The 112,677-nt window shown below is 59.4% G+C and carries 110 protein-coding genes (2 of these 110 cut by a window edge); 48 read left to right on the plus strand and 62 right to left on the minus strand.

Features of this window, described 5'->3' with window-relative positions; all coding sequences use genetic code 11:
• The 4 genes in view from cyoE to CAG18_RS19255 are tightly spaced (at most 9 nt apart) and all read right to left on the minus strand, a layout consistent with a single transcriptional unit that may run on beyond the window.
• Positions 1-169, minus strand: partial view of a heme o synthase gene (cyoE, locus tag CAG18_RS19240; protein WP_013970304.1) — the beginning only. 725 nt of this gene lie to the left of the window's left edge; the window shows 169 of its 894 coding nt (coding positions 1-169); its start codon is at positions 167-169; the stop codon falls past the left edge of the window.
• A complete protein-coding gene (locus tag CAG18_RS19245) occupies positions 154-1,233 on the minus strand; it encodes a heme A synthase (RefSeq protein WP_015268468.1) in 1,080 nt (359 codons plus the stop codon). The genes cyoE and CAG18_RS19245 overlap by 16 nt, the downstream gene beginning before the upstream one ends.
• A gap of 9 nt (positions 1,234-1,242) precedes the next feature.
• Positions 1,243-1,824, minus strand: coding sequence for a hypothetical protein (locus CAG18_RS19250; RefSeq protein WP_085721376.1), 582 nt, complete (start codon positions 1,822-1,824; stop codon positions 1,243-1,245).
• A complete protein-coding gene (locus CAG18_RS19255; RefSeq protein ID WP_085721377.1) occupies positions 1,793-2,530 on the minus strand; it encodes an SURF1 family protein in 738 nt (245 codons plus the stop codon). Before CAG18_RS19255 ends, CAG18_RS19250 begins: the two co-directional genes overlap by 32 nt.
• 63 nt (positions 2,531-2,593) lie before the next feature.
• Here CAG18_RS19255 and CAG18_RS19260 point away from each other — a divergent pair, with 63 nt between their 5' ends.
• The gene (locus CAG18_RS19260) at positions 2,594-2,797 is read left to right on the plus strand and encodes a twin transmembrane helix small protein (protein ID WP_003258925.1); all 204 of its coding nucleotides are present in this window, start codon (positions 2,594-2,596) and stop codon (positions 2,795-2,797) included.
• A gap of 110 nt (positions 2,798-2,907) precedes the next feature.
• Here the strand turns inward: CAG18_RS19260 and CAG18_RS19265 are convergent, their stop codons facing one another.
• Genes CAG18_RS19265 through coxB form a run of 4 tightly spaced genes read right to left on the minus strand, consistent with a single transcriptional unit; the run spans position 2,908 to position 7,149 of the window.
• On the minus strand, positions 2,908-3,795 hold the full coding sequence (locus tag CAG18_RS19265) for a cytochrome c oxidase subunit 3 (protein ID WP_015268465.1): 888 nt from the start codon (positions 3,793-3,795) through the stop codon (positions 2,908-2,910).
• A 16-nt stretch (positions 3,796-3,811) separates the two neighbouring features.
• Complete coding sequence (locus tag CAG18_RS19270; protein ID WP_015268464.1) at positions 3,812-4,378, minus strand: cytochrome c oxidase assembly protein; 567 nt, start codon at positions 4,376-4,378, stop codon at positions 3,812-3,814.
• Positions 4,379-4,388: 10 nt separating this feature from the next.
• Positions 4,389-5,978: a cytochrome c oxidase subunit I gene (gene ctaD, locus CAG18_RS19275; protein WP_015268463.1), complete on the minus strand. Its 1,590-nt coding sequence runs from the start codon at positions 5,976-5,978 to the stop codon at positions 4,389-4,391.
• A 43-nt stretch (positions 5,979-6,021) separates the two neighbouring features.
• On the minus strand, positions 6,022-7,149 hold the full coding sequence (gene coxB / locus CAG18_RS19280; RefSeq protein ID WP_015268462.1) for a cytochrome c oxidase subunit II: 1,128 nt from the start codon (positions 7,147-7,149) through the stop codon (positions 6,022-6,024).
• Between the two features lie 369 nt (positions 7,150-7,518).
• Between coxB and CAG18_RS19285 the strand changes: the two genes are divergently transcribed.
• Positions 7,519-8,160, plus strand: a complete 642-nt coding sequence (locus CAG18_RS19285; RefSeq protein WP_043935172.1) for a hypothetical protein — start codon at positions 7,519-7,521, stop codon at positions 8,158-8,160.
• A gap of 131 nt (positions 8,161-8,291) precedes the next feature.
• Here CAG18_RS19285 and CAG18_RS19290 read toward each other — a convergent pair whose 3' ends face one another.
• The 6 genes from CAG18_RS19290 to prlC form a co-directional block, all read right to left on the minus strand.
• A complete protein-coding gene (locus CAG18_RS19290) occupies positions 8,292-9,824 on the minus strand; it encodes a SulP family inorganic anion transporter (RefSeq protein WP_085721378.1) in 1,533 nt (510 codons plus the stop codon).
• A gap of 192 nt (positions 9,825-10,016) precedes the next feature.
• A complete protein-coding gene (locus CAG18_RS19295) occupies positions 10,017-10,736 on the minus strand; it encodes a carbonic anhydrase (RefSeq protein WP_013970295.1) in 720 nt (239 codons plus the stop codon).
• A gap of 422 nt (positions 10,737-11,158) precedes the next feature.
• Positions 11,159-12,217 carry a PA0069 family radical SAM protein gene (locus tag CAG18_RS19300; protein WP_054572502.1) on the minus strand — a complete coding sequence of 353 codons (1,059 nt, stop codon included), beginning with the start codon at positions 12,215-12,217 and terminating at the stop codon, positions 11,159-11,161.
• Between the two features lie 77 nt (positions 12,218-12,294).
• Positions 12,295-14,289: a M3 family metallopeptidase gene (locus CAG18_RS19305; protein WP_085721379.1), complete on the minus strand. Its 1,995-nt coding sequence runs from the start codon at positions 14,287-14,289 to the stop codon at positions 12,295-12,297.
• Positions 14,290-14,413: 124 nt separating this feature from the next.
• Positions 14,414-14,695, minus strand: coding sequence for a YheV family putative zinc ribbon protein (locus tag CAG18_RS19310; protein WP_013970292.1), 282 nt, complete (start codon positions 14,693-14,695; stop codon positions 14,414-14,416).
• A complete protein-coding gene (prlC, locus tag CAG18_RS19315) occupies positions 14,692-16,743 on the minus strand; it encodes an oligopeptidase A (protein WP_249353018.1) in 2,052 nt (683 codons plus the stop codon). The genes CAG18_RS19310 and prlC overlap by 4 nt, the downstream gene beginning before the upstream one ends.
• A 102-nt stretch (positions 16,744-16,845) precedes the next feature.
• Between prlC and CAG18_RS19320 the strand changes: the two genes are divergently transcribed.
• A complete protein-coding gene (locus tag CAG18_RS19320; RefSeq protein ID WP_003261048.1) occupies positions 16,846-17,394 on the plus strand; it encodes a gamma carbonic anhydrase family protein in 549 nt (182 codons plus the stop codon).
• Positions 17,395-17,454: 60 nt separating this feature from the next.
• Positions 17,455-18,105, plus strand: a complete 651-nt coding sequence (locus tag CAG18_RS19325) for an HAD family hydrolase (protein WP_085721381.1) — start codon at positions 17,455-17,457, stop codon at positions 18,103-18,105.
• A gap of 132 nt (positions 18,106-18,237) precedes the next feature.
• On the opposite strand, the gene CAG18_RS19330 is transcribed toward CAG18_RS19325, so the two are convergent.
• A complete protein-coding gene (locus tag CAG18_RS19330) occupies positions 18,238-19,311 on the minus strand; it encodes an aminopeptidase (RefSeq protein WP_085721382.1) in 1,074 nt (357 codons plus the stop codon).
• An 85-nt stretch (positions 19,312-19,396) separates the two neighbouring features.
• Between CAG18_RS19330 and CAG18_RS19335 the strand changes: the two genes are divergently transcribed.
• Positions 19,397-19,810, plus strand: a complete 414-nt coding sequence (locus CAG18_RS19335; RefSeq protein WP_013970287.1) for a hypothetical protein — start codon at positions 19,397-19,399, stop codon at positions 19,808-19,810.
• A gap of 55 nt (positions 19,811-19,865) precedes the next feature.
• Positions 19,866-20,279, plus strand: coding sequence for a hypothetical protein (locus CAG18_RS19340; protein ID WP_013970286.1), 414 nt, complete (start codon positions 19,866-19,868; stop codon positions 20,277-20,279).
• 120 nt (positions 20,280-20,399) lie between these two features.
• On the opposite strand, the gene CAG18_RS19345 is transcribed toward CAG18_RS19340, so the two are convergent.
• Together CAG18_RS19345 and CAG18_RS19350 are read right to left on the minus strand one after the other, a co-directional pair.
• Entirely contained in the window at positions 20,400-20,633 is a 234-nt protein-coding gene (locus tag CAG18_RS19345; RefSeq protein ID WP_085721383.1) for a DUF1161 domain-containing protein, read from the minus strand.
• Between the two features lie 73 nt (positions 20,634-20,706).
• Complete coding sequence (locus CAG18_RS19350) at positions 20,707-21,132, minus strand: OsmC family protein (protein WP_013970285.1); 426 nt, start codon at positions 21,130-21,132, stop codon at positions 20,707-20,709.
• Positions 21,133-21,285: 153 nt separating this feature from the next.
• On the opposite strand from CAG18_RS19350, the gene CAG18_RS19355 reads away from it, so the two are divergent.
• Complete coding sequence (locus CAG18_RS19355; protein WP_085721384.1) at positions 21,286-22,290, plus strand: LLM class flavin-dependent oxidoreductase; 1,005 nt, start codon at positions 21,286-21,288, stop codon at positions 22,288-22,290.
• A gap of 37 nt (positions 22,291-22,327) precedes the next feature.
• Here CAG18_RS19355 and CAG18_RS19360 read toward each other — a convergent pair whose 3' ends face one another.
• Both CAG18_RS19360 and CAG18_RS19365 read right to left on the minus strand, forming a co-directional pair.
• The gene (locus CAG18_RS19360; protein WP_003261041.1) at positions 22,328-22,549 is read right to left on the minus strand and encodes a DUF1161 domain-containing protein; all 222 of its coding nucleotides are present in this window, start codon (positions 22,547-22,549) and stop codon (positions 22,328-22,330) included.
• Between the two features lie 101 nt (positions 22,550-22,650).
• Positions 22,651-22,866: a dodecin gene (locus CAG18_RS19365; protein ID WP_013970282.1), complete on the minus strand. Its 216-nt coding sequence runs from the start codon at positions 22,864-22,866 to the stop codon at positions 22,651-22,653.
• A 150-nt stretch (positions 22,867-23,016) separates the two neighbouring features.
• Here CAG18_RS19365 and CAG18_RS19370 point away from each other — a divergent pair, with 150 nt between their 5' ends.
• A complete protein-coding gene (locus CAG18_RS19370) occupies positions 23,017-23,340 on the plus strand; it encodes a YqjD family protein (protein ID WP_085721385.1) in 324 nt (107 codons plus the stop codon).
• Here the strand turns inward: CAG18_RS19370 and CAG18_RS19375 are convergent.
• Positions 23,337-24,233 carry a LysR family transcriptional regulator gene (locus tag CAG18_RS19375; protein ID WP_085721386.1) on the minus strand — a complete coding sequence of 299 codons (897 nt, stop codon included), beginning with the start codon at positions 24,231-24,233 and terminating at the stop codon, positions 23,337-23,339. The two genes, CAG18_RS19370 and CAG18_RS19375, sit on opposite strands and share 4 nt — an antisense overlap.
• A 111-nt stretch (positions 24,234-24,344) precedes the next feature.
• Here CAG18_RS19375 and trpB point away from each other — a divergent pair, with 111 nt between their 5' ends.
• Entirely contained in the window at positions 24,345-25,562 is a 1,218-nt protein-coding gene (gene trpB / locus CAG18_RS19380) for a tryptophan synthase subunit beta (RefSeq protein WP_015268451.1), read from the plus strand.
• Positions 25,559-26,368: a tryptophan synthase subunit alpha gene (gene trpA / locus CAG18_RS19385; RefSeq protein WP_015268450.1), complete on the plus strand. Its 810-nt coding sequence runs from the start codon at positions 25,559-25,561 to the stop codon at positions 26,366-26,368. Before trpB ends, trpA begins: the two co-directional genes overlap by 4 nt.
• 120 nt (positions 26,369-26,488) lie before the next feature.
• On the opposite strand, the gene CAG18_RS19390 is transcribed toward trpA, so the two are convergent.
• Complete coding sequence (locus CAG18_RS19390; RefSeq protein ID WP_054572544.1) at positions 26,489-26,821, minus strand: DOPA 4,5-dioxygenase family protein; 333 nt, start codon at positions 26,819-26,821, stop codon at positions 26,489-26,491.
• A gap of 52 nt (positions 26,822-26,873) precedes the next feature.
• Between CAG18_RS19390 and CAG18_RS19395 the strand changes: the two genes are divergently transcribed.
• Complete coding sequence (locus CAG18_RS19395; protein ID WP_085721387.1) at positions 26,874-27,491, plus strand: NAD(P)-dependent oxidoreductase; 618 nt, start codon at positions 26,874-26,876, stop codon at positions 27,489-27,491.
• Positions 27,492-27,623: 132 nt separating this feature from the next.
• On the opposite strand, the gene CAG18_RS19400 is transcribed toward CAG18_RS19395, so the two are convergent.
• On the minus strand, positions 27,624-28,523 hold the full coding sequence (locus CAG18_RS19400; RefSeq protein WP_085721388.1) for a LysR family transcriptional regulator: 900 nt from the start codon (positions 28,521-28,523) through the stop codon (positions 27,624-27,626).
• Positions 28,524-28,631: 108 nt separating this feature from the next.
• On the opposite strand from CAG18_RS19400, the gene betC reads away from it, so the two are divergent.
• From betC to CAG18_RS19415, 3 genes are all read left to right on the plus strand, one after another.
• Positions 28,632-30,149 (plus strand): choline-sulfatase, encoded by a 1,518-nt coding sequence (gene betC / locus CAG18_RS19405; RefSeq protein WP_085721389.1) that lies wholly within the window; start codon positions 28,632-28,634, stop codon positions 30,147-30,149.
• A gap of 14 nt (positions 30,150-30,163) precedes the next feature.
• Complete coding sequence (gene choX, locus CAG18_RS19410) at positions 30,164-31,093, plus strand: choline ABC transporter substrate-binding protein (protein WP_085721390.1); 930 nt, start codon at positions 30,164-30,166, stop codon at positions 31,091-31,093.
• Between the two features lie 145 nt (positions 31,094-31,238).
• Positions 31,239-32,804: a SulP family inorganic anion transporter gene (locus tag CAG18_RS19415; RefSeq protein WP_054572540.1), complete on the plus strand. Its 1,566-nt coding sequence runs from the start codon at positions 31,239-31,241 to the stop codon at positions 32,802-32,804.
• Positions 32,805-32,943: 139 nt separating this feature from the next.
• On the opposite strand, the gene aroE is transcribed toward CAG18_RS19415, so the two are convergent.
• A complete protein-coding gene (gene aroE / locus CAG18_RS19420; protein WP_015268442.1) occupies positions 32,944-33,768 on the minus strand; it encodes a shikimate dehydrogenase in 825 nt (274 codons plus the stop codon).
• Positions 33,769-33,793: 25 nt separating this feature from the next.
• Entirely contained in the window at positions 33,794-34,705 is a 912-nt protein-coding gene (hemF, locus tag CAG18_RS19425; protein ID WP_085721391.1) for an oxygen-dependent coproporphyrinogen oxidase, read from the minus strand.
• A 134-nt stretch (positions 34,706-34,839) separates the two neighbouring features.
• Between hemF and CAG18_RS19430 the strand changes: the two genes are divergently transcribed.
• A complete protein-coding gene (locus tag CAG18_RS19430) occupies positions 34,840-35,817 on the plus strand; it encodes an NADPH:quinone reductase (RefSeq protein ID WP_085721392.1) in 978 nt (325 codons plus the stop codon).
• Between the two features lie 361 nt (positions 35,818-36,178).
• Here CAG18_RS19430 and CAG18_RS19440 read toward each other — a convergent pair whose 3' ends face one another.
• The 3 genes from CAG18_RS19440 to dprA form a co-directional block, all read right to left on the minus strand.
• Positions 36,179-36,478 carry a hypothetical protein gene (locus CAG18_RS19440; protein WP_178075738.1) on the minus strand — a complete coding sequence of 100 codons (300 nt, stop codon included), beginning with the start codon at positions 36,476-36,478 and terminating at the stop codon, positions 36,179-36,181.
• Positions 36,479-36,923: 445 nt separating this feature from the next.
• Positions 36,924-37,481, minus strand: coding sequence for an L-threonylcarbamoyladenylate synthase (locus CAG18_RS19445; RefSeq protein WP_024087945.1), 558 nt, complete (start codon positions 37,479-37,481; stop codon positions 36,924-36,926).
• A gap of 42 nt (positions 37,482-37,523) precedes the next feature.
• Positions 37,524-38,621 (minus strand): DNA-processing protein DprA, encoded by a 1,098-nt coding sequence (gene dprA, locus CAG18_RS19450; protein WP_085721394.1) that lies wholly within the window; start codon positions 38,619-38,621, stop codon positions 37,524-37,526.
• 207 nt (positions 38,622-38,828) lie between these two features.
• Here dprA and def point away from each other — a divergent pair, with 207 nt between their 5' ends.
• Genes def through CAG18_RS19475 form a run of 5 tightly spaced genes read left to right on the plus strand, consistent with a single transcriptional unit; the run spans position 38,829 to position 43,358 of the window.
• A complete protein-coding gene (gene def, locus CAG18_RS19455; protein ID WP_003260000.1) occupies positions 38,829-39,335 on the plus strand; it encodes a peptide deformylase in 507 nt (168 codons plus the stop codon).
• Positions 39,336-39,395: 60 nt separating this feature from the next.
• Complete coding sequence (gene fmt / locus CAG18_RS19460; RefSeq protein ID WP_085721395.1) at positions 39,396-40,328, plus strand: methionyl-tRNA formyltransferase; 933 nt, start codon at positions 39,396-39,398, stop codon at positions 40,326-40,328.
• Positions 40,325-41,635: a 16S rRNA (cytosine(967)-C(5))-methyltransferase RsmB gene (gene rsmB, locus CAG18_RS19465; protein WP_085721396.1), complete on the plus strand. Its 1,311-nt coding sequence runs from the start codon at positions 40,325-40,327 to the stop codon at positions 41,633-41,635. Before fmt ends, rsmB begins: the two co-directional genes overlap by 4 nt.
• Positions 41,636-41,658: 23 nt before the next feature.
• Complete coding sequence (gene trkA / locus CAG18_RS19470; protein WP_013970264.1) at positions 41,659-43,032, plus strand: Trk system potassium transporter TrkA; 1,374 nt, start codon at positions 41,659-41,661, stop codon at positions 43,030-43,032.
• Between the two features lie 11 nt (positions 43,033-43,043).
• On the plus strand, positions 43,044-43,358 hold the full coding sequence (locus CAG18_RS19475) for a tetratricopeptide repeat protein (RefSeq protein WP_015268437.1): 315 nt from the start codon (positions 43,044-43,046) through the stop codon (positions 43,356-43,358).
• A gap of 97 nt (positions 43,359-43,455) precedes the next feature.
• On the opposite strand, the gene CAG18_RS19480 is transcribed toward CAG18_RS19475, so the two are convergent.
• Entirely contained in the window at positions 43,456-44,343 is an 888-nt protein-coding gene (locus tag CAG18_RS19480; protein WP_015268436.1) for a lysophospholipid acyltransferase, read from the minus strand.
• 41 nt (positions 44,344-44,384) lie between these two features.
• A complete protein-coding gene (locus CAG18_RS19485) occupies positions 44,385-44,936 on the minus strand; it encodes a DNA-3-methyladenine glycosylase I (RefSeq protein ID WP_003260004.1) in 552 nt (183 codons plus the stop codon).
• A gap of 83 nt (positions 44,937-45,019) precedes the next feature.
• Between CAG18_RS19485 and glyQ the strand changes: the two genes are divergently transcribed.
• Genes glyQ through CAG18_RS19505 form a run of 4 tightly spaced genes read left to right on the plus strand, consistent with a single transcriptional unit; the run spans position 45,020 to position 49,378 of the window.
• Entirely contained in the window at positions 45,020-45,967 is a 948-nt protein-coding gene (gene glyQ / locus CAG18_RS19490; RefSeq protein WP_013970261.1) for a glycine--tRNA ligase subunit alpha, read from the plus strand.
• On the plus strand, positions 45,964-48,015 hold the full coding sequence (glyS, locus tag CAG18_RS19495; RefSeq protein ID WP_003260006.1) for a glycine--tRNA ligase subunit beta: 2,052 nt from the start codon (positions 45,964-45,966) through the stop codon (positions 48,013-48,015). The genes glyQ and glyS overlap by 4 nt, the downstream gene beginning before the upstream one ends.
• Before the next feature lie 3 nt (positions 48,016-48,018).
• Positions 48,019-48,546, plus strand: a complete 528-nt coding sequence (gene gmhB / locus CAG18_RS19500; protein WP_015268435.1) for a D-glycero-beta-D-manno-heptose 1,7-bisphosphate 7-phosphatase — start codon at positions 48,019-48,021, stop codon at positions 48,544-48,546.
• Positions 48,547-48,592: 46 nt separating this feature from the next.
• Complete coding sequence (locus CAG18_RS19505; protein ID WP_025337179.1) at positions 48,593-49,378, plus strand: 1-acyl-sn-glycerol-3-phosphate acyltransferase; 786 nt, start codon at positions 48,593-48,595, stop codon at positions 49,376-49,378.
• A gap of 198 nt (positions 49,379-49,576) precedes the next feature.
• Here the strand turns inward: CAG18_RS19505 and CAG18_RS19510 are convergent, their stop codons facing one another.
• Positions 49,577-51,196 (minus strand): MFS transporter, encoded by a 1,620-nt coding sequence (locus tag CAG18_RS19510; protein ID WP_015268434.1) that lies wholly within the window; start codon positions 51,194-51,196, stop codon positions 49,577-49,579.
• 98 nt (positions 51,197-51,294) lie between these two features.
• Positions 51,295-52,941, minus strand: coding sequence for a GMC family oxidoreductase (locus CAG18_RS19515; RefSeq protein ID WP_085721397.1), 1,647 nt, complete (start codon positions 52,939-52,941; stop codon positions 51,295-51,297).
• Between the two features lie 221 nt (positions 52,942-53,162).
• Here CAG18_RS19515 and CAG18_RS19520 point away from each other — a divergent pair, with 221 nt between their 5' ends.
• Complete coding sequence (locus CAG18_RS19520; RefSeq protein ID WP_015268432.1) at positions 53,163-54,050, plus strand: LysR family transcriptional regulator; 888 nt, start codon at positions 53,163-53,165, stop codon at positions 54,048-54,050.
• Here CAG18_RS19520 and CAG18_RS19525 read toward each other — a convergent pair.
• From CAG18_RS19525 to CAG18_RS19535, 3 genes are read right to left on the minus strand one after another with little or no spacing between them, the layout of a single operon-like run.
• Positions 54,039-54,857: a sulfite exporter TauE/SafE family protein gene (locus CAG18_RS19525; RefSeq protein WP_085721398.1), complete on the minus strand. Its 819-nt coding sequence runs from the start codon at positions 54,855-54,857 to the stop codon at positions 54,039-54,041. The two genes, CAG18_RS19520 and CAG18_RS19525, sit on opposite strands and share 12 nt — an antisense overlap.
• The gene (locus CAG18_RS19530; protein WP_085721399.1) at positions 54,854-56,125 is read right to left on the minus strand and encodes an FAD/NAD(P)-binding oxidoreductase; all 1,272 of its coding nucleotides are present in this window, start codon (positions 56,123-56,125) and stop codon (positions 54,854-54,856) included. Before CAG18_RS19530 ends, CAG18_RS19525 begins: the two co-directional genes overlap by 4 nt.
• Positions 56,126-56,164: 39 nt before the next feature.
• Complete coding sequence (locus tag CAG18_RS19535) at positions 56,165-57,049, minus strand: MBL fold metallo-hydrolase (protein ID WP_085721400.1); 885 nt, start codon at positions 57,047-57,049, stop codon at positions 56,165-56,167.
• 222 nt (positions 57,050-57,271) lie between these two features.
• Here CAG18_RS19535 and CAG18_RS19540 point away from each other — a divergent pair, with 222 nt between their 5' ends.
• The 5 genes from CAG18_RS19540 to CAG18_RS19560 all read left to right on the plus strand — a co-directional run bounded on the left by CAG18_RS19540 (position 57,272) and on the right by CAG18_RS19560 (position 62,547).
• On the plus strand, positions 57,272-58,564 hold the full coding sequence (locus tag CAG18_RS19540; RefSeq protein WP_085721401.1) for a sigma-54-dependent Fis family transcriptional regulator: 1,293 nt from the start codon (positions 57,272-57,274) through the stop codon (positions 58,562-58,564).
• A gap of 241 nt (positions 58,565-58,805) precedes the next feature.
• On the plus strand, positions 58,806-59,213 hold the full coding sequence (locus CAG18_RS19545) for an RcnB family protein (protein WP_085721402.1): 408 nt from the start codon (positions 58,806-58,808) through the stop codon (positions 59,211-59,213).
• Positions 59,214-59,949: 736 nt separating this feature from the next.
• Positions 59,950-60,351 (plus strand): hypothetical protein, encoded by a 402-nt coding sequence (locus tag CAG18_RS19550; RefSeq protein WP_153428583.1) that lies wholly within the window; start codon positions 59,950-59,952, stop codon positions 60,349-60,351.
• A gap of 51 nt (positions 60,352-60,402) precedes the next feature.
• A complete protein-coding gene (locus CAG18_RS19555; protein WP_256573406.1) occupies positions 60,403-61,830 on the plus strand; it encodes a hypothetical protein in 1,428 nt (475 codons plus the stop codon).
• A 189-nt stretch (positions 61,831-62,019) separates the two neighbouring features.
• Positions 62,020-62,547, plus strand: a complete 528-nt coding sequence (locus tag CAG18_RS19560; RefSeq protein WP_012269855.1) for a hypothetical protein — start codon at positions 62,020-62,022, stop codon at positions 62,545-62,547.
• Positions 62,548-62,648: 101 nt separating this feature from the next.
• Here CAG18_RS19560 and CAG18_RS19565 read toward each other — a convergent pair whose 3' ends face one another.
• From CAG18_RS19565 to CAG18_RS19575, 3 genes are all read right to left on the minus strand, one after another.
• On the minus strand, positions 62,649-62,972 hold the full coding sequence (locus CAG18_RS19565; RefSeq protein ID WP_010951457.1) for a hypothetical protein: 324 nt from the start codon (positions 62,970-62,972) through the stop codon (positions 62,649-62,651).
• A gap of 117 nt (positions 62,973-63,089) precedes the next feature.
• The gene (locus CAG18_RS19570; RefSeq protein WP_003253420.1) at positions 63,090-63,764 is read right to left on the minus strand and encodes a heavy metal response regulator transcription factor; all 675 of its coding nucleotides are present in this window, start codon (positions 63,762-63,764) and stop codon (positions 63,090-63,092) included.
• 489 nt (positions 63,765-64,253) lie between these two features.
• Entirely contained in the window at positions 64,254-65,597 is a 1,344-nt protein-coding gene (locus CAG18_RS19575; protein ID WP_003253422.1) for an OprD family porin, read from the minus strand.
• Between the two features lie 404 nt (positions 65,598-66,001).
• Here CAG18_RS19575 and CAG18_RS19580 point away from each other — a divergent pair, with 404 nt between their 5' ends.
• The 5 genes from CAG18_RS19580 (at position 66,002) to CAG18_RS19600 (ending at position 74,464) form a co-directional block, all read left to right on the plus strand.
• The gene (locus CAG18_RS19580; protein WP_135002145.1) at positions 66,002-67,273 is read left to right on the plus strand and encodes a TolC family protein; all 1,272 of its coding nucleotides are present in this window, start codon (positions 66,002-66,004) and stop codon (positions 67,271-67,273) included.
• A 68-nt stretch (positions 67,274-67,341) separates the two neighbouring features.
• Positions 67,342-68,592, plus strand: coding sequence for an efflux RND transporter periplasmic adaptor subunit (locus tag CAG18_RS19585; RefSeq protein WP_010951455.1), 1,251 nt, complete (start codon positions 67,342-67,344; stop codon positions 68,590-68,592).
• 24 nt (positions 68,593-68,616) lie between these two features.
• Positions 68,617-71,778 (plus strand): CusA/CzcA family heavy metal efflux RND transporter, encoded by a 3,162-nt coding sequence (locus tag CAG18_RS19590; RefSeq protein ID WP_010951454.1) that lies wholly within the window; start codon positions 68,617-68,619, stop codon positions 71,776-71,778.
• Positions 71,779-71,940: 162 nt separating this feature from the next.
• On the plus strand, positions 71,941-72,264 hold the full coding sequence (locus CAG18_RS19595; protein ID WP_003253432.1) for a DUF2790 domain-containing protein: 324 nt from the start codon (positions 71,941-71,943) through the stop codon (positions 72,262-72,264).
• A gap of 202 nt (positions 72,265-72,466) precedes the next feature.
• A complete protein-coding gene (locus CAG18_RS19600) occupies positions 72,467-74,464 on the plus strand; it encodes a heavy metal translocating P-type ATPase (RefSeq protein ID WP_041476521.1) in 1,998 nt (665 codons plus the stop codon).
• A gap of 92 nt (positions 74,465-74,556) precedes the next feature.
• Here the strand turns inward: CAG18_RS19600 and CAG18_RS19605 are convergent, their stop codons facing one another.
• The 4 genes from CAG18_RS19605 to CAG18_RS19620 form a co-directional block, all read right to left on the minus strand.
• Complete coding sequence (locus CAG18_RS19605; protein WP_010951451.1) at positions 74,557-74,781, minus strand: hypothetical protein; 225 nt, start codon at positions 74,779-74,781, stop codon at positions 74,557-74,559.
• 127 nt (positions 74,782-74,908) lie between these two features.
• Positions 74,909-75,934, minus strand: coding sequence for a hypothetical protein (locus CAG18_RS19610; protein WP_010951450.1), 1,026 nt, complete (start codon positions 75,932-75,934; stop codon positions 74,909-74,911).
• Positions 75,935-76,232: 298 nt separating this feature from the next.
• On the minus strand, positions 76,233-77,540 hold the full coding sequence (locus CAG18_RS19615) for an OprO/OprP family phosphate-selective porin (RefSeq protein WP_009395904.1): 1,308 nt from the start codon (positions 77,538-77,540) through the stop codon (positions 76,233-76,235).
• A gap of 210 nt (positions 77,541-77,750) precedes the next feature.
• Positions 77,751-78,719 (minus strand): LysR family transcriptional regulator, encoded by a 969-nt coding sequence (locus tag CAG18_RS19620; protein ID WP_010951447.1) that lies wholly within the window; start codon positions 78,717-78,719, stop codon positions 77,751-77,753.
• A gap of 257 nt (positions 78,720-78,976) precedes the next feature.
• On the opposite strand from CAG18_RS19620, the gene CAG18_RS19625 reads away from it, so the two are divergent.
• The 3 genes from CAG18_RS19625 to CAG18_RS19635 are packed head-to-tail and all read left to right on the plus strand — an operon-like array spanning position 78,977 to position 81,793.
• Positions 78,977-79,396: a GtrA family protein gene (locus CAG18_RS19625; RefSeq protein WP_010951446.1), complete on the plus strand. Its 420-nt coding sequence runs from the start codon at positions 78,977-78,979 to the stop codon at positions 79,394-79,396.
• Positions 79,362-80,345: a glycosyltransferase family 2 protein gene (locus CAG18_RS19630; RefSeq protein WP_010951445.1), complete on the plus strand. Its 984-nt coding sequence runs from the start codon at positions 79,362-79,364 to the stop codon at positions 80,343-80,345. Before CAG18_RS19625 ends, CAG18_RS19630 begins: the two co-directional genes overlap by 35 nt.
• Positions 80,339-81,793: a phospholipid carrier-dependent glycosyltransferase gene (locus tag CAG18_RS19635; RefSeq protein WP_010951444.1), complete on the plus strand. Its 1,455-nt coding sequence runs from the start codon at positions 80,339-80,341 to the stop codon at positions 81,791-81,793. The genes CAG18_RS19630 and CAG18_RS19635 overlap by 7 nt, the downstream gene beginning before the upstream one ends.
• An 82-nt stretch (positions 81,794-81,875) precedes the next feature.
• Here CAG18_RS19635 and CAG18_RS19640 read toward each other — a convergent pair whose 3' ends face one another.
• Positions 81,876-82,097: a hypothetical protein gene (locus CAG18_RS19640; protein WP_010951443.1), complete on the minus strand. Its 222-nt coding sequence runs from the start codon at positions 82,095-82,097 to the stop codon at positions 81,876-81,878.
• Between the two features lie 266 nt (positions 82,098-82,363).
• Here CAG18_RS19640 and CAG18_RS19645 point away from each other — a divergent pair, with 266 nt between their 5' ends.
• Positions 82,364-82,951: a hypothetical protein gene (locus tag CAG18_RS19645; protein ID WP_010951442.1), complete on the plus strand. Its 588-nt coding sequence runs from the start codon at positions 82,364-82,366 to the stop codon at positions 82,949-82,951.
• Between the two features lie 57 nt (positions 82,952-83,008).
• Here the strand turns inward: CAG18_RS19645 and CAG18_RS19650 are convergent, their stop codons facing one another.
• Together CAG18_RS19650 and CAG18_RS19655 are read right to left on the minus strand one after the other, a co-directional pair.
• Positions 83,009-84,427, minus strand: a complete 1,419-nt coding sequence (locus tag CAG18_RS19650) for a heavy metal sensor histidine kinase (RefSeq protein WP_010951441.1) — start codon at positions 84,425-84,427, stop codon at positions 83,009-83,011.
• Positions 84,424-85,098, minus strand: coding sequence for a heavy metal response regulator transcription factor (locus CAG18_RS19655; protein WP_003253457.1), 675 nt, complete (start codon positions 85,096-85,098; stop codon positions 84,424-84,426). The genes CAG18_RS19650 and CAG18_RS19655 overlap by 4 nt, the downstream gene beginning before the upstream one ends.
• Before the next feature lie 689 nt (positions 85,099-85,787).
• Between CAG18_RS19655 and CAG18_RS19660 the strand changes: the two genes are divergently transcribed.
• Entirely contained in the window at positions 85,788-86,114 is a 327-nt protein-coding gene (locus tag CAG18_RS19660) for a DUF2790 domain-containing protein (RefSeq protein WP_010951440.1), read from the plus strand.
• A gap of 32 nt (positions 86,115-86,146) precedes the next feature.
• Here CAG18_RS19660 and CAG18_RS19665 read toward each other — a convergent pair whose 3' ends face one another.
• The 3 genes from CAG18_RS19665 to CAG18_RS19675 all read right to left on the minus strand — a co-directional run bounded on the left by CAG18_RS19665 (position 86,147) and on the right by CAG18_RS19675 (position 87,953).
• A complete protein-coding gene (locus CAG18_RS19665; RefSeq protein WP_011953105.1) occupies positions 86,147-86,497 on the minus strand; it encodes a DUF3147 family protein in 351 nt (116 codons plus the stop codon).
• Positions 86,498-86,654: 157 nt separating this feature from the next.
• Positions 86,655-87,560: a cation diffusion facilitator family transporter gene (locus CAG18_RS19670; protein ID WP_010951438.1), complete on the minus strand. Its 906-nt coding sequence runs from the start codon at positions 87,558-87,560 to the stop codon at positions 86,655-86,657.
• Positions 87,561-87,614: 54 nt separating this feature from the next.
• Positions 87,615-87,953: a zinc ribbon domain-containing protein gene (locus CAG18_RS19675; RefSeq protein WP_079732563.1), complete on the minus strand. Its 339-nt coding sequence runs from the start codon at positions 87,951-87,953 to the stop codon at positions 87,615-87,617.
• Between the two features lie 490 nt (positions 87,954-88,443).
• On the opposite strand from CAG18_RS19675, the gene CAG18_RS19680 reads away from it, so the two are divergent.
• Positions 88,444-90,141 carry a phosphoethanolamine transferase gene (locus tag CAG18_RS19680; protein WP_003298414.1) on the plus strand — a complete coding sequence of 566 codons (1,698 nt, stop codon included), beginning with the start codon at positions 88,444-88,446 and terminating at the stop codon, positions 90,139-90,141.
• A gap of 122 nt (positions 90,142-90,263) precedes the next feature.
• Positions 90,264-90,392 carry a hypothetical protein gene (locus CAG18_RS27340; RefSeq protein ID WP_003253468.1) on the plus strand — a complete coding sequence of 43 codons (129 nt, stop codon included), beginning with the start codon at positions 90,264-90,266 and terminating at the stop codon, positions 90,390-90,392.
• 143 nt (positions 90,393-90,535) lie between these two features.
• Here the strand turns inward: CAG18_RS27340 and CAG18_RS19685 are convergent, their stop codons facing one another.
• The 15 genes from CAG18_RS19685 to dnaA all read right to left on the minus strand — a co-directional run bounded on the left by CAG18_RS19685 (position 90,536) and on the right by dnaA (position 108,453).
• Positions 90,536-90,742, minus strand: coding sequence for a hypothetical protein (locus CAG18_RS19685; protein WP_003298411.1), 207 nt, complete (start codon positions 90,740-90,742; stop codon positions 90,536-90,538).
• A gap of 14 nt (positions 90,743-90,756) precedes the next feature.
• Entirely contained in the window at positions 90,757-90,966 is a 210-nt protein-coding gene (locus CAG18_RS19690) for a hypothetical protein (protein WP_003298409.1), read from the minus strand.
• Positions 90,967-91,186: 220 nt separating this feature from the next.
• Entirely contained in the window at positions 91,187-92,110 is a 924-nt protein-coding gene (locus tag CAG18_RS19695; protein WP_010951435.1) for a hypothetical protein, read from the minus strand.
• Between the two features lie 310 nt (positions 92,111-92,420).
• Positions 92,421-93,290 (minus strand): hypothetical protein, encoded by an 870-nt coding sequence (locus tag CAG18_RS27130; protein WP_016497350.1) that lies wholly within the window; start codon positions 93,288-93,290, stop codon positions 92,421-92,423.
• A 2-nt stretch (positions 93,291-93,292) separates the two neighbouring features.
• The gene (locus CAG18_RS19705) at positions 93,293-93,976 is read right to left on the minus strand and encodes a transcriptional regulator (RefSeq protein ID WP_126404318.1); all 684 of its coding nucleotides are present in this window, start codon (positions 93,974-93,976) and stop codon (positions 93,293-93,295) included.
• Positions 93,973-94,815: a TIGR04255 family protein gene (locus CAG18_RS19710; RefSeq protein ID WP_010951432.1), complete on the minus strand. Its 843-nt coding sequence runs from the start codon at positions 94,813-94,815 to the stop codon at positions 93,973-93,975. The genes CAG18_RS19705 and CAG18_RS19710 overlap by 4 nt, the downstream gene beginning before the upstream one ends.
• A gap of 645 nt (positions 94,816-95,460) precedes the next feature.
• Entirely contained in the window at positions 95,461-95,820 is a 360-nt protein-coding gene (locus CAG18_RS19715) for a histone-like nucleoid-structuring protein, MvaT/MvaU family (protein ID WP_010951431.1), read from the minus strand.
• Positions 95,821-95,876: 56 nt separating this feature from the next.
• A complete protein-coding gene (locus CAG18_RS19720; protein WP_010951430.1) occupies positions 95,877-97,793 on the minus strand; it encodes a TniQ family protein in 1,917 nt (638 codons plus the stop codon).
• Between the two features lie 75 nt (positions 97,794-97,868).
• Positions 97,869-98,828, minus strand: a complete 960-nt coding sequence (locus CAG18_RS19725; protein ID WP_010951429.1) for a TniB family NTP-binding protein — start codon at positions 98,826-98,828, stop codon at positions 97,869-97,871.
• A complete protein-coding gene (locus tag CAG18_RS19730; RefSeq protein ID WP_016497347.1) occupies positions 98,825-100,783 on the minus strand; it encodes a DDE-type integrase/transposase/recombinase in 1,959 nt (652 codons plus the stop codon). Before CAG18_RS19730 ends, CAG18_RS19725 begins: the two co-directional genes overlap by 4 nt.
• Positions 100,764-101,402, minus strand: a complete 639-nt coding sequence (locus tag CAG18_RS19735) for a TnsA endonuclease N-terminal domain-containing protein (RefSeq protein ID WP_011953077.1) — start codon at positions 101,400-101,402, stop codon at positions 100,764-100,766. Before CAG18_RS19735 ends, CAG18_RS19730 begins: the two co-directional genes overlap by 20 nt.
• Positions 101,403-102,238: 836 nt before the next feature.
• Complete coding sequence (gene gyrB / locus CAG18_RS19740; RefSeq protein WP_085721404.1) at positions 102,239-104,659, minus strand: DNA topoisomerase (ATP-hydrolyzing) subunit B; 2,421 nt, start codon at positions 104,657-104,659, stop codon at positions 102,239-102,241.
• A 4-nt stretch (positions 104,660-104,663) separates the two neighbouring features.
• The gene (gene recF / locus CAG18_RS19745; RefSeq protein ID WP_085721405.1) at positions 104,664-105,767 is read right to left on the minus strand and encodes a DNA replication/repair protein RecF; all 1,104 of its coding nucleotides are present in this window, start codon (positions 105,765-105,767) and stop codon (positions 104,664-104,666) included.
• A 15-nt stretch (positions 105,768-105,782) separates the two neighbouring features.
• Entirely contained in the window at positions 105,783-106,886 is a 1,104-nt protein-coding gene (gene dnaN, locus CAG18_RS19750; protein ID WP_015268408.1) for a DNA polymerase III subunit beta, read from the minus strand.
• Between the two features lie 40 nt (positions 106,887-106,926).
• The gene (gene dnaA, locus CAG18_RS19755; protein WP_015268407.1) at positions 106,927-108,453 is read right to left on the minus strand and encodes a chromosomal replication initiator protein DnaA; all 1,527 of its coding nucleotides are present in this window, start codon (positions 108,451-108,453) and stop codon (positions 106,927-106,929) included.
• Between the two features lie 168 nt (positions 108,454-108,621).
• Here dnaA and CAG18_RS26760 point away from each other — a divergent pair, with 168 nt between their 5' ends.
• From CAG18_RS26760 to mnmE, 6 genes are all read left to right on the plus strand, one after another.
• A complete protein-coding gene (locus CAG18_RS26760) occupies positions 108,622-108,963 on the plus strand; it encodes a hypothetical protein (RefSeq protein ID WP_143492673.1) in 342 nt (113 codons plus the stop codon).
• 85 nt (positions 108,964-109,048) lie between these two features.
• The gene (rpmH, locus tag CAG18_RS19760) at positions 109,049-109,183 is read left to right on the plus strand and encodes a 50S ribosomal protein L34 (RefSeq protein ID WP_003253163.1); all 135 of its coding nucleotides are present in this window, start codon (positions 109,049-109,051) and stop codon (positions 109,181-109,183) included.
• 13 nt (positions 109,184-109,196) lie between these two features.
• On the plus strand, positions 109,197-109,601 hold the full coding sequence (rnpA, locus tag CAG18_RS19765; protein ID WP_003260020.1) for a ribonuclease P protein component: 405 nt from the start codon (positions 109,197-109,199) through the stop codon (positions 109,599-109,601).
• Complete coding sequence (gene yidD / locus CAG18_RS19770; RefSeq protein WP_015268406.1) at positions 109,594-109,839, plus strand: membrane protein insertion efficiency factor YidD; 246 nt, start codon at positions 109,594-109,596, stop codon at positions 109,837-109,839. Before rnpA ends, yidD begins: the two co-directional genes overlap by 8 nt.
• A gap of 2 nt (positions 109,840-109,841) precedes the next feature.
• Positions 109,842-111,524 (plus strand): membrane protein insertase YidC, encoded by a 1,683-nt coding sequence (gene yidC / locus CAG18_RS19775; RefSeq protein ID WP_015268405.1) that lies wholly within the window; start codon positions 109,842-109,844, stop codon positions 111,522-111,524.
• Between the two features lie 87 nt (positions 111,525-111,611).
• Positions 111,612-112,677, plus strand: partial view of a tRNA uridine-5-carboxymethylaminomethyl(34) synthesis GTPase MnmE gene (gene mnmE, locus CAG18_RS19780; protein WP_015268404.1) — the 5' portion only. 305 nt of this gene lie beyond the right edge of the window; the window shows 1,066 of its 1,371 coding nt (coding positions 1-1,066); it begins with the start codon at positions 111,612-111,614; its stop codon lies off the right edge, out of view.

Genomic DNA, 112,677 nt, shown 5'->3' on the forward strand with positions numbered 1-112,677 from the left:
AGCCGATGCCCAGGTTGCCGAACAGCAGCACGCTCCAGCTGACACCCGCACGGGTGGCAAGGAACATGCCCGCCAGCGAGGTGATCAGCATCAGCACCACCACCTTGGGCTTGGTCAGCTCCAGGTAGTCACGCCAACTGGCCCTCTGTGCGCTCAGAAGCGTCGCCACGAATCATTCCTCATGTGGTGGGAGATGCCCACGCCAGCCACGGGCCGCAGGCGCCAGCCATGGCCGACACCCACGCGAACCTTGTCGACCACGCGGATGCGGTAGTTCACCAGCACCATGCTCAGCAGCAACAGCGCCCCACCAGCGTTGTGCGCCACGGCCACGGCCAGCGGCAGGTGCAGCAGCACATTGCTGATGCCCAGGCCGACTTGCACCACCAGCGCCAGCAGCACCAGCCGCGCCAGGCCAGGGAGGCCGCAGCGGTGCAGCTTCCAGCTGAGCATCAGCAGCACGCAGGTCACCAGCAATGCGCCCAGGCGGTGGCTGATGTGGATGGCCGTTCGCGCATCACTGTCCAGCTGCCCGCCCAGGTAATTGGGCCCGACATGCTGGGTCAGGTGGAACCCGTTGCTGAAGTCCGCCGCCGGCCACCACTGGCCGTGGCAGGTGGGCAGGTCGATGCAGGCGACGGCCGCGTAATTGGCACTGACCCAGCCGCCCAGGGCGATCTGGCCGATCACCACCAGCAAGGCCAGCGCGGCGATCCGTCGCAGGCTCAATGGCAGCTTTGGCAAGGGCGCAAAGGCCCGCGACAGACGCAGGGACAACAGGAACAACAAACTCAGGGTAGTGAAGCCGCCAAGTAGATGCGCGGTGACCACCTGCGGCCACAGCTTGAGGGTGACCGTCCACATGCCGAAGGCTGCCTGGGCCAGCACCACGCCCAGCAGCAGCAAGGGCAGGCGGTAAGGCTGGCCATCGCGGGCATGCCGGCGCAGCGCCTGCAAGGCGAGCAGGGCGATCACCATCGCCAGGGTGCCGGCGAAGTAGCGGTGGACCATCTCGGCCCAGCCCTTGGCGGCTTCCACCGGGTGTTCGGGGAAATGCAGCTCGGCATGAGCCAGCTGCGCTTCGCTCTTGGGCACGCTGATGAAGCCGTAGCAACCCGGCCAGTCCGGGCAGCCGAGGCCGGCGTGGGTCAGGCGGGTATAGGCACCGAGCAGGACAACCAGCAGTGCCAGCAAGGTGGCGAACACAGCAAGGCGGAATCCGGGTCTGGCCATGGCAGGCTCCTAGCCGATGTTGGACAGCTTGAGCAGGTGGCGCAGGTCGTCCAGCACATGCTTGCCGTTGACCTTGGCGTCGTAGCGCAGCACCAGGTTGCCGTGCGGGTCGACGATCCACAGCTGCGGGCCGGCCTCGCCGACTTTTTGCAGGTAGCGTTGCGCATCCAGCGGGTAACGCTGCAACTGTGGATATTCGCGACCGAGCAATGCCTGGTAGTCGGCGCTTGCCAGCTGGGCAGCCGCCAGGGCATGGCTGGCACGGCTGGCATCACGACCCAGACCGACCTGGATCTGCCGGGCCAGGTACACCAGCCGCTGGCAATCCTCGGCACAGGCTGTGGGTGCGCTCACCAGCAGCTGCCAGCGCTCGCCTTGGCCCGCCACGCCGAGATCGGCAAGGGTTTCCCCGTTGCCGATCATCACGCCGTGGTAGCTGCGGCCGTCCGGCACCCAGAACTTGAGCTTGTACATGCTGGTGGCCAGAACCATCGGCCCGAGCACCACCAGCAGAATCAACAGCAGCTGCAAACGCCCGCGGGCTCTGGGTTTGCTACGTTCAGGCACTTCCAGTGGAGTGGCGGTGGCCATGGCGTTTCTCCTTGTTGTGGCGCCAGCCGAAGTAGAGGTAGAGCAGTACCAAAGTGGTTGCCAGGGCAAACCACTGCACGGCGTAACCCAAGTGTTTTTCCGGGCCCATGGCAACGACCGGCCAGTCCAGGCGATAGGTCGCCGGGCCGGGTTCCAGGCGCAGCTCTTGGGCGAAGCCTTCGCGATCGAGCTGTTGCCATAACTGCGCGGCATCCACGGCGGTCAGCAGGTGCGGCCACTGGCCTCCTGCAGGGTCGGGATGCAGCTGGAACGTGCTGCCAGGCGCGACATATACCGAAGCGTCCAGCGCCAACGCCTGGGCAGGGGTATCGAAATGCACCGGCACGCGGCGGTCCGGCCAGGGCAGCCAACCGCGGTTGACCAGCAGCCACAGGCCGCTGGCCTGATCATGGAAGGGTTGCAGCAATTCGACACCGGCCTGGCCGTCACGCATGCGGTTGTCCAGAAGCAAGCTGTGCTCGGCGTCGAAGCGGCCATAGAGATGCACGCGGCGGAAGGCATTGTCCTGGTTCGCTGTCAGCTGGGCCGTGGCCACGGGCGCTTCGACCCGCCGCTCGGCATAGGCCGCCAGCAGCACGCGCTTTTCCTCGGCACGGCCGAGTTGCCAGCAGCCAAGCGCGATCAGCCCCGGCAGCAGCGCAAGCACCACCAGGGTTGGTACCCAGCCCGGACGAAACGGCCTCATCGGAGCCTCGTCGGGCCGATCGCTATACTTATCCACATCACCGCATCCCCCCGGAGTATCGCCATGCTCAAGGCCGCGATTGTCCTGATGCTGTTGGCCACGATTGCCAGCCTGTTCAGCGGCCTGGTGTTTCTGGTCAAGGACGATGAAAACTCGACCCGTTTGCTGAAGGCACTGACCGTGCGGGTGACCCTGGCGGCCCTCACCATCGGCCTGGTGGCCTGGGGCTTCATCAGCGGTCAGCTGGTCTCACACGCCCCCTTCTGAAACTGCACTTGTTTTGATGGCCTCATCGCCGGCAAGCCAGCTCCCACAGGGATCACCTATGCTTCAGGCCCAATGAGACCCTGTGGGAGCTGGTTTGCCGGCGATTGGCCCTAAAGCACATACACAAAGATGAACAACCCCACCCACACCACATCGACGAAGTGCCAGTACCAACTGGCCGCCTCGAAACCAAAGTGTTTCTCCGGGTTGAAATGCCCGCGCAAGATGCGCACGAACATCACGATCAGGATGATCGTGCCCAAGGTCACGTGGGCGCCGTGGAAGCCGGTGAGCATGAAGAACGTCGCACCGTAGATACCCGACCCCAGCGTCAGCCCCAGCTTGGTATAGGCCTCGTGGTACTCGTAGGCCTGCAACGCGATGAAGCTGGCGCCCAGGACGATGGTCAGCGCCATCCAGAATTTCAGCGGGCCACGGTGGTCGCGGCGCAGGGCATGATGGGCGATGGTGATGGTCACGCTGGAGCTGACCAGCAAGATGGTGTTGATCAGCGGCAGGTGCCACGGGTCGATCACTTCCTTGGGCGGCGGGAACAGTTTCGGGTCGGGCGTGTGCAGCAGCGGCCAGGTGAATTCGAAGGTCGGCCACAACATGTGCGCAACACCCTTGGCCCCTTCACCGCCCAGCCACGGCCCGGCCAGCACGCGCACGTAGAACAGCGCACCGAAGAAGGCCAGGAAAAACATCACCTCGGAGAAGATAAACCAACTCATGCCCCAGCGGAACGAGCGGTCCAGTTGCGGGCTGTACAGCCCCGCGCGGCTCTCCCGCACCACCGAACCGAACCAGCCGAACAGCATGTAGGCCAGGAACAACGCGCCGATGAAGAACATCAGCGGCCCGTGCGACTCGGGGTGGCCGGCCTTCATGTCGTTGAACCAGGTACCCAGGCCGAACACCGTGATGAACATGCCGATGGTGGCGATGATCGGCCACTTGCTCTGCGCCGGAACGTAGTAGTGCTCATGACTTGCCATTGCTGTTCTCCTTCCCTTAACGGGCGCCCTGGACGTCCTGGGCCGCTACATGCGCGACCGGCGGGTGGCGAGCGGTGATGTCGAACAAGGTGTAGGCCAGTGTCAGGTGCTTCACGCTGGCCGGCAGGTCGCGGTCGACAATGAAGCGCACCGGCATCTCGATGCGTTCGCCGGGCTGCAGCACCTGCTGGGTGAAGCAGAAGCACTCGGTCTTGTGAAAGTACGCCGCGGCTTCGGCCGGGGTGATGCTGGGGATGGCTTGCGCACTCATCGGCCGGTCTGTCGGGTTATGGGCGATGAAGATCATCTGGTTCACCGCACCCGGGTTGACCTCCAACTGGTCGGCGGTGGAGTAGAAGTCCCAGACCATGTCGCTGGCATTGGTCGACATGAACTGCACCCGCACCGAACGCGTCGGGTCGCTGACCTGGCTGCCTTCGTACTGCCCTCCGGTCTTGCCGTTGATGCCGAAGGCCTTGCACATCACGTCATAGATAGGCACCAGGGCGAAGCCGAAGGCGAACATCACCACCGTCAGCATCAACAGGCGCAACACCAGACGTTTCAGCGAAAGGCCGTTCATGGCACGGTTCCTATTTCACTTCCGGTGGCGTCTGGAAGGTGTGGTAGGGCGCAGGCGAAGGGATCGACCACTCCAGGCCCTCGGCGCCATCCCATGGCTTGGCCGGTGCCGGCGCGCCGCCGCGGATGCACTTGATGACGATGAACAGGAAGAAGATCTGCGTGGCGCCGAACATGAACGCGCCGATCGACGACACCATGTTGAAGTCGGCGAACTGCAGGTTGTAGTCGGGGATCCGCCGTGGCATGCCGGCCAGCCCCACGAAGTGCATGGGGAAGAAGGCCATGTTCATGCCGACGAACGATAGCCAGAAGTGCAGCTTGCCGAGGGTTTCGTCGTACATGTGGCCGGTCCATTTCGGCAGCCAGTAATAGGCCGAGGCGAAGATGCCGAAGATCGCCCCAGGCACCAGCACATAGTGGAAGTGCGCTACCACGAAGTAGGTGTCGTGGTACTGGAAGTCCGCCGGGGCGATGGCGAGCATCAGCCCGCTGAAACCGCCGATGGTGAACAGGATGACAAAGGCGATGGCGAACAGCATCGGCGTTTCGAAGGTCAGCGAGCCTTCCCACATGGTGCTGACCCAGTTGAACACCTTCACCCCGGTAGGCACGGCGATCAGCATGGTGGCGTACATGAAGAACAGCTCGCCGACCACGGGAATACCGACCACGAACATGTGGTGGGCCCAGACGATGAACGACAGGAAGGCGATGGCGCCGGTGGCGTACACCATCGAGGTGTAGCCGAACAGCGGCTTGCGCGAGAACGCCGGGATGATCGAGCTGACCGCGCCGAAGGCCGGCAGGATCATGATGTACACCTCGGGGTGGCCGAAGAACCAGAACACGTGCTGGAACAGCACCGGGTCACCACCGCCGGCGGCACTGAAGAAGCTGGTACCGAAGTGGATGTCCATCAGCATCATGGTCACGACGCCGGCCAGCACCGGCATCACCGCAATCAGCAGGAATGCGGTAATCAGCCAGGTCCAGACGAACAGTGGCATCTTCATCAGGGTCATGCCTGGGGCGCGCAAGTTGAGGATGGTGGCGATCACGTTGATCGCGCCCATGATCGAGCTGATGCCCATCAGGTGGATGGCAAAGATGAAGAAGGTGACGCTGGCCGGCGCGTAGGTGGTGGACAGCGGGGCGTAGAAGGTCCAGCCGAAGTTGGGCCCACCGCCCGGGCTGAACAGGGTCGAAACCAGCAACAGGAAAGCCGCCGGCAGCAGCCAGAAGCTGAAGTTGTTCATCCGCGGCAGGGCCATGTCGGGCGCGCCGATCATCAGCGGGATCATCCAGTTGGCCAGGCCGACGAAGGCCGGCATCACCGCACCGAACACCATGATCAGGCCGTGCATGGTGGTCATCTGGTTGAAGAACTCCGGCTGGACGATCTGCAGGCCGGGCTGGAACAGCTCGGCGCGGATCACCATGGCGAACGAGCCGCCGAGCAGGAACATGATGAAGCTGAACCACAGGTACATCGTGCCGATGTCCTTGTGGTTGGTGGTCAGCACCCAGCGCATCAGGCCCTTGGCCGGGCCGTGCGCATGGTCATGGCCGTGGGCGTGGTCGTCGATCACTGCACTCATGTCCTGTCTCCTGCAATCCATTGATTGCCGCGAGTAACCCGGTTCATTGCGCTTCTGCCTGCTTCAGCGCCAGCACGTCCTTCGGCGTGACCATGTCACCCTTGTTGTTGCCCCAGGCGTTGCGCTCGTAGGTGACCACGGCGGCGATGTCGACTTCCGAGAGCTGCTTGCCGAACGCGGCCATGGCAGTGCCAGGCTTGCCGTGGAATACGATGCCCAGGTGGGCTTCCTTCGGCCCGGTGGCGATCTTCGAGCCCTTGAGCGCAGGGAACATCGGCGGGAGGCCCTGGCCTTCGGCCTGGTGACAGGCCACGCAGGTGGTGTGGTAGACCTTGTCACCACGTTCCACCAGCTCCTCCAGGGTCCATTCCTTGCTGGTCAGTTCCTTGAGCTTGGCAGCTTCAGCCTTGCGCTCGCCCAGCCAGGTGTCGTAGTCGGCCTTGGACTTGACCTCGACCACCACCGGCATGAAACCGTGGTCCTTGCCGCACAGCTCGGTGCATTGGCCGCGGTAGATGCCGGGCTTCTCGATACGGGTCCAGGCTTCGTTGACGAAACCGGGGATGGCATCACGCTTGACCGCGAAGGCCGGCACCCACCAGGAGTGGATGACATCGGCAGCGGTTACCAGGAAGCGCACCTTGGCGCCAACCGGCAGCACCAGCGGCTGGTCGACTTCGAGCAGGTAGTGCTCGTCCTTGGGTGCCTTGTTGTGGATCTGCTCGGTGGGGGTGGCCAGGTTGCTGAAGAACTCCACGTCCTGGCCAAGGTATTTGTAGTGCCACTTCCACTGGTAGCCGGTAACCTGGATATCGATGTCCGACTCGCTGGCATCGTAGATGTCGATCAGGGTCTTGGTGGCCGGGATGGCCATGGCCACCAGGATCAGGAAGGGGACCACGGTCCAGAGGATTTCCACCCAGGTGTGCTCGTGGAAATGCGCAGCCTGCTGGCCGGTGGAACGGCGGTGGATGACCATGGACCAGAACATCGCGCCAAAGACAACAATGCCGATGATCACGCAGATCCAGAAGATGGTCATGTGCAGGTCGAAGACGGCGTTGGAGACTTCCGTCGCGCCTGGGTGCATGTTCACGGTCCAGGCGGCGTTGGCCTGACCAAAAACCGACCACAACAGGAGGCCCATCCAGACATGTGGATGTCGCATCATTGCGGGTTCCCCTTCTCGTTCTTGTAGTCCCGGAGGCGTGGCCTGCGGCAAGAGGGAACGGTGGTCAAGACTACCTGGCTTCGACGACCGAGCCCCTGCTAAAAGCAGTCGGGCCTCATCAACGAATCACGTTCACCGGGAGTATAGACAGCGACCAACGGCACGCAACGAAGCCCGTGAAATGAACTTCATGAAATGGCTGAATGGCCTGAAAACCGCGCGCTTGACACGGCATGGCACAATAGTGGCTTTTCGATATGCCTGAGCATGCACACGTTTGCGCGACTTATAACAAATGCGTCTTAGGTATTCTGTATACCGAGCTAATTTAGTGTCTTCCGTTTGAAACGTAATGTCCCTGGAGTTGTCATGAACATCGCTGCTGTACGCGAGCAGGTAAGCCAAGCCCATCAACACGAAGGCCAGACCGGCCAACTGAAAAAGCGTCTCGAGCTGCAACTGCCCCACCTGCACCCCTCGATCCAACTGCCTGAGCAGGACGCCCAGGGTACTTTGGCGCGCTTCGTCAGCGCCTACATCGACCAGGTTCCGGAACTGCTGGAGGCCGCCCATGAGGTCGCCCGCGAGGCCGGGATCGAATCGCAGATCAAACCTGTACTGAAAATAGCCGAGGCCTACTTCCTGCAGCCGCCCAGCGTGATGCAAGGGCATGTGGGCCTGGACTGCCTGCTGGATGAGGCCTACCTGGCGCACCGCCTGGTGGAAGAGGTGAACGACCTGTACATCCGTCACTTCCAGCAACCGTTGATCCCGGTCGACACCACCGTCGCCAACCTGATCGCCCACCAGCTGATTGGCGAAACGTTTGCCAATCAGCTGGATGAAGTGGTGCACCACTCGGTGGATGAAATGTTGAACGACGAAAGCTTCGCGGTGGAGTCGGTGGAGGCCTACCGCGAGAAATTGAGCAGCCCGGAAACAGGCGCGGCGTGGAAGCGCTGGCCGTGCCTGTCACGGCAGCTGGGGGTGGAGCTGGGCCAGCCGGCCTGAAGTTCCTGTCCCGGCCTCTTCGCGGGCACGCCCGCTCCCACAGGGAAAGCACATGCCTTGATGACTGTGGATTACCTGTGGGAGCGGGCGTGCCCGCGAAAGGGCCGGCTCATGCAGCAAGGATTCCGGCTCTAGGCCCCAACCCCGGCCGTAGTCCGCATCCGCCCCTCGATCCGCCGCTTCAAGCGCCGCTGCTCGATCAGCAACCGCGACCCATTGGCCGAATTACTGCGCCCCCAATCCTCAAGCAGCTCAAGGCACGAGTGGTCGATATAGCTGAGGTTACCCAGCGGCACATGCAGCGTGGTCCCCGCCGGCACGCTATCCAGCACCTGGGTCAGCGCCGGCACCTTGAGGAAGGTGGCCGCGCCACTAAGCCGCAATTCCATGTGCCCAGCCTTCTCCAGGCTGACCAGATTGATCTTCAACCGCGCCGCCTTCAGTGCCAGCTTCAGCAAGGTCAAGGCAAAGCCCAGCAATACACCGGTCAGCAGGTCGGTAAAGATGATCGCCAGCGCCGTCGCCGCGTAGGTGAACATCGGCATGCGGCCATAGCGGCCCAACCCACGAAACGCCTTGAAATCCACCAGCTTGATCCCGGTAAATACCAGCACACCCGCCAGGCTCGCCACCGGGATCTGCTGCAGCACACTGCTCAGCGCCACCACGAACGCCAACAGCCACAGGCCATGGAAGATCGCCGAAGCCCGGGTCTGCGCACCTGCCTGCACGTTGGCCGAGCTACGCACGATCACCCCGGTCATCGGCAACGCACCGAGCACCCCGCACAGCATGTTGCCGATGCCCTGGGCCGACAGCTCACGATCAAAGTCCGAACGCTGGCCGCTGTGCATGCGGTCGACCGCTGCAGCCGACAACAAGGTTTCGGCACTGGCGATGAAGGCCAAGGCAAAAGCGGCGACCAACAAGGTAGGGTCGGCCAGTTGCATCAGGTCACCAGGGCGGATCCAGTCGATGGCCTCGGACAGGTCGGCCGGCACCTGTACGCGGTTCACCGGCAAAGCCAGCCACATGCTGATGGCCGTCATGGCCGACACACCCAGCAGGGCACCCGGGACGAAGCGCAGCCGCTGCGGTCGCAGCCGCTCCCAGCTCCACATGATGGCGATGGTGCCCAGGCCAAGCGCACCGGCCATCCAACCAGAGCCGGCGCTTTCCAGCGGCAGGGCGGCGGCCACGGTCGCCGGGAACTCCAGCAGGTTCTGCATGCCGGATGGCTGCGGCGCGGTGTCGAACATCACATGCACCTGCGAAAGCACGATCAGCACGCCAATCCCCGCCAACATGCCGTACACCACCGCCGGTGCGGTAACCCGGAACCAGCAGCCCAGGCGCAGGCGCCCGGCCAGTAACTGCAGCAAGCCGGCCAGCAGCAGGATCGGCCCGAGCATGGCCATGCCGTGCTGGCGTACCAGCTCGAATACCAATACCGCCAGACCGGCGGCCGGGCCACTGACCTGCAGCGGCGAACCGGCGAGGAAACCAACGACAATACCGCCGATAATGCCGGTAATCAGGCCTTTGGCCGGCGGCATGCCAGAGGCGATCGCAATGCCCATGCACAACGGCAGTGCCACCAGGAAGACCACCACCGACGCCAGCAACTCACGCGGCAGGGCCGCTTTCAACTGTGTAATGTTCACCGTGTTTCTCCTTTCTTTGTCACACAGCCATTCCCCTGGCCGTGGGCACGTTTGCCCCTGACGAGCGCGCAGGCGCGGGCCGCCAGCGGGCGTGCCGGCAAGGCAGTCAGGGAATTCAAGGCAGCCGAAGGCCGTGCCACACCCCTACGGGGTGCAGCCGGCTATCAAGGTTCCAGCGGGTGGATGGGTCGCTTAGTAGCGGCCTCTCGGAGTAGCGCAGGGGACCGGCTCGCCAGCAGCCAAGGGCAGGAAGGTATCGCTGGCGGCGTCGTAGGCTTCGATCTTGCTGGTCTCGATGTCGTAGACCCAGCCATGGATGTACAGCTCACCGGCTGCCAGGCGCGAAGCCACCGAAGGGTGGGTGCGCAGGTGATGCAGCTGGGCGATGACGTTTTCTTTGGTCAGCACCTGCATGGTTTCGTGTTCGCTGCCGCACGAGCAGTTGTTCTCGACCACGGTGCGGGCCACTTCGGCGTGGCGCAACCAGGCGGACACGGTCGGCATCTTGGTCAGCGATTGCGGGTTGAGTACGGCACGCATGGCGCCGCAGTCGGAGTGCCCGCAGACGATGATGTGATGCACTTTCAACGCCAGTACGGCGTATTCGATGGCGCTGGAAACGCCGCCGTTCATCTGGCCATACGGCGGTACCACGTTACCGACGTTACGGGTCACGAACAGGTCGCCAGGTGAACTCTGGGTGATCAGCTCGGGAACGATGCGCGAGTCGGCGCAGGTGATGAACATGGCTCGCGGGGTTTGCGCGGTGGCGAGCTTCTTGAACAGCTCTTGCTGCTCGGGGAAAACGTCATGGTGAAAACGCAGGAAGCCGTCGACGATGTGCTTCAGGGCGGCATCGGCGCTCTCCGCGGGGACCTGCGGTACGACCTTGGATGGGTCCTTGACGGGCATGATTCATCCTCTTGACGGTGTGTAGGTAAATCCATTTTACCGGTGAAAGATTCTGGCTATGCAGGGATTTAGATGACACGCACGGGCCATAGATCACAGTCGGTGATGACTGATTTCCTACGCTAGCGGGGAAAACTTAACTGAAACTTAATTCGAAGGCTCTAGAACGGGTGTTCCAGATAGGAAAGGCGGATATTGGATAATAGCAAAAAAACATCAACTGCCAAGAGCCATTACTGCAATTATCAACTTTAATTAGTTGCATTGAGGGCTGGCAATGCGCCACATGCGGGCACCCGGAACCTGCGCAGAACCTGTGGGAGTGGGCGTGCCCGCGAAGGAGGCAACTCGGTACATGGCACCGGCTGTGCCGGTGTTCGCGGGCGCGCCCGCTCCCACAAAGACCGTACTCTGCTCAAGCATCAGAACAACGCCATCTGCCCACCCGGCGGGCAAAACGCCGAACAATCCAGCGCCTGCGCTTCTCGCCCTTCGAACTCCAGCCGATTCATGGCCTTGGCAAAACGCTGCGCCAGCAATTCGGCAAACACGCCTTCACCGCGCATGCGCGCACCAAAGCGGCTGTCATACAGTTCGCCGCCGCGGCTCTGGCGGATCAGGCTCAATACATGTGCCGCCCGCTGCGGGTAATGGTCCTGCAGCCATTGCTCGAACAACGGTGCCACTTCCAGCGGCAGGCGCAACATCATGTAGGCTGCGCTCTGTGCACCTGCCTCCCTCGCCGCCTCCAGCAGCCGTTCCAGTTCACTGTCGTTGATCATCGGAATCATCGGCGAACACAACACGCCCACCGGCACTCCCGCCTCGCGCAACACGCGGATCGCCCGCAAGCGCGCCTTGGGTGACGCCGCACGCGGTTCCAGCACCCGTTTCAAGTCATCGTCCAGCGTGGTCAGGCTGATCATCACCCGCACCAGGCGCTGGCGAGCCATCTCGGCCAGCAGGTCGAGGTCGCGCAGCACCAGCGCCCCCTTGGTGACGATGGTCACCGGGTGGCGAAAACGCAGTAGCACTTCGAGCAGGCGACGGGTCAGCAGTTGTTCACGCTCGATCGGCTGGTACGGGTCGGTATTGGAACCCAGGTTGATCGGCGCGCACACGTAACCCGGTTTGTTCAATTGTTGCGCAAGCACCTCGGCGGCGTTGGTCTTGGCAATCAGTTTTGTCTCGAAATCCAGGCCGGGGGAAAGGTCCCAGTAAGCGTGGGAAGGGCGGGCATAGCAGTAGATGCAACCGTGCTCGCAGCCACGGTATGGGTTGATGGATCGGTCGAAGGGCAGGTCGGGCGAGGTATTGCGACTGATCACCGATTTGGCCGTCTCTACCCGTACCTCGGTGCCCTGGGTTTGCGGCACCTCCTGATACCAGCCGTCATCCTCCGCCACCGAATGGCTGGGGGCAAAGCGGTTGTGCGGATTGTGCGCCGTGCCACGGCCCTTTTGCGGTGCTGGAGGAATCATGGCCTACCCCTAATACTGTATTCATGTACAGTATCGCGCATGCCTGATTCTTTCCAGCACCTCCGGTCAGCCCACTCTCACTTCAGGCCATGCCAACGCAGGAAGGGCAGTTGGCTTGACTGCCGGCCGAGAAACGCCTCAATGCCGTCACGTAAAGGTCGCGATGCCCCAGGGGCAAGCAATGTCTCCTGCAGCGCCCGGCCTGTGGCCCGGTCCAGCAGGCCTTGGGCCTCGAAGCGGGTGAACAGGTCGAATGCGTGCACGTCCGACCACAGATAGGCGTAATAACCGGCATCGTAGCCGTTTACCAGATGGTCGAAGGCATGCGCCGGGTGCTCGAAATCGGCCAAGGGCCAGTAGCCACAACGCTCACGGGCATCGCCCAGGCGCTGCTCGAGGGACCGGCCATCGCTCGGCGTGCCATGCAGGTCCAGATCGAACAGCGCCATGCTCAGGTCGCGCGCGGTTTCCTCCACACCTTGCTGCCGCAAGCGGCGCAGGCATTCATCGACCCGGGCCCGGGAAAGCTTGCTGCCATCCTGAAGTGGCGAAGAGATCGCCACCAGGTAATCCGCGTCCCAGACCCAGCGCTCAAACAGCTTGCCGAACAGTTCCACGCCATCGGTACCGAGTTCGGTGACGTTGGACATCACGTGGTTGGTCGTGCGCACCAGCAAATGGTGCAAGGCATGGCCAAACTCATGGAACAGCTTGCGCAGTGACAGATGGTCCAGCAACGGCTGACTACCCGGCAGCGCTGCAGGCACGTCGCTGTAGACCACCACCGAGGCCGCCTGGAAGATGCCCTCGGCATCGACCCGACGATTGCGAATGTAGGTGGTGAACACCGAGTCAGGTTGCTTGCCAGCATGCTGTACGGCGTCCAAGTACAGGAAACCGATCAAGGCGTTGTCCTGCCACACCTCGAACGGTTGCACGCTTTCATCCCAGGTTGCCAGCGGCTTGGCCAGCAGCGTTACGCCAAACAGTTTTTCCGCCAACTGCTGCAATGCGCTGACCACGGCATTCAGAGGGAAGTGTTCGCGCAAGGCTTCGGTGGAAAGCACCTCGCGCGACGAGGCCTGCAGGTAGGCAATGTCCCAGGGCTGGACATTCCCCAGACCTTTGGCTGCGGCCTGATGCTGCATATCTGCACGCCACTGCAGCACGGCCGGCCGCACATGGTCGGCAAGGTCATGAAGAAAGCCGCGCACCTGGGCAACCGAACCCGCGCTCTTCGAATGCAGGCTCTGCTCCAGATGGCTGGCAAAACCGAGCAAGTGGGCCTTTTCTTCCAGCAGCCTCGCCAGTTGCTCCAGCTGCGAGCGATTATCCTGCTGTTGGCCAAGGCCGACGCCTCGGGTGTTGTAAGCCCGGTATACGTGCTCACGCAGCTGCCGGTTGTCGGCATGCTTGAGCACGGCGTCGGTAGTCACGCTTTCACATGCAATCAACCAACCCGGCTCACCCGCCTCCTGTGCCCTGCTAGCCAGCTCGTCACGGATGCGTTGAGGTACACCGCTCAGTTCGGACTCATCCGTAATGCTCAGCCCTGGCCGGTTGATGTTGCTGCGAAACGCCTCGCGCGCAGCGCCAATCCGTTTCAGCAGTTCGGCCAGGCGTACCTTGCCTGCGGGGTCGAGCGATGCACCACTGGAGGTGAACTTGTGCAGATGCCAGCGCAGCGTGGCGCGTTTCTGGGCATCCAGCTGCTTGCCGATGTCGCTGTTGGCCAAGCGCTCATACAGGGCCTGCAGTGCTGAATTGGCGAATTTCTGTTCGAACCGCTCCGTGGCCTTGGCGAAGAAGTCGAAGATGGCACCGGCCCAGGCTTGATCCCGACCAACCAATGGCGAGGCGGCATACAACACCGTCAGCAGTTGACTATCCAGCCCGTCCACCGCCAGCACCATGTCATCCCAGGTTGGCAGTGCCTGCTGTTCGCGAATGATGCGCTCGATGCCTTGCTCGTGCGCCAACAGCACGTGGTCGAAGGCAAACTGCATGTTTTGAAGCGTGATCGAAGGATAATCGACGGGGATACGGCTATTTTGCAGAAGGGGGTTGTCCATGGTGCAACACCTTGCTCGTAGAGAAGAGCAGGCGAGCTTGCATGGCCAGCGTGCAGCAGGTGGCCTGACTATCTACCACCCGGGGCATGCCCGCCCGGGCACGAACCCGGGCGGCACGACGGCTTTATTCAGCCGGTTTCTTCAGCTTCGGGTTGGGGAAGAACTGCACCGTCTGTACCTTGGCCGGCGCGGCTTTCGGCTCCAGATGGTTGACCCGGGTGCCGAGCTCCTTCGGCACCGACAAGCCCTGCTCGTTGAGGGTGTCAGTAAAGCCGCAGGCCACGCACTCGCGGTGCGGTACGCCGTCTTCGTTCCACATCATCAGCTTGTCGGTCTCGCTGCACGCCGGGCATACCGCCCCGGCAATGAAGCGTTTCTTGGTCTTGTTCACGGCTACCTCGCTCATGCTGCAGCGTCCTCGCTCAGGCCACTATGGCGCAGCAAGGCATCGATGGAAGGCTCACGGCCACGGAAGTCGACGAACAGCTCCATCGGCTCGCGCGAACCACCACGTGCCAGGATCGCCTCGCGGAAGGCTCGGCCGGTTTCGGCATTCAGCACGCCTTCTTCCTCAAAGCGCGAGAAGGCGTCTGCCGACAGCACCTCGGCCCACTTGTAGCTGTAGTAGCCCGCCGCATAACCACCAGCAAAGATGTGCGCAAAGCTGTTGGGGAAGCGGTTGTACGCCGGTGGGCGCATGACAGACACCTCGTCGCGCACGCCTTCGAGCACCTGCAGCACGCTGCGGCCGTCGCCATGGGTTGCATGCAGCTCGAAGTCGAACAGCGAGAACTCCAACTGGCGTACCATCATCATGCCCGACTGGAAGTTCTTTGCCGCCAGCATCTTGTCCAGCAGGTCCTGGGGCAGGGGGGCGCCGGTTTCGTAGTGGGCGGAGATCAGTGCAAGGCCTTCCGGCTCCCAGCACCAGTTTTCCATGAACTGGCTCGGCAGTTCGACCGCGTCCCAGGCCACGCCGTTGATGCCGGATACACCGGCATGCTCGATGCGGGTCAGCATGTGGTGCAGACCGTGGCCGAACTCGTGGAACAAGGTGGTGACTTCATCGTGGGTCAAAAGCGCCGGCTTGCCGGGCGCGGCCGGGGTGAAGTTGCACACCAGGTTGGCCACGGGGCTCTGCAACTGGCCAGCGGCTGTGCGGCGACGGTCACGCGCGCCATCCATCCAGGCGCCGCCACGCTTGTTGGCGCGCGCGTAGAGGTCGAAGAAGAAGCGGCCGACGTGCTGGCCGTTTTCCTTGATCTCGAACAGGCGCACATCCGGGTGCCAGCTGTCGAAGCCCTTGAGCTCGGCAATCTCGATACCGTAAAGGCGCTGCACGATGCTGAACAGGCCACCCAGCACCTTGTCGATCGGGAAGTAGGCGCGCAGGGCTTCCTGCGACACGCTGTAGCGCTGCTCGCGCAGCTTCTCGCCGAAGTACCCGGCGTCCCAGCTGGCCAGCTCAGGGCAGCCCTGCTCGGCGGCATAAGCCTTGAGCTGCTCCAGGTCCTGGGCGGCGAACGGCTTGGACCGCTTGGCCAGGTCACGCAGGAAGCTCAGCACCTGGTCACTGGACTCGGCCATCTTGGTGGCCAGGCTAAGCTCCGCGTAGTTCTTGTAGCCCAGCAGTTCGGCCAGCTCCTGGCGCAGGTCAAGGATTTCCTGCATCACCGGGCCGTTGTCGAACTGGCCGGCATTCGGGCCCTGGTCCGAGGCGCGGGTGCAGTAGGCCGCGTATAGCTCTTCGCGCAGGGCGCGGTCGCTGGCGTAGGTCATCACCGCGTAGTAGCTGGGGAATTCCAGGGTGATCAGCCAGCCGTCGAGGCCCTTGGCCTGGGCGGCCGCGGCCATCTGCGCCTTGGCCGAATCGGTCAGGCCGGCCAGCGCGGCTTCGTCGGTAACATGCTTGGTCCAGGCCTGTGTGGCGTCGAGCAGCTGGTTGGAGAAACGGCTGCCCAGCTCGCTGAGCTTGCTCTGCACTTCGGCGTAGCGCTGCTGTTTATCCGCCGGCAGGTCGATACCCGACAGGCGGAAGTCCCGCAGGGCGTGCTCGAGGATAGTCTTTTGCGCCACATCGAAGCCGGCGGCTTCGGGGCTGTCGATCAGCGCCTGGTAGGCTTCGAACAGCGCACGGTTCTGGCCCAGTTCGGTAGAGTAGGCGCTAAGCGCCGGCAGGCAAGACTCGTAGGCTTCGCGCAGCTCAGCGCTGTTGCACACCGCATTGAGGTGGCTGACCGGGCTCCAGGCGGCGCCCAGGCGGTCATTCAGTTCGTCCATGGCCAGCACCAGGCCAGCCCAGGTAGGGTTCTTGCCCTGCTTTTCGAGGATCTCGGCAATGGCTTTACGGTTGTCGGCCAGGATCGCTTCGATCGCCGGCAACACGTGTTCGGCACGGATTTGCGAGAAGGGCGGCAGATCGTAGGACTGCAGAAGCGGGTTGTTCGCACTCACGGTTTGGATACCTTGGCAGAAGAAACACTGCCCCATCTTAATTACAATCGACGCCGACCGCAGCAGGCAGCCTGCCTATCGGCACAGATGAGAGACGCTATCATGGCCATCCGAAGCTTCCAGCAACACACTCCGAAAGTTGGGCCCAGGGCCTTCGTCGACCGATCGGCGGTAGTACTGGGCGACGTGGAAATCGGTGAAGACAGCTCCGTATGGCCTTTGACTGTGATACGCGGCGACATGCACCGCATCCGCATCGGCGCGCGTACCAGCGTGCAGGATGGCAGCGTGCTGCACATTACCCATGCCGGCCCGTTCAACCCGGACGGCTTCCCGCTGATCATCGGTGACGAAGTGACCATCGGCCACAAGGTCATGTTGCATGGCTGCACCCTGGGCAACCGCATCCTGGTCGGCATGGGCAGCACCATCATGGACGGCGCCATTGTCGAGGACGAAGTGATCATCGGCGCCGGCAGCCTGGTACCGCCGGGCAAGCGCCTGGTCAGTGGCTACCTGTACATGGGCAGCCCGGTGAAGCAAGCCCGGCTGCTGAACGACCAGGAACACGCGTTCTTCGCCTACAGCGCCAGTAACTACGTGAAGCTCAAGGACCAGCACCTGGCCGAAGGCTACGATCAACCTGAATGACCGCATTCGCGGGTTTACCCGCGAAGAAGACCACGCAGCATTCAAAGTGGAACCCCGCAAATGCACCAGCAAAACATCCTCTTCGACCTCGACGGCACCCTGACCGACCCACGCCAGGGCATCACCCGCTCGATCCAGTATGCCCTGGCCAAACTGGGCATCGACGAGCCGGACCTGACCCGCCTCGAGCACTTCATCGGCCCACCCCTGCTGCAGGCCTTCATGCAGTTCTACAGCTTCGACGAAGCCAAGGCCTGGGAGGCGGTGAACTTCTATCGGGAACGCTTCAGCGTCACCGGCCTGTACGAAAATCTGGTGTTCGAAGGTGTGCCGGAGATGCTCGAGGCCCTGAACGGGCAGGGTCGCACGCTGTACATCGCCACCTCCAAGCCGTGGAAGTTCGCCCGTGAAATCGCCCGGCACTTCGCCTTCGACCACCACTTCAAGGTGATCTATGGCAGTGAACTGGATGGCACACGCACCAACAAGGTCGAGCTGATTCGTCACCTGCTTGAGGAAGAAGGGCTGGACCCGGCGCAGACGCTGATGATCGGCGACCGCAAGCATGACCTGATCGGTGCGCGCAGCAATGGCTTGCAGGCGGTGGCGGTGGGGTACGGGTTTGGTAGCCAGGAAGAACTGATGGCGGAAGAGCCGGCCTACCACTTTGCTACCTTGGCCGAGATGCATCAGGCATTCCTCAAGGCTTGATGGCGCTGGGGGCTGCTTTGCAGCCCATCGCCGGCAAGCCAGCTCCCACAGGGGTAGCACATGGCTTGAGGTCAATGCGGTCGAGGTGGGAGCTGGTTTGCCGGCGATGGGCCGCAAAGCGGCCCCAAAATCTCACCGGCTAACCATCAACCGCCGTAAGGCCGCCTTCCTCTCATCGATCGGCAACCGCCCCAATTGCTCGACCCGGTGATAAAAACGCTGCCAATCCCCGTCAACCTCACGGAACACCGCCGCAAACGCCGGTACCCACTGGTCATACAGCCCGAACGGCAGCAACTTGGCATTGCTCATCGACCCATACATCCAGGCGTCATAGCGCTTGTCACCACCCCACTGGGCATCACGCACCTGCCGGTATTCCCGCCTAAGCCGCTCGAACTCCGCCTGCTTGGCCGCCCGCTTCTGCACATCATCCAGAGGCCCGGCATAAATAGCTTGCAACCGCTCGCGGCTGGCCAGCACCAACCGGATGAACTGCTCACGCTGCTGCCCCTGCTCCCCGCCAGAGGCAGCCAGGCCCCGCGCCACACGCCATTGCCGCGTGCCTTCCTGCTCGACGAAGGAGGCAAACGACTCGTTGAACTCGGTGTCGTCCTGCACATAGAAGCGCTGGTGGGCCAGTTCATGGAAGATCAGCGTGGCCAGGCGCTCGTCGCTCCAGCCCACCATCGACGACAGGATAGGGTCGTCGAACCAGCCCAGAGTCGAATAGGCCTCCACGCCGCCCACGTACACATCCATGCCGTCCTGGCGCATCAACGCCGCCGCCCCACGTGCCGCGCCTTGCTGATAATAACCGCGATAGGCCACACACCCCGCGATCGGGAAGCAGTGCGTCACTGGCTGCAACGACAGCTCGGGGGTAGCGAACACATTCCACACCACATAGGGCCTGCCAATGTCGGCATACACCCGGTAGCTGCGGTTGTCCGGCAGCTTCAGCTGCTGGCTGGCAAATACCCGCGCCTGCCTGGCGTGTTCCAGGCGCGCGCGCAATTGCGCCGAAGTGGCCGGATTGGCCAATACCTGCTCCACCGGCTGCCGTGCGCGTAGCAGCTGCCACTGGCCCTCGGCCAACTGCCCATAGTAGGCGGCGCTGTTACAACCGTTCAGCAGGAGCACCGCCAGCAGGGGAACCAAACGGGTGAAAACCAGGTCGAGTGGCCCAGGGCCTGAGCGCTGCATAAGAATAAGTCGAAGCATCCGGAACTGTCTGACTCGCTCAAGGCCGATTCACTCCAAGACTATCTCGCCAAGGGGGCGTTTCGCCATGCGTGCACTGTTGGTCACCGGCTCATTGCTGCTGATATCCGCCTGTTCGACCTTGCCAGACCCGGACCCGAACCAGGCCTGGATCGACCTCACGCCCTACGACAACACCTCGCTGCACGCCGTGCAGGTAGATGAACGCGACTGGGCCGATAGCCGTTACTTCGAAGTACAGCCCGGCAGCCATGAGCTGACCGTGCGATACCAGTTTCCGGTTACCCCCAGCAATATCGGCCCGGTCGAGGAGCCTTTGTGGCGGGATTGCCAGGTCAAGCTGACCTTCAAGGATTTCAGTGCCGGCCAGCGCTACCAGTTGCAGGCTGGCAGCATCGGCTTTCGTCCCTGGATCAAACTCTATGACCGTCAGCAAAAGCTGGTTGGCCAGGGCTCGCCTGCAGGCTGCCAGCGCACCTGAAACGCACAAACGGCGCTATGCTTGTAGCCTATAAGTCGCAAGTGGGAGTCTTGCCATGCGCCAGCCCATGATGCTGATCGCCCTCAGTGCACTGGGGGCATGCGCCAGCCCCTTGCCGCCCGTCGACCCCAAGCAGGCCTGGGTCGACCTGTACACCATGACTCCCGGCAGGGTGATCATGGCCGACCGCCTCGACGGCAAGCGCCTGGAAGATGGCCGTTACTTCCAGGTGACGCCGGGCAAGCACGAACTGGTAGTGCGCTTCGATTACGAGATATATGGGGGCGGCCTCATGACCCAGCCCCGGGATCGTACCTGTTACCTGACTGTTCGCTTTGACAACTTCAAGGCCGGTGAACGCTATCGCCTGGAGGCACGGGCGCCGGTGATGGAACCGCAGGTGCTGCTGTATGACGGCAGCCGCAAGGTGGTGGTGAACGAGCCTAGCGAGGTGTTCTGCATTCCTTGACCTGGGGCTGCTTTGCAGCCCATTCGCAGCGCAAGGCTGCTCCTACAGGAGATACGCGATCCCTGTAGGAGCGGCCTTGTGTCGCGATAGGGCCGCAAAGCGGCCCCCAAAATTCTGAACCTACCGATCATTCTTCTGATAAATGATCTTCTTGGTCCCGCCATCGCAGGTCCCGACGACCATGTTCTGGTCCTTGACCTCGCTGTTGGGCACGATCTCCAGGGTATAGGACGAAACCCCCTGGGCCTGGATCTTGGCCTCGATCTCGGCTTTGAGTTCCTCGCACGGCTTGACCGCCGCCAGCGCAGATGAGGCGACCAGGGAAGCCAACACGGCGATTGCTACGCGAATCATGAAACGGCTCCTGAAAGGGCAGCGTGCTGCCGACGCTGTTTAGACTACAGCAAACCGCCCTCATTGCACTGCTTCAACCCACCAGCGCCGCATCCAGGCTGATCTTCGCGTTCAACACCTTGGACACCGGGCACCCGGCCTTGGCCTTGTCGGCGATCTGCAAGAACTGCGCTTCACTTGCACCGGGTACCTTGGCCCTCAGTACCAGATGCACCGCGGTAATGGCAAAGCCATCAGCTTGCTTGTCGAGTGTCACTTCGGCAGCGGTGTCGATCCTGTCCGGAGTGAACCCCGCTTCGCCCAGCATCATCGACAGCGCCATCGAGAAACAGCCGGCATGCGCCGCGCCAATCAGCTCCTCCGGGTTGGTCCCGGGCGAGCCCTCGAAACGGGTGTTGAAGCCGTAGGGGTTCTGCTTGAGCGCGCCACTTTCGGTAGAAAGCAGGCCTTTGCCGTCCTTCAGGCCACCTTGCCAGATCGCCGATGCTGTCTTTTTCATGATGCCTCCTGGTCTCGGGTTACATGCTTATGGCTTCAGAGGTCAGCCGCCTACGGCAAGTTCAGAGCAATCGCACGGCAAGCATTGAATCCGTCGAATGTGCCCATACAGAGTTGAAAAGGCCTGTGGGCCAAACACCTTTGCGGAGGCTCCATGACGCAGCTGCGTGACCTGAAGATTTCCACCCTCGACCTGGTGCCGGTACGCGCCGACGCCGGCCCGGCGCAGTCGCTGCGCAACTCGCTGGACCTGGCGCAGCACGTCGAGCGCTTTGGCTACAACCGCTTCTGGGTAGCCGAGCACCACAACATGGACGGCATCGCCAGCTCGGCAACTTCGGTGCTGATCGGCTACCTGGCCGGGGGCACCTCGAGCATTCGCGTGGGCTCTGGCGGGGTCATGCTGCCCAATCATGCGCCGCTGGTGATCGCCGAGCAGTTCGGCACCCTGGCCAGCCTGTACCCGGGGCGCATCGACCTGGGGTTGGGCCGCGCGCCAGGTTCCGACCAGATGACCGCCTACGCCCTGCGCCGCGACCGCGCCGGCGGCCCGGATGACTTCCCGGACGATGTCGAGGAACTGTCACGCTACCTCGGCCCGCGTACCGATGATCAAAAAGTGATCGCCGTGCCAGGGCACGATACCGAGGTGCCGATGTGGCTCCTCGGCTCTAGCCTGTTCAGCGCTCAACTGGCCGGCATGCGCGGCATGCCCTACGCCTTCGCCTCGCACTTTGCGCCGCGCTACATGCACGAGGCGATCCGCGTGTACCGCAACCACTTCAAGCCCTCGACCACATTGGACAAGCCGTATGTGATGTTGGGCATCCCCATGGTGGTGGCGGAAACCGACGAAAAGGCCGAGTACCTGGCCACGTCGGTGTACCAGCGCATCCTCGCGCTAATTCGCGGGCAGAGCCTGATGCAGAGGCCGCCTGTGGAAAGCATGGATGGGCTGTGGCTGCCCCATGAACGGGACGCGGTGGGTAGCTTCCTCGGCCTGGCGATGATTGGCAGCCCGCAGAAGGTGCGGGCCAAGGTGGAAGTACTGCTGGAGCAGACCGGGGCAGATGAGCTGATCTTCACCTGTGATTTGTATGAGCATGCGGACCGGATTCGGTCCTATGAACTGATGGCGCAGGCTCTCAAGACCGCGTGATCTTCTTCGCGGGCGAGCCCGCGAAGAGGCCAGCGTATTAGCCGCGGCGGTACACAATCTCCTTGGTACCAGCCTCGCAGCTGCCAATCACCTTGCCGGCCGGGTCGCCCTTGTCGACGATCTCCAGCTTGTAGCCGGTGACCCCCTTGGCATCCAGCTTGGCCGCAATCTCTGCCTTGAGCTCCTCGCACGGCTTGCCCGCCGCCAGCGCACCACCGGCCAGCGTCATCAGGCCCAGCGCCAGAATCAGTTTGTTCATCACTCGCTTTCCTTGTGCAGATGAAATCAGAAAAGGCGCCCGCCAAGGCGCCCCCTCCCTAAATACCCCATCATGCCGGGCTCATCCAGCCCGGCAGTGTTTCAGCTATTGGCGATACGGAAGCCGACCTTCAGCGTGACCTGGAAGTGCGCCGCCTTGTTATCACGGATATGGCCACGGGTATCTATCACTTCGAACCACTCCAGGTGCTTTATGCTCTTGCCGGCTTCGGCCAGTGCATTGTTGATCGCCTCTTCGATGCTGGTGGTCGAAGACCCCACCAGCTCGATCTTCTTGTAGGTGTGATGATCGGTCATGAGCGCTCTCCTCGGATGATGGTGAGATTGAGCCTAGCAGCGCAGGCCTGGTTTACCTGCGAGCGGTCACCATTGACGAAAGTTCGATCGCACTTTCCCGCCGGCCAAAGGTCGCAATTCTTACAGTCCATACTGCAAAGGAGAGTCAACATGCACCGCAATTCGCTGCGTAAAACGTCCCTGGAAAGCATGGAAGCGGAGATCGAGAGCCTTCTGAAAAGCCTGGAAAACCTCAAGCATGATGCGTCGGAGGAGTCCCAGAAATCGGTGAAGGCAATCCGCAGCAACGCCGAGAGTGCCCTGCGTCATTCGCGCCACCTTTTGAGCGATGCATACGAGGAAGTGAAGCACCGCACCCGCCAGACCGGCATCGCCACCCGCGACTATGCCCAGGAACACCCGTACACAACTGCCGGCGTTGCCATTGGCGCGCTAGGCCTGCTGGCGGCGTACCTGATGTGCAAACGCAACTAAGCGCCCTGTCGCGCCAGTTCCGCCCTTAGCCACTGCGCCAACTGCTCGGCGCGCCCGTCTGCGGCGCGCCTGGGCACCCACAGCGCCAATGCCGCAGGGGTAGGTGAAAAGCCCCACGGCGCACTCAAACGGCCAGCTCGCAGGTCGTCAGCGACCAGCGGCTGTGGCGCAATCGCCACACCCAGCCCGGCCACGGCAGCTTCCAGCAAGTAATACAGGTGCTCGAAGGCCTGGCCATAGTGGAGGGCCGCCGGCTCCAAACCCTGTTCCAGCGCCCAGGTCGGCCAAGCCTGCGGGCGCGAGGTGGTGTGCAGCAAGGCTTCGCCCAGCAAGGCCTTGGCCGGCGCGCCATGCAAGCGCTCGAAACCGGCGAAATGCGGGCTGAGCACCGGCCCGATGCGCTCCTCGGCCAGTACATGCACCTGCATGTCCGTCGGCCACGGCGGCTCGGCGTAAACCAGCAGCGCATCCAACCCTGGCCGCCGTGGGTCCAGGTCGCCTTCACCGGCCGACAGGTGCAGACGCAGCTCAGGTAAATCCGCCTGCAGCCGCCCCAATCGCGGGATGAACCAGCGCGCCAGCAGGCTGCCCGAGCAGCCCAGCACGAATGGCGCCTCGCTGACGTCGTGGCTGAGCTCGGCGCACACGCTGCGCAGGCGATCGAAGGCTTCGCCACTGGCATCGCGCAGACGTACGCCGGCATCTGTGAGTTTGATGCCACGCCCGTCCTTCACGAACAGCGCTACGCCCAGGTGCTCTTCAAGTACCTTGATCTGCCGGCTGACGGCGCCATGGGTGACGTGCAGCGCTTCGGCCGCCTGGCTGACGCTGTTGAGACGAGCGGTGGCCTCGAAAGCCCGAAGGGCGTTGAGGGGAGGGAGATCGTGGGCCATTTTACCTGTGAGTTTTTCTGACAAGTTTGCGCAATCTTATCGGTTTTCAGCTGGGCTTGCCGTGGTTAGAGTAAAGCCCATCACTCATTCATTACGCCCTGGAGCGCCCCCATGACCCAGTCCCAATACCGCCCCGGCCCCGACGCCAATGGCCTGTTCGGCTCGTTCGGCGGCCGCTACGTGGCCGAAACCCTGATGCCACTGGTGCTGGACCTGGCCCGCGAATACGAAGCGGCCAAGGCAGACCCCAAGTTCCTCGAAGAGCTGGCCTACTTCCAGCGCGACTACATCGGCCGCCCCAACCCGCTGTACTTCGCCGAGCGCCTGACCGAGCACTGCGGCGGCGCCAAGATCTTCTTCAAGCGTGAAGAACTCAACCACACCGGCGCGCACAAGGTGAACAACTGCATCGGCCAGGTGCTGCTGGCCAAGCGCATGGGCAAGAAGCGCCTGATCGCAGAAACCGGCGCCGGCATGCACGGCGTGGCCACCGCCACCGTCGCTGCCCGCTTCGGCCTGCCCTGCGTGATCTACATGGGCGCCACCGACATCGAGCGCCAGCAGGCCAACGTGTTCCGCATGAAGCTGCTTGGCGCCGAAATCGTCCCGGTCACTGCCGGCACCGGCACCCTGAAGGACGCCATGAACGAGGCCCTGCGCGACTGGGTCACCAACGTCGAAGACACCTTCTACCTGATCGGAACCGTGGCCGGCCCGCACCCGTACCCGGCCATGGTCCGCGACTTCCAGTCGATCATCGGCAAGGAAACCCGCGCCCAGTTGCAAGAGAAGGAAGGCCGCCTGCCAGACAGCCTGGTTGCCTGCGTCGGTGGCGGCTCCAACGCCATGGGCCTGTTCCATGAGTTCCTCGAAGAGCCAAGCGTGCAGATCATCGGCGTCGAAGCCGGTGGCCACGGCGTGCACACCGACAAGCACGCCGCCAGCCTGAACGGCGGCGTACCGGGCGTGCTGCACGGCAACCGCACCTACCTGCTGCAGGACGAAGACGGTCAGATCACCGACGCCCACTCGATTTCCGCCGGCCTGGACTACCCGGGCATCGGCCCGGAGCACGCCTACCTGCACGAAGTGAAGCGTGTCGAGTACGTCAGCATCACCGACGACGAAGCGCTGGATGCTTTCCACGCTACCTGCCGCCTGGAAGGCATCATCCCGGCCCTGGAAAGCTCCCACGCCCTGGCCGAGGCGATCAAGCGCGCACCGAAGCTGCCCAAGGACCACCTGATGGTCGTGTGCCTGTCGGGCCGCGGCGACAAAGACATGCAAACCGTCATGAACCACATGGCCGCCCAGGAGAAACAGGCATGAGCCGTCTTGAACAACGCTTCGCCGAGCTGAAGGCCGAAGGCCGCTCGGCACTGGTCACCTTTGTCACCGCGGGCGACCCGGGCTATGACGCCTCGCTGCAGATCCTCAAGGGCCTGCCGGCAGCCGGTGCCGATGTGATCGAACTAGGCATGCCGTTCACCGACCCAATGGCCGACGGCGTGGCCATCCAGCTGGCCACCCTGCGTGCCCTGGAAGCCGGCCAGACCCTGGCCAAGACCCTGCAGATGGTTCGCGAATTCCGTGTGGATAACCAGGCCACACCGATCGTACTGATGGGCTACTACAACCCGATCCACCGCTTTGGCGTGGAAAAGTTCGTGGCCGAAGCCAAGCAAGCGGGTGTCGATGGCCTTATCATCGTCGACCTGCCGCCAGAGCACGACGCCGAACTGGCGACCCCGGCCCAGGCAGCGGGTATCGACTTCATCCGCCTGACCACCCCGACCACAGACGACGCGCGCCTGCCGCGCGTACTGGAGCGCAGCTCCGGGTTCGTCTACTACGTGTCGGTGGCCGGTGTGACCGGCGCCGGCTCGGCGACCACCGAGCACGTGACCGAAGCCATTGCCCGCCTGCGTCGGCATACCGATCTGCCAATCAGCGTAGGTTTCGGCATTCGTACGCCGGAGCAGGCTGCGGCCATTGCCCGCCTGTCGGACGGCGTGGTAGTGGGCTCGGCGCTGGTCGACAAGATTGCCCAGGCCAAGAGTGCCGAGCAGGCAGTCAACGATGTATTGAGCCTGTGCTCGGCACTGGCTGAAGGGGTGCGCGGCGCCCGCCGTTAAACCGCGTCGCCTTCATCGCCGGCAAGCCAGCTCCCACAGGTACAGCGCCGCCCTCAGGCCCTGTGATATCCCTGTGGGAGCTGGCTTGCCGGCGATGAGGCCAGTACAGACTATGAAGAACTAGCCCCCAAACATCGACAGATCCAGCGGCCGCACCGCCCCCATCCAGATCGCATGGTCACGGTGGTCCGCCAGTTCATCCCCGGTCAGTGGGTGCATGAACACCACCAACCCCTTCCGATACAGCGCCAACCACGGCAGCACCACCCCCACAAACTCCGGCTCGAAGGCCAGCTGGCAGCTCCAGTCCGGGTGCGGCCCCACCGGTTTCTGGTGCATGCGCCCCATGGTCACGGGAAACAGCCGCGCCGCTTCCTCACACAGCTCACGGGCCTGGTCCATGGTCGCTGCGTCGTAGTAAACGTGGGCGTGGTAACCCTTGATCCTCTGCACGAAAACTCCTGATTGCGGTCCAAACATCACCACCTGCAAAGGGAGTGATGCAGTGAAAAACGCCGAAACCCCAGTGTTCAAACTGGTCCTGTTCGGGCCAGAAAGCAGCCTGGGCAACGCCCTGATGGTAGAGCTGCTGTCGCGCCAGCACGAAGTCACCGCCGTGGTCGACGACCTTAATCGCCATGCGCCGCGCCCCGGCCTGCATTTCAAGATAGGCGGGCTGGGCAATGCCGACCAGGCGGAGCAGGGCGCGGCAGGCGGGTCGGCAGTAATTGCCCTGTTGTCGACGCTGGCGCCGGGCGATCTGCCCAGGCAAGCCCGCATGAGCGAGGCGCTGGTGGCGGGGCTGAAGCGTACGACTATACGCCGGCTGTTGCTGGTGGGCGATTTCGATGTGCTGGATGAGCCGGGCAAGTACAGCGAGGCGGAGCGGGAGTGTGTGGACCAGGTGGTGGACGGGTTACAGCGCAGTGCCTTGCACTGGACGCTGATCAATGCCCCGCAGGAACTGGCCGGGTTGGGGATGGAGCATTTTCGCAGCACTGAAGGTACGCTGGAGTCGGGGTTGGCCGAGCCGTTGCGGTACCTGGCCAGGGTCGCGGCAGGGATGGTGGATATGCTGGAGCTGGATTTGCACCGGGGCGAGCATCTGAACTTCGTGGTCTAGATTTGCCGGGGCTGCTGTGCAGCCCATCGCCGGCAAGCCAGCTCCCACAGGGACGGCGCCATGCTCCAGGCTTGTACAGCACCTGTGGGAGCTGGCTTGCCGGCGATGGGCCGCAAAGCGGCCCCGGGGATGTCACAGGCTGCGCTCGCGCTCCAGCCAATCCACAAACCGCTCGATCAACGCCCCACGCCGCTTGCGTGGTGGCAGCACCGCGTAATACCCGCGCGCCGAGCGCAAACTCCCCTCCAACGGCCGGCATAGCAACCCTTGCTCCACCAGCCCATCCACCAGGTGCCCCCAGCCAATCGCCACCCCTTGCCCGGCAATCGCCGCCTGGATCAGCAACGTATAGTTATCAAACCTCAACTGCCCGGCCGGTGGCGGGCTGGCCACACCAAACCCGCGAAACACCCCTGCCCAATCAAACCAGCGGCTAGCCTGCTCTCCCTTCAAGTGCAGCAAAGGCAATCGTTGCAAAGCCACGGCTGACAAGGGTTTGCCATGAATCAGCCGGGGGCTGCACACCGGAAAAACCTCCTCATCGAATAGCCAGCGGCTCTCGCCCTGGTGAAAGCGCCCGTCGCCAAACAGCACCGCCACATCGATGTCCGGGCGCAACATGCCCTGGCTGCGCTCACCGGTCACCAGGCTCACGTCCACCTGTGGATAAGCCTCGTGAAAACGCTGCAGCCGTGGCATCAGCCAGAACGCCGCAAAGGCGAAGTCGGTAGCCACCTGCAGCACTTCCCTCTGGCCGCGCCCACTGGCCTGGGCAATGCCGTCCTCCATGGCCTGCAGGCCCTGGTGCACCTGTTCGAACAGCACCTGGCCGGCCTCGGTCAGCTCGATACCCCGGTAAATGCGGTCGAACAACCGCGTGCCCAGCTGTGCCTCCAGCCGTTTGACTTGCTGGCTCACCGCCGGCTGCGTGGTGCCCAGCTCCAGTGCCGCAGCGGTAAAGCCACGCAACCGTGCGGCAGCCTCGAACACGCGCAGTGTATCCATCGACAACTTGGCAAGGTGGTCAAACATAAGCAGGGCTAATCCCAGTCATTGCCCGCCATGGGCTTTACCCATGTTATCCACAGTCGCATCTTGATAGGCAAGCGGTTCGCATAACCCTCAACGATGGAAGCCACCATGACGCGCCCGAATATCCTGTTCATCATGGCAGACCAGATGGCCGCGCCCTTGCTGCCGATCTACGCCTCTTCGCCGATCCAGATGCCGCACCTGAGCCGCCTTGCCGAACAGGCGGTGGTTTTCGACTCGGCTTACTGCAACAGCCCGTTGTGCGCACCGTCGCGCTTCACTCTGGTCAGCGGCCAGCTGCCCAGCCGCATCGGTGCCTACGACAATGCCGCCGACTTCCCTGCCGATGTACCGACCTATGCCCATTACCTGCGCCGTCTGGGTTACCGCACCGCGCTGTCGGGCAAGATGCACTTCTGCGGGCCGGACCAGCTGCATGGCTACGAAGAACGCCTGACCAGCGATATCTACCCGGCCGACTACGGCTGGGCGGTGAACTGGGATGAGCCGAACGTGCGCCCGAGTTGGTATCACAACATGTCCTCGGTGCTGCAGGCCGGCCCGTGCGTGCGCACCAACCAGCTGGATTTCGACGAAGAAGTGGTATTCAAGGCGCGCCAGTACCTGTACGACCATGTGCGCGAAAACGATGGCCGTCCATTCTGCCTGACCGTGTCGATGACCCACCCGCACGACCCATACACCATCCCCAGGCGCTATTGGGATCGCTACGAGGGTGTGGATATCCCCATGCCCCGCGCCGAACTGGGCCAGGCAGAGCTTGACCCGCACTCGCAACGCCTGCTGAAGGTCTACGACCTGTGGAACAAGCCGCTGCCTGTGAACAAGATCCGTGACGCCCGCCGTGCCTACTTCGGCGCCTGCAGCTATATCGACGACAACATCGGCCTGCTGCTGCAAACCCTGGAGGAATGCAACCTGGCTGACGACACCCTGATCGTGTTCTCCGGCGACCACGGTGACATGCTCGGCGAGCGCGGCCTCTGGTACAAGATGCACTGGTTCGAGATGTCGGCGCGGGTGCCTCTGCTGGTGCACGCGCCGAAGCATTTCGCGCCAGCCAGGGTCAGCGCTTCGGTGTCTACCTGCGACCTGCTGCCGACCCTGGTCGAGCTGGCCGGTGGTGCTGTGGATAACCACCTGCACCTGGATGGCCGCTCGCTGGTCGGCCACCTGCAAGGGCAGGGTGGCCATGACGAAGTGATCGGCGAATACATGGCCGAAGGCACCGTCGGCCCGCTGATGATGATCCGCCGCGGGCCGTACAAGTTCGTGTACAGCGAAGACGACCCATGCCTACTCTATGACCTGAGCCGCGACCCGCACGAGCGGGAGAACCTCACCGGCAGCCCGGAACATCAGGCGCTGCTGCAGGCATTTGTCGATGAAGCACAGCAGCGTTGGGATATCCCCAGCCTGCGCCAGCAGGTTCTGGCCAGCCAGCGGCGCCGCCGCCTGGTGGCCGAGGCGCTGGCCGTCGGCAAGCTGAAAAGCTGGGACCACCAACCGCTGGTGGACGCCAGCCAACAGTACATGCGCAACCACATCGATCTCGACGACCTCGAGCGCAAGGCACGTTATCCACAGCCCGCCCCCCTGGATTGAGAAGAGAGGCCGCCATGCACAAGTTCTCCGCCGCCGTGTTCGCCCTGGCCCTGAGCCTGGGTACCGCCACGGCCCACGCCGCCGACAGCGACGCGCAATGCACCACCGTGAAGATGGCCGACCCCGGCTGGAGCGACATCGCAACGACCAACGCCTTGGCCCGCCTGCTTCTGGAAAGCTTGGGTTACCAGGTGAAAATCGACAGCCTGGCCGTTCCGATCATCTACGGCGGCCTCAAGGATGGCCGCGTCGATGCCTTCCTCGGTAACTGGATGCCGGCGCAGCAGGGCTTTCATGACAAGTTCATCGCAAATGGCGATGTGCAGCAGCTTTCACGCAACCTGGAAGGAACCGAGTTCACCTTGGCAGTGCCCGACTATGTGTGGAATGCCGGAGTGAAGGATTTCGCCGACTTGCAGAAGCACGCCGAACAGTTCGACAAGAAGCTGTACGGGATTGGTTCCGGGGCACCGGCCAACCTGTCGTTGAAGGAAATCATCGACAAGAATGAATTCAACCTCGGCCAGTGGAAACTGGTGGAGTCCAGCGAGCAGGCGATGCTGGCACAGGTCGACCGGGCGGTGAAGAAACAACAGTTCATCACCTTCCTCGGCTGGACCCCGCACCCGATGAACGTGAAGCTGAAGATGCATTACCTGAGCGGCGGGGAGAAGTGGTTTGGCAGCAAGGGCGAGGTGTATACCCTGACCCGCAAGGGTTATCCACAAGCCTGCCCGAATGCGGCCAAGCTGCTGGGCAACCTGAAGTTCACGCTGGACATGGAAAACACCATCATGGCCGAAGTTGTGGACAAGAAGATCAGCTTCGATGATGCGGCCAAGGCTTGGCTGAAGGCGCACCCCGAGTTGCTGGAAGGGTGGTTGGCCGGGGTGACGACCAAGGCCGATGGCAATGCGCTGGAGGCCGTCAAAGCCAAACTGTAACCTCACAAGCAAAACCTCTATCCCTGTGGGAGCGGGCATGCCCGCGCACACCGGCGAAGCCGGTGCCATCCACCGCGGCGGCTTCTTCGCGGGCATGCCCGCTCCCCACAGGGATTGGCGAAACAGTAAGGAATGTGGATAACCCATGCATCGCCTCACTCACCTGCTGCCCTTCCTCTCATGGCTCCCCCGCCAATCGGGCCGCAGCCTGCGCCAGGACCTGCTGGTGGGCCTGAGCGGTGCAATCCTCGCCCTGCCGCAATCCATCGCCTATGCCCTGATCGCCGGCCTGCCCGCCGAATACGGCCTGTACGCCGCCATCGTGCCAGTGCTGATCGCCTGTCTGTGGGGCTCGTCCTGGCACCTGATCTGCGGCCCGACCGCAGCCATCTCCATCGTTCTCTACGCCAGCATCAGCCCGCTGGCCGTGGCTGGCAGCGCCGACTATGTCACCCTGGTGCTGCTGCTGACGTTCCTCGGCGGCATCTTTCAGTTACTGCTGGGGCTTTTGCGCTTCGGCGCACTGGTCAATTTCGTCTCCCATTCCGTGGTGCTCGGCTTCACCCTGGGCGCCGCTGTCGTCATTGCCCTGGGCCAGTTGCCCAACCTGCTGGGCATGGACCTGCCAAGCCAGGCCACGGCGCTGAAGACCGTGCAGGACCTGGCCAGCCATGCCGGCGACGTCGACCTGCCTTCCTTGATTCTGGGCCTGGCCACAGTGCTGATCGGCGTAGGCTTCAAGCTCTGGCGCCCACGCTGGCCCAGCCTGTTGATAAGCCTGATTTTGGTAAGCCTGCTGGCCTGGCTGCTGCCCGGGTTCTTTGGCCATGTGCCGCGTGTGCCCGCATTCACCGGCCAGCTGCCGCCCTTCAGCCCGCTGCCCTTGCTGGATGTGGAACTGATCCTGCGCCTGCTGCCCAGCGCTGTGGCAGTGGGCATGCTCGGGCTGGTCACCAGCCTGTCGATTGCCCGCTCATTGTCGGCACGTTCGGAGCAGTTGATCGACGCAGACCAGGAAATACGCGCACAGGGCCTGTCGAACATCGTCGGTGCGTTTTTCTCCGGTTACCTGTCTTCCGGCTCCTTCACCCGTTCCGGGCTGAGCTACGACGCCGGTGCCCGCTCGCCCATGGCCGGGGTATTCTCGGCGCTGTGGGTGGCCGTGTTCGCCGTTGCCGGAGCTGGGCTGATCGCGCACCTGCCGATTCCGGCCATGGCCGGCAGCATTCTGCTGATCTGCTGGGGGTTGGTGGACCACCGGGGGATTCGTGCGCTGTTCCGGGTCAGCCGCTCGGAGTTCCTGGTAATGGCGCTGACGGCGGCAGCGACCTTGTTGCTGGAGCTGCAGACGGCGATCTATGCCGGAGTGCTGGCGTCGCTGTTCTTCTATCTGAAGCGCACCTCGCGACCACGGGTGCAACAAAGCCGTGAAGGGGAGGCGGACGTGCTGCGGGTGGGCGGGTCGATCTTCTTTGGTGCGGCGCATTACCTGCAGGTGCGCTTGCAGCGCTGCCAGGGGCCGCATGTTGTTATCGATGCGCGGCAGGTGAACTTCATCGATTACTCGGGTGTGGATATGTTGCACCGCGAGGCGCGGCGGTTGCGGCGGGCAGGGGGGAGTCTGACCCTGCACCGGGCCAGGCCGCAGGTGATCGAGGAGTTGCAGAAGCTGGAAGGGGTGGAGCTTTGTCCGATCCGGTTTGAGGAGTGAGGCTGAGATATGGGGGCTGCTTTGCAGCCCATCGCAGGCAAGCCAGCTCCCACAGGGATATCAGAAGGCCTCAGGCCGGCGCTGTCCCTGTAGGAGCTGGCTTGCCTGCGATGGGACCGCAAAGCGGTCCCCGCCAATCTCAGCCGCGAGCCAGCTGCCGGCGCAACTCAGCCAACACTGGCGCCGTATCCGGCCGCACCCCACGCCAGATAAAGAAAGCCTCAGCCGCCTGCTCAGCCAGCATCCCCAGCCCATCCAGCACCTTGGCCGCCCCCAGCTTCTCGGCCCACTGGCAAAACGGCGTAGGCTCCTTGCCATACATCATGTCGTAGCAAACCGTGCGCCCCGCCTCGACCAGGCTGTCGGCGATCGGCGGCAACTCACCGGCCAGGCTCGCCGAGGTGGCATTGATGATCACATCCACCGGTTCCTGCAACCAGGCAAACCCGCTGGCCACCACCGGCCCCAGTTCATCGAACTCACGCGCCAGCTGCTCAGCCTTTTCCACGGTACGGTTGGCAATCACCAGCGACTGCGGCTTGTGCGCCAGGATCGGCTCCAGCACGCCACGTACCGCGCCACCAGCACCCAGGATCAGAATGCGTTTGCCCGCCAGCTCGACCCCAGCATTCACCGTCAGGTCGCGCACAAGGCCAGCGCCATCGGTGTTGTCGCCCTGCAGGGTGCCATCGGCCAGCTTGCTTAGCGTGTTCACCGCACCAGCGCGCCGAGCACGCGGGGTCAGGCTGTCGCACAGGCGGTAGGCCTCTTCCTTGAACGGCACGGTGACGTTGCCGCCGCGGCCTTGCTTGAAGAAGCCGCGCGCGCAGTCGCTGAACTCGTCCAGCGGCGCCAGCAGGGTGGCGTATTCCAGGTCCTGGCCGGTCTGTTCGGCGAACAGGCGATGGATCAGCGGCGACTTGCTGTGGCCGATGGGGTTACCAAAAACGACGTACTGGTCCATGACGGCTCCTTGATTATCCACAGGCTTACTGGCCGAGCCAGTCGCGGTCCTGCAGGAAGTACTCGGTCAGGCGTGCTTCTTCGCTGCCGGGCGCGGCCTTCCAGTCGTAGCCCCAGCGCACCTGCGGCGGCAGCGACATGAGGATGGACTCGGTGCGACCGCCGGACTGCAGGCCGAACAAGGTGCCACGGTCGTAGACCAGGTTGAACTCCACGTAGCGGCCACGGCGATACTCCTGGAACTCGCGCTGCTGCGGCGTGTAGGGCGTGCCCTTGCGGCGCTGGACGATCGGCAGGTAGGCGTTGACGTAGGCGTCGCCAATGGCGCGGATGAAGGCGAAGCAGGTGTCGAAGTCCCACTCGTTCAGGTCATCGAAGAACAACCCACCAATGCCGCGTGGCTCGCCACGGTGCTTGAGGTGGAAGTAGCGGTCGCACCAGGCCTTGTAGCGCGGGTACACGTCGGCGCCGAACGGCGCGCAGGCCTGCTCGGCCACACGGTGCCAGTGGATGCAGTCTTCTTCATTGCCGTAGTACGGAGTCAGGTCGAAGCCGCCGCCGAACCACCAGACAGCCTCTTCACCTTCCTTTTCGGCGATGAAGAAGCGCACGTTGGCGTGGGAAGTGGGCACATGCGGGTTGTGCGGGTGGATCACCAGCGACACGCCCAAGGCCTCGAAGCCACGGCCCGCCAGCTCGGGGCGGTGAGCACTGGCCGACGGCGGCAGACCGGCGCCGAACACGTGGGAGAAGTTGACCCCGCCTTTTTCGATCACCTTGCCATCGCCGATCACCCGCGTGCGGCCCCCGCCACCGGCTTCGCGCACCCATGCGTCCTCGACGAAGCGGGCGCCGCCGTCTTCTGTTTCGAGGGCAGAGCAGATGCGGTCTTGCAGGTCGAGCAGGTAGGCTTTCACGGCCTCGGTGCGGCTAGTCATCGGGTCACCAGGAACGGGCAGGGAAGAATTCGCCGCGTAGCATACCACCCCCAGCCCGCGCGCCGCAGTTGACGGCGATCAAGCAAAGGCGTCCGATAGAAGGTCTTTCCCGACCCATACGACAGGAGTGCGAGATGGCCAAGCGTATCCAGTTCAGCCAGCATGGCGGCCCGGAAGTGCTGCAGTTTGTGGAATTCGAACCAGCCCCGCCAGGGCCACAGCAGGTGCGTGTACGTAACCATGCGATCGGCCTGAACTTCATCGATACCTACTTCCGCAGCGGTCTGTATGCACCGCCATCCCTGCCTTCAGGGCTGGGCACTGAAGCGGCTGGCGTGGTCGAGGCCGTGGGCGAGGGTGTGACCCGGCTGAAAGTGGGTGACCGCGTGGCCCATGCCGGCGGCCCGTTGGGCGCGTATAGCGAGGTGCATACGCTGCCGGAAGCCAACTTGGTGAAGCTGCCCGACAACATCAGCTTCGAGCAGGCAGCGGCGGTGATGCTCAAGGGTTTGACCGTGCAGTACCTGCTGAAGCAGACCTATGAGGTGAAGGCAGGTGACGTGATCCTGTTCCACGCAGCAGCTGGTGGTGTGGGTTCGTTGGCGTGCCAGTGGGCCAAGGCCTTGGGCGCCAAGCTGATCGGTACCGTGAGTTCTGCCGAGAAGGCCGAGCGGGCCAAGGCGCTGGGGGCTTGGGCGACCATCGACTACAGCCGTGAAGACATGGCCAAGCGGGTGTTGGAGCTGACCGACGGCAAGAAATGCCCGGTGGTGTATGACGGTGTGGGTGCCGACACCTGGCTGACCTCGCTGGATTGCCTGCAGCCGCGCGGGTTGATGGTGAGCTTTGGCAATGCCTCGGGGGCAGTGAGCGGAGTGAACCTGGGTATCCTGGCGCAGAAGGGCTCGCTGTATGTTACCCGGCCCACGTTGGCGACCTATGCCAACAATGCCGAGAATACCCAGGCCATGGCCGATGACCTGTTTGCGATGATTGGTAGCGGCAAGCTGGTTGTGGATATCCAGCAGCGGTATCCGCTGAGTGAGGCGGCCAAGGCACAGGCGGAGCTGTCGGCGCGCAGGACTGTGGGGTCGACTGTACTGATCCCCTGAGCCCACTCCCACAGGTTCCCAGTACTGGGGCCAATCACTTTACCTGTGGGAGCGGGTTTACCCGCGAAGAAGACACCGCGGTGCATGGCACCGGCTTTGCCGGTGTTCGCGGGTGAACCCGCTCCCACAAGAACTGCGTCTGCCTTAAGTACAGTGCTATCCCTGTGGGAGCCGGCTTGCCGGCGATTGCGTCAGTACAGGCATTGAAGATTCAACGGACAGCTCCCACAGCATCTGGTTACCAATAGAATTGAGCTGCTCGATAGACGCGCGAAGCCGGCTTGCATTTGTTTGACCTGCAAGCAAGTGCACGGTCTCATCTAGATGAGGTGTCTGACCAGCTTGCCTCTTCATCTCTGGCTTACTTCCTCGGCGGCGGTGTCGACTCGATGCCATCGAGTATCGCCTCCACCACACCCTGTGCCATTTCAATCGCATGCAGGTTTGACCAGAACATGCCACGGCCTTCTTCGCGCATGTAATCAAGGGCTTTGTAGCCGGTCTCGTAGGCGCCTCGCAGATACAGAGCTACATGAACCAAGGCGTCCTCGGCGGAAATGTTCGGGTTTACGGTGAACAGCGGTTCGTGGCCGGCATCGCAGCGGCCGAAGGGGCGGGTGGATGTGCAGGGTAGGGGTGGATCGGGGACAATCTTCTTCATCACTAGATCTCGCTTCATGGCACCACCCAGTCGTTACCACACGAATAGGTGGCAGCTGTACGCAGGGTGGTAAACCGGGTGAGAGATCTAAAACCCAGCAGGCACGAAGCCTCCTGCGAACAGCCGCCATGGACTGCCAAGATCACCCAAAACCCGGGTTACCACACCCGATCGCCAAGTTATTCGGCGACGGCTGAAGACTAAGGGCAGAGGTTCCCACTGAGAAGGTGATGGCAGGGGACGCGGCTCGTAGGATATTTCCCAAGCCGCAAGCTGGACAGCCATTCGAGACAAAATCAGAAAAATCTGCGGGGATCCGGGGCCGCTTTGCGGCCCAATCGCCGGCAAGCCAGCTCCCACACCAACCGCGCCGATTTCAAGTCATGTGCAGTACCTGTGGGAGCTGGATTGCCGGCGATCGAGGGCAAAGCCCTCGCCAGCGATATCAGCCCGGACGAACGACTTCGCCAGTCACCAGGTCACGGATCACACTCGGGTTCTTCCGTCCACCCAGCGCCCCCCCCAGCACCAGATCCAGCTGACCATGGAAGTACTGCTCCACCCGCAACCGGGTCTTCGCCGCCGGGCGCCCGCCCGGGTTGCACGAGGTGGAAATCAACGGCCCCACCAACGCACACAGCTCACGTACCACCGGGTGGTCACTGACCCGCAGTGCCACGGTGTCATGTTGCCCGGTAACCCATTCGGGCAACAGGTCCTGGTGCGGCACCAGCCAGGTGTTCGGCCCCGGCCAGGTGCTGCCCATGCGGTCGATCCAGTCTTCGGGGAAATCCTCAAACAAGAAGTCGAACTGGCGGATGTTGTCGGCTACCAGGATCAGGCCTTTATCCACAGGCCGCGACTTCAGCGCCAGCAGGCGATACACCGCGTCCTCGTTCCACGGGTCGCAGCCCAGGCCCCAGACCGCTTCCGTCGGATAGGCGATCACTGCGCCCGCCCGGATCTCACGTGCGGCTTGTTGCACACGAAAACTGCTCACCATTTCTGTTACTCCGCCTATATACCTTGCTTGTGAGCAGTGTACTTAGCCCGCGCGGGCAAACCAACGCCCGGCTTCATTGCTGACCCGGCCTTCCAGCTCCAGTTCGGTCAGCTGCGCCAGCACGTCGGCCAGCGGCAGCTCGCTGCAGTGGGCCAGGCTTTCGCTGGTTTGTGGCGCAGCATGCAGCAGGGCGAGCAGGGGATGGTCGAATTTATCCACAACCGCAGGTGGCAGGTTCTGCCAACCCTGCAGGCTTTCCAGTATCTGCTCCACGCTTTCCACCAGCAGCGCGCCGTCACGGATCAGCTGGTGGCAGCCCTTGGCCCCAGGATGGTGAATGGATCCCGGTATGGCATACACCTCGCGGCCTTGCTCGGCAGCCAGGCGTGCGGTGATCAGCGAACCACTGGCCAGGCTTGCCTCGACAACCAGCACGCCCAGCGACAGCCCGCTGATGATGCGATTGCGCCGCGGGAAATTACCGGGCAGTGGCCCAGCATCCAGCGGGTACTCGGATACCAGCGCGCTGCCATTGTCGATCATCGCTTGCGCAAGCGACTTGTGGCGCTGTGGATAAAGTTTTTGCAACCCCGTACCGAGCACGCCAATCGTGCCCCCGCCAGCCTGCAATGCGGCCCGATGAGCGGCACCGTCAATGCCCACGGCCAAGCCGCTGGTAATGGTGAAACCGGCCTGCGCCAGGTAGCGGGAAAATGCCGCAGCGGTGTCGAGCGCCGGTGGTGAAGCACGCCTGCTGCCCACAATTGCCAGTTGTGGGCGCTCGAGCAAGACCGGGTCTCCAGCTACGAAAAGCAGTGGAGGGGCATCGTCGATTTCCGCCAATAGTGGCGGGTAGCCAGGGCCGTCCCACATCAGCAAATGCTGGTCCTGGCGCTCTAGCCAGGCCATTGCGGCCAGTGCACCCTCACGAACTTCGGCACTGCGCCGGGCATCGATGGTGGCCTGGGGTATGCCCAATGCGCGCCAGGCGCCGGCGGGTGCACACAGTGCCGAAGAGGCACTGCCAAAAGCCTCAAGCAAGGTGTTAAAGCGACGCAATCCCGTCTCCGGCAGCCGGTGCAGGCGTAATCGGGCCTCCAGTTCGGCAGGCGGAAGAGGCGACGAATGGTAGGTCTGCATGGGGATCATCCTTGATCGAAACGGGGCCATCGACGTGGCACAAACTGTGGATAACTTTGTTGATAACGCTTTGACAACCTGTCCATCGAATGGGCAATAAGCTGGCCCTGAAAACCCTAGACGAGCTTTCCCAGGTGCTGAAATCCTCGTTTCCCTTTATTATGTGTGCTCAGTTTTCAACCGAACGCACAGTGACTGCCTGACCTTATGGCCATCTTGAACATTCTCGAATTCCCGGACCCGCGCCTGCGCACCATCGCCAAGCCGGTGACGGTGTTCGACGACGCCCTGCGTCAGCTGATCGACGACATGTTTGAAACCATGTACGAAGCCCCTGGCATCGGCCTGGCCGCCACCCAGGTCAACGTGCACCAGCAGGTCGTGGTCATGGACCTCAGTGAAGACCGCAGCGAGCCGCGCGTCTTCATCAACCCTACGGTCGAAGAGCTGACCCATGACATGGGCCAGTACCAGGAAGGCTGCCTGTCGGTACCTGGCTTCTACGAGAACGTCGACCGCCCGTTGCGTGTGCGGGTGAAGGCCCAGGACCGCGACGGCAAGCCTTACGAGCTGGAGTGCGAAGGCCTGCTGGCGGTGTGCGTGCAGCATGAGTTCGATCACCTCAACGGCAAGCTGTTCGTCGACTACCTGTCGCAGCTCAAGCGCGACCGGATCAAGAAGAAGCTGGAAAAGCAGCACCGCCAGCAAGCCTGATCCCCACCTTCCAGAAGGCTTGCTCCGGCAAGCCTTTTTCTTTTTTGAAGCGAGAACTCCATGCGCATCGTCTTTGCAGGCACTCCAGAGTTTGCCGCCGAACACCTCAAGGCCCTGCTCGACAGCCCGTACGAGATCGTGGCCGTCTACACCCAGCCCGACCGCCCCGCTGGCCGTGGCCAGAAGCTGATGCCGAGCCCGGTCAAGCAACTGGCTGTGGCCCAGGACATCCCGGTGTTCCAACCGCCGACCCTGCGCAACGCCGAAGCCCAGGCCGAACTTGCGGCGCTGAAGCCGGACCTGATGGTAGTGGTCGCCTACGGCCTGATCCTGCCGCAGGTGGTGCTGGATATCCCGCGCCTGGGCTGTATCAACAGCCATGCTTCCCTGCTGCCCCGCTGGCGCGGTGCCGCACCGATCCAGCGCGCCGTGGAAGCCGGCGACGCCGAGAGCGGTGTGACCGTGATGCGTATGGAAGCGGGCCTGGACACCGGCCCGATGCTGCTCAAGGTGGTCACGCCGATCAGCGCCGAAGACACCGGCGGCAGCCTGCACGACCGCTTGGCCGAGATGGGCCCGCCCGCAGTCGTACAAGCCATCGCCGGCCTGGCCGATGGTTCGCTGCAGGGTGAAGTGCAGGACGATGCCCTGGCCACCTACGCGCACAAGCTGAACAAGGACGAAGCGCGCATCGATTGGAGCCGCCCGGCCGTCGAGCTGGAACGCCTGATCCGTGCCTTCAACCCGTGGCCGGTGTGCCACAGCACCCTCGATGGCGAAAGCGTGAAAGTGCTGGCCGCCAACTTGTCCACAGCGATAGGCACCCCGGGTGAGATCCTCTCCGCCAGCAAGGACGGCCTGGTTGTCGCCTGCGGTGACCAGGCACTGAGCCTGACCCGTCTGCAACTGCCCGGCGGCAAGGCACTGAACTTCAGCGACCTGTTCAACAGCCGTCGCGAGAAATTCGCCAGCGGCAAGGTGCTGGGCCAATGAACCCACGCCTCGCCGCCGCCCGTGCCCTTGCCGCTGTACTCAGTGGCAAGGCCTCGCTGAACAGTTCGCTGCCAGCGCAACTGGACAAGGTCGATGAACGCGACCGCGGCCTGACCCAGGACCTGGCGTTCGGCACCGCGCGCTGGCAGCCACGCCTGGACCTGCTGGCGGCGCAGCTGCTGCAGAAGCCGTTCAAGGCCGCCGATGCCGATGTGCAGGCGTTGCTGCTGGTCGGCCTGTACCAGCTGTTCTACAGCCGTATCCCGGCCCACGCTGCCATCGGCGAGACCGTCGGCTGTGCCGACAAGCTGAAGAAACCGTGGGCCAAAGGCCTGCTCAATGCCGTGCTGCGCCGCGCCCAACGCGAAGGCGAAGAATTGCTGGCCGGCATGGAGCGCGACCCGGTGGTACGCACTGCCCACCCGCGCTGGCTGCAGAAGTCGCTCAAGGCCTTCTGGCCAGAGCACTGGGAGGCCATCTGCGCCGCCAACAACGCCCACCCGCCGATGATCCTGCGGGTCAACCGTCGCCACCACAGCCGCGATGCCTACCTGGCACTGCTGGCCGAGGCAGGCGTTGGCGCCAGCGCCTGCCAGTACAGCCGTGACGGTATCGTGTTGGCCGAAGCCTGCGATGTGCGCGGCCTGCCAGGCTTTGCCGAAGGCTGGGTGAGCGTGCAGGACGAAGCCGCGCAGCTGTCCGCCGACCTGCTGGAACTGGCCCCCGGCCAGCGCGTGCTCGACGCCTGCTGTGCACCGGGTGGCAAGACCTGCCACCTGCTGGAAGCCGAAGCCGGCCTGGCCCACGTGGTGGCCATCGACCTCGAAGCCAAGCGCCTGACCCGCGTGCGCGAGAACCTCGACCGCCTGCAATTGGACGCCGAGCTGATCGCCTGCGATGCCCGCGACACCGCCAGCTGGTGGGACGGCAAGCCGTTCCAGCGCATTCTGCTCGATGCCCCCTGTTCGGCCACCGGCGTGATCCGCCGCCACCCTGACATCAAGCTGACCCGTCAGGCCGACGACATCCCGGCCCTGGCCACGCTGCAAGGTGAGCTGCTCGATGCCCTGTGGCCGACCCTGGAAGTGGGCGGCATGCTGCTATACGCCACCTGCTCCAGCCTGCCGACCGAGAACACCGAAGTGATCGATGCCTTCCTTGCCCGCACCCCGGGCGCCCGTGAGCTGGACCTGGCCACCGAAGCCGGCCTGCGCCAGCCCCACGGCCGCCAGTTGTTGGCCCAGGAAGGCGGCCACGACGGTTTCTACTATGCCAAGCTGATCAAGATCGCCGCCTCGCGCGGATAAAAACAAAAGGTAGGGAGTAGCGGATGAAGATCATCATCCTCGGCGCAGGACAGGTAGGCGGTACGCTGGCGGAGCACCTGGCCAGCGAAGCCAACGACATCACCGTGGTCGACACTGACGGCGACCGCCTGCGCGACCTGGGCGACCGTCTGGATATCCGCACCGTTCAAGGCCGCGGCTCGCTGCCTACGGTGCTGCGCCAGGCCGGTGCCGACGACGCCGACATGCTGGTGGCGGTAACCAACAGCGACGAAACCAACATGGTCGCCTGCCAGGTGGCCTATTCGCTTTTCCACACCCCGACCAAAATTGCCCGGGTGCGCGAGTCGGCCTACCTGACCCGCGAAGAGCTGTTCGACAACGACCATATCCCGGTCGACGTACTGATCAGCCCCGAGCAGGTGGTGACCAACTACATCAAGCGCCTGATCGAGCACCCAGGCTCGCTGCAGGTGATCGACTTCGCAGAAGGCAAGGCCCAGCTGGTGGCAGTGAAGGCGTACTACGGTGGCCCGCTGGTAGGCCAGCAACTGCGCCAGATCCGCGCGCACATGCCCAACGTCGACACCCGCGTGGCGGCCATCTTCCGCCGCGACCGCCCGATCACCCCGCGGGGCGACACGGTGATCGAAGCAGACGACGAAGTGTTCTTCATCGCCGCGAAGAAGGACATCCGCGCGGTGATGGGTGAGCTGCGCCGTATCGACGAAACCAACAAGCGTGTGGTCATCGCCGGTGGCGGGCAAATCGGCGAACGCCTGGCCGAGGCTATCGAAAGCCGCTACCAGGTGAAGATCATCGAGATGAGTCCGGCCCGTTGCCGACACCTCTCCGACACCCTGGAAAGCACCGTGGTGCTGCAGGGCAGCGCCTCGGACAAGGACCTGATGCTGGAGGAGAACATCGCCGACGCCGACATCTTCCTGGCCCTGACCAACGACGACGAGGCCAACATCATGTCGTCGCTGCTGGCCAAGCGCCTGGGCGCCCGCAAGGTGATGACCATCATCAACAACCCGGCCTATGTCGACCTGGTGCAGGGTGGCGACATCGACATTGCCATCAGCCCACAGTTGGCCACCATCGGCACCCTGCTGGCGCACGTGCGCCGGGGCGACATCGTCAGCGTACACTCGCTGCGCCGCGGCGCGGCCGAGGCGATCGAAGCGGTGGCGCACGGGGATTCGAAGTCGAGCAAGGTGGTCGGCAAGGCGATCGAAGACATCGCGCTGCCACCGGGCACCACCATCGGCGCGATCATTCGTGACGAAGAGGTGATGATTGCCCACGACGACACCATGATCGAATCGGGCGACCATGTGATCCTGTTCGTTGTGGATAAAAAGCATATCCGGGATGTGGAGAAGCTGTTCCACGTCGGCTTGAGTTTCTTCTAGGAGCACAGGGCATGCGCGAATCGCTGGAGAAGATGCTGGCCAAGGGTGTGGATAACCCGTTGTTGAGGTTCGGCCTGGGCAAGGCCTGGCTGGACGAAGGCAATGGTGCTGAAGCGGCGGTGCATCTGGCACGGTGCGTGGAACAGGACCCGAAGTACTCGGCGGCGTGGAAGCTGCTGGGCAAGGCGCATCAGCTGCAGGGTGACCTGGCGGCGGCGCGCAAGGCCTGGGAGGAGGGGATCGTGGCGGCGCAGGCCCATGGGGACAAGCAGGCCGAGAAAGAGATGACCGTGTTTCTGAAGAAGCTCAGCAAGACATCAGGTTAACGCGGTCCCTGTGGGAGCGGGTTCACCCGCGAATGCGATGTTGGATTCACCGACGCATTCGCGGGTAAACCCGCTCCAACAGGGGACAGTGAAAATCTCAGTACCAGCGCGCCTCGCCAGCCGGGCGCTTCTTGAAGCGCTTCATGCTCCACATGTACTGGCTCGGGTACTCGCGCACATAGCGCTCGACCACCTTGCTCATCGCCGCCGCCGACACGGTCACATCGGTGCTGTACATCTCTTCCGGCGCCGCCTCCAGGAACACCTTGAAGCCCGAGCCGTCAGGCAACCGCAGGGCATGCAGGAACACTCCAACCGCCTTGCCCCCGGCCAGCATGTTCGGAACGAACTTGCTGGTCAGCGCCTGGGTACCCAGGAACGGCACGAACACCCCGGCCGACTCCGCCGGCTCCGGGTCGGCAGGAATACCCACCTGACCACCACGGCGCACTTCCTTGATCACGCTGAGGATGCCTTCCTTGGTCGAAGGCGCCACGCGGTTGCCCATCTGCACCCGCTGCTCGCGCAGCAGGTCATCCACCGCCTTCAGCTTCGGCGGGCGATAGAAGATGATCGGTTTGCACTGGTTGCAGTAGAAGTGGTTCAGCACTTCCCAGTTACCCAGGTGGCTGGTGATGCCGACCACGCCCTTGCCCGAGGCCAACGCCTGCTCCAACACTTCCAGGCCGTGCACTTCCTTGACCAGCTCCAGCGAGCGCTGCGGCGGCCAGATCCAGGCACAGGCACTTTCGACGAAGGATTTACCGATATCCTTCAACGCGCGGCCCACCAGCTGCTCGCGCTCGGCCGGGTCCATCTCCGGGAAGCACTTGGCCAGGTTGATGCGCACGACATTGCGCGAGCCGTTGGGGATCTTCCACATCAGCCAGCCGATACCGGCGCCGACGCGCTGCACAGCGCCCCAGGGCAGCTTGGCAAACAGACGCAGCACCCCGACCATCAGGGCGCCCTTGAACTTTTCCACAGGCGAATTCCTTATTTCAGCAAGGCGCGCATTGTAACCCCTCAGCGCAACAAGGCGGCGTAGCGATCGCAATCGGTGGTGTGGTCCATGACCATGCCGGTGGCCTGCATGAAGGCATAGCAGATGGTCGGGCCAACGAACGTGAAGCCGGCTTTCTGCAGGGCTTTGCTCATCGCCTTGGCTTCATCGGTAACCGCTGGCACCTCGCTGCGGCCAGTGAAGTGGTTGATCTTCGGCGCACCACCGACGAATGACCAGAGCCAGTCGGCGGGGTTGTCCACAGCCAGCCAGGCCTGGGCATTACGCCTGGCAGCCTTGAGCTTGAGGCGGTTGCGGATGATGCCGGCATCCTGCATCAGCTCCTCGATGCGTTCGTCGCTCATGACGGCGAGTTTCACCGGATCGAAGCCGTGCATCACCTCGCGATAGCGCTCGCGTTTGCGCAATACGGTGATCCACGAAAGCCCCGCCTGGAACCCTTCGAGCAAAAGCATCTCGAACAGCAACGCCGGGTCACGCTGGGGCGTTCCCCATTCCTGGTCGTGGTAGGCCTGGTACAACGGATCGTCGGTACACCAAAAGCAGCGTGGCATAAGGCTCCAATGAGTAGAGGGCGAGGCGAATCAGGTTATACTCCCGCTCTTTACATCCGCATCCCCAGATACAGGTGAATTTCGTGAGCCAGCCTACGCCAGCCGTGCGTACCTTCCAAGACCTGATCCTCGCCCTGCAGAACTACTGGGCCGAGCAAGGTTGTGTGGTGCTTCAGCCCTACGATATGGAAGTAGGCGCCGGCACTTTCCACACCGCTACATTCCTGCGCGCCGTGGGTCCAGAAACCTGGAACGCCGCCTATGTGCAGCCTAGCCGTCGCCCTGCCGACGGGCGGTATGGCGAAAACCCCAACCGCCTGCAGCACTACTACCAGTTCCAGGTGGTACTGAAGCCCAACCCGGCCAACTTCCAGGAGCTGTACCTCGGCTCGCTGAAAGCCATCGGCCTGGACCCGCTGGTCCACGACATTCGCTTCGTCGAAGACAACTGGGAATCGCCGACCCTCGGCGCCTGGGGCCTGGGCTGGGAAATCTGGCTCAACGGCATGGAAGTCACCCAGTTCACCTACTTCCAGCAGGTAGGCGGCATCGAGTGCTACCCAGTCACTGGTGAAATCACCTACGGCCTGGAGCGCCTGGCCATGTACATCCAGGGCGTCGACTCGGTGTACGACCTGGTGTGGGCCGACGGCCCGTTCGGCAAGGTCACCTACGGCGACGTGTTCCATCAGAACGAGGTGGAGCAGTCGACCTACAACTTCGAGCACGCCAACGTCGACAAGCTGTTCGAGCTGTTCGACTTCTACGAAAGCGAAGCCAACCGCCTGATCAAGCTTGAGCTGCCGCTGCCGACCTATGAAATGGTCCTGAAGGCCTCGCACACCTTCAACCTGCTGGACGCCCGCCGCGCCATCTCGGTAACCGAGCGCCAGCGCTACATCCTGCGTGTACGTACCCTGGCCCGGGACGTGGCGCAAAGCTATCTGCAAGCCCGCGCACGCCTGGGCTTCCCGATGGCCACCCCTGAACTGCGTGACGAAGTGTTGGCTAAGCTGGAGGCTGCACAATGAGTGCTCAAGATTTCCTGGTAGAACTGGGCACCGAGGAGCTGCCACCGAAGGCCCTCGCCAGCCTTGGCGAAGCCTTCCTGGCGGGTATCGAGAAGGGCCTGCAGGCCGCTGGCCTGAACTACACCGGCAAGCAGGTTTACGCCGCGCCGCGCCGCTTGGCCGTGCTGATCCGCCAGCTCGACGTGCAACAGCCTGACCGCAGCATCAATATCGACGGCCCGCCCCTGCAGGCTGCTTTCAAAGACGGCGAGCCGACCCAGGCTGCCTTGGGCTTTGCCAAGAAATGCGGTGTGGAGCTGTCGGAAATCGACCAGAGCGGCCCCAAGCTGCGCTTCTCCCAGCACATCCCGGGCAAGGCCACCACCGGCCTGCTGCCGACCATCGTCGAAGATTCGCTCAACGACCTGCCGATCCCCAAGCGCATGCGCTGGGCGGCCAGCCGTGAAGAGTTCGTGCGCCCGACCCAATGGCTGGTGATGCTGCTGGGCGACCAAGTGGTCGACTGCACCATCCTGTCGCAGAAGGCAGGCCGTGAATCCCGTGGCCACCGCTTCCACCACCCGGAAAACGTGGTCATCACCACCCCGGCCAACTACGTCGAAGACCTGCGCAAAGCCTACGTGCTGGCCGACTTCGCCGAGCGCCGGGAGCTGATCAGCAAGCGTACCGCCGAACTGGCCATGCAGCAGGAAGGCAGCGCCATCGTGCCGCCGGCGCTGCTGGACGAAGTGACCGCCCTGGTCGAGTGGCCAGTGCCGCTGGTGTGCTCGTTCGAGGAGCGCTTCCTCGAAGTGCCGCAGGAAGCCCTGATCACCACCATGCAGGACAACCAGAAGTACTTCTGCCTGCTGGACAGCGAAGGCAAGCTGCTGCCGCGCTTCATCACCGTGGCCAACGTCGAGAGCCGCGACCCGAAGCAGATCGTGCAAGGCAACGAGAAGGTCGTGCGCCCACGCCTGACCGACGCCGAGTTCTTCTTCAAGCAGGACAAGAAGCAACCGCTGGAAACCTTCAACGAGCGCCTGAAGAACGTGGTGTTCCAGGCTCAGCTGGGTACCGTGTACGACAAGGCCGAGCGCGTTTCTCGGTTGGCCGCCTTCATCGCCCCGCTGATCGGCGGCGACGCCCAGCGCGCCGGCCGTGCCGGCCTGCTGTCGAAGTGCGACCTGGCCACCGAGATGGTCGGCGAATTCCCTGAAATGCAGGGTGTTGCCGGTTACTACTACGCGCTCAACGACGGTGAGCCGGAAGACGTGGCCCTGGCCCTGAACGAGCAGTACATGCCGCGCGGTGCAGGCGCCGAGCTGCCGCAGACCCTCACCGGTGCTGCCGTGGCCATCGCCGACAAGCTCGACACCCTGGTCGGCATCTTCGGCATCGGCATGCTGCCTACCGGCAGCAAGGACCCGTACGCCCTGCGCCGTGCCGCCTTGGGCGTGCTGCGTATCCTGATCGAGAAGCAGCTGGACCTGGACCTGACCGGTGCGGTCGAGTTCGCGGTCAAGCAGTTCGGCGCCAAGGTCAAGGCCGCCGGCCTGGCCGAACAGGTGCTGGAGTTCATCTTCGACCGCCTGCGTGCGCGTTACGAAGACGAAGGCATCGACGTGGCCACCTACCTGTCGGTCCGTGCCCTGCAGCCAGGTTCTGCCTTGGACTTCGACCAGCGCGTGCAGGCTGTACAAGCCTTCCGCAAGCTGCCGGAAGCCGAGGCCCTGGCCGCGGTGAACAAGCGCGTGTCGAACCTGCTGAGCAAGGCCGAAGGCGCCATCGCCGATCACGTCGAGCCGAAGTACTTCGACAACGCCAACGAGTTCTCCCTGTACTCGGCCATCCAGCAGGCCGACCAGGCCGTGCAACCGATGGCTGCTGCACGCCAGTACAGCGAATCGCTGGCCCGCCTGGCGGCCCTGCGTGACCCGGTCGACGCCTTCTTCGAGGCGGTGATGGTCAACGCCGAGGATGCCAAGGTACGCGCCAACCGTTATGCCCTGCTCAGCCGCCTGCGCGGCCTGTTCCTGGGCGTGGCCGACATTTCGCTGCTGGGGTAAGCCTTGAAACTGCTGATTCTCGACCGTGACGGAGTAATCAACTACGACTCCGACGCCTACATCAAGACGCTGGACGAGTGGGTGCCGATCCCTGGCTCGGTCGATGCGATCGCGCAGTTGAGCAAGGCGGGCTGGACGGTGGCCGTGGCCACCAACCAGTCCGGCATTGCCCGTGGCTACTATGCGCTGACTACCCTCGAGGCCATGCACGCGCGCCTGCGCGCGCTGGTGGCCGAGCAGGGTGGCGAAGTGGGCCACATCGTGTATTGCCCGCACGGGCCGGACGAAGGCTGCGATTGCCGCAAGCCCAAGCCTGGCATGCTGCGGGCGATCGCCGAGCATTACCAGGTCGGCCTGGAAGGCGTCTGGTTCGTTGGCGACAGCAAAGGTGACCTGGAGGCCGCCCTGGCCGTCGGTGCACAACCCGTGTTGGTGAAAACCGGCAAGGGCGAGCGGACCCTGGAAAAAGGCGTCCCAGAAACTACACTGATTTTCGACGATCTGGCAGCTATCGCCAGAGAACTAATTTAAACAGTGCGCCTTCGGGCGCATTTTTCTCAGGCGGGCATGCCCCGCAATGGTACAAGCCACTATGTCGATCCTGCAGGCGATCAGAATCTTTCTTTTTTACCTGCTGCTGGGCACCAGTTCGCTGCTGTGGTGCTCGCTGAGCTTCTTCGTTGCGCCGTTCCTGTCGTTCCCCAAGCGCTACAAGTTCATCAACGTGTACTGGTGCCGTTGCGCGTTGTTCCTGGTGCGCACCATCCTGGGTATCGACTACAAGATCACTGGCGCCGAGAACGTGCCTGATGAGCCTTGCGTGATCCTGTCCAACCACCAGAGCACCTGGGAAACCTTCTTCCTTTCCCAGTATTTCTCGCCGCTTAGCCAGGTGCTCAAGCGCGAGTTGCTGTACGTGCCGTTCTTCGGTTGGGCCATGGCCATGCTGCGGCCGATCGCGATCAACCGCGATAACCCCAAGGAAGCCCTGCGCCAGGTAGCCAGCAAGGGTGACGAGCTGCTCAAGCAGAAGACCTGGGTGCTGATCTTCCCGGAAGGCACCCGCGTGCCATTCGGCACCATGGGCAAGTTCTCCCGTGGCGGTACCGCGCTGGCAGTGAATGCCGGCCTGCCGGTGCTGCCGATTGCCCATAACGCCGGCAAGTTCTGGCCCAAGACCGGCTGGGGCAAGCGCGCGGGCACAATCGAGGTGGTGATTGGCGAGCCGATGTACGCCAACGGCACCGGGCCACGGGCCATTGCCGAGCTCAACGACCGCGCTGCGGCGTGGAACGAAGCGACCCAGCGGGCCATGGGTTCGCTGCCGCCAGCAGAGGAAAAACCCCAGGAACAGATGGCCTGACCTTCTGTGGATAACTTGTGAACTGTTTTGGATTAAAAGCCTGAAGTGATCGCTAAGTGTTTGAATTAGCTGTTTATTTCTGTGTATGACATTTTTCTGAAAATCGTGCATAAGTTTTTTGGGGCATAAGAAAACCGGCTTTTACAGCCGGTTTTTTATTGCCTCATGCGGGCGTGTAGAAAGGGCCCGTTGCAGCCGTCAGATCTTGTCGATATCCACATCCCTGGTTTCTTTCAGGCAGAAGATCCCCACCACCAGGCTGATCCCGGTCACCAGCACCGGGTACCACAGCCCATAGAAGATATCCCCGGTGTACACCACCAGCGCGAACGACACCGTTGGCAGGAAGCCACCGAACCAGCCGTTGCCAATGTGGTAGGGCAGTGACATCGAGGTGTAGCGGATGCGAGTGGGGAATAGCTCGACCATCACCGCCGCCAGCGGGCCATAGGTCATGGTCGCGATCAGGATCATCGCCACGATCAGCACCACCACCATCACCTGGTTGACCTGCCCAGGGTCGGCCTTGGCCGGGTAACCGGCCTGTTCCACCGCAGCACGCATGGCTGCTTCGTCGAAGCCGTTGATGGTCTTGTCACCGATGTTAACCACCACATCGCTGCCGGCCACATCCACAGAGCTGTACGGTAGGCCTTGCTTGACCAGGAAGGTCTTGACCTTGTCGCACGGGCTGTCGAAACGCGCCTTGCCCACCGGGTCGAACTGGAAGGTGCAGCCTTGCGGGTCGGCAGTGACAACGATCGGCGCCTGGCGGCTGGCTGCGTCGATCTGTGGGTTGGCGTAGTGGCTCAGCGCCTTGAACAGCGGGAAGTACAGCACCGTGGCCAGGAGCAGGCCGAGCATCAGGATCGGCTTGCGGCCAATACGGTCGGACAACCAGCCGAAGAACACGAAGAACGGCGCACCAATGACCACGCTGATGATCAGCAGGGTGTTGGCCTGGGCCGGGTCCATCTTCAGCATCTGGGTCATGAAGAACAGCACGTAGAACTGCGCCGTGTAGAAGGTCACGGCCTGCCCGGCGTTGATGCTGAACAGGGCGGTGAGCACCACTTTAAGGTTCGGCCAGGAGGTGAACGACTCACGGATCGGCGACTTGCTGACCTTGCCCTGGGCCTTCATTTTCACGAAGGCCGGCGACTCGTGCATGCTCATGCGGATCCAGGTGGAAATCGCCAGCAGCACGATCGACAACAGGAACGGCAGGCGCCAACCCCAGGTTTCGAACTGGTCGCCACTGATATAGCGGCTGCCCAGCACCACCACCAGCGACAACAACAGGCCAAGGGTGGCGGTGGACTGAATGAAACCCGTGTGGAAACCGCGCTTGCCGGGCGGCGCATGCTCGGCCACATAGGTGGCCGCACCGCCGTATTCACCACCCAACGCCAGCCCCTGCAGCATGCGCAGGACCACCAGGATGATCGGTGCCGCGATGCCGATGCTGGCGTAGGTGGGCAACAACCCCACCGCGAAGGTGGACAGGCCCATCAGCACGATGGTGACCAGGAAGGTGTACTTGCGCCCGATCATGTCGCCCAGCCGGCCGAACACAAGCGCACCGAACGGACGCACCAGGAAGCCGGCGGCAAAGGCCATGAGGGCAAAGATGAAGGCTGTGGTGTCGTTCACGCCAGCGAAGAACTGCTTGCTGATGACCGCTGCCAGCGCACCATAGAGAAAAAAGTCATACCACTCGAAAACTGTCCCGAGGGATGACGCGAAAATGATCTTGCGTTCTTCACGACGGCTGGAGCTGCTGGCCGCCGCACTCTGCTCTTGGATGTAATCCGACATCGTTGCTGTCCTCGGCCCGCAGGCCACAGTGATTATTCTTCTTGTTCCACTGTCGGCAGCTTCTGACCGCCAGCTGCCGGTACTGCACGCACCCGGGGTCAGGGCGTCGGTATCGCGTCTTCGTTCAAATAGGTCTGGGTGGCAGCTCCTTTGAGGATCAGTTGCGCCGCCTTCTCGGCGATCATCAGGGTGGGTGAACAAGTATTGCCGGAGGTGATCTGCGGCATGATCGAGGCGTCCGCCACACGCAGGCCAGGGATGCCGTGTACGCGCAACTGGTTATCTACAACGTCCAGTTCGCCATTGCCCATGCGGCAGGTGCCGACCGGGTGGAAGATGGTGGTGCCGATCTTACCGGCGGCTTCGAACAGCTCTTCTTCGGTTTGCAGGGCTGGGCCCGGCAAGTATTCCTTTGGGTCGAACGCAGCGAGGGCAGGGGCCTGGACGATACGCCGGGTAAGACGAATGGCATCGGCGGCGACGCGCAGGTCCTGGGGGTCGCTGAGGTAGTTGGGGTCGATCAGCGGCGTGCTGTTCATGTCGCTGCTGCAGATATCGATACGCCCGCGGCTGGCCGGGCGCAGGTTGCACACCGAGGCGGTAAAGGCCGGGAACGTGTGCAGTGGTTCGCCGAATCGCTCAAGTGACAGCGGCTGCACGTGGTACTGCAGATTGGCGGTGGCCTGCTCCGGGCTTGAACGCACGAATGCACCCAGCTGGCTCGGGGCCATGGCCAACGGGCCACTGCGGTCATAGAGGTAGCGCAGGCCCATGCCCATCTTGCCCCACAGGCTGTTGGCCATCTGGTTCAGGGTACGGGTATTGCGGATCTGGTAGATCAGGCGCAGTTGCAGGTGATCCTGCAGGTTGCCGCCAACGCCTGGCATGTCGTGTCGCACGCCAATGCCCAGGCTTTGCAGGAGCTGCCGCGGGCCGATGCCGGAGCGCTGCAGGATACCGGGAGAGCCCACAGCGCCCGCACAGAGGATGATCTCGCGACGTGCCGCAAACTCGTGCCAGGCACCCTGCCAGAACGCCTTCACCGCCCGTGCACGGGTGTTGTTGAGCAGCACCTGGTCAACCTGAACGCCGGTCAGCACGGTGAGGTTGGGGCGGTCCTTGATCGACCGCAGGAAAGCCTTGGAAGCGTTCCAGCGCACACCGCTGCGTTGGTTGACCTGGAAATATCCACAGCCCTGGTTGTCGCCGGTATTGAAGTCATCGACCTTGCCGATGCCGCTTTGCTCGGCGGCATCACGGAAGGCATCGAGGATCGGCCAGCTATAGCGCTGGCGCTCGACCCGCCATTCGCCATCACCACCGTGGTGCTCGCTGGCGCCGGCAAAGTGGCTTTCGCTGGCCTTGAACAGCGGCAGTACGTCCTTCCAGGCCCAGCCGTCGTTGCCTTGCTCGGCCCAACGGTCGTAGTCGGCAGCCTGGCCGCGCATGTAGATCATGCCGTTGATCGAGGAGCAGCCACCTAGCACCTTGCCGCGAGGGTAGCCCAATGCACGACCACCCAGGCCGGGCTGCGCCTCGGTCTTGAAGCACCAGTCGGTGCGCGGGTTGCCGATGCAATAGAGGTAACCGACGGGGATGTGGATCCAAGGATAGTTGTCGCGGCCACCCGCTTCCAGCAGCAGTACGCGGCAGGAAGGGTCGGCGGACAAACGATTGGCCAACAGGCAACCGGCGGGACCGGCTCCTACGACCACGTAGTCGAAGACAGAATCGGCTGATGGCATGTGCAACCTCGGGCCTGATTATTATTCTTGTCCCGATCCATCTTAGTGAGTAATTTCGTGGAGGAAACACGAGATTTCGCGCAGCCGCTGTGCGTTTTAGCACAGTGGTAAGTCTGTACTGGCCTCTTCGCGGGCACGCCCGCTCCCACAAGGTAACGCGATCCCTGTGGGAGCGGGCTTGCCCGCAAAGGGGCCGGAACGAACTGCCAAAAAGGATCAGCATGTTCGACTGGAACGATCTGCGGTTTTTCCTCGAGTTGCAGCGCAGCGGCCGCCTGCTTACCGCCGCCAAGCGCCTCAACACCACCCACAGCACCGTGGCCCGGCACATCGAGAGCATCGAGCAAAGCCTGGGGACTGCGCTGTTCGTGCAGCATGCCCAGGGCTATGAACTGACCCCCTCGGGCCAGGCCCTGCTCAAGCACGCCGAAGCCATGGAAAACGTCGCCCTGCTGGCGCAGGAAGAAATCACCCAGGCCATCACGCCGCTGGGCAAGATTCGCCTGGGGGTGACCGAAGGCATCGGCATCATGTTCTTCACCCCGCGCATGAATGCGCTGTTCGACCGCTACCCCGGCCTGGAAGTGGAGCTGGTGGCAGTACCGCGCTTCGTCAGCATCCTCAACCGCGAGGCGGAGATCAGCATCCACCTGGAACGGCCCAACGCCGACCTGCTGATCACCCGCAAACTCACCGACTATCGCCTGGCCCTGTACGCCAGCCAGGACTACCTGGATCGCGCGCCCCCGCTGCGCAACCGCGAGGACCTGGCCCGGCACAGCTGGATCGGCTACGTCGACGACTTGCTGTTCAGCCAGGAACTGCTGTTTCTCAACAGCTTCTGTCGGGCCCCCAACGTGGTGTTTCGCAGCACCAGCGTGATCGCCCAGCAAACCGCCGCCCGCGCCGGGTTGGGCATCGCCGTACTGCCCAACTACATGGCCCGCCACGACTCGACGCTGGTGCGCGTGCTGCCTGGCGAAACCATCCAGCGCAGCTACTGGATCTGCACCCGCCGCGAACTGCACAAGTCAGTGCGCCTGCGGGTAGTGTGGGACTACCTGCTGGCGCTGTGCGCGGCAGAACAGAGCGAGCTGCTAGCCCAGTAGCGCCTTGCCGGCCAGCAGCAGGGCCGCAGCCCAACCGGCCACGGCAAACATCTGCTGCAAGCGCGGCCCGGCCAGCCTGGCCGCCAATGGCCGCGCCAGCAGCAGGCCGAGCACCGCACCGACGGCGAACGGGGCGCCAACCTGCCAGTGCATGACCCCTGCGAGGCTGGCGCTGACCACACTGCCGGTGGACACCAGCGCGATCACCGCCAGCGAAGTGGAGACGATGCTGGCCATCCGCAGGTTGGTGTAGCGGTTAAGGGCCGGGATGATGACAAAGCCACCGCCCACGCCGAGCAGGCCGGAGAGCAGCCCGGACAATGCGCCGGTGAAGGCCAGGGCGCGCGCGCAGGGCAGGGTCCAGCGCAAACGGCCCTGCAGCGGGTTCAGCACGCAGGGTTCGATGTAGCGATGGGCATCATTGGCTTCGCCGCGCAGTTCCTTGGCCGCCTTGCGCCAGATGCGCAGACAGGCATACACCAACACCCCGGCGAACACCAACTGCAGTGGCGTGTTCGGCAGGCGGTGCGCCAGCGTCAGCCCGAACGGCGCCGCTGCCACACCGATCAATGCGATGAACAGCGCCGCCCGGTAGCGCACCAGGCCTTGCCGCAAGCCCAGCACAGCACCCACCGCTGCCGCGATGCCTACGGCCAGCAGGCCGACCGGTGCCGCCTCGACCATCGACAGCCCCAGGCCGAACACCAGCAAAGGCACTGCGAGAATGCCACCGCCGGCACCGGTCAATGCCAGCACGGCACCGATGATCGCGCCCAGGCCCGCTCCCAGTATTTGATGTTCGATCACTGCCGACCCTCGGCTACCAACGGCTGTGGCCGTGCCAACCACTCGCGGCCCTTGAGCATGCCTTTCCAGTACAAGGGTGGCAGCACCTGCGCCTTGAGCAACCAGGCCAGACGTGTCGGTTTACGACCATCCAATAGCCAGTTGGGGAAGCTCGGTGCCAGCTTGCCTCCATAGGTGAACTCGGCCAGCACGATCTTGCCGCGCTCGACGGTGAGCGGGCACGATCCATAACCATCGTACTGGGCCATGGTAGGCAGCCTGCCCAGGGCCACCAGTACATTGTTGGCCACGACCGGAGCCTGCTTACGTGCAGCGGCGGCGGTCTTGGCATTGCTGGTATTGGCCACGTCCCCAAGGGCATGGACATTGGTGAAGTGGCGATGGCGCAGGGTATGCGGATCGACATCGACCCAGCCGGCGCTGTCGGCCAACGGACTTTCACGAATGAAGTCCGGTGCCACCTGCGGCGGTACTACATGCAGCATGTCGAAGGCCTCGATACGCGTTTCGTTGCTGCCATCGGCCAATGTGCGCACGAAGGTGGCGCGCTTGTTCGGACCGTCCACGGCGACCAGGCGGTGGGAAAAATTGAGGTCCACGGCGTACTTGTCGATGTACTTCAGCAATGCGGGCACGTAGTCCGCCACACCGAACAATACTGCGCCAGCATTGAAGAAACTGGCTTTCACAGCCCCCAGGTGACCATGCCGCAGCCAGTGGTCGCAAGACAGGTACAGCGCCTTCTGCGGCGCGCCTGCACACTTGATCGGCATGGGCGGCTGGCAAAACAGGGCTCGGCCTTGCTTGAGCTTCTGTACCAGTTCCCAGGTGTAGGGCGCCAGGTCGTAGCGGTAGTTGGAGGTGACGCCGTTGCGGCCCAAGGTCTCGCTGAGGCCATCAATGGCCGCCCAATCCAGCTTGAGGCCGGGGCAGACCACCAACTGTTCATAACTGATGGCGCGGCCGCCTTCGAGGAGGACCAGTTGGCCCAGCGGGTCGAACCCCTGCACGCGTGCCTTTATCCAGCGCACGCCGCGCGGAATGGTCGAGGCCATGGTGCGGGCAGTGCTTGGCGCCTTGAACACACCGGCACCAACCATGGTCCAGCCGGGCTGGTAGTAGTGCACTTCGGCGGGGTCGATCAAGGTCACATCCAGCGACGGGTCACGGCTGATCAAACTGGAAGCGGTGGCGATTCCGGCGGCGCCGGCACCGACGATGACCACTTTGTGGTGGTCGGTATTGGCAGGGGACAACAAGGCAGGCATGGCGGTAAATCCTGTAAATCTGGTTATGGGGCAGGGCGGTCACAGCTTGTTCAGCGGAATCTTCAGGTAACTCACACCGTTATCTTCCGGCGCGGGGAACTGGCCGCTGCGCATGTTCACCTGCACCGAAGGCAGGATCAGCACGGGCATGTCGAGGGTCTTGTCGCGGGCTTCACGCATGGCGACGAAGCTGTCCTCATCGATGCCCTGGTGGATATGAATATTGTTGGCGCGCTGCTCGGCCACGGTGGTGACGTACTGCATGTCACGGCCACCTGGCAGGTAGTCGTGGCACATGAACAGCCGGGTCTGGTCGGGGAAGGCCAGCAGGCGACGGATCGAGCGGTACAGGGTGCGAGCATCAGCCCCAGGGAAGTCGCAACGGGCGGTACCGTAGTCGGGCATGAACAGGGTGTCGCCGACGAACACCGCTGTCTCGCCGGCGTCCTCTATCATGAAGCTCATGCACGCAGGTGTGTGCCCCGGGGTGTGCAACGCACGGGCATGCAGGTTGCCAATGCGGAAACCTTCCTCGTCCTCGAACAGCACATCGAACTGGCTGCCATCGCGGGCGAAGCCAGGCTCGGCGTTGAACAGGGCACCGAACACTTTCTGTACCTGGGTGATATGCGCGCCGATGGCGGTATGGCCGCCAAGCTGTTCCTTCAAATAGGCCGCCGCCGAAAGGTGGTCGGCATGCACATGGGTTTCCAGCACCCACTGCACGTCAGCTCGCAGCTCCTTCACCCGGTCAATCAACTGGTCCGCCGAAGCAGTGCAGGTACGCCCCGACTTGGGGTCATAGTCCAGGACACTGTCGATCAACGCACACTTGCGCGTTTCGCCGTCCATGACCAGGTAGCTGATGGTCGAGGTCGCCTTGTCGTAAAAAGCGTCCACGTGCAGGTTGTTGCCGATGATCATCGCGTTCTCCAATTTATCCGCCCAGCCTTGTACAGGCGTAGGCAGTGCCAGGAGGTTTATCAAGATGCATGCCAGGCATTTTCCTGCGTTTGGGCCAATGAAACCGGCCCGTTGCTGACAATTGCCGACGACAGTGGCAGCGCAGATGGCAGTCGACTGTCAGCCGATGGCAGTGTTTGGCAGTCCTTGTTACCCTGCGCCGGTCATCCAATCGGTGCCGTCATGCCTGAAGCCCATCCCCTCATCCTAGCTTTGGTTTCCTATCTTGAGCACGATGCCCTGCCAACCATCGTGCTGGATACCGACTACAACATCCTGGCGGCCAACGCTGCCTATCGCCGCCAGTTCGGTCGCCATGAGCAGGCGCCGCTGGGTGAGAAATGCCACAAGGTCTCGCACCACTACGCCGTGCCTTGCGACCAGGCCGGCGAGCATTGCCCGATGCGCAAGGCGTGGCACAGCAAGGCACCGGAGCGGGTTTTGCACATTCATCACACGCCACGCGGCCCCGAGCATGTGGATGTAGAGCTGCGGCCGATCCTGGATGAACAGGGCAGGGTGGTGGCCTTTGTCGAACGCCTGACCAGCATTACCCTCGCGTCGGCGCAGCCTCAGGAACAAGGGCTGGTCGGCCGCGCGCCAGCATTCAAAGCGGCCCTGGCCAGCCTGCAACGTGCAGCACCGGCGCAGATCCCGGTGTTGCTACAGGGTGAGTCGGGTACCGGCAAGGAACTGTTCGCCCGCGCTGTGCACTTGGGTAGCCCCCGGGCCAACGGCCCGTTGGTGGTGGTTGACTGTACCGGCCTGACCGAGTCGTTGTTCGAGAGCGAGTTGTTCGGCTACGAGAAGGGCGCGTTCACTGGCGCCAACCAGCGCAAGATCGGCCTGGCTGAAGCGGCGCATGGTGGCACCCTGTTTCTGGATGAAATTGGCGAGGTCCCGCTGGCGATGCAAGTGAAGCTGCTGCGCCTGATCGAGTCCGGCAGCTTCCGCCCGGTAGGTAGCCTGCGTACGGTGCATTCGGATTTCCGCCTGGTATCGGCAACCCATAAACCGCTGAAGCAAATGGTCGCGGACGGCACCTTCCGCGAAGACCTGTACTACCGCATCAGCGGCTTCCCGATACGTCTGCCGGCATTGCGCGAACGAGCAGAAGACCTACCGTTGCTCGCCCAGAGCCTGCTGCAGCGCATGGCCGGCAAGCCGACACCCAGGCTGAGCGACGAGGCCTTGCAGAAACTCGTGCTGCATCCATTCCCAGGCAATATTCGCGAACTTCGCAACATTCTGGAAAGGGCGCGTTTGTTTGCGGACGACGGACTTATCCGGCCCGAGCATTTGCCGGAGGACATTGGGTCGACAGGGGCGATCACGGCAGATGGCCGGCGCAATCACCTGGGTGAGCTGGCCCAGGCACTGCAACAGTTCAAGGGCTCGCGCAGTGAACTGGCCCGTCACCTTGGCCTGAGCGAGCGCACCCTGTATCGCCGGTTGAAGGAGCTTGGCCTGAATTGACGCCTTCGGTTAACGCGCTCTACAAGGGCCTGCTTATTCCCGACGGCAACACACATCCTGTGGGAGCGGGTTCACCCGTGAACACCGGCGAAGCCGGTGCCATCCACCGTGCCTCCTCAGACCTTTACCGGACCTTTACCTCTGTCCTGACATTAAGCGGGAATGATTGTGGTCTGATCAGTTAACCGAACCTGGCAGCCAGTCAGCTCCCGCCAGGCGTCAACATGCAGAGGACCGCAAAATGAAGAAAACCCTGACCGTGATCTGCGCCGCGCTCATGCTCAGCGCCCCCTTGGCCAGTTTCGCGCAGCCAGGCCCACCTGACCGGCATGATGGCGACCCATTGCACCAGGGCAACCCACCGCATGGTCAGCCACAGTACCAAGGCCGACATGATAATGGCCGCGGTCCCGCTTATCGCGACCCGAATTTCCGCCCACAACCGGGCATGCCGGTTCCGCATCAGCAGTGGCAGCGTGGCCATGTGGTTGATCCGCACTACCGCGGCGACCGTTACTGGGTGACCGACTGGAAAGCACGCCACCTGTATGCGCCACCACGTGATCACCGCTGGTTGTATGTCAACGGGGACTATGTGCTGGTGGCTATTGCCAGTGGTGTGATCGTCAACGTCCTCAGCGGTTACTGATTTCTACAGGCACTAAAAAGCCCGCTTTCGCGGGCTTTTTAGTGCCTGGCGATCTACACCGGATGTAGGTTCACAAAATAGGTGATAGGCCAGACCCCGTGAAATTGGAATCTTCGCCATTTTTTTTGTGAAATGAAGGGGTGCTTTTCACAGAAAAGCCGAGAAATCCCTACTCACCAATCACAAAAGTTGATTGGCCTGGAAAGGGCCGTTTACGACCGACGCGTGACTTTTCGGTAAGGGATGAGGAGTAGTCGCAGCGATCCTTTAGCTCCTAGTCTGGCGACCTTGGGTTCAGAATCCGACTGGCAATGCCCGCCGTCACTACTTCAGAGGAACCAGCTTCCTCTGCTGCCAAAATTGCGGGGGCTCATGCTGGTACCCAGGCCCGACAAATGCGCAGTTGCAGCCCTCAATTGCAAGGCTATCCAAAGCGGCACGCGTGTCAATCAAGATCTGATGCATGACGATGGCCGGCCTCACGGAGGTGAAACCGGAGATTCAGAATGACTAAACCGACCCCGTAGACACCAACCTCCACGAAGGCCGCTATCGACCCAAAGCTGTCCTTCAAGAAAGGCAGCTAACGGCGAGAAGCGGTCATTTTGTATCTACAGGTTTCGGGGCGATTCACTCGTCTGATGCTCAGGAGCACCAGGATGGGCGTCAAGGAGGTGGTCATCTTGAGGTGGACTATGCTGACCAGTTGCTCTCAAATCTAATCGTGAGGTCCTCCATGGCAAACCCCAATCTGCTGGCTCTATTCAGAGATGAAGTCCTTCTGACCGGGCCTGAAAGCTCCCTACCTAGCAACCTATCTCAGTTCTGGCTTGAGGAGCTCCAGAATCATCTGGAGAGGTATTTCGACGGTTTGAACTCGGAGTCAGATGCAGAAGAGAAGGATCTCGACATCTCCCTCCCACTCGCAGCGATCATCCACATCTTGTTCGCAAAAAATGGTGGGGAGGAGATATCCGAGAGCTCTGAAAAGCTGTACGAGTATTTCCAAGACTACCGGCTCGAACTGGCCCTTGAAGAGATCACGCGAAAGACTCATGTGGCTGCCGAGGCTGCAACCATTGAGACCATCTTCACCAACCGAGACGTCCTGGTGGAGCAAAGCCCCCTTCTTCAATAGGTACCTCCACCGATGCCATCGCCGGCGGGCACGCTCCGAGGCATTGATGGAATGCATTTTGACGACTGCCGAGATCAGCGAATGAAAGAAATTGCTGCGCCGATGTTCGATCTAATCGCTTTGTCGCTTCCACGAGGGTTGGGGTTTGGGGACAGCCCGCCAGTAGGGGCATGGCTTAGTGAGGACGGAATTTCTTGTGCCGCTCTAACCCGAAATATCAATTCCGGCAGCTTCGGAATTGTCACCTTGCGGCGTCGTGTCGATAGCGTGTGGGTGCTCCTCAGCCATGGTGAGTGCACCACTGGCGAGTCCGAAGCCCGCGCCTCAATCAGCCATTTTCTCTATACCCAAGCCCATCCGCTTCCACTCCCTTCAGGTGAACGACGACGTGCTCCTCTAAGCAGAATGGGTAAGCGCACACCAAGCGTGGTGTTCAAATCACTATTTGATCCAAGCCGCCGTATTGGGGCGTGGGCGCTGAATCAACTGTATCTCGCACTGCCATCCCCAGACAGAAATTGGGTTCCCGATTGCCAGACTGAGAATTTTCACACCCGCCTCTGGGAAGCCCACCTATTAGCGATTTTTCGTGAACAGGGACTCTTGGTCATCCAGCCTAAAGAATCACCCGATTTTCACATCGAGAATAGGCTGGGAGATGAGGCCTGGGTTGAAGCAGTGACAGCCAACCCGGAAGAGCGGTATGAGCATTTTGGCGCCTCGCCGGTCCCCCCACCCGCTGACCGACATGAGCGTTTCTTAGGAGCGGCTGCAGAAAGGTTTGCGAGGACCATCCAAAACAAATTGGACAAGCGTTACGAATCCCTACCGCACGTGGAGGGTAAGCCGCTCATTCTGGCCTTAGCCGATTTCCATGCGCCCAGTTCAATGCTGTGGAGCAGGGAGTCGCTCATCAGCTATCTCTATGGCTTTGCAGTTCACTCATCTGCGCATCGTGGTACGCACCTGATAACTGTGGAGGAAGAGACATCTCTGCTATCAGGGCGCCCCAACGGCCTATTTACGCTAATGGAAAATGCCCATCTTTCAGCGGTCATTTTCACCAATGCCTGCACAGTGCCAAAGCTCAGCCGAGTGCCGATCTCAGGTGGAGCTCATCTAGACGGGTACCGATACTTGCGGTTTGGTGAGTTTTTCGACCGTTCTCCGGGAGCATCACGAGGTATCCCATTTCTGTTGGATGTAGCGTCCAGCGACTACGGTCAGCTCTGGCCGCAATATGGCTACGATCCGTGGTCTGCTGAAGTGGAGGTATTCCATAACCCTATGGCACTATACCCGGTGCCTAATGAGTTGATACCAGAAGTCACCCACTGGAGAGAAGTAAACGGAAGAGTCGAGTGCGAATCTTTCTTTGATGTATCCATACTCCGATCCAGAACACTCGTCCTCAGTGCAAACGCTAAGGTTCCGTCACTCGATGAGTTGCTGACAGCAGCCAGTCCTCCAGAGCTCTGACGGCGGCGGGGTGGCCGCATCGTTGCCACGCAGGTAGATGAGAATTTCTCAGCAAGCTACCCAGCCAGGGGAAGGACATGAGATCCCCTGCGCAATTCAGGACCGTTGAAGCGTCACCTCTCTTCGGGTAAAAGCATGACCGTCATACAACGCTACAACAGCGTCATACCCGAGAGCATAGGAAGAAAAATGTCGATCCAAGGACTAAAACGATACTTTGGAAACAAGATTCACGCAGTGATAATGATGGCCCCGCTTAAGCGGGAAATGATACGCCTCGGCATATGCACCCTTATGGCGATTATTCTGAATATCATCTTGTATACCGGCGTTGAAGTAGACGGCACCATCAAGCCGTGGGCAGAAACCCCGATAAAACTGTTTGCATCGTCGATGTTATTCGCCTTCATGATCAAGGCTTTTCTGCCAGTTCTCGGCTGGACGATACTGAAAGCAATGCTGTTGAGTGCGAACAATGCCTTCAGCGGCATACTGAGTTTTTTGGGCAATCAGTTCACAGGCGTCATGTACTGTACCGGAATTATTATGGGTTCTATCACGATTAAATTGTATATGGTTTCCGGGGTTTTAGACTCTGAGTTTGCTTATCTGTCCGCAATCGTATTTGCTTCCGGGGTTTTATATTTCTATGTGCTGCAATGCGCCATTCAAAAAACAATGAGTCCGGCCCTGCGTACACCAGCAGTACCGCGTTAAACCACTAGGCTGTGACTATTCATCTCTGGTGCTCAGTAGGCGCTCGCTCTGCTGAACCCTCACCCATACACAACCATTAATGGACTGGCCCGCCTTCGACTTTATGAAGAAGGCGAGCGAGCACGTGACTGATTGCGCATGTATTCCGAGATGAGACTTTCGAAATTGATGTCCGCCTCCTCAACGAGAATATTGACGTGACAGTACAGCTCTTCAGGACCTCTGAGATAATTGAAAATCCTTGATCTAACGATGCCGCAAACCCCTTCTTTGACCGCCGTAGAGGGGAGGTTGATAACATCGCCAACGCACGGGATAAGAGCTAGGCCATGGTCGCTGTTGAAGACAATGTCAGCTGGACAGGCATCAATGCTGGCATCGGATTGTCCTTGCGAAACCTGCTGATAATCAATGCTATACCTCATGTACAGCCTACCTCATTTGTTGAGTGAGGAATCAGCGCCGCGGATCGTAAACAGAAACCTCAAGTTCGCAAGCGACGGGAGCATGTAGCGGATTTTCGGTACTAGAGAGCTTGGCAACTATCGTTTTTCAAGCACATACCCTACGCCCCGAAGCGTATGTATCAGTTTGGTCTCGAAAGGGTCATCTATCTTGGCTCTGAGTCTTCGAATCGACACCTCTACAACGTTTGTGTCGCAGTCAAAATTCATATCCCAAACCTGCGAAATAATTTGGGTGCGGCTCAGCACCACACCGGTATTACGCATCAGGTAATGCAGTAACGCGAATTCTTTCGTGGTCAGGTCAATGCGCTGACCGTCCCTGAATGCCCTGTGCCGGCTCTGATCAAGCTCCAGGTCAGCGACGCGAATGACCTCTACGGATGCAGGGTGATCTGACCTGCGCATCAAGGCGCGAACCCGGGCCAGCAGCTCAGGGAACTCAAATGGCTTGATCAGGTAGTCATCTGCTCCGTTCTCCAGCCCCCGGACCTTATCCGCCAGCCGGCTTCTCGCCGTCAGCATCATGATACGGGAAGGGCAGTTTTTACGACGCAACAACTCAAGGACCTGCCAACCGTCCATCTCTGGCAGATTTATATCCAGGATAATCAGCTCATATTCGTGCTGCTTAGCCAAGAATAATCCATCTGACCCGGTGTGGACGCAATCTACGACATAGCCACATTCCGTCAGACCTTGACGCACATACTCCGCAGTTTTTACTTCATCCTCAATTACCAGAATTCGCATGGGATTTTGTCTCGATATCACTGAGCAATTAACCGCGCACGCGCGCCGGCATTATTGAAAGGGATGGTAAATCAAAATGAGCGTGCCGGGGCTCAAATGACGGATTTGTAATTTCTAGGTAATACAGTTGATAGTCTGGCGGTATATCTTGTCGCGGTTTGGGTTTGACAGTTGCGGGCCCTCTCTCCAGCAGGTGATTTGACCTTATGAAGTATTGGGTTATTTTCTTCTTTGTGCTGGCTTCGTTCCGCTCAGATGACGGCGAGGTCGCTCACATTGAAGAGACTGGTCATTGGTGTAGTCATGAACTTCACCGGCATGCGATGCGTACAATCGAACGCCTACTTGAATTTTAGGCAAAAAAAAGGCGCCCAATGGGCGCCAAATATCCACCTTTTACCAAAGGAGCACTTAAGCCACTCAAGGTGAATGCGTAATGCTCGTTTTACTAACAGGACCCGCCAATGGATAACTGGCCCAGTTAGCGAATTACAGAATCGAAAGCGGGTACTCGATGATTACACGAGTTTCATCCAGATCCGATTCGAAAGCAGTGGCACGCGTGGTTGCCTGGCGCAACCGGAAGGACAGATCTTTTGCCGGACCGGTTTGGACAACGTATTTGACTTCGACGTCACGCTCCCAACGCTTCTGATTGTCGAGCGGGTTGCCGTTGTCGTCGGTGCGCATGTAGAACTGGTTAGCGTTCGAGTAATCCGCACCCGAGCCTCTGGCGTAGCGCGTCATGAACGTCAGGCCTGGAATGCCGTAGCTGGTGAAGTTCAGGTCATAGCGCAGCATCCAGGAACGCTCTTTCGGCGAGTTGAAGTCGCTGTACTGGATGGAGTTGTCGACGAAAATCGAGTCCGACTGACGCAGGTAGTCGAAATCGTCGTCGCCGTTGTTGCGCTGATGCGACAGGGCCAGGGTGTGGGCACCGTAACGCACACCGACCTTGGCACTCCAGATGTTGTTGTCGAATTCACCCAGGCGCTTCTTACCTTCATCTACGGCTTTGTAGTAGTTGAAGCCACCGATCAGCGCCAGATCGTCGCTCAGCGGGTAAACCACGCTTGTGCCGGCGTAGTACTGATTCCAGACGTCTTTCAGCTGGCTGGCGTAGACGCTCACAGTCCAGTTGTCGTTGATCGAGTAGTCACCGCCACCGTAACCGATCCATGGCGAGTTGACCGGGCCGCCGTAGAACGTCACGAAGTTGTCGTTCAGGTTGCTTGAGACCGGCTGGCTCATCGCATGCAGACGACCACCCTGGAGGGTAAGGCCCTGGATGCTGGTGTTCTCAACGGTCACACCGCGGAAACTCTCTGGCAGCAGGCGAGAGTCACCCGATGCGACGACCGGGGTCGATGGGAAGACATCACCCACTTTCACGATGGTATCGAACAAGCGGACTTTGGCTGCGCCGCCGACCTTGGTGTATTCGTCGCGAGCTTCACCCTTGTTATCAACGGGCAGCACGTCGAAGGAGCTACGGCCGCCGTTGCGCCCATCACCGGTGTCGAGCTTGAGGCCGATCATGGCAAAGGCATCAACGCCAAAGCCAACGGTACCTTGGGTAAACCCGGAGTTGAATTTGCTGATGATCGCGTGCGCCCAGGCTTCGGAGTAGCCGTTCGTATTGCCCTTGCCACTGTTGTAAGTGGGGGCGGTGCTGTCGCGGTTATCACGGTTGAAGTAGAAGTTACGGTTCAACACTGTAAGGCTGCTGCCTTCAATGAAGCCTTCTGGCTTGTCTTCAGCTTGTGCCGAAATAGCATAGCTTCCAGACAGCGCAGAAACTGCCGCCAAATACAGTGGTACTTTGATTTTCATCCGATGCTCCTTTGATTCACGGCAGTTTTTATTATGTTTACCGGCGCGGGTGTCGTTAGTTGTTCTGACCCGGCGGCGCGCCTAGCGTAGCGCGAGCTCATATTTGCAGGCCGAAGATAACGGGAGGGTGATAGGACAATTACAATTTCGTCATCTACCTGTTATTCGGCACCTTCGCACCGCGTGTTTGCCATCTCTGTTGCTTGTATCGAAATCATCGTGTCGGGTTGGGTTTCCCAGTATTTACGGGCATTACAAAGCTTTCTTACGAAATTGTAATTTTCTAGCCACCCCTCTGATAGCTACCGCTCATTAGAGTGCCATCACCTAATCAAGTGGGGCTTGGCAGCTGTTTCGGCGTTCTCGCCAAGCTTTATCGAAGTTTGTGCACGAGGACCATCAAAGTGCCCCGGTATAACCGCAATGTCTTACCCAAGACCCCCGTCTCGCCCTGGAAGATCGCTGCACTCTGTGCAGTCATCTCTGGGTTGATGGCGCCTGCAGCCCTTGCCCAAAGCATCAGCTTGCCCCAGGCGCTTTCGACGGCCATGGATGCCAACCCAGACCTGGCCGCGGCCAGGCAAGAAATTGGGATCGCTGATGGTGCTCGCAAGCAGGCCGGGCTTATCCCCAACCCCACAATCTCGTATGACGTGGAAGACACCCGTCGTAACACCAGCCAGACGACTGTCTCTCTCAGCCAGACCCTTGAGCTGGGCGGTAAGCGGGGGGCTCGTGTTGACGTCGCCACATACGGGCAGACCGCCGCACAGCTTGAGTTAGACCGTCGCGTTAACGGCCTGCGTGCAGATGTCGTCCAAGCCTTTTACGCCGCGTTGCGGGCCCAGACAGGTCTCGACCTGGCCAAGCAATCTCTCGAACTGACTGAGCGCGGTCTTCGCATCGTCGATGGCCGTGTTCGCGCAGGTAAGTCGTCCCCAGTGGAGGCGACCCGCGCTCAAGTGCAACTGGCCGAAGCCCAGCTGCAAGTTCGACGTGCAGAAACGGAAAAAGCGACCGCTTACCAACAGCTCGCTCAAATTACCGGGAGCTCAGTCACCGTGTTTGATCGACTCGAATCGCCAACCCTCTCCCCGGGCTTGCCACCTCGCACTGAAGATCTGCTGGCTAAGCTCGACCAAACAGCAGAAATGCGTCAGGCCGTGGTGCAGATAGACAAGAGCGATGCCTCGCTCGGCTCAGAGAAAGCTCAGCGTATCCCGAACCTTACTGTCAGTGTAGGTAGCCAGTACGACCGCTCTGTGCGCGAGCGGGTCAACACTGTGGGCCTGTCTATCCCTTTGCCGCTGTTCGATCGTAACCAGGGCAACATTCTTTCCGCTTCTCGTCGTGCAGATCAGGCCCGGGACCAGCGCAATGCTGTTGAGCTGCGCCTGCGCACCGAAACCCAAACCGCGTTGAACCAATGGTCCACCGCCATGCAGGAGGTCGAGTCCTACGACAAGACCATTCTGCCTTCAGCCCAACAAGCCGTAGAGACCGCAACCCGCGGCTTCGAGATGGGCAAATTCGGTTTCATCGAAGTGCTGGATGCCCAGCGCACCTTGATCGTCGCTCGTGGCCAATACCTCGAATCGTTGGCAGCGGCGACCAATGCGCGTGCGCAGGTGGAAAGGGTTTATGGCGAAGTCGGCTCAACCGCCGGCACTCGCTGAACGGGCCAAACATTTTCTTCGGCACACAGCCTTGAACAAGCCGGTGCCTACGATCAGCAGGAGTAGCAATGGATAACAAACGCAAGATCGCCCTCGCGGTAGCCGCTGTGGCAGCCCTCGGATTTGGCAGCCTTGCCTGGAACAACAGTTCCGGACAGCAGGCCGCCAGTACTGCCGAGCATGGCGCTAACGATGGCCATGGCGACGAAAAGAAAGCCGCATCTGCCGCCAAAGAGGAAGGTGATGAGGGCCATGGTGAAGAAGGCCACAGCGAAGAGGGCGGTGAAGAAGAGGGCAAGCTGACGCTCAGCGCTGAACAGATCAAGGCCGCTGGTGTTGCCCTGGAAGCTGCAGCGCCTCGTGACCTCGGTACCGTCGTGAGCTTCCCTGGCGAAATTCGCTTCGACGAAGATCGTACTGCCCACGTGGTTCCTCGTGTTCCTGGCGTTGTTGAGGCTGTCCAGGCCAACCTGGGCGAGACGGTCAAGAAAGGGCAAGTCCTCGCGGTAATCGCCAGCCAGCAGATCTCTGACCTGCGCAGCGAACAACAGGCCGCACAGCGTCGCGTCGAACTGGCGCGTGTGACCTTCGAACGTGAGAAGCAACTGTGGCAGGACAAGATCTCTGCAGAGCAAGACTACCTCCAAGCACGCCAAGCGCTGCAAGAAGCGGAGATCTCCTTGGCCAACGCCAAGCAGAAGGTCGGCGCAATCGGTGCCTCGGTTAACTCCGTTGGCGGTAATCGTTACGAGCTCCGCGCTCCCTTCGACGCCGTGGTAGTGGAGAAACACCTGACCGTCGGCGAAGTCGTCAGCGAGGCGACCAACGCCTTCATCCTTTCCGACCTGAATCAGGTCTGGGCGACCTTCGCAGTTCCGCCGACAGATCTGGGCAAGGTCACGACTGGCCGTGCAGTGAAAGTCTCTTCGCCTGACATGAACGTCGAGGTCGAAGGGAAGGTGGGTTATGTCGGCAGCCTGCTGGGCGAGCAAAACCGTGCAGCTACTGTCCGCGTCACCTTGACCAACCCCAACGGCGCCTGGCGTCCAGGCCTGTTCGTAAACATTGCGGTCACCTCCCAGACCGATCGAGTTGCCGTAGCGGTCCCTGAGCACGCTGTGCAGACCGTTGAAGACAAACCTTCGGTATTCGTACGCACCCCAGATGGCTTTGACACCCGCCCGGTAAAACTGGGTCGCCGCGACAATGGGTACGTGGAAATCATCGACGGTATTGAAGCCGGCGCCCAGGTAGCAACCAGTGGCAGCTTCACACTCAAGTCCGAGCTCGGCAAAGCTTCTGCCGAACACGGTCACTGATGCGAACTGACAGGATGATTTCTCATGTTTGAACGTATCATCAGATTCGCCATCGAGCAGCGCATCGTAGTAATGATCGCCGTTCTGATCATGGCGGGTATCGGTATCTACAGCTATCAAAAGCTGCCCATCGATGCGGTACCCGATATCACCAACGTCCAGGTGCAGATCAACACTGCAGCGCCTGGTTACTCGCCCTTGGAAACCGAACAACGGATCACGTTTCCAGTTGAAACGGCCATGGCCGGTCTCCCGGGCCTTCAGCAGACCCGTTCCCTGTCTCGCTCTGGCCTGTCTCAGGTCACCGTGATCTTCAAGGATGGCACTGACATCTTCTTTGCCCGCCAGTTGATCAACGAGCGGCTGCAGGTTGCGAAGGAACAGCTGCCAGAAGGTGTAGAGGCCGTCATGGGTCCGGTATCTACCGGCCTCGGCGAGATCTTCCTGTGGACTGTTGAAGCCGAAGATGGCGCGGTCAAAGAGGACGGTACGCCGTACACCCCGACCGACCTGCGCGTGATCCAGGACTGGATCATCAAGCCTCAGCTGCGTAACGTCCCGGGTGTGGCCGAGATCAATACCATCGGCGGTTATGCCAAGCAGTTCCTGGTTGCGCCGGATCCAAAGCGCCTGGCTACCTACAAGCTGACACTCAATGACCTGGTCGCAGCGTTGGAAAGTAACAACGCCAACGTCGGTGCCGGCTACATCGAGCGTAATGGTGAACAGTTGCTCATCCGTGCACCGGGTCAGGTAGGCAATATCGAAGACATCGCCAACATCGTGATCACCAGTGTGGATGGTGCACCGATTCGCATCAGCAGCGTTGCTGACGTCAGCATCGGTAAAGAGCTCCGTACAGGTGCTGCTACTGAGAACGGCCGCGAAGTCGTGCTCGGTACCGTGTTCATGCTGATTGGTGAAAACAGCCGCACCGTATCTCAAGCTGTCGCCGCCAAATTGGCGGACATCAACCGCACCCTGCCAAAGGGCGTGGTGGCTGTGACTGTTTACGACCGTACCAACCTGGTTGAAAAAGCCATCGCGACGGTGAAGAAGAACCTGGTGGAAGGCGCGATCCTGGTTATCGCCATTCTGTTCCTGTTCCTCGGCAACATCCGTGCGGCTCTGATCACCGCGATGGTGATTCCGCTGTCCATGCTGTTCACCTTCACAGGCATGTTCAACAACAAGGTCAGTGCCAACTTAATGAGTTTGGGGGCACTCGACTTCGGCATCATCGTCGACGGTGCCGTGGTTATTGTAGAAAACGCGATCCGTCGACTGGCTCATGCGCAACATAAGCATGGCCGCATGCTCACCAAAACCGAACGCTTCCACGAGGTCTTTGCCGCGGCGCGAGAAGCTCGCCGGCCGCTGATCTTCGGTCAGCTGATCATCATGGTGGTGTACCTGCCGATCTTCGCCCTCACCGGCGTCGAAGGCAAAATGTTCCACCCGATGGCCTTCACCGTTGTGATGGCGCTGCTGGGTGCAATGGTCCTGTCCGTTACCTTTGTTCCTGCAGCTATTGCCATGTTCGTCACTGGCAAGGTGAAGGAAGAGGAAGGCGTGGTCATGCGCACAGCTCGACTGCGCTATGAACCGGTTCTGCAATGGGTGCTGGGACATCGGAACATCGCTTTCTCGGCCGCAGTAGCCTTGGTCGTGCTCAGTGGTTTGCTGGCAAGTCGTATGGGTAGCGAGTTCATCCCAAGCCTCAGTGAGGGTGACTTTGCGATGCAGGCCATGCGTGTGCCTGGAACGAGCCTCACTCAATCTGTCGAGATGCAGCAGCGTCTGGAGAAAGCGGTGATTGCGCAGGTGCCTGAAGTTGAGCGGATGTTCGCACGCTCGGGTACCGCAGAAATTGCATCTGACCCGATGCCGCCGAACGCCTCTGACGCCTACATCATGCTCAAGCCTCAGGATCAGTGGCCTAACCCGAAGAAGCCTCGTGATGAGCTGATTGCTGAAGTGCAGAAGGCCGCAGCGGGTGTTCCAGGAAGCAACTACGAGTTGTCGCAGCCAATCCAACTGCGTTTCAACGAGCTGATTTCGGGCGTGCGTAGTGACGTCGCTGTGAAAGTCTTCGGCGATGACATGGACGTGCTCAACAACACCGCCAACAAGATCGCGGCAGCGCTCAAAGCGGTCCCGGGCTCATCGGAAGTGAAAGTTGAGCAGACATCCGGCCTGCCGGTGCTGACCATCAACATTGACCGCGAAAAAGCAGCACGCTACGGCCTGAACATCGCGGATGTTCAGAACTCGATCGCTATCGCCGTGGGTGGCCGTCAGGCCGGCACGCTGTATGAGGGCGACCGTCGGTTCGACATGGTAGTACGCCTACCAGAGACCGTTCGCACCGACGTAGCGGGTATGTCCAGCTTGCTGATCCCGGTACCTGCCAATGCGGCACAGGGTGCCAATCAGATCGGCTTCATCCCGCTGTCCCAGGTCGCCAATCTGGACCTGCAACTGGGCCCGAACCAAATCAGCCGCGAGAACGGCAAACGTCTGGTTATCGTCAGCGCCAACGTTCGAGGCCGCGATCTGGGGTCCTTCGTTGAGGAGGCGACCGCATCGCTGGACAAGAAGGTGCAAATCCCTGCGGGCTACTGGACGACTTGGGGGGGCCAGTTCGAGCAGCTGCAGTCGGCTGCCAAACGCCTGCAGATCGTTGTTCCAGTCGCCTTGCTGCTGGTCATGACCTTGTTGTTCCTGATGTTCAACAACCTGAAGGACGGCATGCTGGTCTTCACCGGTATTCCATTCGCACTCACCGGTGGTGTTGTGGCGTTGTGGCTGCGGGACATCCCACTGTCGATCTCGGCAGGTGTCGGCTTCATTGCACTGTCCGGCGTTGCAGTACTGAACGGCCTGGTGATGATTGCCTTCATCCGCGGGCTAAGGGAGGAGGGACGAACGCTCAGACAGGCAGTCGATGAAGGTGCATTGACCCGTCTGCGACCTGTTCTGATGACAGCCTTGGTAGCGTCCCTGGGCTTCATCCCGATGGCTTTGGCCACCGGCACCGGTGCCGAAGTTCAGCGGCCATTGGCGACGGTGGTGATTGGCGGGATCCTGTCCTCCACCGCACTGACCTTGCTGGTACTGCCTGCCCTGTATCACTGGGCACACCGCAAGGATGAAGACGGCGACGAGGCCGAAGTGGTTAGCTAACAGCCTCCGCTAAAGAGAAGCCCACAACACGTGTTGTGGGCTTTTTTGTTTAAAGTGAAGTAGATGCACTTACCTTTCAAAATTGTAAGTTTCTCGTCATGCCGGTGATGCCTATGCATTGCTAAGGTTACGCCCGAGAAGTTTTGAAATTGAGAGGGTTTTATGAAAAAGCTAATTATCGCTGCTGCACTTGTTGTTTTCTCGGTGGCTTCGCAGGCCAACACTTTCTCCGAGAGCAAGCAGCTTCAATACACCAAGGAACACCAGACCGCAGTGGCCAAGTACGCGGAGAAAAATGGCAAGCCAATGCCAGAGATTCAGGATTACAAATATGGCATGAAGATAGACGTTGCGAAATTCGTACGTCAGTCGCAGGACCCCCGTACCTGCCAGGTCTATCCACGGTTGATGACCTTCGAGGACTCCCAGGGCACGCTCAAGACTGTTCGTTACTCGATGTATTCGCAATGCATCAACAACAAGTAGTAAACGATTTGAACAGAACAATTAGAGAATTCATAAATGCCAGGCAGTGCCTGGCATTTTTTATTACGCCCGATACCCCATAGCTTCGAAATGTTAACGCCTGGGCTCGGGCAAACCGTGCAATAGATCTTAGCCAACCAACAGAGACGGCTCCCCAACTGCAGAGGGCAATTGGAAGCCTTGACCCCAGAAGGGACGAGTTATGAAGAGTTTGCTTGAACGCCCTGATGACCAAGCCGGGCATGAAGGTCATAGCCATGAGCATGGCGGCATTTTTGGAATGAACACAGAGCTGATTTTCGCGCTGATCTGTGGTGCTCTCCTGGGTGCCGGAGCTCTCGCAGGAAAACTTGGCCTGATTGATCGTCTGCCTCTGATTCTGTACGTGTCGGCCTACGTGTTCGGTGGATGGTTCACCACTAAGGAAGCGGTTACCAACATCCGTCAGAAACGCTTCGAGATCGACTCGCTGATGCTTCTCGCCGCAGTCGGTGCCGCGAGCATCGGCGCCTGGGCGGAGGGGGCTCTGCTGCTGTTCCTGTTCAGTCTGGGGCATTCCCTTGAAAGCTACGCGATGGGGCGGGCCAAGAAAGCGATTGAGGCACTGTCCAAGCTCGCACCAGCCACCGCGATCGTACGCAGAGCAAATGGCACGGTGGAGATGCCCGTGGAGCTGCTGGTTCCCGGTGACGTTGTCATCGTGCGCCCCAATGACCGCCTGCCGGCCGATGGTTTTGTAGTCGTAGGCTCCTCAAGTATCAACCAGGCGCCAGTAACCGGTGAGAGCGTCCCCGTGGACAAGCAACCTGTTCCTGATGCCGAACTCGCACGCAGCAAGCCAGATGCAGTGGATGCAGCCTCGAAAGTCTTCGCCGGTACCATCAATGGCGAAACGCTCATCGAGGTTGAGGTAACCCGGCGCTCTACGGAGAGTACCTTGGCGCGGGTCATCAAGATGGTCAGTGAAGCCGAAGTCAGGAAGTCACCGACCCAGCGATTCACGGACCGCTTCCAACGCATATTCGTCCCGTTGGTTTTACTGCTGGTAGTCGGGCTGCTATTTGCCGGCATTTTCCTTGACGAGCCGTTCCGTGACTCGTTCTACCGGGCGATGGCCGTACTGGTTGCAGCCAGCCCCTGCGCGCTCGCGATCGCTACACCAAGCGCCATTCTCTCTGGCATCGCCAGGGCAGCCCGAGGTGGCGTGCTGATCAAGGGCGGTGCGCCACTTGAAGAGCTTGGATCATTGAATGCCATGGCATTCGACAAGACCGGTACCCTGACCGAAGGGCGCCCACGTATCACCGATGTAATACCCATAGGCGGCACGCAGATCGAGGATCTGCTAAACGTCGCCATCGCTGTGGAGTCGATGAGCGACCATCCGCTGGCTGCGGCAATTGTGCGTGACGGTGAAGAGATGATTGGCACACGGTGCCGATTCCAAGCCAAGAACATGAGCAACATGATTGGCCGCGGCGTGCGTGCTGAGCTTGATGGGCAGTTCGTCTGGATTGGCAAGGTCGAGATGTTCGGTACCAATGGTATTCCCGCACTCAGCAAGGCAGCCCTGGAGGCTGCGGAGCGTCTACGTCAGTCAGGCCGTACCACCATGGTGGTACGGCGTGCTGACAAGGATCTGGGCGCTATCGGGCTATTGGACACACCCCGGGAGGGGGCCAAAGAGGCACTCCAGAAGCTTAGAGAGATGGGCATCGAACGCATGGTCATGATTTCTGGAGACCACAACCGCGTTGCAGAGGCTGTAGCCAAACAAGTTGGCTTAGATGAAGCGTGGGGAGACCTGATGCCGGAAGACAAGGTCAAGGCCATCAAAAACCTGCGCCTTAGCGCCAAGGTGGCCATGGTGGGTGACGGCGTCAATGATGCCCCTGCCATGGCCAGTTCGAGCGTTGGTATCGCAATGGGGGCTGCTGGATCTGATGTTGCCCTGGAAACGGCTGATATCGCGCTTATGGCTGACGACATCAGGCAACTCCCATTTGCGGTGGGGCTGAGCCGTCACACGCGATCGATCATCCACCAGAATCTGTTCGTCAGCTTGGGGATTGTGGCCATCCTGGTTCCGTCCACCATCATGGGCTTGAGCATTGGTGCCGCTGTTGCGATCCATGAGGGCTCCACACTGTTGGTCGTCTTCAACGCCTTGCGCCTGTTGGCCTACCGCAGAAGCACCTGATCCCTGAGCTTCAATCATGAAGCTAAGCAGGGAAATGACCTGAAGTAGAAGTACGGGTCGTGCGCGATCAGCGCACGACCCGTACTTTTCTCTCACTCGTCGATCCCGATGCGCTTGAGGCTTTCAAGGGCCTTTCCGCACTCAGGTGAGCCATGCCGTAAGCCGCAGGCCAATGCAGCTTTGAGGCTCATGACACCGGCTACGAAACCGACTTGATTGCCGACTCCGTGTCCGTCCGCAAATCCCTGATCATACGCAATCTCGACAAGCGCATTGATCGCCGCCAGGGTGTCCTGTTTGTTTTTACTCTTTTGCATATCTACTCCGCGAGCATTCAGCTCATATCGCTCGGTTAGGTGGCGGCGCCTTCAGGTTTGGGGTGAGCGAATCCCGCTCCCATAGCCAATCCCTAACGGGGGGCTCAGCCCGCCACCGTAAGGAAAATCAGCTATTGAGAGCAGATGACTCGTTTTGGTCACCCGTGCTGCTCGCCTCACCGCATTGGCACTGAGTGGGTACATCCGGGTAGTCGCTGTGATTCTCAATGAACAGCGTTCGGCAGGTTTCGCACCCATAGATCCGGGGCAGGGATTTAAGGCCGCTCGGAAGCACGTCACTCAGAGGCTCGTTATGCCAAGGAGCCCCGTCAAGGATTCTTGAACGCAGGATGTTTCCCAGGCGCCAGGTGTCACTTTGTGCGCGCCAGGACCACATCGGCGCAGAAAGCGAATACTGGATGAAGGTCTCTTGTGACTGCCTGGATAGCGGGTACTTGGGGCGGGTCCAGCCGGAATCGATGATGCTGAACCCCATGCCCATTTCTGCGCTCGGGTGGGTCTTTTCACCAAAGAAACGGTCATGCGTCGCTGGAGCCGTCGCATGATGGTCAGTCGGTGGGAATACCCACAGATAACACTCATCCCGGTTGACCATGCTGATGAGCTCGCTTGGCCCCCGCATGGGGGAATTTGCAGCCAGGGCGAAGCGATCCTTCCACGACATTTTGGGAGGCGGCGCAATACCAGCAGCGATGGCCAACGTGGCAGTCTTGGGGACGAAGCGATCGCCTAGCTCGTTCAGATCCAGGTTCTTGCAGAGAGCCTTGAAGGCCTTTTTGCGAGTCTTCGAGCTGAAGGAGGGGTCAAGGAGCAGGCGAACCTGGTTCACGCCGATTCCCGCAGTTCGTAGCACCTCAATGACTTCTTCAGCCACACCGACTGCTTGAAGATCGGTCAATCCTAAGCACGTTTTCGCCCGCTCGACCGCCGCGTAGAGGTTGTACTGCCGTGTCTCGTTGTCACGACAGACCTGAATTGGCAGCTTGTCTTGGATGGCAACTTGCGGTGCAACGGAGCCGATGGCCGCGTGGAACAGCTGGTGGAGGTGCAGATGAGAGTACGGGCGGCCAGAAGCCGAGAACGAGGCGTGCAGCTGAGCAGCGAGAGGTTGAAGCAGCTTTTTTGCAGGCATGACTATCCCCTAATGAGCGACGTTGGGGTAGCTGCGCTTGTAGGGCCGTTAGACGCGAAGCTGGACGTCGAATCAGGTTCAATCATGAATAGGAGTCAGGTTTGATTTGCTTGCACGGCCACCATGCAAAGCCCGACGCGGCAATCACATCAGATTCGCCGAGCTTTGGCAAGAGCGGTCATCGGTAAGCGAAAGCAGGTAGGAGGAGGGCGCTCCATGCTTGATCACCTCCAGAAACAGGAAAGCCGGAAGCACGTTGAGCGCTTCCGGCTTTCTCACGTCAGACTGATGAGAGGGATCAGAAGACGTATTGCAGGCGGGTCACGATGGCATTGCCGCTGTCGTCGCCCACGGTGTTCTCGTTGTTGTCGGTGCGCACGTTGATGTAGTTGGCACTGACTTTCACCGCCTCGTTGACGTACCAGTTCACACCCACCGTGTGGCTCTTGGCCTTGCGCTCGTTCGATTGGTCCGCCGCGGTGACCAGGTTGCCGTCTTCGACCTTGATATCGTCAAAGCGGTAGAAGACTTCCCAGGCCCCCAGTTCCTTGTTCTCTGGTTTGATAGTGTCGAACTTGGCACCATCGAGCTTGTAGATACGCGGCTCGCCGGTCAGGGTGTAAGCCATCTGGGCGTAGTAACCGGAGGCCTTCATGTCGTTGTTGGCCTGGTCAGCTTTCAGCTTGCGGCGAAGGTATTCCGCTTGAACCGAGAACGGGCCGGTGGCCCAGGCACCTTCGAGACCCCAGACCGAGTCGTCCTTCCACAGGCCATCTTGTGCAGCAGCACCGCCAAACAGCATGCGGTTGCCGTTGGTGCCGGCATCGCCGCCGCCATTGGTATCTACACCGCGGACGCCCAGACGCGAACGAATCCGGGTATCGACCGCACTGTTTTTGAGGTCGCGGTAAGCGTACTGAGCACCGACGTGCAGGACGTTGCCATCACTGTGCAGCGGTGCGAACACGCCACGTACGTTGTAGCGCTTGGTGCTGTCGCCATCCGAGTTGTTATTGGTTTCGCTGAAAACGCTACCGGAAACATAAGCCATGTCAGCGATGGTGCTGGTGGCTTGAACACCCATGCCGGCGTTGTCGTTGATCCAGTCCGCCAGGTCGTACGAGAGGTTCCGCTCCATGGCGGTGGTCCACTTCGAACTGGTGGCTTTCTCAAGACCGAAGTCGGTGTAGAAACGGCCAAAGCGCAGTTGCACCGGCTTGAAACCCGTGTAGGTCAGGCTGGCTTCGTCGAAGTAGCCGTCGGAGTCGTTGCCCGTGTTGCGGGAAAGGTCGTAGTTGAGCTGATACTTCCAGTCGCGGTACAGCACGCCACCGAGCTCAAGGTAGGCGCGACGGAAGTAGCCTGCGTCAGCGGTATCGCCATTCTTGGTGAAGACACCATCGAAACGGCCGTAGTCGGCCTGAACTCGGCCGCCCAGTTTGAAACTGAATTCCTTGTCAGAAGTCGATACTTCAAGACCGCCCTTGGTCTTCAGAACGATGTCAGCTCCGTCAGTGGTTACTGTTCCGGAGAATGCTTGCGAGGAAAATGTGCCTATTATTGCGGCAGCCAACAGCTTTTCCCGCATGTTCGAAGAACGGATCATTGCTTGCCTCTCGTATGTTAAGTGCTTAGCTACCGACGTTATATTTCGCCCTGCGCCGGCCTAAATTTATCTTGCAGATGGGAGCAGGCCACGGTTGTCACCTGCTGTAACAAGATGCCTTTGTTCTAAGCACTCTGACTAGGTTGCAAGCGAATATGACAGTTGTGTTTCTGTAGTGTTAACGGAGGAGTTTCAAACCTAACAAAACTGTTACCGAACAAGCCAGTCCTTCTTATCAAAGAAGCTCTTCTTGATCAATCTTCGAATTTCCAAAACCTGCGGATTGCGGACAAGCTTCGTTTTGATAACAAGATAGACATCTTTCTCCTCCAGGTCGTCCAGGAAACCCGGCACGGGTAGGATATTTCTCTCCAGTTTTCGGCTGTAGTCGGGCAGCACTCCAATACACGCACCGCCAACGACAAGGCCTCGTGATAGGTTGTAGCTCTTGACCCGAGTGGTACCGCCCTGATGCTCAGCCATTATCGATGCCCACTTTCGTGAGCCCGCCAAGATCTCTTCATCCCAAGGGACAACGAGCATGAAGTTGTGCAAATCCAAGCTCTCCACTGGAAGGGTGACGCTTCTTGAATAGCGGCTGGAAATGAACAGGGCGTGCCCAATCCGGCCAAGCCGTTCAAACCTATACGTAGGATGGCGATCAAGCGCGCCTTTATCATCTGGGCTCACCAAAGCGATACCCACATCGACTTCACACTCAGAAAGCATCTGCGTTGTGCATTCTGAATGGATTTCCAGCTGCATTTCGGCATGATCACGCACGTAGGCGACTAGATCGCGGTTTACGATGTCGTTCAGCACTGGCTCTGTGATCGCGATGGTAAGCCTGGGGACTTCCTTTTCACCGGACTTGCCAAGGCCGTCTGGGCCGAAGAGCTGGCACAGGTAATGGCTGACCCTCTCGCCTGTGCGGGTCAGGGCAAGCTTGTTGTGTTTGTAGACAAACACGGGAGCACCAATGTGCTCTTCCAGTTTCTCCAAGCGTTTCCGCAGGCCTACCACTGGCACATTGAGCCCTCGGGCAGCCTGTTTGAAACTGGCACAACGTGCTGTTGCGAAAAACTCTACGGCCAGCTGATCATCAATTGGCAAATCATCCAATATGTCAGGGCTGTAAGGAACAACGGTGCTTGTATATGTTTCATTTTGTGTAACCATTAGGTCCCCCTTAATTCGGGGAATCTATCTCAATGCCACCCGGTGTTTCCTTATCTTGTCAACATTGTAATCCACGGGTCATGCATGCGTTATCGGAAGGCTTTTATTTCGAAAGCGTAATTTTCAGGCAATCCCTCTGATATTGTAGCGTGCTAGCCTAGTGCGCCGACTTGTTACTTACCATATATAGATTCGGCTAATTACGCATTTACATTTAGTTCACTATTTTTTCACCTTTGCCTCCATAGGCTTTGGGCATGGAAAATCAAACCCCACCTCTTACTACCTTACTGATTCGTTATCTGGGGATCGGCTTCATAGCAACGGGAGTCCATTATGCGGTGTTCCTATTGCTGGTTACGACAGAATTCGTTACTCCGTTACTGGCCAGTATCTGTGGCGGCATGGTTGGCGCAATCGCGAGCTTCATTGGAAATAGGGCGCTCTGTTTTGTGGCAGATGGCTCTCGTAAGTTTCAGCCTGTCAGGTTTGCACTGGTCGCGTTAACCACAAACTTCGGCAATGGCGTGGGTATGTGGTTCCTCATCAAGTCGAATCTGTCACCGCTCATCTCCCAAGTCGTAGTGACCTTAAGCCTCACTGCACTTGGATTCATTGCACATCGTTTTTGGACATTCAATCATGCAGACATTACATCGCTTTCCCGAGCGCCCTGATCCCTTGTTAACCATCGTGGTCCCTTGCTTCCAGGAAGAGGAAACCATCCCCGAGTTCCACCAGCGAATCACCCGCGTGGTGAAGCGCTTACCCGTCTCCTGCGAAATCCTCTATGTCGACGACGGCAGTAATGACCGGACGGCCGACATTCTTCGCCACTATCAGGATGGGTCATCTGTACGTTGCCTGTCCCTGAGTCGCAACTTCGGCAAAGAGGCTGCACTGAGCGCCGGGATAGACCATGCCCGTGGCAGTGCGCTGATCTTCATTGATGTCGACCTGCAGGATCCACCAGAGCTCATCGCGGCCATGGTGGACTACTGGCAACGCGGCTACGACGTGGTGAACATGCAGCGCAACCTGAGAATCGGTGATTCGTGGTTCAAGCGCATGAGTGCCCGGGCTTACTACTGGGTCATGCAGCGCCTGGTGGAGAAGGTGGACATGCCGGCCGATGTCAGCGATTTCCGATTGATTGGGCCTGCGCCGCTGGCAGCCCTGCGGGCCCTGGATGAACGCTCCAGGATTCTCAAAGGCATGATCGGCTGGGTAGGCTTTCGTACCATCGAACTGCCCTACAATCGCACTGTTCGCCATGCCGGGAGCACCAAATGGAATGCAGCTGGCCTGTTCAATCTGGCCATCGAGAGCATCGTCAGCTTCTCTCGCAAACCACTGCGCATTTTCAGCCTCATCAGTTTCGGTCTTTTCGTCTCCAGCATCTGCTACATGCTTGCGTCGCTTGTGGCAGGCAGTTTCGACATCCATCACCTGATCGTCGGAATGGCTTCATTCATGTGCGTCGGTGTCGCCATGGTGGGGGAGTACCTGGGCGTGACACTCGCGGAAGTGAAGCGCCGGCCTCTCTATTTCCTGAAGCACAGCAACAAGGCAGATCCCGTGTCACTCCACCCTTCGATGGCTTCGATCGAGGGTAAGAAATGCTGAACCTGAAGAACGAGAGGACGCTGTGGTGGGTCCTGGGTTCGATTTTGCTATTGCGTTTGGTGGGGCTGGGCATCTACCCGCTGATGGACACATCTGAGGCCCGTTACGCTGAAATGGCTCGCAAGATGGTCGAGTTGAATGACTGGATCACGCCCATGTTCGACTACGGGGTACCGTTCTGGGGCAAGCCTCCGTTGTCCTTCTGGACCCAGGCCGCGAGCATGACGGTCTTCGGCGTTAACGAGTTCGCTGCGCGCTTCCCAGCGTGGCTACTCCACCTGGCAAGCTGTTTCATCATCATCAAACTCGGCACGCAGCAGATTTCTCGTAACGCCGGCATCTGGGCTGCCATTATTTTTTCCAGCACCACACTTGGCCTGGTCTCCAGCGGTGTTGTGCTGACTGACCCTGTTTTGTCGTTCTCGATTCTGCTGGCCAGCTACGGTTTCTGGCGTTGGATGAAGTGCGCCAGCAAGGCGGATGCCTACCTGATGTTCGCAGGTCTCGGGCTGGGCTTGCTTGCCAAAGGGCCGCTGACCCTGGTGCTTATGGGGGCGCCGGCATTCGCCTGGTTCGTTATCTACAAGGAATGGGGACGGGTACTGAGGCTTCCCTGGATTAGCGGCCTTGTACTCATGTTCGGTATATCCGTGCCATGGTATGTCGCGGCCGAGATGAAAACGCCCGGCTTCATGGAGTACTTCTTCGTTGGTGAGCACTGGAGCCGCTACGTCGTCAGTAACTGGGCAGGGGACCTCTATGGTAGTGCTCATGCCAAGCCGTACGGCAGCATCTGGATCCAGCTCGGATTGTCGCTACTGCCATGGGCCTTGTTTCTACCACTGTTGATCCGCAAGCGTGGATCGATGCAGCGCTTCAAAGCCTACCTCTGGCTGTGGGCCTTGGCGACACCGGTCTTCTTCACATTTGCAGGCAACATTCTGTGGACCTACCTGCTACCCGCGCTGCCAGCGTGGGCATTGCTGCTGTCTGCACGGGTCAGCGAAGTTGGCCCGAAGACCACCTGGGCTGCCGCTGCGAGCGCATTGGTGTTGCCAATCATCGGTGCGGGCATCATCTACGCCGGGGTACTAGAGGAGCGCCCTCAGAATCAGCGGGATGTGGTTCAAGCCTGGCTCAATGTGCAGTCTGCTCATTCCGCTCCCCTGATCTATCCTGGCCGCCGCTCATACTCGTCGGAGTTTTACAGCAGCGGGAAGTCCGAGAACATCAAGGATCCTGCCAAGTGGCCGCGGGATGGCTCGTTCTATCTGTCCAGGCGCTTGCGAGACAGCAAGGATGGTCTGCCCGCTGATCTAGCTTGCACATCGATCACCGAAGCGAACGCCAGCCAGCTCCTGCTGTGCCATTGGAAACGCCCCGCACAAGGTGCCGAGGGTCTGGCCGGAGAAAGCAATGCGGAAACGCCTCGCAAGAACGAAGGCTAAATTCCAAGCACAAAAAAGCCAGGTTTTACCCTGGCTTTTTTGTCGATTTCTTTCGTCATTTGAAGTCCTATTTAACCGCCGATTAATTGTCGGCTTGTTCCTTACCATCCTTGCTTTCTTTCTTTTGCTCTTGAGCGACTTGTTGTTTGTTCTGGTCCGAAGAGTCATCGCTCCATAGGCGAGCCTGTTCGGTTCGGAAGTTCTCGTTGAACTGTTTCGTTCGCTCGAAGCCGCCTTCAGCGTAAGCGGTACCCATGAGACCCAGCAGCAGGCTGCCAATAGCGATAGATTTGACAAATTTCATTGTGAACCTCGGTTCATACTAGGCCAACCTGATTAGCGGCCTTTGTTGGTTTGTAGTTTAGGAACGCGAAGCTAACGACAAGGTGAGTCAATAATTACAATTCCGTAATTTTGGCTGCAGATAGGATGCGTTAAATCTTCAAATCTGGAAGGATCATGTCTATCTCGGCACTGTCGAGGGCGACTTCGAATTTTCTCTTAAATTACAATTTTGATATCTAGCGCGTTAATTCAGCGCGGCGTTGTTGGCCGCCCTAGGAGATAGCCATGAATGACATAGAGCCCTGGGCAGTTGCTATCGGTGACTTTCGCCGCTGCACTGAAAAACTCACTGTCCAGCTCGATGAGCTGACCTCGCAGACGCGCACCTCCAGCGCTGTTCTGGAGAGGTCGAACGAACTGGTGGAGCAGGTGGACGCTGTCGGCCGGCAGATTCAGGAGGAGGTGCGAAAGGCGGAGAAGGCTTGGTCGAACGCGGAGGAGGTTGCCTTGCGCGCCGCTGCATCAGCGTATTCAGCTGCATGCCGCGGAGTCGACACCGCCATCCAGCCACTGATCTCGGAGCTTACAGCAGCGACAAAGGCGGCGGACGCCTCTATCCAGGAGCTCAAGCGGGCACCGGTGCTGGCCAAGCGTTATGTGATGGTGGTCGCCACGGCGTTCTTCATTCTGGCGCTGATCTGTGTCTACTCGACCATGCGCCTGATCGATGCCGCCGGCAGCGTAAGTGCTCAAGAGAAAGTGAATGCTCAGTACTTCTCACACCTGTGGAAAAACGCCAATCCTGACGAACAGAAGATTATTAAGTCGGTGATTCTGCGGTCGCCCATGGACCCTGTGGTCCTTCGGCACTGATGCATTGAGGCAAACAAAAGGCCCGTCGATTGACGGGCCTAATCGTGTCTGCGCAATTTAAGCGGCGGTCATTGCCGGCTGCATTTGCTGGGCTTCCGGAAAGTGAAGGTGGAACCAGGTGAAGTTTTCTTCGGTCACCTCCACGCTCGCCGATCCCTGGTGCAGACTCATGATCGACTGCACAATGGCCAAGCCAAGACCGGTACCGCCTTCGCTCCGTGCTCGGCTCTTGTCCACACGGTAGAACCGCTCAAACAAGTGCGCGTGGTGTTCCTTGGCAATACCACGGCCGGGGTTGCCGACACTCAACGTCGTACCGCTCGCACTATGCTGCACCTTAACGTAGACCGTGCGGCCGCGAGGGCAGTAACGGATCGCGTTCGAGACCAGATTCGAGACGGCACGTTGAACCATCAGGCGATTCCCGCGCACCACGTCATCACTGCCGGAGATCTGCAGCTGAATCTCGCCTTCTTCTGCTGAAATGCTGAAGAGATCGCACACTCGCTGAACCTCGTCGACCAAGGAGACGGATTCGAACTCCACCATTGATGCTGGATGACTGACCTGGGCCAAGAACAGCATGTCGGAAACCATGCGGCTCATGCGGTCCAGCTCTTCTGTGCACGACTCCAGAACCTCCCGGTACTCGGAAAGCGATCGTTCTCTGGTCAAGGCAACCTGGGCCTTGCCCATCAGGTTGGAAAGCGGTGCTCGAAGTTCGTGAGCAAGGTCGTCAGAAAACTGCGAGAGCTGCTGAACCCCATCATCCAGGCGAGCCAGCATGATGTTGATGCCGTCGGCGAGCATTTTGAGTTCTGCCGGCATCCCATCAGTTGGAAGGCGATGGTCGAGGCTCTCGGTTGAGATTTTCGAGGCGATCTTGAGGAACTTGGTCAGTGGTAGCAGGCCTCTGCGCACAGTCCACCAGCCAATGGCCAAGATCAGTGCGAGGATGACGGGGGACATCATCAAGGCCCAGGTCAGCAACGCATCGAGCAGCGCCTCACTGGATGACTGGTCCATGGTCATATAGACGCTGACCTCTGTTCCATCGCCCAAACGCATGATTCGAGAAGCACTCAGCAGAGGACGGTCCTGCGTATCACGCCATTCGTGCTCTTTGGGCTGGGCCGCCGGCTGAAACTTGTGCACCTCCAGATTGACCTGTTTCGAGCCAATCGAGAGCAGGGGAGTCTGATTCTGTGAGGTATCGAATATGCTCACATACAGGTTGTTGTGGCCCATGACCAAATCGACAAGCTGATGCGCATCCGCGTTGACGCCGGAGATGTCCGGGATGGTGGACAGGTTGTGAGCCATCCCCGCCATCTTTACTTCCAGGTCTGCTCTGGCATTTCTTTCCAGAGCCTTGCCTACCATCAGATAGCCAAAGGTGGCGAACAGAAGCAGCAACGCTGCGCTCATCAACCCAACTTTTAACCCCAGCTTTGCAGCCAGGCTGAATGGCCTCATGCGCGTTCCTCAAAAACGTACCCAACGCCACGAAGCGTGTGAATGAGCTTGGTTTCAAACGGGTCATCGATCTTCGAGCGCAAGCGCCGGATGGCTACATCGATGACATTGGTGTCGCAATCGAAATTCATATCCCAGACCAACGAGATGATCTGAGAGCGAGTCAGCGCTTCGCCCGTTCGGCTCATGAGCAGGTGCAGAAGCGCAAATTCCTTGGTGGTGAGATCGATGCGTGTGCCACCGCGGAAGACGCGATGGCGGACGGAGTCGAGTTCCAGATCGGCAATTTTCAGCGAGCTCTTCTCGACTAACTCATCACCACGGCGTTGCAGCGAACGGATGCGAGCAAGCAGCTCAGGGAATTCGAATGGCTTCACAAGGTAGTCATCCGCGCCGCCGTCCAAGCCCTTGAGCTTGTCATTGATGCGTCCGCGGGCGGTCAGCATGATGATGCGGACCCGGCTGGTCTTACGGATGGTTTCCAGCAGGTCCCAGCCGTCGATACCCGGGAGGTTCACGTCCAGGAGGACCAACGAATAGACATTAGTGTTGAACAAGTGCAGAGCATCTACACCGTTGTGCACGATATCTACGACATACCCGCTTTCGGATAGGCCCTGCTGAAGATATTCGGCAGTTTTAATTTCGTCTTCCACAACTAGAACGCGCATAACTTATCTCAAGGTGTGAGGAAGGAGTTGGCCTAATCCGCCAAGATTATGGTTGCAGGCTGTTCGAAAGTTTGGCTGAGGGTATGGCATGTGGTAGTCGCTACCTCTGTCCATACGCCGGGTCACCTGAGGACGCTTGAATCTTAACGCGAAGAAGCTGGCCGCGGCGAAATCCTACAAATTTGTAATGTAGCCGCAAGATTTCTGACAGTCATGCAGGCTCCACCCCTAAGCATAGCGGATTCTGGGGCCTGCGGCGGTGTATGACAGATTCGCCTGGCAGGTGGAATCGGCCAGGACAGGCAGCATTTCGGTCGTTAGCTTGCAAGGACTGGTACTGGCCTTGGATCGAGGGCGCCACGCAGGCAGACCCCATGCACGGCCGCAAACCGCAGCGCCTTTCTGCAAATTAGTTCACGTGGCGGCTCGATATTCTCTCGAATAATTATCTTACAATCTATTACATGTCCAAATTGTAATTGCACGATCATCTTGGTGTTAGCCTCCTTTGCTAGTTTAAGGGCAGCGGAAGAGGCATCGCTGCTTTGGAAATTGTCTCATTTCAAAGCAGCTTGGCAAGAGCACCGAGCAGTTGTTCGCGCCAGTGCATTCACCTGTAAACCATACGCTCCTTTGGTAGGTGAATTTTAGCGCCCCCCTACGGGCGCTTTTTTATTAAGGGACTTCTTATGAACACTACTGTATCAGCGATCGCCGTGTTTATGCTCTTTACATCACTAACAGCCAATGCCCAAAGCGGTATGGAGATCAATAAACACATCGAGCGTACTGCTAGAGAGGCTACAGCGGATTATGCTCAACGCGTAAAAAAGCCCATGCCTCAACTAGAAGACTACGCCTATGGCATGGACCTGGACGTTGGTAAGTTGGTGTATGTATCACCCAATGTGCGGTACTGCGGTAATGTAAGAAGCATGATGACCTACGAAGACTCGAAAGGCGAACTGCACATGGTTCGCTACCTGGTGAAGGGCGAGTGTGTTAATAGCCGTTAAGACTCATCAAGATGATCCCTGCGGCCACCGGATCATAGAAGCTCAATGCCGAACCGGCGCAGCAGTATGGCGAAGCCTCCGAAGCTGGCCATTGTGATGAGGATGCTGCTGATCAGTGTCGGCCAAAAGCCGAGCTTAGGTAGCAGCAATGGAAAAGCAATAAACATCGGCAGGGTCGGAAGCACGTACCAGAACGTGTACCAAGCATGGTTGGAGATCTTCTCCATGCTCTGGTTCTCTAAATAGAGCCAGACCAACGTCACGACCGTGACCAAGGGTAGGGCGGCGACCAAGCCGCCCAGCTTGTCGCTGCGTTTCGCCAGCTCTGACACGAGAATCACTATACCGGCAGTGAGTAGGTACTTCGTGATGATCCAGGCCATCGCTGAGCCTTCTGGAGGTTGTTGACGAGGGCAGGCGAAGCCATTCACCAACCCCCTTGAAGCGCTCCTGCCGTTTACGGCATCCCTCACCGCATTTTTTTTGCAACATCACCCTCAGCCAGGAGGGTGATGTGTTTGCATGGTGTTTACCGATCGGTCAGTGCGAGGGTGAGGGAACGCTCTCGTGGAAAGCTGCCCGCTCGATCTGGATGGTGCAGTGATGGATTTCGAATGCATCGCTGACAGCATCCACGACGGCCGCCAACACAGCATCCCCATCTGCAGAATCCCGAACCACTACGTGCGACGTCATCACGTTACTGCCACTGCTGACAGCCCACACGTGCAAGTCATGAACGTCCGTCACGCCATCTACTCCGAGGATGGTGGCCTCGATTGCCGTAACGTCGAGCCCCCTCGGGACACCCTCCATGAGGATCCCCAGGCTTTCGCGAAGCAACTGCCACGTCCGCGGCAGAACCCAAAGGCCGATCGCCACAGCGACAATCGTGTCGACCCAGGTCCAGCCGGTGAAGCGGATGATAAGTGCCGCGATGATTACGCCAAGCGAGCCGAGCATGTCGCTCCAAACTTCGAGGTAGGCTCCTTTGACGTTGAGGCTTTCGTTGCTCGCAGATGCCAGAAGGCGCATCGAAATTAGGTTGATGATCAGGCCGGCGATTGCGATCCACATCATCGCTCCGGTAGCGATCTCCGCCGGCATGAAGAAGCGCTGGTAGGCCTCATACAAGATGTACATCGCCACCAGGAAGAGCAGCACGGCGTTGAACGTCGAAGCCAGAATTTCCAGGCGCGCATAGCCGAAGGTTCTTTTCTGATCCGCCGGCCGCTTGGCTATCTGAAGTGCAATCAGTGAGATCGCCAAGGCGGCAGTATCTGTGAACATGTGAGATGCGTCCGACAGCAGCGCCAGGCTGCCGGTAATCCACGCACCGATCACTTCTGCAATCATGAAGCTGCCAGTCAAGCCGAGCGCCATGATTAGCTTCTTCTGATGCCCCTCGCGTACTGCAGCGCTGCCATGGTCATGATTTGAACCCACGTATTTCTCCTTGCGCAGGGTTGTGGTCTCGTTGGCCTTCCTGTCTACCTAGCCTTAGAGCGTCGCTTGGCCACACTGACTGCAAAATCTTGCTCCTGCACTCAGCAGCGAGCCGCAGGCGGTGCAACCACTCGATAGCGGTGTTCCGCAGTTTAGACAAAAGCGTGCTGACGGATCGTTGGCCGTCCGGCACTGCCTGCAGCCCTGCAGATCTTTGATGGGGGCAGGAGTGGGAGGGCGCCCGCCGTCATACACCTGATTACCGCCGTCGCAGCCCTGCTGCCGGCCATGGCGATCATATTGCTCGGCCCCATGTCCCCCGCTGTGGTGCTTGCCTCCACCGTGGTTTCCACGGCCATGGTGCCCGCCCAGGATGTTTTTGAAAAAGCTCATGGTATTCGCCCCTCATTGATGGGTGACATATTAACGAGCAAAAGTTGAAAATTATGTTCTGCTCGCGAGAAAGACTTGTAAGTTGAATTGAAAGTTCAAAATTAGCCTACGACAAAACGAAACCGTTTTGTTTGTGAAATTAAATTTATCTAGCTGAGCGGAGCATTGCTTTTGGTGGGTAGTATTCCCCTAATTTTGATCATAGCGTGATCAATGACAATCAAAACAGCAGTAATTGGATTTCTGTCAGCATTGTAATCCCGAGGTCATCGTGTCGTTATCAGGTCCCGGAAATAATGCGCTCAGCGAGATTCATTTCTCTTTTTATCCCTATGCCTCACACATACTAAGCGTCCCCAACGCCTAGGGGCCTAAGGCCTCTGACGCTCCGCACATTGCGCAATCGCTCAGCATCTGTCGACGGTTTGCCTTGTAGCTCCCGCTAACTCCATAGCTACCGCCATGGATAAGCAGCTTCCAGAGTTTGATAATGACACCTTCCAAATCCATTGTTCACACCCTGTTAAGCAAATGGATCTTTGCTATTCGCAATGCGCGGCAGAAAGGCATCAGTACTAATTTGCTAATCGGCCTGGTGACTTTTTGGTTACTGCTATTCGCGAACGCTGAGCTCTGGAACGTGCTCTGGAAGCTGGTATTCAAAACCGATGAAGTGAACTGGCAGCTAGCGGCTAGCCTCCCAGTCATAGTATTCGCATGGGTGTTTACCGTTCTGAGCTTGCTGTCATGGGGGCGGCTGGCCAAACCCATACTGTGCCTGGTACTGATCAGCGCGTCTTTTGCGAGTTACTTCATGAATGCCTACGGCATCGTGATCGATTACACAATGTTCACCAACGTTGTGGAGACCGACGTCGCTGAGGCAACCGAGCTGCTGAATTGGAAGCTCGGTCTTTGGGTCGCAATGGTTGGGGTGTTGCCCGTCTACCTGATTGCCCGGGTTCCCCTCCGGCGCAAGCCTTGGGCCAAAGCTTTGGTCAGCAGGTTCATTGCTCTGTCGCTCGCTCTGTTGACCTTATCTGGCATCGCGTTGAGTCAGTACCAGTCGTATGCCTCCTTGCTGCGCAACAATCGGGAGATCCGGCTGATTCTGGTACCTACCAACTTGTTTGCGGCTGGCCATGGGTACCTGAAGCGTCAGCTGGCCTCACCTAAAACGCTGACGGCCATTGGTACTGATGCGGTAGTTAATCGACAGGGTGCGGCTCGTAAACCCAGGCTGCTGGTACTGGCAGTAGGAGAGACCGCTCGCTCCGCCAACTTCTCCCTCAACGGCTACTCCCGTGAAACGAATCCGGAACTAGAAAAGCGAAATGTCATTAGCTTCACGAACGTGAGCTCCTGCGGTACCGCTACCGCGGTCTCGCTGCCATGCATGTTCCTGGACGTGGGTAAGGCCCAGTACAAAGATGGCTTGGCCAAGAGCCGAGAAGGGCTGCTCGACGTGCTTCAACGCGCTGGCATCAGTGTCATGTGGACTGACAACAACTCGGGGTGCAAAGGGGTCTGCGACAGGGTTCCCAACCACAAGGCTGCCTCTCACGCGGATTCCCAACTGTGCACCAGCGAGGAGTGTAAGGACGGGGTGCTGCTCACGGAGATGCAAGACTTCATCAAGCGCCAGGAAGGCGATGCTGTCCTGGTGCTCCACTACAAAGGCAGTCACGGCCCGGCCTACTACAAGCGCTACCCCTCGCAATTCAAGAAATTCGCACCGGTGTGCGAGACCAACGAGCTCGACAAATGTAAGCAGGAGGAGGTGGTCAATGCCTACGACAACTCAATCCTCTACACCGATTATGTGACTGCAAATCTCATCGATATCCTGGCGGCCAACACCAAGTTCGACACTGCGCTGATGTACGTTTCGGACCACGGCGAATCGCTGGGGGAGGGTGGGCTCTATCTACACGGGCTGCCTTACGCGATGGCTCCTGACGAGCAAACAAAGGTGCCGTTGGTACTTTGGATGTCTGACTCGCTCGCGAAGAGCGAAAAGGTCAACGTGGGTTGTTTGAAAGCTCAAACCACGTCACCGCTGAGCCACGACAACCTGTTCCACACCGTGCTCGGCATGATGAACGTCCAGACGTCTTCGTATCGCTCAGCGCTGGATTTCACTGCCCCTTGTAAGCCCTTTGTCGGAGGCTCTTATTCTGGCCTCTGAATGTTCGATGTGGACCGGATCATCGGCCAGGCGGTTCTGCACCAGCCTGCTTTGACAGCTGAGAGAAGCTGGACTAATTACATAGCTGCATTCAACAACCCAAGCGGAAAAGGAAGTTTTGCATGAGCATCAAGCCAGGCCCAAAGCGCACCAATGAAGATGGCACTCCGGACAAAAGGCAGCGAGTCACCCCTGAAAAGCAGAAGGACCATCCGGACCTGAAACCCCACAAGCACAAAAAGGGGGAGTAAGAAAAAAGCAGCTCTCGGGAGCTGCTTTTTTTTTGGGGCTGTGTGCAAACCCTCCCGACCGTCTCGCTGATCAATCGGACCGCGTCGTGAGTCTTCCGCTTGGCTTGATGGATTCTGAAGCTACCTCCGGATCGGTTATCCCTTCAGTGCGGACGACGAGACTGATATCCCAGAGCGTTGAGCTGATACTCGCTGACAGCCCGAAATTGTGATTCTGCGATTTGACGCAGGCGCTCAACCTCTTCGGCAGATGAGCCAGAAGCCTGCGCCTCGTGGTATTGCTTCATCGCATCCACTGCGTCGGTATACATGGGGTGGTCGGGGAGAAGAGCTGGCATCTTTTTCGTCATGTAGCGGCAGGTCCTCACTGGATAGTCGACGGTGGTTTACCTGCTTTGAGGAGCTGAAAATCAATGACCGCCTGATAGAGCGAATCTGCCAATGGGTGAAGACGCTGTACCTCAAGGTCTGGCAATCCAGCAGCCTCCGCTTCGTGGGCCTGTCGGATAGCTTCAAGCGCTTGCCTCATCAGTGGCTCACCAGCCTCGACCATTCCAATGAATGTGCGCTTCACAACATTTTGCTCCATTCAGCTGAAGATGAATTATAGGACACCGCGGCGTGGCAAGGCCCCGAGCAGCATAGGTGTTCGACGCCCGACTGAACGAATCAATGAGGAGCGCGCTGGCCTGGGGAGTGGCCAGGGCGCGTGTCGTAGCTACGTTGTAAACCACTTTTTTTCACTGTAAACCACTGTGGTTACAGTGAAAAAAAGTGGTTTACAACAGGCCTCCTCAGGCCTGAGTCAGCTCCAGCAGATCGCCCAGTTCCTCCCGGGCCATCTTCACTCTATCCATTCTGCGATAAGGATGATCAACCGGCATCCGGATAAGGGATTCGAACCAAGCCGAATCGAATTTGATGACTTCCTTGTGAATGTGCTCAAGCTCACCTCCGCGAGGCTGTGACACTACAAACTCCATGCTTTCAACCAAGCCGGACGCTTCACTGTCTTTGACGATTCGATGGCGGATGAAACTCATTTTGAGATCAAAATATGCCGCCTTCGAACCAGGCACCTTCTTCGATTCCAGCCGACCAGTGCTGCTGATTTCCGCCCCTGGCACCTCAGCGGCAATAGCTTTCACCAGCTCAGCATTTCCAATGACCTTCTGGCCAAACAGGCGGGTGGCGTCCGACATGTAAGCAAAGATCCATGGCACATTGCGAAGCGTCGCGCCGGTATAGAGGTAGCCACGCTCTCCCTTGTAACGCTGCAGCATGCCTCTCAACGCGTTCTCGGAAAGGACCAGTTGGGTCTCTTTCTCCAGGATGTAAACCACGCGATCGAACTGTTCGATCAATAGCTTGAGAATCTTCCGTGGGACGCCGTCAAACCTGGTTTTTCGTTCTGTTTTCTTGTGCTGGCGAGGCTGGAAGTACGGGCAATCGTTACGGGCCTCACTATCAAATGGAGCGATGCCGCGAATGCTCTTAGTAGCATGTTTCCCGAATGGGTTCTTCACGTTAGGCGGTAGCTCATACAGCCCAACCAGCTGGACAGGGTTGTCGCATGCCGGGCATACAGCAAACTGAGCTAGCTTGCCGGCACTTCCAGGCTGGTACCATGGATCTCTGCGGAAGGTCTCGGCCTCGAAACCTTCCTTGTCGATGATCTTGCTTTCTGTGTCTTCGATGCGGACCTTATAGACATCCATCTTTGCTGAAACCGTATCAATAGAGGGTCTCTGGATGGTAACGAGCGAGGATAGGCAGCAGTAGGCCTAACTGACCCTTTTGGTGGTCACCCACTGGTTTGAGGCCCGCCCAAAGCATGCCTGATCGACCTGGGCGGGCCCTAGAAACAACTAACCCCCTGGTGCGCAGTACAGGTCTGGGACCTGCCCGAGGCGTGGGGGCTATTCTTGGAGCGACAGTGACACCGGCTCCGGAGAAAATCAATTGGTTTGTAGAGCAGCCGGTCAGCTAAGGTCAAACCCAGATCCTAAAGGGGAGGCCGATAGCAGCTCAGTCAGCATCATCGGCACCTTCTTCATCTTCATCGGTATCCCCAACACTGAGCCAGTCGTGAAGGTTGTACCGCACGAAGTCTTCCGCATCGAGCATGGTAAAGTCTTGGAGCACCGTGACGTCTGCTCCACCGAAGTACAGCCCATCGTTGAGATTTCTGGCCACCCCGAGCAATTCATTCAGCTGGTCGTGCAGCTCATTTGCGCGCCTGGCGTGCTCTCGTTTGGTCAAAAACCGGAACACCACCTCGTAGGGCTCAGCCGGGTCGCGAATCTCGCCCTTGGGGTTGAAGGAAACCCAAGCACTAGCGAAAAATTGGTTGTTCTGATGGAGGAAATCGTCGACAAGCACGGCGATGCCCTTCATGCCGTCGTCACCTTGGTCTGCCTTCAGGCGGTTGACCAACTCGTCCGGCATCGCAATACGGTTGTAATGGTGGGACATCCAGTATGAGAAATACTGACCGTTTTCTTCGCTCAGCGTGATTACCGGATTTCGGTGGAGCGTCGGAAGCACGGCTCTCTTGGTCCACACACGCTTGTGAATCTTGAGCTCCAAAACCTGCTTTTCCGCGTGCTGCAGGTGCAGCGTACGTGGATTGAGGGCGTGCAGCTGCTTATCAAAGGCCTTTTTCTTTACCTTAACGGCAATCCACTCTATCCACGGCGCATCACAAAGGTTGCGTGCATGCACCGTGCAGGAATGGGAGGCCAACATCCAATAAGCTGGAGCCACCCCCTCGAATTGGCCTTTCAGGACCTCCTCGGATATGTGTTCAATCAAGGCGTCACCTGAGACGGTATCTCCTTGCAGCCAACCAGCAGCGCTAATGGCACTTACGATCTCTTGCTCAGGTGTATCAGCCATAATCAAACCAAATTCGAACCGCCCGATTTTTCTAACCTGGCGATGGTTTTGAGGTCCCTATCACGTAGCTGCTGCGCCTTGCCAGCCAACTCCGCAACCATTCCGTACACACCTTTAGCGCCATTTCGATTCCACGCTTCATCCGAAAGCGCATCCTGAATCAGGCGGCCATCGGCGGTTGGATAGAAAAGCACCCGATGCAGATACTGCGCTTCTTCGGCGTTAACTTGGCGCAACGCCTCAGTTAAAGCCGCAAGCCTCTCGGGAAAACCAGTGGCGGTTTTTCCAGTCCGCCAATTGTACACGGTCTGACGAGACACGTTGAAGATCTGCGCGATGGAGCTATCTGACAACTTGAAGTCGCTCCTAAGCTCCTCGATTAAGGCCGGCGCTACGTCTTCGGTAACATTGGCATCCTGGCTGGTGTCCACCTCGGTCCAGGCACCAGCATGCACGCCATGAAAGCTCATGCCTGCTGAGCCGATAAGTTGTGGATAGGGCAGGGAGGCAGTCCCAGGAGCGACTACTACCGAAACGGCCAGCATCGCTGTGAAAGCAATCGCCAATACAGGGTTTGCTGTCGTGCTACCTACACGCGGAGCAATTTCAGGGTTTTCCCAAGTAGAAGATCTGCTTACAGCAGCCCCGGTAGGATCAATCCATTGCCCATTCATTGCTGTAGTCATTTCGCCTTCCCCCAAACCTCAAAGGCATGATCTTTCGCGACTGTCCTAAAAGCAAAGTTAGCAGTCTTATGCAAACCGTCGAGTCTCGTGCAGATCTCCTCGGTTCCCAGTCGTTCGGCTAACTGCAGCGGCCAATGCGCATCCGTATCGAGAAGAGCACCATTTTCGCTAACAGGCACAAATGCACCTTGCAGAGGAGCACCATGCTTGGATGAATTCCTCGATTGCTTAGCAATTTCGAAAACCATGGCCGGCTCGACCAAATCTTCCGGTATCCACATACCAGTCTGCCGCCAGCATCTGATGTGCAGATACTCCGGATCTAGATGGTAGGTGGTAGTAGAGATTCCAAGCTGCTCCTTGGGGACTTTCCCATGCGCCGCTAGCTCATCGCATTTAAGTGGGAGCATGGCTTCCGGAAGGTAGTCGGCTAGGGTCTCACCTTCAGCTGGTTCAATTTTATCGACGTACCGCATCCCGATAGCGGTGATATCCAATGCACCTGCTTGCCCTACCAGCGCCTCAATGCACTCACGGAAAAGCGCTAAGTGGTTATCAAAATGAAGATAATTTGTGCTTTGCAGGATCATGTGATCCATGGCCAGCACGCACGCGTAGTCAGCATCCCGATTAAGGAACGCCCAAGAATTCGGTTCTCCGCTGTGCATCACCCCAGGCGGCACGCCCTTGACCATCTGGAAGAAGCCCGGGAGGCTCTGACGGATCGTGTGCTGAATGTCTGGGATCAGCTTTGGCAGCTTAAGAATCGGGGCAAATCTGATTACGCTCAACGCATAGATAAGCGGCGCCCTTGCTAAGACCCCTTCGCGTTCTGACATGTTAACTCCTCCACCGCGCCCAACGAGGGACCGGATTCTACATCATTTGACAAATCCTTTGACAAGAACTGTATAGCAGGGCCTTTCGATTTGACAAGCGGTCCCCGTGAGGGATGGAGTGCAGAAAACGCCTCCATCAGGAGCTTACTCGTCATTCCAGAAAAGCCTCTACAGACACCATCGCTAAGCCTCTGAGGAAGCACGAATTTTTAATCAGAGCTCTTCCTAGCAGTGAGAAGAAACTCAACGAATCGTCACCAGATAGCTCAATCCAGGGGAACGCTTGCTCTGATGGGGTGGTTCAGAAACGTGCTGTCTGGTCCAGATTTCTCATCTACGAAGAGCACGAAGAGCTCTTGGATCCAGAGTTTGAGGCCGTGATTGGCTGAATGGAGAGGTCGGAAAGAGGACGGGTGATCCAGTGAAGCACAAGCGCAGTCAGGAGGCTTGCGATGGTGTTCACTGAGATTGAGACGAGAGCATTCCGCATTTTGGAGAGTCCATTTTTTGAAGTGGACCTCTATTTAATGCGCATAAACTGTGTGTCACCACCACCCGCAGAAAATTTCGTCACGCCCCAGAATGGGAATTTGCATTCGGGGCGCACCACGATTCATCTCGTGCCAGAAGCCGCCTGCAGTGCAATCAATTGGCGAGCCAAGACTCGACTACCTCAGCGCCATACTCGTTTTTCCAGGCCTTAAGCGTACGCTGATTACCACCCTTGGTCTCAACAACCTCTCCGCTGTGTGGATTCTTGTAGACCTTTACTTCGCGTGGTTTCCGAGAGGTTTTTGGGGCCATATCAGTGGAAGCCACCGCTTGCGGATCGAGGATCAGCACCACTTGGCGCAGGCCGTAGCCATACTCGTTGAGCAAACTGCGCAGCTTCGTTTCAAATTCCATTTCCTGCTTCAGGGCAGAGTCATTTTTCAGCGCTTCCAGCTCCGCCAGTTGGGCTGCGAGCTGTTGTTCGAGCAGGCGGAATTCAGCGAGACGGGACATAAGATTCTCCAAAATGGGTTCGATGATTTTAGCAATCAAGAAAGAAAGCGTGCTAACTATCTTGATCCCACATGCCTGAATCGGCAATCACGAGGCTGAGCGATCGGTGTGGATAAAAACGTGATGGCTTCAGGATCGTCGATCTGGGCGGCTTCACTTGCGAGGTAATCGATCAGCTTTTTGCTTCTTACCCAAACGTACTGCCGGCAAGCCGCGTTTGGAATGGATGGCCCCGCAACGGGGCGAAACCTGGCCTCCCAAAGGTGCTTGAACGCCTCCCTGGTCGACTTCCCCAAATACACCGCAATCTCCGGTCCCAAGATATAGCCACGCCTGAATCTGTCGATGGCTTGAGGCTTAACCATCAATTGCGTACGCCGGCCTCGTTCGACAGCAGTGCTCCATAGCAGACCCAGTCGAACGAACGCGTATGCGCATTGTTCTTTGACGCCTAACAGCGCAGCAGCCTTGACTACCGACAGGCCGGGAAAGACCGGACTCTTGTTCTCAGCTCGGGCTTGTTGCCACGCTGCAAAATCTTGCGGCTTGAGTAACCACGCCCCTACCGCAACCGAGCCATTCTCAGCTGGGCCGTAAGCGCGAAGTTCACCTGCACGTATTGCCTGAACCAACTCGACCAACCCACCCCCCTTGGGCAGAGAATGCTTGGCCAAGTAGTTGATCGACACCAGGCTCTGGTCAGAGCTGGTAGGCAGCTTCTCATCAATCAATTCGTTGATCGAGCGGCAGTCAATCAGCCACCTTTCGCCTGGGCGCGGTTCTCCACCAAAGAACTGGAGGGTACCACCAGCTAGCAGCTGCCTAACCCGATTGCGACAGAGGCTTAGCAAAGTCGAGGTTTCTTTCATATCAGCCACGCCCTGGAGATGCTGCGAGATTGCCTTCAAATGATCCAGGTCCACGACCGTAAAGACTCGATCTTCATGGACCTTCTCCCGATAGGCGATTTGTCCCTCCTGATGAAGGCGTTTTATGACTGATACCCCGAGACCACAAGCTTCAGCAGCAGAATCGAACGACACCCAACGATGTCTCTCAATCGTCTCCTCACTCAAATTGCGATTTCGCTTCGCTAACGGTGCTTCCCACGCATGCTGCAGAAATGATTCGAACTCTCGACGAAGAAAGTCAAAACAAGAGTCATCCAGATCACGGTGGATGTCGTGGTATATCGGGCCGAACGATCTGCTGAGCGTCCAATGTTCGTTATCGGAATGGACTGCCTTGAGGCCACTCAGCAGTTCTCTGAATGCGAGAGGCCAGTTCATGAGAACCACGCCCGCCGCGTTTGCCATAAGCCGCGATATCTCTAGCGAACCCGAATCAGCAACCTTCAGCGGCTGGGTTCTTTCCGTAGGCAAACTTCTGACAGCGAGACGCGATGACAACTCGTGAAACTGTTCGTAGGTGAGGGCCGCCAATCCCGCGTCAGCTGGCAACGAGTCGGCGTAAAACCTATCTTCAAAGCCAGAGGTGAGCCAGGCGGCCGTATCACTCGCCGGCGCGATCTCAAAATTGGTCCCACTCAATGAGGTGCCACACGCTTGGCAACTATTCGCACTCATTGCGCTTGGATCGGTTTCCTTCAGACAGTTGGGGCACCGCCCGTGGAGTTCAGTGCCGTGGACAGAACACGTCGTAACCAGGGTCAAGCCCCAGCTTTCTCTCCAATAACCGGCTTCGCCCAAACAGATCGGACAGTAACGAGCGTGATGAGTCGTCCATAACTTGACCCCCTTGGGCCTTGGATCACGAAACTCAGCAGATACCGCAGGCCAGCTCAGTGGTCCTTCCATCATCTGCAGCCAGTCCGCAACATCGGTCTCGTCGGCTCGTGCAAAGGCGGTGAGCAGTTCCTTTCTGGGTAATCCGTTGGCTTTCGCCAGGCGCTGCAGGTACCCCAAAAGACTTTCGTCTTGGTGTGGTCGTGGGTTGATTAAAAGACCAAACATTCCTACACATCCATGAAATCGAAGACATAAAAATCAGGGGAGTAGAGCCGGGCCGATAAGCCCGGCCCTTGGCCGTCAGGTACTGCTCTCTTCGAACGTCTCAAACGGCTCCCGCTTCCCGAACAGAGGCTGGAAATTGAAGCTCGCACTGAAGGGGTTTCGATCCTCGGTGGCGTAGCTCCAAACCTCGTCTTCAAAAGCCTGGGCCAGCACAGGAAGTTCAATCCCGACAAGGTCCTGGACTTGAACCAGCCAAACAGCCCTGTCCACAATCTTGATGAGGTAGTCGATCAATCCATAGGAAGCCAGGTAGAAGCGTTTAATCATCGCTGGCTCTACAAAACTGATGGTTTGAACAGGCAGTTCGCCCTCGATTGCCTGCAACAACATCACGAAATGAAGAGACGTATTAGCGGAGAAGGTGAAGCGATCGTATGCCACCGTGGCCGAAAACCTGCGTCGCAGTTGCTCGTTTGCTAGCAGGAGATTTTCGGTGCGCTTCAGCCCAATCAGAACAAACGCGATACTGGTTTCATTCATCAGACTCTTGATCCAGTCTGCTGCCTCATACGCACCATTACGACGATAATCGACCAGGTGCTGCGCCTCATCGAGGACCAACATCTCCACGCCAAGGTTCTTCAGCAGCAGGACTACTCGCGCAAATTTAACCTCTGCCGAATGTCCTCGTGCCTCTGCGAAGGGATCCTTCAGCTCTGCCAAAATGGCTGCTGCCAGGTTCTTTTTGGTTGGAGACGAAGGCATCTCGACGAACAGAACTGTCCGCTTCTGTGGGTCATGGCTCTCCAATTCCTCCAATGACCGAATGTACTCCTTGACCAATGTGCTCTTGCCCACTCCGCTTGGACCTTGGATCAGCAACCCTTTACTTGCTCTGGTACGCCGACTATCGCCGTGGATATCGCCTAGTCGCGTCAACGCTCGCTCGACTTGAGGGCTGTGAATAAAACGATCGCGGAGCGTAAAGCTGTATTCACCATGCTCGTAGCATTCGTACAGATTGATGGCGTTCATGGCTTAGAACTCCCAGCAGGGCGACGAACCGAGACCTTGAAGGCTGCTGGCGGAATGTTAGGAATAGAGTCACCGGTCCATTCCACTTCAGCGAGTACCTTGGGTGGAGGCGTGCTTTCGGTCACTCGACCCTCCTTGTCGATTTTCGCTATGGCAGCTGCGCGTCGTTTTCTGAGCGTCTGCGAACGGCGGGCCTCGTCTGCATCTTCCATAATTTCCTGGTAGCACCTGTGCGTAGCCTCGAAGCTAGGCTGCTCATTATATTTTTCTCGCAGCGCTTTCTCGGCAGCCTTCCACACCTCCCTGCTCTTACCGGCCATTCGCTCATCTTTGGCGGGCACTTTGAAGAACAAGTTTCTGAAGCGGTCGTGAACCCAAACGTGCCCGGCTTCGTCTCGATAGCGGACGTTTACCTTTTCTCCGTCTGCCAAACGCATACGGAGCTCAGCAAGTTCCGTAGAGTGGTAGCCCACTTTGGCAACCTCGATGCCGTAATGGTGAACCTTCACCGAGGCCCGCTTGGCCAGAATGCACTCCAACGAGTCCAGGTCGACGGGAAGGCTGATGACATGGTTCGCCTCGCTAGTCCCCCAGACTTGAGCCGGTGTTCTGTTGTCCAGCCCCCGATGAGGAGTCTGGTGGTAACCATCGACGATCCATTTCACTACCACCGCCTCCAATTGAGGGAGCGTGAAACATGCATTCTTCTCCGAGTCGTAATCGCCACGCTGCTGGATATTCGAGAAGGTGGTACCCGGGAGGTTGTGGATAAGCCCCAGGTTCTGTGTGCTGAAAAAGCGTTCGACGGCACCTTTCCTTTGAGGGGCCCTTGAAGCGGGATACATGATCTCGATACCCAACTCGTTGAATCCCATGATGAGATCGCCCGCGTGAAATTCCGCTGCGTTGTCTGGGACTATTCGAGCCGGCAGCCCACGTGCCCACCATTCATTTCTCACTTTCGGAAAGCGCTTCAGCAATTCGGCTTTTGGACGGATTGAGCGTTCGATCACACGAAGCACGGTTTCCGTATTTGGCGCCGACAGGTGGAGCAAATATCCCATCACCATTCGAGAGAAGCGGTCGAGGACGATCGTCAGATAGGGGCGCCCAATGCACAGCCCCGAGGTTTCATCCACAAGCTGGACGTCCAACAAGGTGTGATCAATTTCCCAACGTTCCAAAATCTCATGGACACGTAGGACACCCGCCGCAACACGGTGCTTCTTGTCTGCTGCGTGTTTTCCGAGCCTCTCCTTATCCACAAGGTACGGATCCAGCTTGGCGATGTACCTTCGGACAGTCATTCCGCTTGGGATCTTGAGCTGATCCGAAGGCAAACGACTTTTGTTCCTCTCTTTTATCTGATCTTCGAATTCTGAAACGACCACGCTGACCGCTGGAATCGTATCCTGCAGGTAGGTTTTATTAATCACCCCTTCAAGAATAACTTCGAGCTCTCCCTGTATCGCGGCAGCCCGACCCTTTTTGGCATGCTGAGGGATAAGCTTTACTACGTTCTGGCCAATGTATTTGGCTGCCCAACGTCGAATAGTGGAAACCGAGGGTGCGCACGCATCCCCAATCTTTTTGGCGATATCTCTAAGTTTCTTGATCATGTCTTCGTCACCCGGTAGCTTGTATTTACCGCGCTTAGTTAGGTCGTCCAGATACTTGCGTCGACGCAATGCCTCATCTCCATGTTTTTTGGGGAAGCATGAAATATCTGGAGGGACGTTCCGCACATACGGAACCTTCCCAAGGTATGGCTGATCAGCGGAGATCTCGATCTCGCGCTTCTCGTAGGCCTCATAGAACTCCTTCTCGGATAGCTTCGTGGGCTCACCAAGCTCATCGAAAAAGAGCAGCTTCCGGTCAATAAGCCTCTTCTCAAGCACCATCAGTACGCCACGAACGATGACGACCAATTTCACCCTAAGGGAAAAGGTTTGCATGACGGTGCCCCCCTTGCAGGAAGACCGGGGAGTCAGTGTCAATTGACCTATCAAGGTCAATGCCCACCACCCCAAGGCCTAACAAGCGCCAGGCTTTCCCCTCACCAACCACGTAGAGCAGATCTGCAACGGTCATAGGCGGCCATTCGTTGAAGGTCGCCATTACCTCCTCCAACGCCTGATGCGAAAGCTCTGGACCGCGCCGGTGATACATCAGCCTTCTAAGATTGGTAGCCAGGGGTTCAGCTTCAATTAACTTTTCAGTGATCACCGAAAAGTTACGGGCAGTGGCGTTGAAGTAGCGCTCAGCGGCATCCAGTCGCTGCCTGACGCTGGCAATCTTCAGTCGGTCGTGAGGCTTCACTTCAAACCACCACTCGCGCCCATCCGCGAGGAAAACCTGTACGTCTGGGTAATATTTGAAGTAGCCCTGGAGCGATGGAACACGTTCCTCACTGGGCTGCGGGACGTAGCCGATGACCGCAGGAGACAGCTCAAGAAGCCGAAAAAGAGCGCCTTCGAGCTGGGACTCCCAGGGCACAGGCTTTTTATTTTTGAGCGATGGGAAGTAGCCGCGGTAATGGTTGGACCGCCGCGTGACCACCTTTCGTACTGTCATGAAACACCTCCGAAAATCTCGAAACGAGCGCCGACGCTGCGCCAAAAAATCAAGGCGCAGGGCGGGCGAAGTGAGGCCTTTCGACAGGCAACACTGTGCCGTCGAGTAACCTCGCTAAGGTCGAAAAAATGGGAGAGGATTGACAGTCGCTTCGAAAAAGCAGACATTGCGGGTTCTGAGGACGCAAGTCTGCTTCGCTAAGCGCGGTCAGTCCTCTCGGGATTGATCGCGTTTTTCTACATTTTCAGGTCTCCTTTTCTCTCATTGGTCATGACTCTCATGACTGATCAGAATCTAAAGCAATCGGCTTGCTCTCTTTATTTCTAAACGGCCACTTCGTGATCGCTGGAGCAATTTGGATCAGGTCTGAAGCTCTCGCTTCAAACAGCTGATTTGGCTGAAAATCTTCAGTGCAAAGCGGAAAAGTTGGTCATAGATCTTATTCCAACATCCCTTCGAAATCTACAAAAAATCCAAAATGGCAACTTCCACCAAATTCCATTTCCATACTAAATTGTTCAAATTAATACTTAACACGTACGCTTAATTAACTATTAAGGTGTTCAAATATTAGTTTTAAAGTCCTCTCAATCTCTCTGCTGCTCAGATCCGCCCGCCGACCCTCTCAGCACTTCCAGCGCCCCATCAAATCACTTCCTCAAATCCCCCCATCTGCATCATTTTCCAATGAGCGGAGTAGGGCGCCCCGGCAGGAATTCCAGGCAAAAAAAAGCCCGCGAAGGCGGGCTTGATGGTGACCGACAGGGGCCATGGTTGAAGCCCGGCCGGTCATCTATTTGTGAAAGCGTGCAGCTTTTCTGTGAACCTACACCGGATCAGAAGTCCAGGTTCGATACCGACAGCGCGTTGCTTTCGATGAAGTCACGACGCGGCTCGACCGCATCACCCATCAGGGTGTTGAAGATCTGGTCGGCTGCGATCGCATCCTCGATGGTGACCTTGAGCATACGGCGGACGGTTGGGTCCATGGTGGTTTCCCACAGCTGCTCAGGGTTCATCTCGCCCAGCCCTTTGTATCGCTGGATGGTGTGGCGCTTGGTGGTTTCGTTCATCAGCCAATCCAGGCCTTCCTTGAACTCGACAATTGCCTTGCGGCGCTCACCGCGCTGCACATAAGCACCTTCGCCCAACAAGCTGGACAGCTTGGCACCAATGTTGACGACGGTACGGTAGTCATTACTGCCGAAGAAGTCCCGGTTGAAGGTGACGTAGCTGGCCAGGCCGTGGGAGGTAACTTCCACTTCTGGCAACCATACGTTGCGCTCTTTGTCTTCGCGCAGGCTGGCTTTGTAAACCAGGCCGGACTTCTGGCTGTTATTCAGACGTTCCTGGAACTGTGCCAGCCAGGCTTGCATCACAGCGTGGTCACCCAGCTGTTCCAGGCTGACCTCCGGCAGGTAGATGAAGTGCTCGGTCAGCTCTTCCGGGTACAAGCGAGACAGACGCTTGAGTGTCTTCATGACACTACGGAATTCATTCACCAATGCTTCCAGCTGTACACCGGAAACCGCTGGTGCCGACTCGTCCAGGTGAAGGCTGGCATCTTCCAGGGCCGACTGGGTCATGTACTCTTCCATGGCCTCGTCGTCCTTTATGTACTGCTCCTGCTTGCCTTTCTTCACCTTGTACAGCGGTGGCTGGGCAATGTAGATGTAGCCGCGCTCGACCAGCTCCGGCAGCTGACGGAAGAAGAAGGTCAGCAGCAGGGTACGGATGTGCGAACCGTCAACGTCAGCATCGGTCATGATGATGATGTTGTGATAACGCAGCTTGTCGATGTTGTACTCTTCGCGGCCGATACCGCAGCCCAGTGCAGTGATCAGCGTGCCCACTTCCTGGGACGAGATCATCTTGTCGAAGCGCGCTTTCTCGACGTTGAGGATTTTACCCTTCAACGGCAGGATTGCCTGGGTACGACGGTTGCGGCCTTGCTTCGCCGAACCACCCGCGGAGTCACCCTCCACCAGGTACAGTTCGGAAAGGGCAGGGTCCTTTTCCTGGCAGTCCGCCAGTTTGCCTGGCAGGCCGGCAATATCCAGCGCGCCTTTACGGCGAGTCATTTCACGGGCTTTACGTGCCGCTTCACGGGCACGGGCAGCATCGATCATCTTGCCAACGACGGCCTTGGCCTCGCTCGGGTTTTCCAACAGGAAGTCGGCGAAGTACTTGTTCATCTCCTGTTCCACGGCGGTTTTCACCTCCGAAGAGACCAGCTTGTCCTTGGTCTGCGAGCTGAACTTAGGGTCCGGCACCTTCACCGAGATGATCGCGGTCAGGCCTTCACGGGCGTCGTCGCCAGTGGTCGCCACCTTGTTCTTCTTGGCCAGGCCTTCCTGTTCGATGTAGCTGTTCAGGCTACGGGTCAGCGAGGAGCGGAAGCCCACCAGGTGAGTACCGCCATCACGCTGCGGAATGTTGTTGGTGAAGCACAACAGGTTTTCGTTGAAGCTGTCGTTCCACTGCAGGGCGACTTCAACACCCACGCCATCGTCACGCTGGACGTTGAAGTGGAATACCTGGGAGTTGACCGGGGTCTTGTTGGTGTTCAGGTATTCGACGAACGCACGCAGGCCGCCTTCGTATTTGAAGAACTCTTCCTTACCGCTACGTTCATCCTTCAGCAGGATGCCGACGCCCGAGTTGAGGAACGACAGCTCGCGGATACGCTTGGCCAGGATGTCCCAGCTGAAGTGAATGTTCTTGAAGGTTTCAGCTGAAGGCTTGAAGTGGATGTGGGTACCGGTGGTTTCGCTGTCACCGACAACTGCCATCGGCGCCTGTGGAACACCATGAACGTAGGTCTGTTCCCAGATCTTGCCGCTACGGCGAACGGTCAGTACCAGTTTCTCGGACAGGGCGTTCACTACAGAAACACCTACGCCGTGCAGACCGCCGGATACCTTGTAGGAGTTGTCGTCGAACTTACCGCCAGCGTGCAGCACGGTCATGATGACCTCGGCTGCGGAGACGCCTTCTTCTTTATGCACGTCGACCGGAATGCCGCGACCGTTGTCGCGCACACTGATGGATTCGTCCGGGTGGATGATGACGGTGATGTCATCGCAGTGACCGGCGAGGGCTTCGTCGATCGAGTTGTCGACCACCTCGAAGACCATGTGGTGCAGGCCGCTACCATCATCGGTGTCGCCAATGTACATGCCGGGGCGCTTGCGCACGGCATCCAAACCTTTCAGCACCTTGATGCTGGAGGAGTCGTACGTTTGATTTTCGCTCATGCATTCACTCCCGATGGTCGTGGGTCTGGGTGATACGGCCTTGTTCCACGTGGAACAAAGCAACTGGCGTTTCCGTCTGCCAGCCTTCCCTCAGTAATTCGTGATCTACACAGGTGATGAACACCTGGCAGCGTAATTCTTCAAGCAAGCGACACAGCGCGCGGCGATGCTGGTCGTCCAGTTCGGACGGCAAGTCATCCACGAGATAAATACAGTGACCGCGGCGAGCCTGACTAACGAGGTGGCCTTGGGCAATGCGCAATGCGCACACCACCAGCTTTTGCTGACCACGTGACAGGATGTCGGCTGCATTGTTGGCAGCCAGACGAAGACGCAGATCAGCACGCTGCGGACCGGCCTGGGTGTGGCCCATCTGCTGATCGCGAAGGAGAGAGGAAGCGAGTACTTCTTGCAGTTCCCGGTCCTTGTCCCAGCCTCGGTAGTAGCTAAGGGTCAACCCGTCCAGCTCGACCAGTTCGCTCAGGGTTCGCTCGAAGACGGGCTTCAAGGCCTTGATGTAGTTGCGACGGTATTCATCTATTTCCGCACTGGCCAGGCACAATTCCCGGTCCCAGGCGGCTTGCGAAGCTGGGTCAAGTGTACCATGCCGTAACCATGAGTTCCGCTGCCGCAGTGCCTTCTGCAGCCGTTGCCAGGCGGGCAGAAAACGAGGTTCCACGTGGAACACCCCCCAATCCAGGAACTGGCGGCGTATTTTCGGAGCGCCTTCCAACAAGCGGAAACTGTCCGGATTGATGAGCTGAAGCGGTAGCAATTCAGCGAGCTGCGCTGCACTCCGCGCATTCTGCCCATCGATGCGAATAGTGAACTCCCCTTGCCGCTCCCGGGATACACCCAAGTTGCTGCTGCCCCCCTCGGCCAACTGCACTTCGCCGAACACGGTACAGGCAGCCTGCTCGTACTGGATAACCGGATTCAGGCGGGTGCTGCGGAACGAGCGCGCCAGCCCGAGCAGGTGCACGGCCTCAAGCACGCTGGTTTTGCCGCTGCCGTTGGCGCCGTAAAGGATGTTGATGCGGGGGGACGGTGAGAGTGTCACCGGGTGCAAGTTGCGCACCGCGGTGACCATGATACGTCGAAGAGACATTTCGCCTGCTACGGGTTACAGACGCATTGGCATGACAACGTAGGAAGAATCGTCATTGCCAGCTTCCTGCAGCAGGGCACTGCTGTTGGAATCGGACAGGATCAGACGAACTTGCTCGGTAGTCATTACGCCCAGCACGTCCAGCAGGTAGCTGACGTTGAAGCCGATTTCCAGCGAGCTACCTTCGTAGTCCACGCTGATTTCTTCTTCAGCTTCTTCCTGCTCGGGGTTGTTGGCCTGGATCTTCAGTTGGCCAGCAGCCAGTTGCAGGCGGATACCGCGGTACTTTTCGTTGGAAAGAATCGCAGTACGGCTGAAGGCTTCACGCAGCGCCTGACGGTCGCCGACCACCAGCTTGTCACCGCCCTTGGGCAGTACGCGCTCGTAGTCCGGGAACTTGCCGTCCACCAGCTTGGAAGTGAAGGTGAATTCACCGGTGGTGGCGCGAATGTGGTGCTGGCCCAGGACGATGCTGACCATGCCTTCCGGGTCGGTCAGCAGGCGTGCCAGTTCGAGGATACCTTTGCGTGGCACGATGACCTGGTGGCGATCATCCTGCTCGATCGGTGCGCTCATGGAGCACAGCGCCAGGCGATGACCGTCAGTGGACACAGCTCGTAGGGTGTTGCGGGAAACCTCCAGCAGCATACCGTTGAGGTAGTAGCGCACATCCTGCTGGGCCATGGCGAAACTGGTGCGCTCGATCAGGCGGCGCAGCTTGCTCTGTTCCAGGTTGCAGGTCAGCGAGCCCGGGCCTTCTTCCACGGTCGGGAAGTCATTGGCTGGCAGGGTCGACAGGGTAAAGCGGCTGCGGCCGGCCTTGACCAACAGTTTCTGCTCGTCGACCTTGATATCGATCAGGACGTCGTTCGGCAGGCTTTTGCAAATGTCCATCAGCTTGCGTGCCGGGACAGTGATTTCGCCAGGCTCGGCCGGCTCTTCCAGTTGCACGCGGCCTACCAGTTCGACTTCCAGGTCGGTACCAGTCAACGACAGTTGCTGGCCTTGCACGACCAGCAATACGTTGGACAGGACCGGCAAGGTCTGGCGGCGCTCGACGACACCGGCGACCAGTTGCAGGGGTTTCAACAGGGCTTCGCGTTGAATGGTGAAATGCATGGTCTAGTCCCTTGCCTTCAATTAGCTGCGCAGACGGCCATCAGGTCGTCAGCGTCCGCAGCAGGTTCTTGTAGTCCTCGCGGATGTCCGCGTCGGATTCCTTCAGTTCGTTGATCTTGCGGCAGGCGTGCAGCACGGTCGTATGGTCGCGACCACCGAACATGTCGCCGATTTCCGGCAGACTGTGGTTGGTCAGTTCCTTGGACAGGGCCATGGCCACCTGGCGTGGACGCGCCACGGAACGCGAACGACGCTTGGACAACAGATCGGAGATCTTGATCTTGTAGTACTCGGCGACGGTACGCTGAATGTTATCCACACTGACCAGCTTGTCCTGGAGCGCCAGCAGGTCCTTGAGCGACTCACGAATCAGTTCGATGGTGATGTCGCGGCCCATGAAGTGCGAGTGAGCGATCACCCGCTTCAATGCGCCTTCCAGTTCACGGACGTTGGAACGGATGCGCTGGGCAATGAAGAAGGCCGCGTCATGCGGCAGTTCGACCTTGGCCTGGTCGGCCTTCTTCATCAGGATCGCCACGCGGGTTTCCAGCTCTGGTGGCTCGACGGCCACCGTCAGGCCCCAACCAAAGCGCGACTTCAGACGCTCTTCCAGGCCTTCGATCTCCTTGGGGTAGCGGTCAGAGGTAAGGATTACCTGCTGGCCACCCTCGAGCAGGGCGTTGAAGGTGTGGAAAAACTCTTCCTGCGAGCGCTCTTTACGGGCAAAGAACTGGATATCGTCGATCAGCAACGCATCCACCGAGCGGTAGAAACGCTTGAATTCGTTGATGGCGTTGAGCTGCAGCGCCTTGACCATGTCCGCGACGAAGCGCTCCGAATGCAGGTACACGACCTTGGCGTTCGGGTTCTTCTTCAGCAGGTGGTTACCCACAGCATGCATGAGGTGGGTTTTACCCAGGCCCACACCACCATAAAGGAAGAGCGGGTTGTAACCATGCTTAGGGTTGTCTGCCACCTGCCAGGCAGCCGCGCGCGCCAGCTGGTTCGACTTACCTTCGACGAAGGTGTCGAAGGTGAAGGTGCGGTTCAGGTAACTGGTGTGTTTGAGCGCACCTTCAACCTGCACGGTACGCTGTTCGGTCCGGGCACTGCCAGACGACGCAGAAGCCGGTTCGGCCATGGCATCGAAGCTGTCACGCGAGGATGGCTCGGCCAGTTCATCGACCAGCACAGGCTCGGCCGCCGCGACGGCGACGGGTTCGACCGCTGCCGGCACTGCCTTCTGTGTCTGGCTCTGGGCCAGCGAGGCGGCCACCGCAGCACTTACTGGCGCGTTGGGTGCGGCACGTGGCGCGGAGCTGCGACGGCTGCCGATCAACAAGGAAAGGGCAGGCGCAATGCCGCTGCCGTTTTCGCCCAACAGCTCGAGCAAACGACCCAGGTACTTTTCATTGACCCAATCGAGAACGAAACGGTTAGGCGCATAGACGCGCAACTCGTCGCCTTCGGCTTCGACCTGTAGCGGACGGATCCAGGTGTTGAATTGCTGGGCAGGCAGTTCATCGCGCAGAAGCTCCACGCACTGCTGCCAAAGTTCCACTGACACGGATATCCCCTGAGTTTGAAAGCCGGATGAGGCAAAAACAAACCGCCATTGTACCGGTCGAGCGTCCAGTTATCCACATGTGGACACGTTAGGAACCATGACAAAACAGCCATTTATCGACCAAAACGGCTTCCTCACACTGTGAATAAGCCCTGTGGATAAGCAGCCATGAGCGCTATGCACAACTCTGAGGTCAGGTCTGTTGATAACTCCGCTGTGGATAAGCGGCGATTTAATCCACAGCTTTTGACCACGAAGAAAACAAGCGCAGCACCGGTTGAGAACACAGTTGTAAAACTCTATACAGCCCGGATTTTCTGGCCTCAAGCAGGTTATCCACAGAAGGTTATCCACTTAAGATTTATAGATTCTTCAGAAAAGCTTTTTATATGTCTCTTCTTTTTTTTCATGTTGTCCCCAATTCGTGTGTCCGATCAAGCACCCTTGAGGGATGGACAAGCACGCACCGTCCATCACGTGCTCTATATGGAAAGACTGGTTGGAAATTGACCTACGGGCTTGCTTTCTCTAGAATCGCCGGTCTCTTAAAAAGGGGGCCATCCCGGCCCGTCGTCGACAAACCAGGTAACACGCCATGAAACGTACTTTCCAACCAAGCACCATCAAGCGCGCGCGCACCCACGGCTTCCGTGCCCGTATGGCTACCAAGAACGGCCGCGCTGTTCTGTCGCGTCGTCGTGCCAAAGGCCGTAAGCGTCTGGCCATTTGATTTTTCGGCACAGGTGGTGAGTCAGGACTTCAGTCGGGAAAAGCGACTGCTTACACCCCGACATTTCAAAGCGGTCTTCGACTCCCCAACCGGCAAGGTTCCAGGGAAAAACCTGCTGATCCTTGCTCGCGAGAACGGCCTCGATCACCCACGCCTTGGCCTGGTGATCGGCAAGAAGAGCGTCAAGCTCGCCGTTCAACGCAACCGCCTCAAGCGCTTGATGCGCGATTCCTTTCGCCTGAACCAGCAATTGCTTGCCGGGTTGGACATTGTGATCGTCGCGCGCAAGGGATTGGGTGAGATAGAAAACCCGGAATTGCACCAACACTTTGGCAAACTCTGGAAACGCCTGGCGCGCAGCCGGCCCAGTCCAGCAGTAACCGCCAATTCCGTAGGGGTAGACAGCCAAGATGCGTAAACTGGCGCTCGTTCCGATCCAGTTTTACCGTTACGCCATTAGTCCTCTGATGGCCAATCACTGTCGTTTCTTCCCCAGTTGCTCCTGTTACGCTTATGAAGCCATCGAAAACCACGGCCTCTGGCGTGGTGGGTGGCTAGCCGTTCGTCGCCTGGGGCGTTGTCATCCGTGGAACGACGGCGGTTTCGATCCCGTTCCTCCCGCTCCTTCCTCCCGAACTTCTTCGATAGCCGAGTAATCATGGATATTAAACGCACGATCCTGATCGTCGCCCTGGCAATCGTGTCCTACGTCATGGTCCTCAAGTGGAACCAGGACTACGGCCAGGCTGCCCTGCCGACTCAGAATACTGCTGCCAGCACCGTTGCCCCGGGTTTGCCGGATGGCGTACCGGCCGGTAACGCCGGCGCCAGCGCCGATGTGCCAAGCGCCAACGCCGAAACCAGCGCAGCCGAACTGGCACCGGTTGCGGTCAGCAAGGACCTGATCCGGGTCAAGACCGATGTCCTGGAGCTGGCTATCGATCCGGTCGGTGGTGACATCGTCCAGCTGAACCTGCCGCAGTACCCACGTCGCCAGGACCACCCGGAAATTCCGTTCCAGCTGTTCGACAACGGTGGCGAACGTGTCTACCTGGCACAAAGCGGCCTGACCGGCGTAAACGGTCCGGATGCCCGCCCTGCCGGTCGCCCTCTGTACGCTACCGACAAGAAGGGTTACCAGCTGGCCGATGGCCAGGAACAACTGGTGGTCGACCTGAAGTTCAGTGACAACGGCGTCAACTACATCAAGCGCTTCAGCTTCAAGCGCGGCGAGTACGACCTGACCGTCAGCTATCTGATCGACAACCAGAGCGGTCAGGCCTGGAGCGGCAACATGTTTGCCCAGCTCAAGCGTGACGCCAGCTCCGATCCGTCGTCGAGTACTGCCACCGGCACCGCCACCTACCTGGGCGCTGCCCTGTGGACTGCTTCCGAGCCTTACAAAAAGGTCTCGATGAAGGACATCGACAAAGGTAGTTTGAAAGAAAATGTGTCCGGCGGCTGGGTTGCCTGGCTGCAGCACTACTTCGTGACCGCCTGGATTCCGGCCAAGTCGGACAACAACGTTGTCCAGACCCGCAAGGACAGCCAGGGCAACTACATCATCGGCTACACCGGCCCGGCCATCAGCGTGCCTGCTGGCGGCAAGGTCGAAACCAGCGCCATGCTGTACGCCGGCCCGAAAATCCAGTCCAAGCTGAAAGAGTTGTCCCCAGGCCTGGAACTGACCGTCGACTATGGCTTCCTGTGGTTCATCGCCCAGCCGATCTTCTGGCTGCTGCAACATATCCACAGCCTGCTGGGTAACTGGGGCTGGTCGATCATCGTGCTGACCATGCTGATCAAAGGCCTGTTCTTCCCGCTGTCGGCTGCCAGCTACCGTTCGATGGCGCGCATGCGTGCCGTTGCGCCGAAGCTCGCTGCACTGAAGGAACGCTTCGGTGACGATCGCCAGAAGATGTCCCAGGCGATGATGGAGCTGTACAAGAAAGAGAAGATCAACCCGCTGGGCGGCTGCTTGCCGATCCTGGTGCAGATGCCAGTGTTCCTGGCCCTGTACTGGGTACTGCTGGAAAGCGTGGAAATGCGCCAGGCTCCATGGATGCTGTGGATTACCGACCTGTCGATCAAGGATCCGTTCTTCATCCTGCCGATCATCATGGGCGCCACCATGTTCATCCAGCAGCGCCTGAACCCGACGCCGCCGGATCCGATGCAGGCCAAGGTGATGAAAATGATGCCGATCATCTTCACCTTCTTCTTCCTGTGGTTCCCGGCTGGTCTGGTGCTGTACTGGGTTGTGAACAACTGCCTGTCGATCGCACAGCAGTGGTACATCACCCGCAGCATCGAAGCAGCCACCAAAAAAGCTGCTGCTTGACAGGCTACTGCGCTAGCCTGTGAATAAAAACGCCCCCTAGTGGGGCGTTTTTGCTATCTGTCGTTTTTGTCGTAGAGGCTTTCCAGCATGAACACTGTGCGTGAAACTATCGCCGCCATCGCTACCGCCCAGGGCCGCGGCGGTGTGGGTATTGTCAGGTTGTCCGGCCCTCTGGCTGCCAAGGCCGGCCAGTTGATCACCGGCCGTACGCTTACCCCGCGCCACGCCCATTACGGCCCGTTCCGCGACGAGGAAGGCCTGGTGCTGGACGAAGGGATCGCGCTGTTCTTCCCCGGGCCGAATTCGTTCACCGGCGAGGACGTGCTGGAACTGCAGGGCCACGGTGGCCCGGTGGTGCTGGATATGCTGCTGCAGCGCTGTGTACAGGTTGGTTGCCGGCTGGCTCGCCCGGGTGAGTTCAGCGAGCGTGCATTCCTCAACGACAAGCTCGACCTGGCCCAGGCCGAAGCCATTGCCGACCTGATCGAAGCCAGTTCCAGCCAAGCTGCGCGCAATGCCCTGCGTTCGCTACAGGGGGAGTTCTCCAAGCGCGTGCACTTCCTGACCGATGCGTTGATTGCGCTGCGCATCTACGTCGAGGCGGCGATCGACTTCCCTGAAGAGGAAATCGACTTCCTCGCCGACGGCCATGTGCTGGCCATGCTCGATACCGTGCGGGGCGAGTTGTCCAAAGTACAGCGTGAAGCCGGGCAGGGGGCTTTGCTGCGTGACGGCATGACTGTGGTCATCGCCGGTAGGCCGAATGCTGGCAAGTCGAGCCTGCTGAACCAGCTGGCCGGGCGGGAAGCGGCCATCGTGACTGATATTGCCGGCACCACGCGGGACATCCTGCGCGAACATATCCACATCGACGGCATGCCGCTACACGTGGTCGATACTGCCGGTTTGCGCGACACCGATGACCATGTGGAAAAGATTGGCGTAGAACGTGCGCTGAAGGCCATTGGCGAGGCAGATCGGGTGTTGTTGGTGGTGGACTCCACCGCGCCCGAGGCCAGCGACCCGTTCGCCCTGTGGCCAGAATTTCTCGACCAGCGGCCAGACCCGGCCAAGGTGACGCTGATTCGGAACAAGGCTGATCTTAGTGGTGAGCGGGTAGCGCTGGAACAGTGCGATGACGGCCATGTAACGA

The organism is Pseudomonas sp. B22(2017), from assembly GCF_002113105.1.
GTDB classification, from domain to species: domain Bacteria; phylum Pseudomonadota; class Gammaproteobacteria; order Pseudomonadales; family Pseudomonadaceae; genus Aquipseudomonas; species Aquipseudomonas asiatica.

Excerpts from the sequence above, each read along its gene's own strand:
- CAG18_RS19245 (WP_015268468.1), bottom strand. The coding sequence starts at position 1,233 with ATGGCCAGACCCGGATTCCGCCTTGCTGTGTTCGCCACCTTGCTGGCA.
- CAG18_RS19250 (WP_085721376.1), bottom strand. The coding sequence starts at position 1,824 with ATGGCCACCGCCACTCCACTGGAAGTGCCTGAACGTAGCAAACCCAGA.
- CAG18_RS19255 (WP_085721377.1), bottom strand. The coding sequence starts at position 2,530 with ATGAGGCCGTTTCGTCCGGGCTGGGTACCAACCCTGGTGGTGCTTGCG.
- CAG18_RS19260 (WP_003258925.1), top strand. The coding sequence starts at position 2,594 with ATGCTCAAGGCCGCGATTGTCCTGATGCTGTTGGCCACGATTGCCAGC.
- CAG18_RS19265 (WP_015268465.1), bottom strand. The coding sequence starts at position 3,795 with ATGGCAAGTCATGAGCACTACTACGTTCCGGCGCAGAGCAAGTGGCCG.
- CAG18_RS19270 (WP_015268464.1), bottom strand. The coding sequence starts at position 4,378 with ATGAACGGCCTTTCGCTGAAACGTCTGGTGTTGCGCCTGTTGATGCTG.
- ctaD (WP_015268463.1), bottom strand. The coding sequence starts at position 5,978 with ATGAGTGCAGTGATCGACGACCACGCCCACGGCCATGACCATGCGCAC.
- coxB (WP_015268462.1), bottom strand. The coding sequence starts at position 7,149 with ATGATGCGACATCCACATGTCTGGATGGGCCTCCTGTTGTGGTCGGTT.
- CAG18_RS19285 (WP_043935172.1), top strand. The coding sequence starts at position 7,519 with ATGAACATCGCTGCTGTACGCGAGCAGGTAAGCCAAGCCCATCAACAC.
- CAG18_RS19295 (WP_013970295.1), bottom strand. The coding sequence starts at position 10,736 with ATGCCCGTCAAGGACCCATCCAAGGTCGTACCGCAGGTCCCCGCGGAG.
- CAG18_RS19300 (WP_054572502.1), bottom strand. The coding sequence starts at position 12,217 with ATGATTCCTCCAGCACCGCAAAAGGGCCGTGGCACGGCGCACAATCCG.
- CAG18_RS19305 (WP_085721379.1), bottom strand. The coding sequence starts at position 14,289 with ATGGACAACCCCCTTCTGCAAAATAGCCGTATCCCCGTCGATTATCCT.
- CAG18_RS19310 (WP_013970292.1), bottom strand. The coding sequence starts at position 14,695 with ATGAGCGAGGTAGCCGTGAACAAGACCAAGAAACGCTTCATTGCCGGG.
- CAG18_RS19320 (WP_003261048.1), top strand. The coding sequence starts at position 16,846 with ATGGCCATCCGAAGCTTCCAGCAACACACTCCGAAAGTTGGGCCCAGG.
- CAG18_RS19325 (WP_085721381.1), top strand. The coding sequence starts at position 17,455 with ATGCACCAGCAAAACATCCTCTTCGACCTCGACGGCACCCTGACCGAC.
- CAG18_RS19330 (WP_085721382.1), bottom strand. The coding sequence starts at position 19,311 with ATGCAGCGCTCAGGCCCTGGGCCACTCGACCTGGTTTTCACCCGTTTG.
- CAG18_RS19335 (WP_013970287.1), top strand. The coding sequence starts at position 19,397 with ATGCGTGCACTGTTGGTCACCGGCTCATTGCTGCTGATATCCGCCTGT.
- CAG18_RS19340 (WP_013970286.1), top strand. The coding sequence starts at position 19,866 with ATGCGCCAGCCCATGATGCTGATCGCCCTCAGTGCACTGGGGGCATGC.
- CAG18_RS19345 (WP_085721383.1), bottom strand. The coding sequence starts at position 20,633 with ATGATTCGCGTAGCAATCGCCGTGTTGGCTTCCCTGGTCGCCTCATCT.
- CAG18_RS19350 (WP_013970285.1), bottom strand. The coding sequence starts at position 21,132 with ATGAAAAAGACAGCATCGGCGATCTGGCAAGGTGGCCTGAAGGACGGC.
- CAG18_RS19355 (WP_085721384.1), top strand. The coding sequence starts at position 21,286 with ATGACGCAGCTGCGTGACCTGAAGATTTCCACCCTCGACCTGGTGCCG.
- CAG18_RS19360 (WP_003261041.1), bottom strand. The coding sequence starts at position 22,549 with ATGAACAAACTGATTCTGGCGCTGGGCCTGATGACGCTGGCCGGTGGT.
- CAG18_RS19365 (WP_013970282.1), bottom strand. The coding sequence starts at position 22,866 with ATGACCGATCATCACACCTACAAGAAGATCGAGCTGGTGGGGTCTTCG.
- CAG18_RS19370 (WP_085721385.1), top strand. The coding sequence starts at position 23,017 with ATGCACCGCAATTCGCTGCGTAAAACGTCCCTGGAAAGCATGGAAGCG.
- CAG18_RS19375 (WP_085721386.1), bottom strand. The coding sequence starts at position 24,233 with ATGGCCCACGATCTCCCTCCCCTCAACGCCCTTCGGGCTTTCGAGGCC.
- trpB (WP_015268451.1), top strand. The coding sequence starts at position 24,345 with ATGACCCAGTCCCAATACCGCCCCGGCCCCGACGCCAATGGCCTGTTC.
- trpA (WP_015268450.1), top strand. The coding sequence starts at position 25,559 with ATGAGCCGTCTTGAACAACGCTTCGCCGAGCTGAAGGCCGAAGGCCGC.
- CAG18_RS19400 (WP_085721388.1), bottom strand. The coding sequence starts at position 28,523 with ATGTTTGACCACCTTGCCAAGTTGTCGATGGATACACTGCGCGTGTTC.
- betC (WP_085721389.1), top strand. The coding sequence starts at position 28,632 with ATGACGCGCCCGAATATCCTGTTCATCATGGCAGACCAGATGGCCGCG.
- choX (WP_085721390.1), top strand. The coding sequence starts at position 30,164 with ATGCACAAGTTCTCCGCCGCCGTGTTCGCCCTGGCCCTGAGCCTGGGT.
- CAG18_RS19415 (WP_054572540.1), top strand. The coding sequence starts at position 31,239 with ATGCATCGCCTCACTCACCTGCTGCCCTTCCTCTCATGGCTCCCCCGC.
- aroE (WP_015268442.1), bottom strand. The coding sequence starts at position 33,768 with ATGGACCAGTACGTCGTTTTTGGTAACCCCATCGGCCACAGCAAGTCG.
- hemF (WP_085721391.1), bottom strand. The coding sequence starts at position 34,705 with ATGACTAGCCGCACCGAGGCCGTGAAAGCCTACCTGCTCGACCTGCAA.
- CAG18_RS19430 (WP_085721392.1), top strand. The coding sequence starts at position 34,840 with ATGGCCAAGCGTATCCAGTTCAGCCAGCATGGCGGCCCGGAAGTGCTG.
- CAG18_RS19440 (WP_178075738.1), bottom strand. The coding sequence starts at position 36,478 with ATGAAGAAGATTGTCCCCGATCCACCCCTACCCTGCACATCCACCCGC.
- CAG18_RS19445 (WP_024087945.1), bottom strand. The coding sequence starts at position 37,481 with ATGGTGAGCAGTTTTCGTGTGCAACAAGCCGCACGTGAGATCCGGGCG.
- dprA (WP_085721394.1), bottom strand. The coding sequence starts at position 38,621 with ATGCAGACCTACCATTCGTCGCCTCTTCCGCCTGCCGAACTGGAGGCC.
- def (WP_003260000.1), top strand. The coding sequence starts at position 38,829 with ATGGCCATCTTGAACATTCTCGAATTCCCGGACCCGCGCCTGCGCACC.
- fmt (WP_085721395.1), top strand. The coding sequence starts at position 39,396 with ATGCGCATCGTCTTTGCAGGCACTCCAGAGTTTGCCGCCGAACACCTC.
- rsmB (WP_085721396.1), top strand. The coding sequence starts at position 40,325 with ATGAACCCACGCCTCGCCGCCGCCCGTGCCCTTGCCGCTGTACTCAGT.
- trkA (WP_013970264.1), top strand. The coding sequence starts at position 41,659 with ATGAAGATCATCATCCTCGGCGCAGGACAGGTAGGCGGTACGCTGGCG.
- CAG18_RS19475 (WP_015268437.1), top strand. The coding sequence starts at position 43,044 with ATGCGCGAATCGCTGGAGAAGATGCTGGCCAAGGGTGTGGATAACCCG.
- CAG18_RS19485 (WP_003260004.1), bottom strand. The coding sequence starts at position 44,936 with ATGCCACGCTGCTTTTGGTGTACCGACGATCCGTTGTACCAGGCCTAC.
- glyS (WP_003260006.1), top strand. The coding sequence starts at position 45,964 with ATGAGTGCTCAAGATTTCCTGGTAGAACTGGGCACCGAGGAGCTGCCA.
- CAG18_RS19505 (WP_025337179.1), top strand. The coding sequence starts at position 48,593 with ATGGTACAAGCCACTATGTCGATCCTGCAGGCGATCAGAATCTTTCTT.
- CAG18_RS19510 (WP_015268434.1), bottom strand. The coding sequence starts at position 51,196 with ATGTCGGATTACATCCAAGAGCAGAGTGCGGCGGCCAGCAGCTCCAGC.
- CAG18_RS19515 (WP_085721397.1), bottom strand. The coding sequence starts at position 52,941 with ATGCCATCAGCCGATTCTGTCTTCGACTACGTGGTCGTAGGAGCCGGT.
- CAG18_RS19520 (WP_015268432.1), top strand. The coding sequence starts at position 53,163 with ATGTTCGACTGGAACGATCTGCGGTTTTTCCTCGAGTTGCAGCGCAGC.
- CAG18_RS19530 (WP_085721399.1), bottom strand. The coding sequence starts at position 56,125 with ATGCCTGCCTTGTTGTCCCCTGCCAATACCGACCACCACAAAGTGGTC.
- CAG18_RS19535 (WP_085721400.1), bottom strand. The coding sequence starts at position 57,049 with ATGATCATCGGCAACAACCTGCACGTGGACGCTTTTTACGACAAGGCG.
- CAG18_RS19540 (WP_085721401.1), top strand. The coding sequence starts at position 57,272 with ATGCCTGAAGCCCATCCCCTCATCCTAGCTTTGGTTTCCTATCTTGAG.
- CAG18_RS19545 (WP_085721402.1), top strand. The coding sequence starts at position 58,806 with ATGAAGAAAACCCTGACCGTGATCTGCGCCGCGCTCATGCTCAGCGCC.
- CAG18_RS19550 (WP_153428583.1), top strand. The coding sequence starts at position 59,950 with ATGGCAAACCCCAATCTGCTGGCTCTATTCAGAGATGAAGTCCTTCTG.
- CAG18_RS19555 (WP_256573406.1), top strand. The coding sequence starts at position 60,403 with ATGCATTTTGACGACTGCCGAGATCAGCGAATGAAAGAAATTGCTGCG.
- CAG18_RS19560 (WP_012269855.1), top strand. The coding sequence starts at position 62,020 with ATGTCGATCCAAGGACTAAAACGATACTTTGGAAACAAGATTCACGCA.
- CAG18_RS19565 (WP_010951457.1), bottom strand. The coding sequence starts at position 62,972 with ATGAGGTATAGCATTGATTATCAGCAGGTTTCGCAAGGACAATCCGAT.
- CAG18_RS19570 (WP_003253420.1), bottom strand. The coding sequence starts at position 63,764 with ATGCGAATTCTGGTAATTGAGGATGAAGTAAAAACTGCGGAGTATGTG.
- CAG18_RS19575 (WP_003253422.1), bottom strand. The coding sequence starts at position 65,597 with ATGAAAATCAAAGTACCACTGTATTTGGCGGCAGTTTCTGCGCTGTCT.
- CAG18_RS19585 (WP_010951455.1), top strand. The coding sequence starts at position 67,342 with ATGGATAACAAACGCAAGATCGCCCTCGCGGTAGCCGCTGTGGCAGCC.
- CAG18_RS19590 (WP_010951454.1), top strand. The coding sequence starts at position 68,617 with ATGTTTGAACGTATCATCAGATTCGCCATCGAGCAGCGCATCGTAGTA.
- CAG18_RS19595 (WP_003253432.1), top strand. The coding sequence starts at position 71,941 with ATGAAAAAGCTAATTATCGCTGCTGCACTTGTTGTTTTCTCGGTGGCT.
- CAG18_RS19600 (WP_041476521.1), top strand. The coding sequence starts at position 72,467 with ATGAAGAGTTTGCTTGAACGCCCTGATGACCAAGCCGGGCATGAAGGT.
- CAG18_RS19605 (WP_010951451.1), bottom strand. The coding sequence starts at position 74,781 with ATGCAAAAGAGTAAAAACAAACAGGACACCCTGGCGGCGATCAATGCG.
- CAG18_RS19610 (WP_010951450.1), bottom strand. The coding sequence starts at position 75,934 with ATGCCTGCAAAAAAGCTGCTTCAACCTCTCGCTGCTCAGCTGCACGCC.
- CAG18_RS19615 (WP_009395904.1), bottom strand. The coding sequence starts at position 77,540 with ATGATCCGTTCTTCGAACATGCGGGAAAAGCTGTTGGCTGCCGCAATA.
- CAG18_RS19620 (WP_010951447.1), bottom strand. The coding sequence starts at position 78,719 with ATGGTTACACAAAATGAAACATATACAAGCACCGTTGTTCCTTACAGC.
- CAG18_RS19625 (WP_010951446.1), top strand. The coding sequence starts at position 78,977 with ATGGAAAATCAAACCCCACCTCTTACTACCTTACTGATTCGTTATCTG.
- CAG18_RS19630 (WP_010951445.1), top strand. The coding sequence starts at position 79,362 with ATGCAGACATTACATCGCTTTCCCGAGCGCCCTGATCCCTTGTTAACC.
- CAG18_RS19635 (WP_010951444.1), top strand. The coding sequence starts at position 80,339 with ATGCTGAACCTGAAGAACGAGAGGACGCTGTGGTGGGTCCTGGGTTCG.
- CAG18_RS19640 (WP_010951443.1), bottom strand. The coding sequence starts at position 82,097 with ATGAAATTTGTCAAATCTATCGCTATTGGCAGCCTGCTGCTGGGTCTC.
- CAG18_RS19645 (WP_010951442.1), top strand. The coding sequence starts at position 82,364 with ATGAATGACATAGAGCCCTGGGCAGTTGCTATCGGTGACTTTCGCCGC.
- CAG18_RS19650 (WP_010951441.1), bottom strand. The coding sequence starts at position 84,427 with ATGAGGCCATTCAGCCTGGCTGCAAAGCTGGGGTTAAAAGTTGGGTTG.
- CAG18_RS19655 (WP_003253457.1), bottom strand. The coding sequence starts at position 85,098 with ATGCGCGTTCTAGTTGTGGAAGACGAAATTAAAACTGCCGAATATCTT.
- CAG18_RS19660 (WP_010951440.1), top strand. The coding sequence starts at position 85,788 with ATGAACACTACTGTATCAGCGATCGCCGTGTTTATGCTCTTTACATCA.
- CAG18_RS19665 (WP_011953105.1), bottom strand. The coding sequence starts at position 86,497 with ATGGCCTGGATCATCACGAAGTACCTACTCACTGCCGGTATAGTGATT.
- CAG18_RS19675 (WP_079732563.1), bottom strand. The coding sequence starts at position 87,953 with ATGAGCTTTTTCAAAAACATCCTGGGCGGGCACCATGGCCGTGGAAAC.
- CAG18_RS19680 (WP_003298414.1), top strand. The coding sequence starts at position 88,444 with ATGACACCTTCCAAATCCATTGTTCACACCCTGTTAAGCAAATGGATC.
- CAG18_RS27340 (WP_003253468.1), top strand. The coding sequence starts at position 90,264 with ATGAGCATCAAGCCAGGCCCAAAGCGCACCAATGAAGATGGCACTCCG.
- CAG18_RS19685 (WP_003298411.1), bottom strand. The coding sequence starts at position 90,742 with ATGACGAAAAAGATGCCAGCTCTTCTCCCCGACCACCCCATGTATACC.
- CAG18_RS19695 (WP_010951435.1), bottom strand. The coding sequence starts at position 92,110 with ATGGATGTCTATAAGGTCCGCATCGAAGACACAGAAAGCAAGATCATC.
- CAG18_RS27130 (WP_016497350.1), bottom strand. The coding sequence starts at position 93,290 with ATGGCTGATACACCTGAGCAAGAGATCGTAAGTGCCATTAGCGCTGCT.
- CAG18_RS19705 (WP_126404318.1), bottom strand. The coding sequence starts at position 93,976 with ATGACTACAGCAATGAATGGGCAATGGATTGATCCTACCGGGGCTGCT.
- CAG18_RS19710 (WP_010951432.1), bottom strand. The coding sequence starts at position 94,815 with ATGTCAGAACGCGAAGGGGTCTTAGCAAGGGCGCCGCTTATCTATGCG.
- CAG18_RS19715 (WP_010951431.1), bottom strand. The coding sequence starts at position 95,820 with ATGTCCCGTCTCGCTGAATTCCGCCTGCTCGAACAACAGCTCGCAGCC.
- CAG18_RS19720 (WP_010951430.1), bottom strand. The coding sequence starts at position 97,793 with ATGTTTGGTCTTTTAATCAACCCACGACCACACCAAGACGAAAGTCTT.
- CAG18_RS19725 (WP_010951429.1), bottom strand. The coding sequence starts at position 98,828 with ATGAACGCCATCAATCTGTACGAATGCTACGAGCATGGTGAATACAGC.
- CAG18_RS19730 (WP_016497347.1), bottom strand. The coding sequence starts at position 100,783 with ATGCAAACCTTTTCCCTTAGGGTGAAATTGGTCGTCATCGTTCGTGGC.
- CAG18_RS19735 (WP_011953077.1), bottom strand. The coding sequence starts at position 101,402 with ATGACAGTACGAAAGGTGGTCACGCGGCGGTCCAACCATTACCGCGGC.
- gyrB (WP_085721404.1), bottom strand. The coding sequence starts at position 104,659 with ATGAGCGAAAATCAAACGTACGACTCCTCCAGCATCAAGGTGCTGAAA.
- recF (WP_085721405.1), bottom strand. The coding sequence starts at position 105,767 with ATGTCTCTTCGACGTATCATGGTCACCGCGGTGCGCAACTTGCACCCG.
- dnaN (WP_015268408.1), bottom strand. The coding sequence starts at position 106,886 with ATGCATTTCACCATTCAACGCGAAGCCCTGTTGAAACCCCTGCAACTG.
- CAG18_RS26760 (WP_143492673.1), top strand. The coding sequence starts at position 108,622 with ATGAGCGCTATGCACAACTCTGAGGTCAGGTCTGTTGATAACTCCGCT.
- rpmH (WP_003253163.1), top strand. The coding sequence starts at position 109,049 with ATGAAACGTACTTTCCAACCAAGCACCATCAAGCGCGCGCGCACCCAC.
- yidD (WP_015268406.1), top strand. The coding sequence starts at position 109,594 with ATGCGTAAACTGGCGCTCGTTCCGATCCAGTTTTACCGTTACGCCATT.
- yidC (WP_015268405.1), top strand. The coding sequence starts at position 109,842 with ATGGATATTAAACGCACGATCCTGATCGTCGCCCTGGCAATCGTGTCC.